Origin of the sequence: Herminiimonas glaciei (assembly GCF_042664955.1) — a bacterium.
GTDB classification, from domain to species: Bacteria; Pseudomonadota; Gammaproteobacteria; order Burkholderiales; family Burkholderiaceae_D; genus Oxalicibacterium; species Oxalicibacterium glaciei.
On record NZ_JBHTBU010000001.1, the window covers coordinates 426,315 to 541,657 of the forward strand.

Genomic DNA, 115,343 nt, shown 5'->3' on the forward strand with positions numbered 1-115,343 from the left:
TACCCACAAACATGCCCAGTGTCATTGCCGCCAAGGGCTTGCAAATGGCACCACTGGTTTTGCCTGCACCTCGTGCCAGTTCAGACACCACCTGCCATATACCCAGGCGTCGATTGAAAATGGATTTATAGCTGTGATTCATGACTGGCACTTCCCTCAACATCATCGTTTGATTTGAAATTACCTCCGACTATAGGGAACAGAATTCCATTTGTATCTACTGCAAATGCAGTAGACGACGTTACTTGGAATGACTTGGTTACGGGATTTGAAACAAAAAAGATATCCCCAGATTCTGTGGATAACTTTGCGGGAAATATGGCGATAGCGAGTATCCATGCGACTTGCATCGGCATTGTCATGATTTAGGCAGGACTATGCGCTGATAAGCGGCAGGCTTAAATTACAAAAATTATTTATAAGAAAAAATCTTAAATTATTTATGGCGTGATGCGATGGGATGTCTGTTTTTCTCTGATTTCCAGGTAAAGCAACACAAGGATGATGTGAATAGCAGGGATGTTGTGTTTGAAGACGAAGGGAAATTGAAGTGGTGCAGCAATAAAATTCCGGGGGATGTCAGCCCCCCCCGGGAATTCATGGCTTAGCTGTAAAACCACCTGCTTACTTTGCTGCGAGGTCAGGCGCGTAGAGCAGGAACTCCTTCTTGTCTGCAACGCCTATCCAGTCTTCCGCATCCGCCGGAACCGTTCCTTTCTGTGTAATGGCCGGCCAGCTTAGCGCAAGGCGCGCATTCAACTCCACGAATACGAGTTCCTTTTCCGTTGCATCACCCTTGGCCTTGATCGCCTGGGTGGGGCAAACCATTTCACATAGCCCGCAGTTCACACAGGTATCCGGATTGATCACGACGAAGTTTGCGCCGGCATGGAAGGCATAGGTCGGACAGACTTCTATGCAATCCATGAATTTGCAGCGGATGCAGGCTTCGGTAACGATATAGGCCATGTGCAGACTCTAGTGCAGCTCAGAATCCGGAATCAACATCAAAGAAGACGTTGGGTTTGCGGTAGACGGCGAGGATGATGCAGCCTTCATCCGAACGCGTTTCATGCAAGGAGCCAGGTTTGCGCCAGGTATATTCGCCGGCCCGGGCGATGCCGTCGTGGTCATAGAAAGAGCCTTCGACGACATAGGTCTGTTCTATTTCCGGGTGACGGTGGAAGGGCAGGATGGTGCCCGGTTCCCATTTCAACAGGCAGGTCAATTCACCTTTGGACGGGTCTTCGTACAAGACCTTGATCTGTATGCCTTTGTGTTTGGTCGGCTTCCATTCCAGTTCCGCCGGTTTGACATAGGTCGAACCATTGATGGTTGGTTCCAGTTTGCCCTTTAAACGGGTTTCTGTGACTGTGCTCATTTCCTTCTCCTTTAAAAAACGCGGGCATCCCGCAAAAAATTCTTACAACGATTCGTGACGTGTTTCGCGTGCTGCAATGGCGGCAACGAGGGTGACGGCGGCCAGCAGGATCAACATGATGGAGACCCCGGTCGTGCCACCGAAGTAAGCCATCAGGCCGGTGGCGATGATCGGTGAGAGGCCGCCGCCGACCGCCGCTGCCACCTGGAAGCCGAGGGTGGCACCGCTATAGCGCACGTTGGCACCGAACAGTTCCGGGAAGTAGGTGGCTTCCGGTGCAAACATGAAACCGTGGCCGAGGCTGAGCGCGACGATCATCACGCCGATAATGATGGCACTGTCCTTGGTCTCAAGCAGGGTGAAGAGCGGGAAGGCCAGTGCCACTGTGAAGAGTGCACCCCAGATATACATCGGTCGTCGCCCGACCTTGTCCGATAGCAGGCCAAACAATGGAATCGTGATCACTTCCACCAATGCCGCATAAAGGATGCCGTCGAGGATGAGCGACTTGGGTAATTGCAGATTGTTGGTCGCATGTACCACGATGAACACGGTCAGGATGTAGACCCAGGAAACCTCGGAGATCTTCAGGCCGATGGCGGTCAGGAAGGCGCGTGGGTTTTTGAGGATGGCGTCGAGTACCGGTTGTTTGGATAGCTCGTTCTTGGCCTTCATTTGCAAAAAGATCGGCGACTCTTCCACTTTGCTGCGTATCACATAGCCGACCACGACCAGCACGATGCTCAACAGGAAGGGGATGCGCCAGCCCCAGGACAGGAAGTCGGCTTCCGGCAGTTTCGATACGATGGCAAAGACGCCGGTGGCGAGCACCAGGCCCAATGGAAAACCAACCTGCACCAGGCTGCCATAGAAGCCGCGACGATGTTTCGGTGCGTGTTCCAGTACCATCAGCGCCGCGCCGCCCCATTCGCCGCCGAGTCCGACGCCCTGGATGAAGCGCAGGATGATCAGCAGGGCCGGGGCCCAGATACCGATGTGTTCATAGGTCGGCAGGCAACCGATGAGGACGGTGCCTATCCCCATGATGAACATGGTCAGCAATAACATCGACTTGCGCCCGACGCGATCACCGAAGTGACCGAAGATGGCGCCACCCAGTGGTCGCGCAAAGAAGCCCACTGCATACGTACCCAGGGCCGCCAGCGTACCGATGACCGGTGATACATTGGGGAAAAACAGTTTGTTGAATACCAGGGCCGCAGCCATACCGTAAATCAGGAAGTCATACCATTCGATGATGGTGCCGATGGAACTCGCTGCCGCAATCGTTCCGATTTTTGATTTCTTCACTCCTCTGCTGGCGACGCTGACGTCGCCGCTTGTCGATATTTCCATTCCTTGTCTCCTTCGTGTGTTTTTACGGAGTGGTTAGATATCGGACTTGGTTTCCCGGCGAAAGAAGAGAGGTTCTTAATATGAAACTATTTCTCTGCGCAATCTCTACTTGGGCAACAAATACGTATCAATATTCCACTTCTTTCGGCATCAACTTCTCAGTTGATGAAACAAAATATATGATAAGGTATACAAATAGTAAACTTAAACTTTAAAAGTTTCACAAAAAGGAGACGGAAATGAAATTCGGAATCTTTGTATATCCAGATGTAGAACCTGTTGATTTGGCAACTTTTGGTGTGCTGTCGATGGCACGTCGTGCCTACCCCGATATCCAGATTCATACGATTGCGCCGACCAGCGGCGAAGTGTTGCTGGCCAACGGTTTACGGGTGATAGCAGAGTACGGGGTTGACGATGCGCCGGCCTTCGATGTGATCGTGGTGACGGGTGGCGCAGGGTGGAAAGAGCAGGTGAAGAATCCGGCGACGCTGGCATTTTTGAAGGCGAGGTCGCGGGATACGGTAATGACCTCGGTTTGCACCGGTGGTATGATACTCGCAGCCGCAGGAGTTCTTAATGGGAAACAAGCGACAACAAAATGTGAAGTCATCCCACCGGAAATATCCCCGTTGTCCCTGATGAAGGAACAGTACAAGGATATTGCGACTGTCCATAGCAGCGTGGTGGATCAGCAGACGGTGGTGACCGGTGGTGGCGTGACACTATGCATAGACGTGATGTTGCACCTGTTGAAAACACGCATCAGTCCCGAGGTAGCAAACGAAACCGCACGCATCATTGAGTACAGTCGTGCGTGGCAGGCAAATAAAGCAGCATTACCCCCTATAGAATCGTAAATATGGCAGAAGCAATTACTACTGATTTACCTCCCGAACTGTCTGATATTGAACTTCGTCTTGGTCGCCGGGTTTCTGAATTACGTACTGCGCGCGGTTATACGCAGGACCGGCTGGCAAGCGAGACGGGGTTCACCAAAGGTTATCTTTCGAAGATAGAAAATTCGAAGATCATTCCGCCGATAGGTACGCTGATCAAGATCGCGCAAGCCTTGCACACTGATCTTGCCGAGCTGCTTGGAACGGAAACCGCCGAGCGCAGCGATGCCATTTGTATCGTGCGTTCATGGGAGCGTGAATCGGTAGTACATGGCGAAGAAGCCTTCGGCTATGACTATGTAGCGCTGGCGAACAAGCGCCGCCATAAGCGCATGGAACCCTTCATCATGGTGTTCCCGAATGAGATGGCGCATGAAATGCGCTTCGATCATGAAGGAGAGGAATTCCTCTTTGTGACCGATGGCAAAGTAGAGTTCAGTTTCATGATCGACGGCCGTGAGCAGCAGTGGATATTGTCGGCCGGCGACAGCCTGTATTTCGATTCCAACATCCCGCATCGCGGCCGCAGCATCAAGGGTGAATCCAAAGCCCTGGTCGTCATCTTCCGCCCACCGGATCAAGCGGATGACGCGCCGAAGCGGCCGCCACTTACCATCTTTGGCAGCTAAGGCTGCTTCAGCTTTTCCCCTAGTTGTAGATCCATGTTGGCAGGTGAGCGAAGGACTTCGCTTGCCTTGCCGGCTGCCTGACCGTCCGATGTAATTTCGCAACGCCTCCCCGCATTAAGCCTCGCCACTCACAAAAACCTCACAAGCCGCTCAGTATCCTTGCGCTCATTCCGAAATAAGAACGATTTTTATTTCGTTTCAGCCAGCCATCCGCCAGCCAGCCATCAAAATCAGTGAGGATTTGCATGTCACAAGTAAAAAAAGGCGGGCAGGCCAAGGGCTGCCTGATCATTAATGCAAGCATATGTAGTGCACTCGTAGGTATGGCCGTCAGCGCCATGTCGGGTGAAGTCCAGGCGCAAACACATTTGCCGGCAGTCGAAGTCAAGGCGGATGCCGAAGGCTATAAAGCGCGGGAAACCATCGCCGCTACCAAGACCGATACCGCATTGCGCGATATTCCACAGTCGATCAGCGTCGTCACCAAGAAACAGATCGAAGACCAGGCGGCACAAAGCCTGGCCGAAGCGCTGTTGTACGTTCCGGGCGTAGGCTTTGCGCAAGGCGAGGGTAACCGCGAAACACCGATTTTCCGTGGCGTGTCGACTACCGGCGACTTCTTCGTTGACGGCATCCGCGATGACGTGCAGTACTACCGCGACCTGTACAACATAGAACGCGTCGAAGTATTCAAAGGCCCGAATGCGATGATCTTCGGTCGCGGCGCGACCGGCGGCCTGATCAATCGTGTCACCAAGACACCTACGCAAACCGTGATCCGTGATGCATCGCTCACCCTGGGTTCGAACAGCAATCGCCGTGCGACGGTCGATATCAACCAGCCGATTTCGGAAAACCTGAGCTTCCGCCTGAATGGCATGTATGAAGATTCGGACAGCTATCGCGATGGCGTATCGATCAAGCGTAAAGGGATCAACCCGACGCTGTTGATGCGCATCGCACCGAAGACCAACGTCACGCTGGGCTATGAACACTTTGAAGATGACCGTATCGCTGATCGCGGTATTACGTCGTTCGGTGGCAGGCCGGTGAGCGTGGATCCGTCGACCTTCTTTGGCAATGCCGCAGGCAGCCCGACCTGGACCAAGCTGGATGCCTTCACCGCTTTGATCGAACATACTTTCGATAATGGCGTTGAACTGCGCAACCGTACGCGTTGGGCCGATCAGGACAAGTTTTACCAGAACGTGTTTGCTTCCGGGCCTGCAAGTGGTAACACAGCTGCATCTACATTCAGCGTCGGTGCATACAATAATATGACGACGCGTCGCAATTTCTTTAACCAGACTGACGCGATCTTTAAGTTCAATACTGGTGAAGTCAAGCACACATTCCTGGTAGGTACCGAGTTCGGTGAACAGGAAACCACCAATTTCCGTCAAACCGGTACGTTTGCCGGTTCGAGTACAGCGACATTGGGTAATCCGACGAATACCACGCCGGTTACTTATGCCCAGTCTGCGACAGATGCAAACAGCCGTACCAAGGCAAAAATTGCTGCTTTGTACATTCAGGACCAGATCGAACTGACCAAGCAATTGCAAATTATTGCTGGTTTGCGTTACGACAAATTCCAGGTCGACTTCCGTAATAATCGCAACGGTGCTACTACCCGTTCCGACGACGGCCTGGTATCACCACGCGTCGGCCTCGTCTTCAAACCGATCGCGCCATTATCGCTGTACGCTAACTACAGCATTGCTTACCAGCCACGCGCAGGTGAACAATTGGGTTCGCTCAGTGCCGCAGATGCAGATCTGAAGCCAGAGAAATTCAAGAACTATGAACTCGGCGCCAAATGGGATGTGACTGACAAGCTGGCGGCAACCGCTGCCCTGTATCGCCTGGAACGCAGCAATATGCGGGTACTGCTGGATCCAAACAATCCAAACTCGGCGGTTCTCACCGATGGTCAACGTACCGATGGCTTTGAATTGGGACTGACCGGTTATGTAACCAATAACTGGAGCGTGAGCGGTGGTTATGCATACACGGATGCGATCTTCACTAAAGCTATCAGTGCGACCGTACAGGCTGGTGCACGTGTGGCGATGGTGCCGAAGAACACCTTTTCGCTGTGGAATCGCTACGACTTCTCCGAGCGCGTGGGAGCTGGTTTAGGCGCGATCCATCGTACGAAGTCTTTCGCGGCGAATGAACAGACTCCAGCCGGTCCAAATGTAATCCTGCCGGCCTATACACGCTTCGACGCTGCGATGTTCGTCAAAATCGATAAAAACTGGCGTGCACAGTTGAACGTTGAAAACCTGTTCGATAAAGAATATTTCATCAACGCGCACAGCAATACCAACATTACCCCGGGCTCGCCACGTGCATTCCGCGTGACGCTGAACGCTTCCTTCTGATAGCAAGGAAATTGATAAACCTCCCATGCGGCACACGCATGGGAGGTTTTATTGCATTATTCGTCTTGATACTGTGCTTCACCCTAAGGAAGTCTTTTGCAAATCCTCATCATTGAAGATAACAAAGCCATCGCATCCAATCTCTGTGATTACCTGGAAGCGAGGACACATATCGTCGATATCGCCCATGATGGCTTGATGGGATGGCAATTAGCCAAGGCCAATCAATATGACGCCATCCTGCTCGACCTGGGCTTGCCAAAAATGGAAGGCATCAAGTTATGCAAGCGACTGCGGGAAGAGTTGTTGCTGGATACACCTATCCTGATCCTGACTGCACGCGATACCCTGGAAGACAAATTGCTGGGCTTCCAGACCGGCGCGGATGATTACCTGGTCAAGCCTTTTGCGCTGGAAGAAGTCGCCGCGCGCCTCGATGCGCTGCATAAACGCCATCACCGTAAAGTCGCGAGCAAACCATTGCAACTCGGCGAATTGCTGTATGAACCGCGCGCCAAGCGCCTGAGTTACCAGGGTACGGCGGTGGCCTTGCCACCCAAATGCCTGCAATTAATTGAACTGCTGTTGCATGACCCGCAGCGGGTTTACCTGAGGCGCGAAATCGAACGCGAGCTATGGGGCGAGGAGCAGGATTCCAGTGACCGCCTGCGTTATCACATCCGGCTCTTGCGCTCTGCACTGATAGCGGCAGGATTAAGTGACCCGATCCAGACCATCCACGGTGTCGGCTACAGCCTGTTGCATCGCCATGATTAAAACCGACCTCAGATTCAGGATCGCCGCCGCGATTACAGTGACTTGCATCTTGCTGGTCACGATTACCGGCGGGCTCTTATATGCCGCCTCGGAAAAACTGGAAGAGTCGCTGGTGCAGCAATTGGTCTCTGAAGAACTTAATTTCCTGATCCAGCACCATCAAAACCTGCCGTCGCATACGCGGGAAGTCAGCCCCAGCGTCACGCACTACATAGTGGGTAACGTGGCCGAAGAAGCTGCCTTGCCACCGTATGTACGCGGACTGGAGCCCGGCCTGTATGACATCGATATCGGTGAGGGCAGGGGCGAGCGCCATATTGCCTTGCGCGATGTAGGGAGTACACGCTACATCGTGGTGTATGACCTCGGACCGTATGAAGAACGCGAGGAAGAATTCAAATTGCTGGTAGCGGCCCTGCTGCTCCTGATCATAGTCATTACGCCGTTTATCGGCATCTTTCTCTCGAACTTCCTGGTACGCCAGTTGACGCAGCTGACACAAAAAGTGGCGGTATTGTCGCCGGGAGAAACGACTGCACCTTTATATCAGGAGGGCCTGGAACGGGAAGTCGGTATCCTGGCGGGAACGCTGGATGTCTATCAGCAAAGGATTAAAGAGATGCTGCGGCGTGAGCAAGAGTTCACGGCGAATGTGAGCCATGAGTTGCGTACGCCGCTCACCGAGATCCGCACTAGTTGTGAGTTGTTGACGCTTGATGCCGGCCTGTCCGAGAAATCCCGCGCGCGGGTGCTCTATATCGCGAAAGCCGAGCAGGATATGCGTGCACATATGGAAGCGCTGCTGTTCCTGGCGCGTGACCAGGCTGATGCCAGTAAAGAAACGGTGGCCTTGCGCGAGTGTGTGGAGGATATCGTTGCTCCGTTGCGGACGGAAATTGCCGCGAAAAAATTAACGCTGACGGTCGACATCGAGCCACACCTTAGCTTGCAACTAAACCGCAGGGCCTTGCACCTGGTGCTGCTTAATATCCTCAAAAACGCCGTCAACTTTACCGCGACAGGCGGCATACGCCTGAGCTTTGAACATGACAGCTTATTCATCGCAGATACCGGCGTAGGGATAGCGGCAGACGCTTTGCACAGGATATTCGACCGGCATTATCGCGGCAGCGATAGCAGTGACGGCTTCGGTATCGGCCTGGATATTGTCAAAAGAATTTGTGAACGCGAGCAATGGGACATACGCCTGGACAGCAGCCCGGATCATGGAACCACTGTCCGGATTGATTTTCAGCAAGCAAGCGTGGCTTAAGCCGGCACCCATAGCGATAGCTATTGCGGGTTTACTGCTACAGGATGCATAAGCTTATTGGAAAGACTTCGTTGTAAAGCGCTGTATGCACCTGTAATCTGGCGACATTGTTTAACGGGATTGCGTCAGTAATGTCGTGAACATGTGCATGACCATACCGGAGCCGGCGGTTCGAAAATATACCGGTACCAATTCCAGGAAGTGATTTCTCTGTCACTTCTTAAACTTGCAGATTCATATCAACTCACTCCGGCTTATGGTTTGGCCGGTGGCCGCTGCGGATACACCGAGGTACCAAAAGTATTGCCCATACGGTTACTGGTAGCGGCCCGGTTAAATAGACCCAATTGATTGGATGGACGCTGGACGATGGCTTCCGATCCCATTTGTGGCGGGATGGTGCTATTCGGTGTTGCCTTTGGCTGCAGTTTCTGGCTCAGGCAGTTATAGGATGGCGTGCGTACACCATCGACTTCCACTTCGACGCAAGCTGCAGTCCCCGTAGCGGCAGGCGCTGCCGGCTCGGAAGCATGGAGCAATCCTGCATACAGCAAGCCGATGGCTGCGATAGCTGGCAATGAACGTGTACGCATGGTCTTTCCTTTCTATCCTGCGGTGCATGAGGTGGGCCGTGTTTTGCGGATGCTAACAAATCTTTATGTCCTGTCGGTGACATCGTCATTCTTTCAATAGCAGAAAATCTTTTGTGCCGTGCTTGTCACGGCACAGTCATATTTTGACGCTATCGTCTCGACTGTAAATTTCGGCCCGCGCTGACCATGCGTGCGGCGATCGAAGCAGTCCTCCGCCGTTGATCCCCCAGTTAAATGATACGAACGACACGAATATCCGAATCGGGCAGCGACTTCGTACTCTCCATGTGTCTGATTGTGACGCTGATGGCGATGACGCATCAGGCTATTGCCCACGCACTTATACGTTTCGATTTGCCGGAGCAGCCATTGGAAACGGCGCTCGTGACGTTTGGCGGATTGACCGGGTACTCGGTGCTGGTGGCCAGCAACCTGGCTGCCGGACGCAAGGCGGCTGCGGTGGTCGGCGATTTCGAAGCGCGTGAAGCATTGCAGAAATTGCTGGTCAATACCGGCCTGGTGGCACGCTACTCCGGCAGCAATGCGTTTACGCTGGCACCGGACAATGAAGCCGTCACTGCGCCGCCAGGCATTTCCGATGAAAGCAAAAGCAATCGCGTGAGCCTGGGCAAGGGCGGCTATGCGATGGTTTTGCAATCGTCGATTACGCGCATCCTGTGCCGTGCACAGCCGGATGCATTTGGTCGTTACCGTGTCGCCTTCCAGATGTGGATCAATCGCGATGGCTCGGTGCAAGATATGCGCTTGCTGGAGTCGACCGGTTTGCAGGAGCGTGATGCCTTGTTGCAAAAGGCTTTGCGAAATAGTGCGATGGATGTCGCGCCCCCGGCCAGCCTGCCGCAACCCATCAGCATCCTGTTGACGCCACGTCCCGATCCGGCCGCGGATTGCCAGCCCTATATGAACAGGGTGGACTGAGCATGCCGGAAGCTCTTAAAGAATCGTTGCGAGCCTTGTTCCTCAGTCGTTACGCCCAGTTCCGGCGGCATTTGCATTTACGCCTCGGCTCGGAAGACCTGGCGAATGATGCCTTGCATGAAACCTATTTGAAGGTGGAGAGCATGAATGCGCCGAGCGCGATCAAGTATCCATCCGCCTATCTATATAGGATCGCCCTCAATATTGCCGAAGACCAGCGCAAGAGCAATGCGCGCATGCTCAGCGTGCCGGAGATCGAGGGTTTGTATGAACTGGCCGATGAACTGGCCGATCCGGGTCGTACGCTGGAAGCCAAAACCGAAATCGAAGCATTGGAACGCGCATTGGCGGAGCTGCCGAAACGGCGTCGCCTGATCGTGGTCGCGGCCCGCGTCGATGAAATGCCACACCGTGAGATTGCCGTGCGTTTCGGTATTTCAGTGCGGACGGTGGAGAAGGAATTGCGCGCCGGCCTGGAACATTGCTGCGAGCGCATGGGACGGGATTTCATACAGCGCTTCGGTCCCGGCGCCGGAAAACAGTCTAAGTAATATGAATAAGAAAACCATGACAGCAGACGACATGGCTATCCAGCGCGAAGCACAAGCCTGGGTGGTGCGGCTCGCCTCGCACGCGGTGACGGAAGACGACGCCCATGCCTTCCGGCAATGGTGTGCGCAGAACCGTGCGCATGCGACCGCCTTCAGCCAGGCACGCAGCGTATGGAGCGCGATGCGCCCGGCAGCGATGCAGCTCAAGCAACATGAAGCGATACGGCAGGATGCCGCAGCCGGTATGCGCAAGGGACGACGCGCCTTCCTCGGTGGTGCAGTGGCGGCATCGGTGGCGTATCTGGCATTCCGGCCACCTATGGAATTGTGGCCGTCGCTGGGTGAGGTGGCCGCCGGTTTCGCCGCTGATTACCAGACCGCGACCGGCGAGCAACGCAGCGTAGCGATGAGTGACGGTTTGCTGGTGCAAATGAATACGCAGACGCGCATCAATGTGCAGGCAAATGTAAATAATGAAACAGGCCTGGAACTCTTGTCCGGTGAAGCAGAGATACAAACTGATTTCCATAAGGAAAACCGCGTCACGGTAGTCGCAGGCGGCGGCGTCGTGTCGGCACTCCGCGCCAGGTTCAATATCCGTTACACCGGCAACAATGTTTGCGTGACCTGCGTACAGGGACGGGTGCAGGTCGGGCAGGCGATACACCGCGTGACGCTGGACGCGGGGCAGCAATTGAGCTACCGCGCAGATGACTTTGGTGTACCTCAGGCCGTCAATACCAGTAACGTCACCGCATGGCGCAAGCGCATGCTGGTCTTTAACCAGGTCGCCTTGTCGGAAGTGGTGGCTGAAGTGAATCGCTATCGTCCGGGAAAATTGATCTTGCGCAGTGAAGAGCTGGGGCGTAGCAAGGTACAAGCCAGTTTTTCCATTGACCGGCTGGATGATGTGATTGCGCTGATCCGTGATGCTTATGGCGCCGACGTCACGCAATTGCCGGGCGGGATTGTACTGCTGCGCAAGGCGACGGCTTGATATGTACGTGATGCACTGTAGTGGTGGAAGCAGAAAAAACCATTTGTGACATTTTGATGACTTGCTGCAGTCGTGTGCCTGCTTTGCGGTCATAGCCTCCGTAAGCCGCGAAATGTTCCCGGATAAGCGGGAATTGTTCGTGGCACCGGACAGGCAACGATACACAAAGGAATCCCTCCATGCAGCGCAATACGACGGCCACGCTCAACAAACAATCTTCCGTTCCTTCATCGTCATCAAGGGCGATTTCCGCGCAAGCGCGGCAGACACGCCTCAAGCCTTTGGCGCACGCCATCGCCCTGATGCTGGCGACCGGGAGCATGTGGGGAGATGCGCAAGCACAGCAAGCCTTCAGTGCTGCATGGTATGCCCAGAAAGGTGTAGTGCAAGCAGCCGCAGTCGCGACCGGTAAACTGCCGAACGGCATGCCTGCAATGCCGGCCAGTTCGCCGGGGCTACAGCAACAACAAGCCAATGCGCAGTTACAGCGCTCCCTCGCCAACCTGAATTCCGCCGCGCGTGCGATCGCACTGGCGCAGGCGCAACAAAGCGCAGCCCGACTGGCCGCCACCGCTAACGTACCGGAGGGCTTGGGTGTCGGTGGCCTCGATGCCGGCAGCCTGGTCAGCAGCTGGATCAATGCGAATGGCCCGACGCAAACGACGTCGAATGGCAAGACCATCGTCGACATCAAACAAACCGCCGACAAAGCGATCCTGAACTGGGAAACCTTCAACATCGGCAAAAACACCATTCTTAACTTCGACCAGCAAGCCGACTGGTCAGTGCTGAACCGTATCAACAATGCCACTGCACCAAGCGTGATCCAGGGCCAGATCAAGGCGCCGGGTACGGTCATGATCGTCAACGCCAACGGCATCATCTTCAGCGGCAGCAGCCAGGTCAACACACGTAACCTGGTTGCCGCCGCTGTCGGTATGAGCAACGATCAATTCAACAAAGGGATCTATAGCGAGAAGCTAGGCAACAACGACATCCCGACCTTCGGTAATGCAGTCAATGCTGCAACCGGTGTAGCCGGAGCCGCAAACGCCTTCGGTGTCATGGTCGAGCAGGGTGCATTAATTGAAACGCATCAAAGTACCAGTGCGACACAAGGCGGTGGTTATGTCTTGATGGTCGGTGGCCAGGTCAGCAATGCCGGTACCATCAATACGGCCAATGGACAAACTACGCTGGCAGCCGGTGACACTTTCGTCATTAAAAAAGGTGTGGGTACGGCAGGCAATCAGGCATCGACCACACGGGGCAATGAAGTCGTCGCAGGCCGTAATGTTGGCAGCACCAATGGCAGCGTCAGCAACACCGGCATCGTCACCGCATCGACCGGTGACATCACACTGAGCGGTCATCAAATCGATCAACGCGGCGTCCTCGTGAGTAGCACGTCGGTCGACACCCGCGGCACCATCCACCTGCAAGGCAATCCGACCGACACCACTGCCAGCATCACGCTTGGTAAAGACAGTGTCACTGCCATCGTGCTCGATGCCAGTGCCAAGACCGCACTCGATAGTCAAAAGGATGGCCTGACCGGACCGGTCACCGATATCAGCGGCAACATCGTCCCGGTCACAGACCGACGTGACCTGTCCCGTATCGACATCAGTGGCGGTACGGTCGACTTTGAAGGCGACTCCCTGACACTGGCCACCGGTGGCCAGGTCATGGTCAACGCAACGACCCGCGCCCTTATGCGTGATGGCGCACAAATCGATGTCTCCGGTGCAGTCGGTGTGCAGCTGGGCATGGATAGCAACAACCTCAAGATCAATGTACAGGGCAATGAGCAGCGCGATGCATCGGTTAACCGCGATGGTAAAGGCCTCAACAATAGTGATATCTGGGTCGACAAGCGTGACCTGATCCTGGTCAAGGCTGATTACGATGCAGTCAAGAACCCGAACGGTTATAAAACTGATCGCTGGTATACAGCAGGTGGCTTACTGGAAGTGGCCGGTTACCTTGCTACCAGTGGTCACAGCATCGGTGAATGGATGGCGCAGGGCGGTATCGTCAACTTCACCGGCAACAGTGTCGTCACGCAAGCCGGCTCCAACATCAACCTCTCAGGCGGTACGCTCGATGTGCAGACCGGCCTCATCAAGCAAACCTTCCTCAAGGGTGCCGACGGCAAGCTCTACAATGCGTCGACGGCACCGGGCGATTTACTGTATACCGGCATCTACAAAGGCTACGAGACAGATCCATCGCGTTGGGGTGATAAGGCTAAAAAGTATTACTACAACGCCCTGATCGCACCGCGTGAGCGCCTGGAAAATGGTTATACGGTCGGACGCGATGCCGGCACCCTCGTTATCGGCACTAGCAATGCGGTGCTGGAAGGAAAAATCAGCAGCGATGTGTACCAGGGACCACAACAGACCCGCGCACCGCAAGCCAACCTGGATGGTTACTATCAGTCACAAAACGCAGCAGCGCAGCATGCGCAACTCATCGTCGGTAATGTCAGCACCTTCTATGACAAAACCACCGGCATGCTGTCACGCCGTATCGATGCCGGCGGTATTAAGAATGTGGTCTTCAGCGATGCCTACGACCAGATAGCAGACGGCCTGGATCTGAACACCGCACTCCCGGCAGACCGCACGAACACGCTCATCTTCAATGCCGAGCAACTCAACGGCTTTGCGCTGGGCAGCATCAAGATTGCCGCCACCGACAAGATCGATGTCAACGCTGACTTGAAGGTCAATTCTGCCGGCAGCATTACGCTCTACAGCAACAACGTCAACGTCAATGCCAACCTGACCGCACACAGCGGCAGTATCCAGCTCGGGAATGTACTGGAGCAAATCACCACCAATGGCGTCGTTGGTGGCATCGTCAGTCCGGGTAATCCGAATGGCCAGGTCACCCTGGCACAAGGTGTCAAGGTGGATGCCAGTGGGATCTGGAACAACCTGCAACTGGATCCGAACAACACGGCGAACCTGCCCTATGTCAATGGCGGCTCGGTCAGCATCCGCAGCGGCCAGAATGCGACCCTCAACACGGGCAGCAGTATCGATGTCTCGTCGGGTGCGGCTTTACTCACCAAAGGTAAAACGCAAGACGGCAAGGGCGGCAACATCACCATCGAAGCCAATGCCTTCGGTGGCAGCAATGGTGTGCTCACCCTCAACGGTAGTCTCGAAGGCTATGGCGTAGCCGGTGGCGGCACACTGACCTTGCAAACCAATCAGATCCTGATCGGTGATGCAAGCGGTGCAGCACCCGACACGCTGGTGCTCGACGGTGGCTTCTTCAACAAGGGCTTCAGTAATTACAACCTGATTGGTAACAAGAGCCTGACAGTCGCCGACGGCACGCAGGTCGATGTGACGATGCCGGTCTATCGCTATGCGCAGAATGCAATTGGCAGTGTCACCGGCAGCAGCATCAAGAATGCGATGGAGCTGTGGACGCCACCGGTGTATCAGGAAGACATCGCCAAAGGCACATTGACCCAGCGCAAAGGGGCGAGCATCAAGCTGCAGGCGGGCTCGACCTTATCGAGCGCGGCCGATATGGCGATTGCGCAGGCGGTTATCGGCAAAGGCGCGGTGATCAATGTGGATCCGGGCCAGTCGATTACGGTGGCCAGCGTCGGGCAGTTGACGGTGGATGGTCGCCTCAATGCATGGGGCGGCAAGATTACGCTGGCGGGTATCAATCCTGGCCAGGTGGCAGAAGCCGTGGAAGCGGCGGGCCATACCCGTTCGATCTGGGTGGGTGAACAAGCGATACTGGATGTGGCGGCCCGTGCTGTCACAGGTGTGGATGCGCGTGGCAACCGTTATGGGCAGGTACGCAATGGTGGCAGCATCGTCATCGGGGGTGAAATCAATCACACGATCGGCAATGCGACTGCAGCGAATTTATTTGTCGTGGTGCGTGAAGGTGCATTACTCGATGCATCGGGTACACATGCAATGCTGGATATCGCAGGACAAGGCCAGATCAATGTCGCCAGCGGTGGCGGCAGCATTTCACTGAGCTCGAATCTGGGTTTGTACATCGACGGTACGCTCAAGGCGACGTCGGGTGGTGCAGGCGCGGCGGGTGGCAGTTTGTCGGTAGCACTGGAAGCACCGGTGTATCTGAAAACCGCAGCCTCCCATGTTTTGAATCCACGTGAGCTGGTGATTGAACAGCATAAGAGCACCAGTGCCTTGCTAGGTGTACAGGATGCGGCGCAGGCGGGCAGCATCCTGACCTACGGTCATGGTCGGCTGGCGGTGGACCAGGTGGACGCCGGTGGTTTCGATAATCTGTCAGTACTCGTTTCAGGTACGCTGACCTGGGCCGGTGACGTCACGCTGAAAACCAATCAAAGCCTGCGGATATATGGCAGTTATGCACTGGCTGAAGGCGCACCGACGACTTCCAAGGTCAGGCTTGAATCTTCGTATCTCCAGTTAGCCAGTAACAAAGCAGCCTTCCGTGACCAGTACTTAACGCCACGTGGTTCGGATGCCGGAGCGCGTGGGAACGGCGCCTTGTTCAGCGCCGAAGCTGACCTGATCGATATACGCGGTACCGTTCAACTGAATGCGGAGCGGGTCGAGTTGACCAGTCGTGGCGACTTACGCTTCCTGACCATCAGTGACGGTTGGGATGGCATTGTTCCGATGACCAATCTGAACAGTCCCGGCGACATCGTATTGAAAGCCGCGCAGCTCTATCCGGAAACTGGTGGTGGTGCAGCGGTGAAAGCCGGCTACAGGCCTATCGTCGGCAATGCCCTTGGCTATGATCCGAGGTATAGCCTGACCATAGGTCGTACGACGGATTACCTGCCGGCCATGCCGTACTCCGCGTTCGGTACGCTGCAGTTGCTGGCCGCACATGTGGAGCAGGGCGGTATCGTGCGGGTGCCGCTGGGTTATATCGCGCTTGGTGCAGCCGGCTACAACAATGACCAAACGCTGAATGTCAATTTACTGGCAGGCAGCCTGACCTCGGTCAGTGGTGCCGGCCTGGTCATGCCTTATGGCGGCACCATAGATGGCCAGAGCTGGAGCTACAACGGCAAGGAAGTGACGTTCACAGGTGTGGGCGGTGCCAATAGTCGCGGCACGCTGGTTACCGGTGTGAAACTGGCGGGTGTTGAAGTTGACGTCAAGCAGGGCGCGGTCCTTGATCTGTCCGGTGGCGGTGATTTGACTGGTGCGGCTTTCATCTCCGGCCGTGGTGGTTCTACCGACGCGCGCTATAACCCGCTGGTCCAGATCGGCGTCAACGGTGGTTTCAGCCTGCCGGGCATGGGCACGAATCCTATCTATGCAATCGTACCGGGCGTGCAAGGCTATGCTCCGGCGAATGCACAAGGCGCGGTTGATCCGGTAATGGGTCGCCAGGTCACTATCGGCCCCGGTGTACCGGGATTGCCGGCCGGTACCTATACCCTGATGCCATCTACTTACGCTTTGTTGCCGGGTGCTTTCCGCGTCGAGCTCAATGGTGCGGCAGGAACAGGCGGATTCAGTGCAACTCAGGCGATGCGCAACGGTTCATGGGCGGTGTCCGGCGCTTTATCAATAGCCGGTACCGATATACGCGATCAGCTGGCAAGCCGCTTGATTGTGACGCCGGCGAATGTCTTGCGCAGCTATTCGCAATACAACGAAACCGCTTATACCGCGTTTGCATTGGCCGATGCTGCGCGTCGTGGCATTCCACGTCCTATCATTCCACTTGATGCAAAGACCCTGCAACTCGATTTGTTGGCGGGTGCCGGTGCCGATGCTTTCCGCTTCGAAGGCGAAGGGCGTTTTAACGCAGCTCCGGGTGGTTATGGAGGTACGGTTTCCGTGGTGATGACTAACGGTTCGACCGATGTCAAGAATATAGAAATTGTTGCTGCCGGTGCGCGGGCCACGGCCGGATTCAATGGCATTACCCTGCATGACGATAGCCTCAACAACATAGGCGCAAGCCGGATGGTGATTGGTGGCATGACTTCGGTTTTGTACGGCCAAAGCGGCAACTACGTGGATTTTACAAATGCAGCACGGGAAGTCCACCTGCGCTCCGGTGCACATTTGTCAGCACCGGAAATTTTCCTGACTGCAGTTGATCCGGGTAATCCGGCGCTAGGCGATGGCCTCATCAATGTAGAGCAGGGTGCGAGCATCAGTACGCTGGGACGCGGCAAGGTGGCGTATGACTCGAATGACGGCTTCGTCTACAAGACGACCGGACATATGCTGGCGGCATCCAATGGCTTGCTGAACGTCACGCAAGGGGCGGGCGGCAGCAGTACACGTGGCGGTATCAAAATAGGCAGCTGCACCCTGGTGCCGTGTGCAGGCGCTACTACGCTGTACTCGGAAGGCACTGTGCTGGCATCGACGCAGGGCAGTTTTGAGCTGGATGATGCGGTTCGTTATGGCACGCGCAACCTGACGCTGGCAGTGGGCGCGATCAATATTGGTAGCGAACAGGCCCTGGCTGATGCACAAACCAACGGTATCCGTTCCTCCGGCCTGGCCTTGAACCAGGGCGTGCTGGATCGACTGTTGCGCGGCGATACCAGTACCGGCGCGCCGGCGCTGGAAACGCTGGTATTGAACGCTGCCAATAGCGTCAATTTCTATGGCGACGTCACGCTCGACACCTATGATGCGGTCACCGGTAAATCGACACTGGAGCAGTTTGTACTGACCACGCCTGCCATCTATGGTCATGGCGATGCGAGTACGGTAGCGACCATACGCACCGCCAACCTGATCTGGGGTGGTGCGGAAACTGCTGCAGGTAATGTGATTGCAAATGGTGCAGGTACCGGCAGCGGTACGCTGAACCTGATTACTGAACGTATGGAGTTCGGCTTCGCGCCTTTTACGCAACCGGGGACCATCAAATCCTATGATCGCCTCGCGCTGGGCTTTGGCAACGTCAACATCAATGCGAGCGAAAGAGTGACCGCCAACCATAAGGGCAGCCTGTCGGTGTACCAGGCACAAGGTGCTTATGAAAGCGGCAAGGGCTTCCAGTATAGCGGCGGCAACCTGAACATCACGACACCGCTGCTGACGGGCGCTGCGGGTTCGGTCAACAACATCACCGCTGGTGGCAACATCAATGTAACGGCACCCGCAACAGCGGTGGCTGTCGATACCAAGGTTGCCAACGATGCACTCGGTGCCGAGCTGAGCCTGCACGGCAATAATGTCAGTGTGGCGAGTAAAGTCGTACTGCCGAGCGGCAAGCTGAAACTGATTGCCGACGAAGACTTGATCCTGACCGATACGGCGCAAATCGACCTGGCCGGTCGCAAGATCAATTTCCTTGACCTCGATAAATATAGCTGGGGTGGCGACGTCATCCTGGAAAGCCGCAATGGCGATATCGTGCAGGCAGCCGGATCGACTATCGATTTGTCTGCAGTCAATAACAAGGCGGGCAGCCTGACGGCAGTGGCGCTGGCAGATGCGGCCGGCATGGTCAGCCTGCAAGGCCGCATCCTCGGTGGCAGCAGTGGCTATTACGACGCGGGCGGCACCATGGTGCCTTACCAGGCGGGCAGCATAGAAGTGCGCGCACAGACACTGGGTAATAGTGGCACGCTGGATAGCCAGTTTGCCGCACTCAATACGCGCCTGACAGAAGGCAGTGTATTCGGTGGTCGCAATTTCCAGTTGAAGCAGGGCGATCTCACCATCGGTAATGAATTGAAAGCGGGCGTCATCAACGTCTCGATCGACAATGGCAGCCTGACGGTAGTCGGCACGATTGATGCCAGCGGCGAGCGGGTCGGCAATATACGTTTGGCCGGCAAGAACGGTTTAATGGTAGGCAGCAATGCCGTACTCGATGCGCACGGTACGGTGCTGCGCGTGGATAGCTACGGCAAGATTATCGACAGCCCGAACCGCGCCAATGTGGAACTCAATTCCGGCAATGGCACGCTGACCCTTGCCAGCGGTGCGCAAATCGATTTGCGTCACGGCACGAATGCACCTGTCGGCAATGGCAAAGGTCAAAATGATGGCGTGACACGCGGTACCTTGACGCTGAATGCGCCACGCATAGGCAGCACTGGCGCATACGACGATGCGGATGCCGCGGTGCATGGCGACATCGCGATCAATGCCAGCGGCAGCCTGGCGATCCGTGGTGCCAAGTCGATAGCCGTCAACGGTATGCAGCGTTATGACAATGCGCAACTGGCGACAGTCAAGGATGCCGGCGGCAATGATGTATTGGATGCCAATGGCAAGCCGATACTGGATCTGGCAGCGAACGGTCGCCCGTATCAGGTCATCAACCAGGACTATCTGGACGCGTTGCATGATGATAGTACGAAGTTCATTGATAAGGCGGTACTCAATGGCAATCTGCTCAATAACAAACTGGCAGGCCTGAATAACGCGAGCTATGCGGATGCCTTGCACCTGCGGCCGGGTGTGGAGATCGTCAGCAATGCCGTCACCAATCCGGGTGGCGACATGATCGTGCAGGGCGATCTCGACTTGTCCAAATATCGTTACGACAGCCTGAACCATAAAGCGCAGGCCGGTGTGTATGGTTCCGGCGAAGTCGGCATGCTGACGATACGTGCAGCCGGCAACCTGGATATTTTCGGTAGCATCAATGACGGTTTTGCGCCGCCGCCGGAGACACAGGATGACAAGGGCTGGGTCTTGTTGCCGGGTCGTGATTTTACCGGCGGTGATCTGGTGGTGCCTGGTGTGGGTGTGACGCTGGCTGACGGTACGGCCTTCCCCGGCGGTACTACCCTCAACTACGATTTGCCGATCAAGGGATTCTCTATCACAGGCAGGTTGCCGGTAGCGGCGACCCTGAACCAGGACCTGACGCTGCCCGCCGGTACGGTTTTGGCCGCCGCGGTGCGCGATGCCGGCGGCAATATCCTGTTTGCAGCCGGTACCAAATTGAGCCAGAGCCTCACCTTGCATGCAGGCGACAAGATGGATGCCGGCAGTGTATTGACAGGCAATACCTCTTTTGGCGCAGTGATCTGGCCGAAGGGCCTGGCTTTGCCTGGTGTGCTGGGGGAACGATCCATCTTGCTATTGAACGGTAACAAGGCATTGGCGGTCGGCTCCCTGATTCCTTCCGGTACCGATGTGAAGTTGTTGGCAGGCGTTGACTCCATCCAGTTGCGTCCGGAAGTTGCAGGCAAATCGAACAAGCTGTGGGCGGTTGCGCAGATGCTGCCAGAGGGTTCGCAATCGTGGTCGCTGCGCCTGGTGGCCGGTGCGGATACGGAAGCGGCCGACAGCCGCGTTGTCAGCAGCCGTCCTGCCAACGGCGATTTGCGCCTGGCGGACAGTCACTACGGCATGTTTGGCAAGGCCTTGCCGTCCAAGGATGTCTTCCTCTGGACCCAGGCCGGAGCTGACTTGCTCGCGGAGCTTGGTTTGGGGCCGGTGATTGTCGGTGAACAACTGACGGATGAGAGTGTCGAGCTTGCAACGAATGGGGCCTATACGTCTTTCCTGCAACTGTGTGCGGAAAATCCGGATATGTGTCTGAAAAAAGAGTCATATAAATGGACACAGGAGGCCGCCGATGAGCTGGGTACTCCTGCGCTGGTGGGGCAACCGGTGGTATTTGAGTTTGTGCGAGATGAAGTAGGTTTCGGCTCAATAGGCGAGATGTGCGCAGCTCTTCCTTACTGGTGTGCTTCGACTTCCAAAACAGAATACGAAAACGTCGCTGGCAGTACACGTTTCAGCGTCATACGCACAGGTACCGGTGATCTGGAATTACTGAGCGCCGGCAATATACGCATGGACTCCCTGTTCGGGGTTTACACGGCAGGTACGTCATCGACGGCGACTTACGCCAACGATCCCTACAACCAGCCGCGTGGTCGCAATTCTACAGATACCGTCCTGGGTGATCCGGATGGTGCGCGCGAACACCTCGTCGATGGCGGGACTGGCAGTATTTACCGTGCATGGTATCCGGACCAGGGTGGCAATCTGTTCATCAAAGCGGGTGGCGATCTGACAGGTTCACAGTTGACCTTAGCCGCGGCGATACCTACGCGTCCGAATCCTAGGGATGGCGGCTATAACACCGCCGATACCGGTAACTGGCTGTGGCGTCAGGGTAGCGGCAATGTCGCGACCGGCACCCAGGCACAACCGACTGCTTGGTGGATTAACTTCGGTACTTATACCGGTACGGTCGGTATTGCCGACCAGATGGTGGGCTTTACCGGCTTCGGTACCCTTGGCGGCGGTAACGTCGATGTACAGGTGGCAGGCAATGCCGGTGCATTGGCAAAACTTGCAGGATCGGAGTTTGACCCGATCATCAATGTGCGGAGCCAGGGCCTGGTGCTGGCGGTAGGCAGCACGGGGCGGGTGGCGGCAGATGGCAGCATGCAATTGACCGGCGGTGGCGATTTGAATGTGAAGGTCGGCGGCCAGCTGAATCCTGCCAGCGAGTCCTTGAGCGGTACCTTGAATGGCGCACTGGTCAACTTGCGTGGACATGTTGAGCTGACGAGTGCACAAGTGGGTAGCCTGCGCCTTATCTATGGCGTTAACGCGACTGAGCATGTGCCGAAGGAAAGCCGGGCCTTTGACTCTTTCCATGCAACACGCGGGGAAGCGCTGGGCGGGCCGGCGCTGGTGCCGGGTGATGCAACCATCAGCATTAATACTTTGGGCGACCAGGTGGTACAGGAGGTGATCGATCCGGGTCGCATCACGATACGGAATTTTTCACCGTTCCTCAATAGCGCCGGGGTGAATGGACGTGGCGTGAGTTGGTTCACCTTGTGGACGGACCGGACTTCGCTGGATATGTTCTCTGCCGGTGGCAACCTGACGCCTTATACACAGGGCATGCCTAGCGGTGGCAGTATCAGTGATGATGCGATTATTTACCCGGCGATCACACGTGTGGTCGCGGCCAGTGGCAGCCTGTATTACGGCAAAGGATCGAAGACACGCTTCGCCGATTTGACTTTCTTTGATCCTATATTGCTGGCACCTTCCATCAATGGTCAGTTGCAATTCCTCGCAGCTGATTCCATCTATGCCGGTGGCTTTACGGTCAGTCAATCCGGTGCTGCAGCTTCGGCGCTGGCAACACCACAAAATCCGGCTTATGCAGGCTGGATTGCCGGTACCTGGCCTGATGCACCGGTGGCGACCAATACATCCGTGATGGCGAATCCTGTCACCGGTGGGTACTTGCCCCTGTTTGTGTTTGATGCCAATAGCGCTGCCACCCGGCTTGAAGGTAGCAGTGAACCGGCACGTTTCTATGCGATGAATGGAGATATGGTCGGCGTCAATAGTGGTCGCATGATGACCTTTAGCGATTTGAATGAGCGCTCATTACCGGCGCGACGCAATGGCCTGACCTGGTATGAAGGCGCACAACCGGTATGGATGATTGCGGGACGGGATATTGTCAACAGCGGCACCTCCCAGGCAGAGCCCGAAGCATCCGCATATGGACGCAATTACATCAGCAGCGGTAATTTGTTCGTGCATCACAATGCCAGCGACGTATCGGTGGTATCGGCTGGTCGCGACATCCTTTACAGTTCTTTCAATGTTGCCGGTCCCGGCACGCTGGAAATCACCGCCGGTCGCAACATCCTGATGGAGGACAGGGCGTCGGTCACCAGCATAGGCGCCATTGTTCCCGGCGATATCCGTGCCGGTGCCAATGTCGTGTTGCAGGCGGGTGTAGGCAAGGGCCTGGACTATCTCGGTTTCATCCAGCCTTATCTCGACGCAGCCAATCTGGCGCAAAGCGGTATCCCGCTGGCCGCCCAGGGCGGTAAGGTGGCCAAGGTATATGAAGCGGAATTGATCAAGTGGTTGTCTGATCTGTATGGCTTCACGGGCGATGCGGCGGCAGCGCGTGCCTACTACCTTGCTTTGCCGGAACCGCAGCAACGCGTGTTTGCACGCGATGTCTATTTTGCGGAATTGCGTGAAGGTGGTCGTGAATATAACGACGTGAACAGCTCGCGTTACGGTAGCTTCCTGCGCAGTCGCAATGCAATCGGTGCATTGATACCGACGCTGGATGCAGATGGCAAGGCGATCGTGTATGAGGGGGACATCATCATGTACCGTGGTGTGTATTCATACAGGGACCCGGGTAATAGTATTACCGTCAACACTCCACGCAGCGGCTTTGTGCACACCAACTTCGGCGGCAATATCCAGATGCTGACGCCGGGCGGACAGCAAGTGTTCGGTATCGAAGGCGAAGCACCGCCATCGACTTCCGGTGTCATCACGCAAGGCAGCGGCGATATCCAATTGTATGCACGGGATAGCATCCTGCTGGGGCAGAGCCGCATCATGACGACCTTTGGTGGCGATATCCTGGCCTGGTCGGATCGTGGAGACATCAATGCCGGTCGTGGTTCTAAGACGACATTGGTCTATACACCACCGAAGCGTGAATACGATCAGTGGGGCAACGTCAGGTTGTCGTCGAATGTACCGAGTACCGGTGCCGGTATCGCGACGCTGGCACCGATCGCGGAAGTCCCGGCCGGTGACATGGACTTGCTGGCACCTCTGGGTACCATCGATGCCGGTGAAGCCGGTATCCGGGTTTCGGGCAATGTGAATATCTTTGCGCTGCAAGTGGTGAATGCCGCCAACATCAAGGTGGCGGGTGAAGCCACCGGTATCCCGCTGATCGCAGCTGTCAACGTCGGTGCGCTGACCAATGCCAGCGCGGCGGCCAGTTCGGCGGCAGCCGCGGCACAGGATGTGATGGCACGTGAGCGCAATGACGCACGCAAAAACCTGCCATCCATCTTTACGGTACGGGTACTCGGCTTTGGTAATGAAGATGAGCCTAAGGATGAAGGCAAGGGCAAAGCACAAGGTGCAGGCTACAACCCGCAAGGGGTGGTGCAGGTACTTGGTGCTGGTGAGTTGAACGAAGTGGAAATGCAGGCCCTGACGCAGAACGAGCGTCGCAGCCTGAAAAAATAGACTTACGCATGTTGACAAAAGGGCTTCCGCAAGGAAGCCCTTTTTATTTGTGCTGCTTATATGACGTAACGATGACGCTGCGCCGGGGCGGATCCCCGGTCCGGCACTTTGTCATGAAAAAGAATTATGAACATTTGATGACAAACGACAGTTGTTGCAGATGCCAACCGTCTAGGCATCAGTACACAGACATGACGACCCTGCATTGCATGAATGAGCGGCGATACAGGGAAGCAAAGACAAGTTTGATTTTGAGGATTGAGTTCAACACATGTGTGACGTGAAGAAAAACCGGAATGAAAAGCCCATGCGCCTGAAGGCGCTTTGCCTGGCAATGCTGGCCCTGGGTTTGCACGGCGCAGCGTTTGCGCAGGCTGACAATGCAGCGGGAGCACAAGCAACTGAAGCTGCCGATAACGCACAAAAGGTCGATATCAATGAATACATCGTGCGCGGCAATAGCGTGCTGGATGCACGCACCATCGAATTGGCGGTGACGCCTTACCTTGGTCCGCAGCGCACGATGAAGGATGTCGAAAATGCACGTGATGCGTTGTTGTCGGCCTATAACGCACGTGGTTATCAATCGGTATATGTGGATTTGCCGGAACAGCAAGTGACCGGCGGCGTGGTCTACCTGCAAGTCAATGAAACCAAGGTCGGTCGGGTGCGGGTAGTCGGTGCGCAGTACAACTCGCCGCTGGAGGTGCGCGAGCAGGTACCGGCGCTGCAGGAAGGCAAAGTACCTGACTTCAACCTGGCACAGGCGCAGCTGACCACACTAAACCGCAGCTCCAAGCGCCAGGTAATGCCGCTGGTAAAGCAGGGCACCTTGCCGGGCACCATGGACGTCGACCTGAAAGTGGATGACAGCAGCCCATGGCGCGCCAGTGCCGGCCTCAACAACGATTACAGCGCCGATACCAAGGAATTGCGTGCCACCGCTTCGATCGGTCACGACAACCTGTGGCAACTCGGCCATAGCGCATCGCTGAGTTTATTCGGTACACCGGAAGATTTGAACCAGACCAAGGTCTGGTCGGGTTCCTATACCGCGCCGCTGCGCGATAGTAACTGGGCGCTGGATGCCTCCGGTTATAAATCCGACAGCACCGTTTCCACCGTAGGCGGTACCACTGTGCTCGGCAAAGGTTATGCGATCGGTTTCAAGGCAACCTACACCGTACCGAATACCGGCAACTGGTGGCACACCGTGAGCGTTGGCGTTGATTTCAAAAACAATGAAGAAGCACTACGGCTCGGCAGTACCGGCGACAAGGTACCGCTGAAATATGCACCGATCACGCTCGGCTATATGGGCTATGTGCAAAACGAACGCAGCCAGTACAGCATCGGCCTGACGATGGTTGCGGGCACCCGCAGCCTGTTCGGTTACGGCAGCGATGAAAAGGCCTTCGCTTACAAACGTGACGAAGCCAAGCCGAATTTCATGGTGCTCAAAGCCGATTTGAACGGTTCTTACAGCTTTGAGAATGAAGCGCAAATCGGCTTCCGCTTTGCAGGCCAGCTGACCGACTCGCCATTGGTATCGGGTGAACAGATCGCCGCCGGCGGTATGAATTCGGTACGTGGTTATCTGTCTGCAGAAACCACCGGCGATTACGGTGTGGTCGGCTCGCTTGAGCTGCGCAGCAAACCGTTGACTTACCTCAATCCTTGGGTCGAAAACTGGCGCGTGTATGCATTTGGTGATGCGTCCAGATTGAAGCTGCGCGATGCGCTGGTCGAGCAGCAAGACCTTTTTACGCTGGCATCGGTGGGTTTCGGTACCAGTTTCCGCCTCGGCGAACAAATCAGCGGACGAGTGGATGTCGGTTATCCGTTGAAAAACGGGCCGCGCACCGAGAAGCACGACACGCGCGTGAACTTTAGTGTCAATGCCAGTTATTGATCGAAATTTATTCATGGGCCTTGCTTGGATAAGCCCTTTGTTACACAGCCTTTATTAAAAAAGCAGCGCACATCCCTTTTATTTTTATACGAGTTTTCGGAGAACCACTGTTATGCGACGCATTCTTTTTCTTACGCTCACCTTGTTGAGCACGCTCTTGCCTAACCTGGCACACGCCTGGTGGCAACCTGACTGGGCTTATCGCAAGCCGATCACGATCGATGCCGGTCCGCAAGGTGGTGCGCTGGGCGGCGATGCCGGCCGTACGCCGGTGCTGGTGCGCCTGCATACCGGTAACTTCAGTTTTGAAGGTGTCAGCGATACCGGCGCCGACCTGCGTTTCGTGGCAGGCGACGACAAAACCGTGCTGAACCACCAGATCGAACAATTCGATCCTTTGCTCGGCATTGCGCTGATCTGGGTCGATATGCCGGCCTTGCCGGCAGGTGCGCCGCAACAGGTTTGGATGTATTACGGTAACGCGAAGGCACCGGCATCCGGTAACGGCCAACGTACTTTCGACCCTGATTACACACTGGTCTATCACTTTGCAGAAGCAGCGACACCGCCACGCGATACCACTGCATATGGCAACAATGCACAAACTGCAGTGGTCAGCATCGACGGCACTGTGATCGGCAAGGGCGCAAAACTGAACGGCACACCATTGATGCTGCCGGCAGCACCATCGCTGACACAAGAAGCAGGCGGTGCCTTTACCTTCTCGGTATGGCTGCGTCCGGAACAACTCGGTGCACAGCAACTGATTTACGCACGTCGTGATAGCGGCCGTGAATTCCTGGTCGGTATCGACCAGGGTGTGCCTTTTGTCCAGGTCAACGGCCAACGCAGCAAACCGGGCCAGCCTATCCAGGCCGGTCAGTGGTCGCACCTGGCAGTCACCGCAGATGGCAAGAATGTCACCCTGCACGTCGGTGGCCGCGCTACCGCTTCGCTCGAAGCCGCCATGCCGGCATTGAATACTGCAGCTGCTATCGGTGGCGACACCGCAGCGCAATCCGCAGCATACACACCATTCGTCGGCGCGATTGATGAAGTCCGCCTGTCCAAGGTGGCACGTTCCGATACCTTGTTGCTGGCTGATGCGGTATCGCAAGGTGCGGAATCGCGCCTCGCGGTATTCGGTACCGATGAGCAGCAGGCAGGCAAGAGCCACTTCGGCTTCATCCTGGCAGCGATGCCACTGGATGCATGGCTGGTGGTCATCCTGCTGGGCGTGATGATGGTCCTGTCGTGGGCAATCATGATCAGCAAGGGCCGCAACTACGGTGCGATCTCGCGTGCCAATGCGATCTTCATGGATCACTTCCGTGAAACCGCAGGTGCACCGCTGGACCAACTGGCTAACAGCAGCAAACTGCCGCAAGACGTGAAAGCCGATTCTTCGCTGTGGCGACTGTACAAGGTTGCAGTAGATGAAATGCGCCGTCGCCATGACCGTGGTTACGACCTCAGCGCCGTATCGAATGCCACCATCAGCGCGATCCGTGCCGCAATGGACGGCGTGATGGTGCGTGAAAACGAACGCATGTCGCATCGCATGAACTGGTTGTCGACGGCGATTGAAGGTGCACCTTACGTCGGCCTGTTCGGTACCGTTATCGGCATCATGCTGGTGTTCGTGGTGGCAGCGATGGCCGGCGCAGTGGACATCAACTCGGTGGCACCAGGTATGGCGGCCGCGCTGTTGTGTACCGCTGCCGGCCTGGGCGTCGCGATTCCGGCACTGTTCGGCTACAACTGGCTGGCTTCGCGTTCCGATGCGATCGGCGCCGACATGGCCGTATTCGTCGACGAATTTGCTACCCGCCTGGCTGAAGAGCAAGGCGAAGGCCGTCAAGCTCGCGCCAACCTGCGCCAGGCTTGAGGAGCAGATAACTATGGCAAACGCAGCCAAATTCGGCACAAAAAAACGTGCCGGCGGCATCAACATCACGCCTTTTGTTGACGTGCTGCTGGTGGTGTTGGTGATCTTTATCCTGACCAGCAATGCCAGCATTCCGGGCATCAAGGTCGATCTGCCGAAGGCCAGTTCTTCGGTCGCGCTGGAAAAGCCGAAGACCAAGGCCATCACCATCGATAACGCAGGCCAGGTCTTCCTTGATGCATTCCCGGTGACCTTGCCGGAACTGGAAGAACGCTTGCGTACCGAAAAAGCGCTGACCCCGGACTTCCCGGTGATCGTGCGCGGTGATGCCTCGGTGCAGTACGCAAAAGTGGTGGAAGTGCTGGACCTGCTACGACGCATCGAGCTTAACCAGATCGGCCTCGTGACCGGCAAAGCGGCATGAGGGGGGTAATGTGAATCGCCTTCATACAAGTTCTCATCCGACCTCGCAGACTGCCGATTTATGGCGGCGCTGGGGTGGTTACGCGATAGGCGGATTCATTCTGATCGTGCTGGTGGCGGTCGTCTGGTATCTGGTATCGGGTACCGCGAGTACCAAGCGCGAGGTGGCTGCCACCCCGATGCTGATGCTGCCGCCACCACCGCCACCGCCACCTGAGCCGGAGAAATTGCCGGAGCCGGAACCGGAAAAAGTACAGCCGGAAGCGCCGCCTGAACCGACTCCGAATCCGCAGGAGGCACCATCCGACTCGCCGACGCCAGCGCCGGATGCGGGTGATCCGGTCACGATGAATAGTGATGCGCAAGCCGGTAATGACAGTTTCGGTGTACGCGCCGGAAGTGGCGGCGGTTCGACTGGTGGCGGTGGCGGGATGGGTTCGTATTCCGCGTATATCGGGAATGCAGTGCAACAGGCATTCGCCCGTGACCCGCGTACCCGCACGCTGGCCTTCCAGGAAATTCGTATCAACCTGTGGCTGGATCCGGACGGTAAAGCGACACGCGCAGAACTGGTGCAAAGCACGGGTAATGCGCAAATTGACGAGGCGGTGCTGGCGATGGTGCGTGACTTCCGCAGTGATGTGCGACCACCTGCTTCGCAACGCTTCCCGGCGCGCATGACTATCAGGGGGCGCCGTCCATGACGAAGCCTGCAATCCCTTCCATTTCATTTCAATCAGTGAAAGAAAGTATGAATCATTTATCTTCCCAGCCGGGCCGTAGCAGCCGTGGCTCAGTACTACCGGTACGTAAATCCGTACAAAACCTGGCCATCGCTTCGGCGGTCGCCTTGTTGATGGCCAGCGGTGTGGCACAGGCACAAACCGCAGCACCGGCCGAAAGCGCCATGGTCAAGCTGATCCGTGGCCTGATCCAGAGCGGTACCCTGAATAAAGACGTCGGCGAAGCCTTGCTGGCACAGGCGCAAACCGAAGCGATGGCGGCCCAGCAGGCACAACGCCAGGTTGCGGCAGTTGCAGCAGCGGCACCGGTAGCAGGCACTGCCGCAATGCGTCCGGAAGCAGGCGATGTGCGTGTACCTTATATTTCGCAAACCGTGCGTGACCAGATCCGTGATGAAGTCAAAGGCCAGGTCATGGCACAAGCCCGCACCGAAGGTTGGGCGGCACCGAATGAAACCCCGGAATGGAGCAAACGCATCCGTATCGAAGGCGATATGCGCTTGCGTAATGAATCGCGCTATTACGGTCGCGCCAACGATAATATGAACATTATCGATTACGCGGCGATCAATGCCGGTAGCGGCTATGACGTAAACCCGAACACCGCTTCCGGTTTGCCGCCGACCTTGAATACGCGCCAGGATAGAAAAAACCTGTGGCGTGTACGGGCCCGTTTTGGCGTATTGGCTGATATCTCCGATACCACCACGGCAGGTGTACGCCTGGCGACCGGTAGTGATGACAATCCGGTTTCCACTACCCAGACGCTGGGCGGCGGCTTGAACAAGAAAAACATTTGGCTGGACCAGGCCTGGATTGCGAACCGTCCGACCGACTGGCTCAAGATCACCGGTGGTCGCTTTGCTAATCCATTCGTCTCGTCAGACATGCTGTTTTCGAATGACTTGAACTTCGACGGTGTGGCCGCACAATTCGACAAGAAGTTCAGCAATGACACCTTATCGATGTTCGGTACGCTGGGTATCATCCCGCTCGAATATTCGTCCGATAACTTCCCGAAAGACCAGGGCGACAAGATGCGCAGCGAAACCAAGTGGTTGCTGGGTGCGCAGGTTGGCGCCAACTGGAAACTGGATTCGACGAATCGTTTGCGCGGTGCAGTGGCTTACTACAGCTTCCAGAATATCAATGGCAAGCTGTCTGATCCTTGCCGCCTGTACTCTGGTGAAACCACCACATGTAGCACCGACTGGTCTCGTCCGGCCTACATGCAGAAGGGTAATACCATGATGCTGTTGCGCAATATCGCATTGAACCCGGCCAATCCGGCGAACACACCATTGCCGCAATACATGGGCCTGGCTTCGAAATTCCAGTTGCTGGATTTGAATGCACGCTGGGAAACCAAGGTATTGGGTGATTACGGCCTGCGTCTGGATGCGAACTACATCCGCAACCTTGCCTATGATGAAGATGAAATGTTCCGTCGCGCAAATGGCGGCATTCTCAATAACTACGACCGGACCGGTGTGAATGCACGCGCCAACTTCGAGAGTGGCGGTAACGCGTATATGGTCCAGGCGACCCTGGGTAACCCGAACCCTAGCCTGCGTGGTGAATGGAATGTATCGGCCGGCTATAAATACATTGAACCGGATGCGATGCCTGATGCTTACAACGATTCGTCCTTCCACCTCGGTGGTACCAATGCACGCGGCTACACCCTGGGCGGTACCTATGCCTTCGACAAGAACACATCTTTGACCGGTCGCTGGTTGTCGAGCAAAACCATTTACAGCTCCCCGCTGGCTATCGACGTGATGCAGCTTGAGCTGAATACACGCTTCTAAACGAGGATCCCATGTCATCCCATTTCCTCCCTCGCCGCGCCGTCCGTTTCGCCACTTTGCGTCCTTTGGCTGCGGCCGTGGTCGTGCTGCTGGCCAGCGGTACGGCACAGGCGCAAAACCAAAGCATGGAAGAGCGTTTGCGTGCGCAACTGCGGATTACCACCACGCAGTTGCAACAGGCACAGAACGAGCTGGCCGCATTCAAGGGCGGTGCCGGTCCGGCATCGACCCCGGCGGATATCGACAAGGTCAAGAAAGACCTCGCCAGCAGCCAGGCGGCTGAGCGCCAGGCACGTGAAAAACTCAGTGGCATGAAGCACCAAAACCAGGTCGAGCTGGATAAAGCGAATGCGCAGATTACCCAGTATCGGGGTGCATATGATGAGTTACTGAAGCTGGCACGTGCGACCGAAGCCGAGCGCCAGCGCCTGGCCGGCGAAAGCATGTCGCAAGCGCAGGCTGCCATGCAATGCAAGGCCAAGAACGTCCAGTTGTATGAAACCGGACAGGAAATCCTGCGTGCATATGAAACGCAGGATATGGGTACTTTGATGAGTGCGCGCCAGCCGTTCGCCGCGCAAAGCCGGGTCAAACTGGATGAAATTGCGCAGCAGTATGGCGATAAATTGTATGAAGGTCGTTTTGAAATAGGTGGCAGCAATACCCCGGCGGCAGAACAGCCACGCAGTCAGTAATCCCAGTGTCATTTCGCACAGGCACACTGTGCCTGGCGAAACCATAGTGAAGGAATGAAAAAATGAAATCGAATATCAATAAAGCATTACCCGGCGTACGTACCGCAATCGGCGTGTTGCTGGCTTCGGTCATGGGCATGTCTGCCGCGCAATCGGCAGCACCGGACAAAGTCGTTGCCAGCGCCGGCAGTGTGACCATAGGTCAAAACGAAATCACGCGCTTGTTGCAAGGCATGCCGGAAGCAGAACGTGCCGCCATCAAGAACAACCGCGCCGGTGTGGAAAACTGGTTGCGTCAACGCGTGACCAGCGAAGCCCTGTTGCGCGAAGCACAATCCAAAGGCTGGGCCGAGCGTCCGGAAGTCAAGTCCAAGGTGGATGCCGCAGTGCGTGAAGTCACAGCGCGTATCGTCAGCACCAGCTACCTGGAATCGGTCGCACAAGTACCGGCGGCTTATCCATCCGATGCCGAAGTAAAAGCAGCATATGAACAAGGCAAGGCCAACTTCAATTTGCCGGCAACCTATCGCGTGGCGCAAATCTACCTGGCGAGCACCGGCACGGATGCTGCTGCGACCACCAAATTGCGCGACGAAGCGAAGAAGCTGGCGACCCAGGCCCGTGGTGGTGATTTCGCAGCGCTGGCGCGTAGCCGTTCGCAAGATCCACGCAGCGCAGAGCGCGGTGGTGAAGTCGGCATGCTGCCACTGGAGCAGATGCTGCCTGAAGTACGTGATGCGGTTGCCAAGCTGAAGGTCGGCCAGGTGAGCGAACCGGTGCAGTCCCCATCCGGTTTCCATATCGTCAAACTGCTGGAAACCCAGCCGGCACGTACCGCGACCCTGGAAGAAATCAAGCCACGCCTGCAAACCGCTTTGCGCGACCAGCGTCAACAGCAGTTGATACAGGCCCATATGGCCGGACTGGTTCCTGCCGGCAGCCTGAAGATCGACAGCGCAGCACTCGACGCAGCCTTGCAAAAATAAATACGGACCGCGAGGGCTCGCATAACGCCGGCTCTCGCTCCCATACTTTCACTTTTAATGATCAGGATATGACATGAGCAAATCTTCCAATGCAGCAGCTGCAGCAGTAGCAGAAACCACACCGGCAATTGAACTGTTGAACACAGTCAACGCGGAGCAAGTATCGGATGCCATCAAGGCGGCCGGCTGTGCCGTGACCACCACCGAGCATGAAGGCACCACATGGTTGCATAGTGCCAGCCACGGTATCGGCTTCCAGGTCCTGTGGGGCAATGCAATCACACCGGGTCAGTACGCTGACCTGACACTGAGCTGCCCATTGCGCGTGCAGGGTGGTGTATTGCCGGAAGGCGTGCTGACCGAATGGCACCGTACCAAGCGTTTTGCACGCGTAGCCTTGCATGGCGATTTCGTTGTGCTGGAAATGGATGTCATGGTGGCAGGTGGTGTTACCCCGGCGCACCTGGCTATTTCCCTGCAATTGTGGACCCAGATGATGGGCCAGTTCTTCCTGCACCTGCGCAACTTCAAACCTGAATCCGTACCGGCTACGGATGCAGTCGCTGCAACAGCGGAAGAATCGGTAGCAGCCTGAACCAGGGCAGACCACCGGTCCCGCGTGCCGGGGCCGGTATTGAAAAGGAATCGCTATGCCGACACATGATGAGTCGCATGACGTCCACCTGCAGCAACTGACGGCCGCTGACCGTCAGGTCAGGCGGACACGCCGTGCTGAAGCAGTACGCCAGCGCCAGCGCGTGGCCTTATTGAATTTAATGGCAACGTCGATGGCGGAGTTTGGTATTTCACATGCCGAGTTGATCGCAGCCCGGCGTGCCATCGGTGAACGTGCCGGTAACAAGGCCCCGGAATCCGAGGTACATGATTTGCATGAGGATGAGCCTGACGACTGAAGCGGCCGGTCGTTGTTGTAGCACCTGTGCGTACATTGTTTTCTGTCACGGCAAGGTCATATTGCTTGGGTACGATGCGCAAGCTAGTCAAGCAGCCCTTCGGCTGGATTGCACATCTAACGCATGAAAATATTACTGACATCCCTATGGCAAGAAACGTCGTGTCCATCGCCATGTTCACCGTGGCGGTGGGCATGTCTTTGTTGATGCGCGAGCTGGCTGCGCAGCCGGATAGTCCTCGCCAGTCAGTCACTGCCATACGTGCGCCGCAAGCCGGCAGCATGCAATTCGATATCCCTTCATTACCACTGCAGGCAGCGCTTGATGCCTTCGGTGAAAAAACCGGTTTTGCCGGACTCTATAGTGCCGCTTCCATCCAGGGTTTGAATTCCACCGCAGTATCCGGTCGCTACACCGCATATGCCGCCTTGCGCCTGCTGCTGGAGGGAACCGGGCTGGAAGCGAATTTCACGGCACCGGATGCATTTGTGCTGGAACCTGTCACCCCGGCAGCTGTAAACATGCAACGCAATATTGCCTACGACGGCCTGTTGCAGTCCGGCGTACGTGCGGCATTTTGCCGTGATCCGCTGATCGCGACGCTGGATTACCGCATTGCATTGCGTTTCCATGTCGATGCGCAAGGACGCATCACGCAAGCCTTGTTGCTGGATTCGAGCGGAAGCAAGAGCCGCGATCGTGCCATCCTGCAAGCCTTGCAGAAAGTCGATCTCGGACGTGGCCCGGCTGATACCAGCCTGCCTTTCTTTATGTTGATCTTGCCGCAGCAACTGGCTGCAAGTGACTGCGCCGGAACGACGGGGCACTGATGAGTGATATCGGCATTTCCGGTTTGCGCGACTTCCTGGTGCGGCGCTATGACGACCTGAAGCGTCGCCTGACGGTGCATCTCGGTAGCGCCGACCTCGCCGGCGAAGCACTGCAGGAAACCTGGCTCCGGCTGGAGAGCAGCAAGGAAGGTGCGGAGCCGGTGCAATATCCGTTGAGTTACCTGATGCGGATGGCGACCAATGCGGCACTGGATCGCATGCGTGCGGAAAAGCGTTTCCTCAGCGGCGAAGAAGTAGAGCAGGTACTGGCTGACCTGTCCGACCCGGCGGCGGGTCCGGCGCGGACCTTCGCAGCCCGTTCCGAAGCGGAGCGCCTGGCTGCCGTCATCCAGCAAATGCCGTCGCGGCGGCGCAATATCCTGATCCTGATTCGTGTCGATGAAATGCCGCGGCAAGAAGTGGCGGACCGGCTGGGCGTATCGCTAAGCCTGGTCGACCGCGAACTCAAGCGCGCACACGAATATGTGGTCCAGCACATGAGCGAGCACACAAAATGAAAAACAAAGTGCAGTTTCAGCGTTTGAAAAACGTCTTGGGTATATATCCATTTTTTCGCGAAATAGCCATGTACCTGTCGCCCACGTCTGGAGCTCGCCATCATGCTTGAGCAGCCATCCCATCGCATCCCTGATGAGCTGGAACTGCAGGCGCATGCATGGTTGCGTCGCCTGAAGTCGGGTACTGCGCGCGCGGCAGATGCGCAGGCCTTGCGACGTTGGTGTGCGACCAGTGCCGCCCATGCACGGGCTTTCGAGCAAGCGCAGCGGATGTGGGATGAGTTGTTGCCGGCGGCAGTACTGGCTGGTGCCGGTGACCCTGAGCTGAGCGCCTTGCGCAACAAACAATCGCGCAAGCAAACGTCCGGCATGTCGCGCCGGGCTTTCATGGGTGGCGCATTGGCAACTTCGTGTGCGGCTATCGCAGGTGTCGCCCTGATACACCCACCGCTGGATTTGTGGCCGTCGGCAGCGGATGCGTGGCGCGCCGATTTCCGTACGGCTGCCGGTGAGCAGCGTGGAATCGAATTGGCGTCCGGTGTTTCCGTAGAGATGAATACCCGCAGTGCGATAGCCGTGCAAACCTTGCGTGGTGAAGCCGTCGGCATAGACTTGCTGGATGGTGAAGTGGCGGTCGATGCAACGAAGCGTAACCAGCCGTTCGTGGTGAGTGCCGCCGGGGGGCGTACCTCAGGCCTCGATGCCCGCTTTGAATTGCGGCATATGGGTAATGCAGTTTGCGTGACCTGTATTGAGGGCATGGTCAAAGTGGCATCGGGTGGCGATGAAGTGGTCTTGCGCGCAGCACAGCAAGTGACCTATGACAGCCAGGCGATACAGGCGATACGCAGCATCAATCCGATTGATGCTTCGGCCTGGCGCTCCGGCATCCTGAGCTTCCGCCAGACGGCATTGGCGCAGGTGGTGGCGGAAATCAATCGCTACCGTCCGGGTCGTGTGGTCCTGATGGCAAAAGGCATGGCCGACAAACCGGTCAGTGGCCGTTTTCATATCCGTGACCTGGATAAAGCGATTGCGCAAATCCAGCGTTTATTCAAGCTCGATGTGACTTCCTTGCCGGGCGGTCTGGTCTTGCTTAAATAGGGTAAACAGGCAGTCAGGTCATGTCATCTGATTGTCATAAAAAATATCTGTTTTTCAGCAAGCCATGCCAGTGCTATCGCTGCGCGTGGCGGCACATAATTTTCAGTAAATTTTTGTATAGCTTTTGGTGTTGGCTTTCGTCTAGGGAGGCAAAGGCGGTCAGGAAATTTTCCGCCGTATTTATTCCTTCCAATATGAATCACCACTGAAAGAGCCTGCCATGCCGTCCATCCGTCCTGCCAAGATGAACCCAGCATTTTTCACACGTACTCCGTCCGCAGATATCGGATCGCGTCGTATGAAACCCTTAGCCCATGCCATCGCCGTGATGTTGGCAACGGGCAGTATGTGGGGTGATGCGCATGCACAGCAAGCCTTCAGTGCTGCATGGTATGCCCAGAAGGGGGTAGTGCAAGCAGCTGCAGTCGCTACCGGCAAACTGCCGAACGGCATGCCGGCAATGCAGGCCAGTTCCCCGGCACTGCAACAGCAGCAAGCCAATACCCAATTACAACGTTCACTTGCCAACCTGAATTCCGCCGCTCGTGCAATCGCATTGGCGCAAGCGCAGCAAAGTGCAGCCAGACTGGCCGCCACGGGTAGCGTGCCGGATGGTCTCGGTGTCGGTGGCCTCGATGCTGGCAGCCTGGTCAGTAGCTGGATCAATGCAAATGGCCCGACGCAGTCGACGGCTAACGGTAAAACCATTGTCGACATCAAACAAACCGCCGACAAAGCGATCCTCAACTGGGAAACGTTTAACATCGGCAAGAACACGATTCTTAACTTCGACCAGCAAGCCGACTGGTCGGTACTGAACCGCATCAACAATGCCACTGCACCAAGCGTGATCCAGGGCCAGATCAAGGCGCCGGGCACGGTCATGATCGTCAACGCCAACGGCATCATCTTCAGCGGCAGCAGCCAGGTCAACACGCGTAACCTGGTGGTCGCCGCAGCGCACATCCTCGACTCGCAATTCAATACCGGTATCTATAGCCCGAACCTCAATACCGCCAGTTTCACCGGTGCCAATGGCAATGTACTGGTAGAAGCGGGTGCGCAAATTGCCACGCATGAGCCGTCCACAGTGACATCCGGTGGCGGCTATGTGCTGTTGCTGGGCAAGGAAGTCAATAACGCCGGTGAGATTGTCACCCGTAAAGGCCAGACTACGCTGGCAGCGGGCGACAGCTTCTTCATCCGCAAAGGTGTAGGCACGGAAGGGAATACTTTCAGCACTACACGCGGCAATGAAGTCGTCGGCAAGATCGATGTGGGCAGCGATGCCGGCAAGGTCACGAATACCGGCCTCATCATGGCGCGTGAAGGCGATATCACACTGACCGGGCGTGATGTACAGCAGAACGGTGTCGCCGTTGCGACCACCACCGTGAATACCCGTGGCACGATCCACTTGCTCAATTCGGCCAGCGATACACAAGGTAATGTCACATTAGGCCAGGGTAGCACCACCGCCATCCTGATCGAAGACGATGGCAAGACCACTGCACTGGATAGCCAGCGCGATGCGCTGATTAAGGAATCTGCCGCGCAGGATTTATTACGTGCCGCTACTGCTGCCGGTCCTTATGACAACTTGTCGACACTGTCGGATCGACGCGATCAGTCACGTATAGAAATCGTCTCTGGCGGAAATGTCACGTTTGCTGGTGATTCCATGACGCTGGCAACCGGCGGCCAGATTGCCGTCAGCACGAAAGGCAGGACCTTTGTTACCGATAAAGCCAATCTGGATGTTTCCGGTGCGGTTGGCGTCAATGTGGCGATGGAAAGTAATAACGTCAAAGTCAATATCCAGGGTAATGAGTTGCGTGATTCGCCGGATAACCGTGATAGCGGCAATTTATCCAATAACGATATCTGGCTCGACAGGCGCGACTTGATCCTGGTGCCGGCCGGTACCGGCGGTTACGCCAGTGATCGCTGGTATGCGGCAGGTGGCTTGCTCGAAGTCAGCGGTTACCTCAGCAACCAGGGGCACAGCATCGGTGAGTGGGCGGCGCAGGGCGGCACCGTTACATTGGGTGGTAGCGAAGTCATTACGCAACAAGGTTCGGCCATCAATCTCTCCGGTGGTAGCTTCAATGTGCAGACCGGCATGGTCAACCAGACCTGGCTCAAGGGCAGTGACGGCAAGCTCTATCGTATCGGTGAAGCACCGGCCGGTGTGACATATACCGGTGTTTATAAAGGCTACGAAACCAAGAGCGAGCGCTGGGGTGAGAAAGCCACCAGGTATTACTACAACCCGCTGATCGCAGCGCGCCAGCGCCTGGAGAATGGTTATACCGTTGGGCGTGATGCGGGTAATTTAATTATCAGTGCACCGACCGCGGTGCTGGAAGGCGAACTGGTCAGCAAGGTTTACCAGGGTGAGCAGCAGACGCGGGTACGCGATACGGTCAGCGATGGTTACAAGCAGGCACAGACTGCGGTTGCCAAAGGCGCGACGGTATTGCTGGGGCAATACACTGCACCGGGGCGCACCGGATTGTTCGATAGTGACATCAAGCTGGGCGATGTGGCGGAAGTCACGGAAGGCATGAACGCCAGCGATGTGCTGGACCCGACACGTGTCGGCACAGTGTGGCTGGACAGCCAGTACATCAATGAGCAGCACCTGGCCGGCCTGGACCTCGGTACCCGTGGCAACATCGTGATAGACAAAGCCATCACATTGAATGATGGCGGCACGCTGAACATGATCGCGGCGAATGTGGATATCGCAGCGCATGTGACGGTGCATGGTGGCAGTATCAATGCGACGAATATATTTACTTCACCGGTACCAGGTTCGCAATCCGGTGCACTGGCAAAGAACGGTAACTCGGCAATCACTTTACACAACGGTGCAACGCTGGATGTCAGCGGTCGCTGGGTGAATACACCGCTGGCGCCGACGGAGCGCAGTGGCCTGGCTTACCTGAATGGCGGCTCGGTCAAGCTGGAAAGTACACGTGACATCAATATCGAACAAGGCAGCCTGATTGATGCATCGTCCGGCGCCGCAATCCAGGAAAAGGGTAAGAAAACCGGTGGCAAGGGCGGCAATGTCAGCCTGCTGGCTGATGTTAGCGGTACGCAGAATAATGACAACGGCGTTTTGACGCTGGATGGTGAAGTACGCGGCTATGGTGTTGCAGGTGGCGGCACACTTAAACTGGAAACCGCTAATGCGGTCATCATCGGTGCTGCTACGCCGACTATCGGTGCAATGAACCTGGATAGCACACGTTTGCAGACAGGCTTTGCCAAATACGATATCAATGGTCACGCCGGTGTACAGGTGGCCGATGGTGCGAAGCTGGATGTGTTGATGCCACTGCTGCGTGTGAGCACGAATGGCGTGGGCAGTCTCGATGGTCGTGATGCCCTTGAGATCTGGACGCCGGAGCGGTATCAGGACGATCAGGCCAAGCACCAGATGATCCAGCGCAGTGGTGCAGACCTGGTCTTGCGTTCGCAACGACTGCTGCAGGATGGTGGCGACATCGTCATCGGTAAGGGCGCAGTGGTATCGGTAGATCCGGGCCGCTCCATCAGTTTGCAGGGCGGTGGCAAGAGCAGCATAGTCGTAGACGGCACGCTGAACGCATGGGGCGGCAATATTGCAATCGGCATCGATGCACCACTGACTTCGTCACCACAGAATACTTCGCAGCAAGCACACAATCGTTCGATCTGGATAGGTGAAACCGGTGTGCTCGACGTGGCGGCACGTGCAGCTACCAGTGTCGGCGTTGATGGCCGCCGCTATGGCACGGTCATGAATGGCGGCAGCATTACGTTGGGTGGCAGCATGGATTGGGAAAGCAAGGGCGTCACCACTGCACCGGATGTCGCCATCATTATTCGTCCGGGCGCCTTGCTCGATGCGTCCGGTAGCAGTGCCAAGCTCGATATTCCTGGCGCCAACGGCAAGGCAAGCGAAGTCAATGTCGCCAGCAACGGTGGCGACATCGTCCTCAAATCTGCGCACAGTATTTATATCGACGGCACTTTGCGTGCACATGCCGGTGCTGCAAATGCAGCTGGCGGCACGCTGGCGGTCGCGCTGGATGCGCCTGTCTTTGCCAACAACTATCAACCGGTAGATGCAGTGCGTGCGCAACGCGAACTGATCCTGTCGCAGCTGTATCAGGACAGTGGTTTGTCGGCTGGCTTGCAGGCGGGACAGGCTGATCCGGCACTGGGCTATGGCAAGGCACGCCTGAGTGTCGAGCAAGTGAACAATGGCGGCTTCGGTAATCTGTCGCTGTTCGTGGAAGGCTTGCTCAGCTTCGACGGTAGCGTAGACCTGAATATGGCGCAAAGCATGCGTCTGTACGCCGGTAGCTTTGGCCTGGCGACTACCGCCGCCAACGATGCCAGCATCAAACTGGCGTCAGCCTATGTACGACTGGCAGGGACCACTAAAACACCGGGCGATTTCAATGTCATCTACGGTGTGACGCGTCGTAACAGCGCTGGCACGACGTCCAGCGACGCCAGCTTTTCGGTAGAGGCGGATCTGGTAGAGATACGTGATCGTGTCGGTTTCGGCGCGCATGGCAACATCGCGCAACAGAACGGTATACAGATGACGGTAGATCGTCGTGCCTTCGATGAAGTCGACATCCTCAGCCGTGGTGACTTGCGATTGCTGGGTGGTACAGCAGCTCGCGGCTTGAATGGCGATACCACCACTGAACTGGCATCGATCGGAAATATCACCCTGACTGCCGCGCAGATTTATCCGGCGACAGGCGTCAACGCGCAAATCGTTGCCGGTTTCGATGACAGGCCGTGGCCGAACGGCAAGTACTACACAGGCAGCACACTGGAAATCAAACGCTATGGCGATGCACTGGCGGCAGCACCGCTGTCGGTGTTCGGTACGCTGGCACTGGGTGCCGACATCGTGCGCCAGGGGGGTATCGTACGTGCGCCTATGGGCAATCTGATCGTGGGGCAGGACGGCCGTGGTACCAATGTGGCGCATGCCAGTGTGGTTGAGTTGCTGGCGGGTAGCCTTACTTCGGTCAGCGGCGCTGGCGTCGTCATGCCTTATGGCGGCACCATAGATGGCATCGCGTATGACTACGCAGGCAAGCCGATCACACCACGCCCGCTGGGTAGCAGCGGTATCAAGCTGACCGGCGATAGCGTAATCGGGGAGAGTGGCAGTGTGCTGGATCTGTCGGGTGGCGGTGAATTGACCGGTGCCGGCTTCATTACCGGTCGCGGTGGTTCGGTCGACATCATACGCACGCCGCTGGTGAATGCGAATCCGACATTTGATTTCAGCAAGGCAGGCAATGGCGTGTACGCCATCGTGCCGAGCTACGCCGGTGCTTATGCACCAGTCGCACCAGACGCCGGATATGGCGATCCGATGGTGGGGCGTCAGGTCACGTTTGAACATGATATCGCGGGCCTGAAAGCAGGTACTTATACGCTGATGCCTTCTACCTATGCCTTGTTGCCGGGGGCGTTCCGTGTCGAGCTGGGTGCAGCATCGTTGCCGACCAGTGTGGCCGCAGCGGGTAATGGCTCCTATGTCAGCGCCGCTTATCTGGGCGTCGCGAATACGAACATCATGGCCAGCCTGCCGAACCAGGTCATCGTCACACCAGGCACAGCAGTACGCAGATATTCCGCTTTTAACGAAACCGGTTACGACGCGTTTGTCCTGGCTGATGCGGCCAAGCGCGGCAGCATGCGCGGCGCGATTGCTGCCGATGCAGGTAATCTGCTGCTGGATTATAAATATTCGACACCGAATGCCGGCATGCCGATGTTGCAGTTCGAAGGCAGCGCGCTCTTTAAACCGGCACCTGCATCGTATGGTTTTGGCGGCACGCTGACGGTCAACGCTTTTGGCATCGAAATTCTGGCTAATGGGAGCGGGCCTACCGCTGGCTTTGCAGGTGCTTCGTTGCTGGCCAGTGACCTCAATGCATTTGGTGCAGCGCGCATGATATTGGGCGGTACATTGGGCATGGGCTACGGCGACAATTTCGCCACCTTCAATGGTGAAGCTGTCGATATGATCGTACGCAGTGGTGCGCAACTGAGCGCTGCCGAAGTTTTTCTGTTGAACGGCGGTGTGCAGGGCGGCATCGTAGTGGAGCAGGGGGCATCGATTAATACGATAGGCCAGGGTAAAGCGGCGTATGACTCGTCTGACGGCGTCGTGTTTTCCACCAACGGCACTACCGTGCTGGGCGTTTCCAACGGCTGGATCAATCTGTTGTCTACCAAAGGTGGTGATATCAATGCCGGTACCATCAGCGTCGGCAAATGTAATGCGGGACCATGCAGCGGTGAAACGAGCTTGTATGGCGAAGGCACACTGGCGATCGCCACCGATAAATCGTTCACGCTGGAAGACAACACGCGTTATGGTGCGAAGAATCTCTTGCTCGCCCTGTCTGCATTGAACCTCGGTAGCGATGCAGCATTGGCGCAGGCCGCGCAGAATGGCACCTTGCCGGCTGGCCTGTCGATGAACCAGGGCGTGCTGGATCGCCTGCTGGCAGGGAATGCCGGTGTTGGTGTACCGGCAGTTGAATCGGTGATTTTCAACGCCCGTGAATCGATCAACATCTATGGCTCGGTTGCGCTCGATACTTTTAATCCGACTACCGGTAAATCCTCGATAGAACGACTGGTATTCGGTACGCCAGCTATCTATGGTTACGGCGCGGCCGGTGACAAGGCCAGCATTACGACCGGTGAATTCATCTGGACCGGTGCCGCGATCACCCCAACCAGGACTACCGGCGAGTACCTGCCGAATACACCGGGTGCCGCAATCGGCAACCTGCTGGGTGACAGCACGCTGGATATCAATGCGCAGCGCATACTGTTTGGCTATGGTCCGAATACGCAACCGGACGCTGGCTTGTCAGCCGACCGCCTGGCGCTCGGTTTCGGTGCCATCAATCTAAATGCCAGTGAGCGTGTGACCTCGAATGGCAAGGGCACGCTGAATGTCTATCATCGCCAGGGTGATTACATCGCAGGCCAGGGTTATCAATATACCGGCGGCGACCTGAACATCAACGCCCCGTTGCTGACTGGTGCAGCAGCGTCGGTGAATAGCATTACCGTCGGCGGCGCATTGAAGGTGCTGGCACCGAGCGGCAGTACGGCTGGTACCAGCGATGCTTTGGGCGCTGAATTGAAACTGTCCGGTAACACCGTGCATGTCGATACCGCAGTAGTCCTGCCTTCCGGCAAGCTAACCTTGTCGGCGACCGAAGACCTGACGCTGGGTGAGCACGCACAGATCGATCTCTCCGGTCGTGCAGTGAAATTCTTTGAACAGACGCGCTATAGCTGGGGCGGCGATTTGTCGCTGCTGAGCAGTGTCGGCGATATCACGCAGAGTGCCGGTTCGATTATCAATCTGTCCGCGCAGAACAATCGCGGCGGTACATTGAAAGCGGTCGCTCTCGGTGATAGCGCAGGTCATATCGACCTGGCCGGCACCATCCTTGGCGGCAGCAGTGGCTGGTATGACGCGGGCGGCACACTGGTGCCTTATGACGCAGCGGAGATCACCTTGCGTGCGCAAAGCCTGTCCGACTTCGCAGCATTGAATGCGCGCCTGAACGATGGCGGCGTATTCGGTGCACGTCGCTTCCAGATCAAGCAGGGTGACCTGACTATCAATGATGAAGTCAAGGCACGCAAAGTCGAAGTCGTGCTTGATGGCGGCAATTTGACGGTCGATGGCCGTATCGATGCCAGCGGCTTCCAGGTCGGCTCGATTTACCTGGCAGCGAAAGGTGACCTGACTATAAATGGCACACTGGATGCACACGGTACTGGCTTGCGCGTCGATAGCAAGGGCCAGATCATCGACAGTCCGAACCGTGCGACTGTGGACCTGACGACCAAAGAAGGCATGCTGACCCTGGGCAGCAATGCGCATATCGATTTGCGTGCCGGTACCAATGTGACACAAGGCAATGATGGTGTTGCACGCGGCACCTTCAACCTGAGCGCACCACGCCTGGGTGGTGTCGATGGCGCGGGTAATGGCGCGAATGACGTAGCTGTCACTGTCAACGGTACACCGGTGATCGCCGGTGCCAAAACGGTGGCCGTCTATGGTTTCCGTAGCTATGACGATGCGCCTGAGATCGCGGTGCCGGACGTGAACGGCAACAAGCCGCAAGAGATTACGCAGGAATATTTCGACGGTATCAAGGATGGCAATGGCGTCATCGTGCGTGGTGGTATCGATCCGCACAATACCGCTTTCATTGATGCGGCATTGGCCAATACCGCACTGGGCAATCGCCTGGCGGGCCTGGGCAACTATCACCTGCGTCCGGGTGTGGAAATCGTCGGCAAGGTCAGCACTGACAATCCGCATGGTGACGTGATTATCTCGCGTGACCTCGACCTGTCCGCTTATCGTTACGGTCCAAACTCGGACCGTGATAATCCTGCGCTGCGCGGTTTTGGTGAGCCCGGCATGCTGGTGATACGCGCTGCAGGCGATATCAATATTTACGGCAGCATCAACGATGGCTTTGCACCACCACCAACGACACCGGATGACAAGGGCTGGTACCTGACCGAAGCACGTTGGGACGGTCGGGGTATGACGCCATTCGGTAGTGACATCGTGATTCCGATTGATGGTGTGGTGCTGGAAGCGGGTACGCAATTCCCGCAAGGCTCGACCCTGAATTACGACTTGCATGCAGCTGGCCTGAACTTGCCTAGCGGTACTGTACTGCCGGTCGACGTGGAGCTGACTTCCAGCCACACGCTGCGCGCAGGAACCGTGCTGGCGGCGAATGTATATAACGCCAATGGCAGCATTGCGTGGACGGCTGGTACCGTGATGGCGAGTGACGTGACGCTGAGCAGTGGCATGAAGCTGGGTGCCGGTACCGCCTTGCGCAGCAGCGCAGACGTGGCTGCCTTGGTATGGCCGAAAGGCTACAAGCTGCCGGTCGCGATGTCGGCCAGCATTGCCATCACGCTGGCGCGTGGTGCGTTGATCCCGGCGATGACCAAGCTTGAACTGCTGGATGACAAACCGATTAACCTGCGTCCCGAAGTAAACGGCGTACAAGGCGCTAACTGGGCGCTGGCACCTATGCTGGGCAAAGGTGCCAGCAGCTGGAGTTTGCAACTGACGGCAGGCGCGGATATGGCTTCGGCTGACCGGCGTGCGGTCCATCCTGCATCCAAGGGTTCCATCATCCTCGCCGATACGCACGCAATGACGAGGGTTGAAACCAAAGTTGGCGGTACCGGCTTGGTCTGGGGCGCCGATGCTGAAATGTATGGCCTGGTTCCGGGAGAAGTCGTTGAGGAATGGGCAATCGAAGCCGGTTATTGCACATTTGTGACCTGCAATATTGATCCGATACGCATCACTTATACATGGGGACCTGAAGCTGTTCCGTCGGGCTTTGAAGAAGGCACGCCAGTAGATCCTATGTATGTCGAGCTGGGTATCTGTAATGAGCCGGGCATGTGCGTACAGACGATTAATCCGGTGCGAGATATCACGCTGCATACTTTGCTCTCACCTATGTTCAGCGTGCTGCGTACCGGTACCGGTGACATCGGCATGACGGCAGCGGGTGATTTCCGCATGCAGTCGGCGTATGGCGTGTACACCGCAGGTACGCCCTCCGCGTCCATACTCGACAGCAATGGTGTGGATATATTCAACCAGCCGCGTGGCCTGCATACCAACAATACCCTGCTGGGTGCGCAAAGCAATGATTACAACCCGGCACTGGCGGCTTACCAGGCGTGGTATCCGGAGCAGGGCGGTAACCTGAATATTTCCGTTGGCAGAAACATTACCGGCGATGTGTGGGGTACCTTCGCCTGGCCTGAACGGCCGAACATCCCGAGTGCCGGCGTCGGTAACTGGTTGTGGCGTCAGGGTACTGGCAGCACTTCTGCTGCAGTACCGACTGCATGGTGGATCAACTTTGGTGCTTATGCAGTGCCGATGGGGACAGTGTGGCAAAACGAATATCAGGAACCTTATCTGGTTGGCTTCACCGGACTGGGTACCCTGGGCGGCGGCAACCTGAATATTGAAGCGGGTGGGGATGCAGGTGTAACGGCGCGTCGCGGTACCGCTAACGCCATGCAGAATTACCCGCGCAGCCAGGCCCTGGTCGCGGCGGTAGGCAGCACCGGTCGCGTCGATGCGGACGGCAAGTTGGTCCTGACCGGTGGCGGCGACCTGAACATACGACTCGGTGGCGTACTCAATCCCGATTTTGACGCGACGCAATTTGGCAGCGGTGGTGCCAATACACAAAACCATGACCTCAACGGTGCGCTGATCAACTTGCGTGGTACGACTGCGGTAGCTGCGACTGCCATCGGCGACATCAAGCCGCGTTATCGTCAATTGCGGGGACAGTCACGTGGTTTCGATGGCGATGCAACTGATGTGCGTACCATAGATCCGTTCATGCCGACGATAGCCAGCAGCAGCGGTGGCATCACGCTAGTGCCAGGTGATACGGCGATTTATCTGGATACGCTGGGAGACCTGGTTCTGGCAACGGTCGCTGATCCGGGTCGTACATATACAGCGAATAGCTCAGCTTTTACCGCGAACGGTACGAACTACCTGGGCGGCGGTCAAAGCTGGTTCTCGCTGTGGGACAAGCATACGGCCATCAATCTGTTTGCTGCCGGTGGCAACCTGACGCCAGGTACCGACATTGCGAATCGCGGTTCCAGCATGGGTAATACCAGTATCGGCGATATCGTGATTACCTATCCGTCCATCCTGCGTGCGACCGCGGCCAGCGGCAACCTGTATTACGGGTTCTCTGCGGCACCAGGCTCTTCGGCTACCGACACTAATAAGTATCTGGTACTTGCACCTTCGGCCAACGGTGCGCTCGAATTCCTCGCCAGTAATTCCATCTATGGCGGTGGCTATCCGATCGCCATGTCGGGTTCCGATACACCTTTGCCGACCCCGTTCAATCCGGCATTTGTCGGCTTCAACGCACAGACACGCGTCGTAGTTTCCAATCTGAGTATGGATGGCGCGATGACCGGTAATGATCAGTTTACTGGCGCAGCTATTGATGGCAGGCAGCATTACTTCCCCTTGTTCGCTTTTGGTCCGGATACGCTGGGCGCGACCGCACTGCATGCCGGTGATACTTCTGCGGCATTGTTCTATGGTGTCAACGGTGACGTGATCGGCGTCAACAGTGGTGTGACGCAGCGCATGACCGGCCTGGGTCGTACCATCCCGACCTGGTATCGCGCCGCGACCGCGGCCCGCATCCAGGCCGGACGCGATGTGATCAATACCAATAGCTTGTTCGTGCATAACAACGACAACGATATTTCGTTGGTGCAGGCCGGGCGTGACATCCTGTACGCAAACGTCCAGGTAGCCGGTCCCGGTACGCTGGAAATCAGCGCCGGACGCAACTTGACGCAGGACGCCAAAGCCAGTGTCGTCAGCCTTGGTGGTTTGGTACAGGGTGACAACCGTCCGGGTGCCGATATTGCAATGATGGCCGGTGGCGGTATGAACGGGCCGGACTTCAGCGCGATCAGCAAGCTCTACCTTGATCCGGCCAACCAGGCCGATCCGGGTGCGTCGCTGGCCAGCCAGCCTGGCAAGGTAGTGAAGACTTACGAGGGCGAGCTGGCGACCTGGCTGCAAGAGCGCTTTGGCTTTAGCGGCACAGCGGCAGATGCGCTGACTTACTTCCATGCGTTGGCACCGGAACAGCAACGCATCTTCCTGCGTAATGTGTACTACGCAGAATTGCGTGAAGGTGGTCGCGAATACAATAATCCGGACAGCCGTCGCTACGGTTCCTTCCTGCGCAGCCGCGACATGATCGCTACGCTGTTCCCGGATCGCGATGCACATGGCGACACCATCGTACGCAGTGGCGACATCACCATGTTTGGCAATGCCGGTGTGCATACCAACTTCGGCGGCAATATCCAGATGATGGCACCGGGCGGCCAGATCGTGATCGGCGTGCAAGGTGAGGTTCCTGCCGCAACCGCAGGTGTGGTCACTCAAGGCCGGGGTGATATCCAGTTATTCAGCGAACGAAGCCTGTTGCTCGGTTTGTCGCGTGTGATGACGACCTTCGGTGGCGATATCTTTGCGTGGTCGGAACAAGGCGATATCAATGCCGGCCGCGGTTCCAAAACCACCATCCTCTACACACCGCCGAAACGCGTCTATGACCAGTGGGGCAATGTGACACTGTCACCGCAAGTGCCGAGTTCGGGTGCAGGTATCGCCACCCTGAGCCCGATACCGGAAGCAAGCGCCGGTAACGTTGACTTGATCGCACCGTTGGGCACCATCGATGCCGGTGAGGCGGGTATCCGTGTCTCGGGCAATGTGAATATCTTCGCGCTGCAAGTGGTGAATGCCGCCAACATCAAGGTGGCAGGCGAGGCCTCCGGTATCCCGATGATTGCATCCGTCAACGTTGGCGCCCTGACCAACGCCAGTGCGGCGGCCAGTTCGGCGGCGGCAGCGGCGCAGGATGTGATGCAGCGTGATCGCAACGAAGCGCGTAAAAACCTGCCATCGATCTTTACGGTGCGGGTACTGGGCTTTGGCAACGAAGGCGCGCCGGAAGATGACGGTGCAGGTCAGCGCGCACCAGCTTCGGGTGGGCAACGTGGTGCAGCTTATGACAAGGGCAGTGCTTTCCAGGTACTGGGGCAGGGCAATCTGGACCCGGCGCAAATGGCACGTTTGACGGAGGTGGAGCAGCGTCGTCTGAAAAAATAAGGCAACAGATTTATGACATTTTCGTGACAAACGTCACTTAAAGCGCGCGACTTCCGTCTTGCTTATGGTCAGCCCTGCCTTATGCGCAAGGGTGGGGATGATCAGGGAAGAAGGATATGAAGAAGTTAAGGCGAAAGATGGATACCAGCAGGAGCCGGGCGTGATGCGCCGGCTCTTTTTGGCGTTGGCATGCCTGCCGCTGGCGGTACAGGCGGCAGCGGAACCGCCGCCCCGGACTGGGCTGGACACCCATGCCAGTGGCGTATTCCTGAACCCAGCCGGCGATGTATTGACTGCGCATCACGCGGTCGGGAGCTGCGGCACGATTTACGTGGTCAAGGATGGGCGTGTGGTCGAAGCGAAGCTGGGCCTGGCGAGTCCGGAACTGGACCTGGCGGTTTTGCACACGACGCTTAAACCGTATCTGAGTGCCACGCTGGCGCAGACTGAGGCACGTAGTGGCAGCAGTATTGGTGTGTTTTCTGAAGCATATAGCGTGCTGCAGCGTTTGCCCGGACGCGCCACTTTGGTCAGCAATGCGATCACGGTGCCGGGTGAAGACGGCATGCAGCTGTTATCAGGTGTGAAGCCCGGTGCCAGCGGCAGTGCGGTGATCGGCGGTGCGGGTTTGGTGCTGGGCGTGGTGGTGGCACGGATGGCATCCGTTTCCTCATCCCATGGTGCGGTGTCTAGCACCATGTTGAGCCGGGCGGCGGCAGCGGGCGTGCCGACCGGTGCCAGCGTAGTGCGGGCAGTCGGCGTGACACAGGTCAAACAATTTTTGCGTGACGGCGGTATTCCCTTTACGGAAAGCGATGCCGCCCAACTGGGTGCTACACAATCACCGGCCGCACGAGCGGCAACGCTGTCGGTCGGGATTATCTGCGGTTAGCAATGACAGGTAAATACCGAACATAAATAAGCAGGACAGCCATGGAAACGGGAATTGATATGAATGAAAAGAATATGCAGGAACAGGCATCACAGGTCGTGGATGGCAAACAGGGTGTAGTGAAACGTGCTTTGCATCGCGTCCTGAAAATGATGGGGGTACTTGGCGTAGGGTTGACGGTGTCGTCGGCTCCGGTCATGGTGCAAACCGCGATGGCGCAGAGCGTGCCGCAACATTGGGTCAGCTATGCGCAAATGGCCGGTAATCAACTGGAAGCATGGCTCAGTGATCCGGCCAGTGATGCCGTGGTACGACTGCATGGCTGGATGCAGGAGCGCTTGCTGAAAGAAGGCCAGCCTTTGCCGCCACCGCTGGTGGTAAAAGTGTGGGTGGCACCGGACGGCAAGATTTCCCGTACCGAATTCGCTACACTGGGACAGGCGCAGGCAGATGCGGATTTGCGTTCCTTGATGATGACGCAATCCTTGTCCGAGCCGCCGCCGCGTGATATGCGCCAGCCTATGGTGTTGCAGCTGAGCCTGAGTTTCGCGGCCAAAACATGATGCTGGCCTGGTGATTGACCGATGACTATCCTGCGCCAGGCCGGCTTCGTACTTGCCTTGCTATCCGCCACTATGCTGAGTGCCTGTGGCGGCATGCAGAACGGTGCCTTGTGGAGTGCACCGGACTTCTCCACGCTGGCCCGGACTTATGGCCCGGCCGTGGTGAATATAGGTGTGGCCCGGGATCAGTCACAACGGCAGCGCACGCCACAAAATGCGAATGAAGAAGCGAGCCTGGGTTCGGGCTTCATCGTTAGTAGCGATGGCTACATCCTGACCAATGCCCATGTAGTGGCACGCGGTACCCAAATCAGCGTCAAGCTGCCGGATCGCAGGGAATTCAAGGCGCGGCTGATCGGCAGCGATGCGGTGGCTGACGTCGCTTTGCTGAAGATCGATGCGCAAGGCTTGCCGACGGTACGCATAGGCAACCCGGATAAGGCAGAGGTCGGTGACTGGGCACTGGCGATAGGTTCTCCTTTCGGCTTCAGCAACTCCGCCACTGCCGGCATCATCAGCGCTACACGTCGCATCCTGCCCGGTGCCGATTACATTCCCTTCCTGCAAACCGATGTCCCGGTCAATCCGGGCAACTCCGGCGGCCCGCTGTTCAATCAGTATGGCGAAGTCATCGGTATCAATTCACGCATTTATAGCAATAGCGGCGGCTACCAGGGTTTGTCCTTTGCGATACCGATCGATGCGGCGATGCGCATCAAGGAACAGTTGCAGGACAAGGGTGCGGTCACGCGTGGGCGCATAGGCGTCAGTGTGCAGGAAGTCAGCCAGGCGCTGGCGGAATCCTTTCATTTGCCGAGGCCTGCGGGCGCACTGGTGAGCTATGTCGAGCGGGGTGCGGCAGCGGATCGTGCCGGTGTGAAATCCGGCGATGTGATTTTGCAGGTCAAGGGCAGGGAAGTATTGCAGTCTGCCGACGCGTTGATTTTTATCGCTGACTCGGCACCGGGCGACGCAGCTGTTTTGAAAGTATGGCGCGAGAAAAAGGCCTTGTCGCTGACAGTGGTACCGGATCGCTTCGATGCACAGCCGGTACCGAAGATAGAGCCGGAACTGGCAACGCCACTGGGATTGCTGGTGCGTCCGCTGTTCCCGCAAGAACAATTGGTGTTGCGGATAGACGGCGGCTTGCTGGTGCAGCGTATCAATGCCGCAGCAGCACGGGCCGGGGTGAAGGTGGGCGATGTGATCATGGCAGTGAATGGTCGCACGGTGAGCACGATCCAGGGCCTGGCAGAAGAAGTCGGGATAGCGGATGGTGCGGCGGCGCTACTGATACAGCGTGGCAGCGCGCGCTTGTTTATCGCTATAGAAACGCAGAAGCAGGCGGCACGTGAAGCTGAATAAATGGCAACGATGAACGGTATAAATAGTGTGCGTATCTGATGTGTGTATTACCTCCGTGTTGCAAAAAAATCCGGTCATGGAGTGGTCATATTTTCTTCATAGAATGGCTGCCGTAAGCAAAGGCAGCCATGCGCATCAGCCTTACTGAACCCCTCCAACACCCTGCATGAACAGGCATCCAGTCTCATATGGCAAACATAGTCGCATATACCGGTGTGCGCCCATTGATGGGATGTATGGCTGCGCTGGCGCTGAGCCTGGTATGCCATCAGGTGCGGGCCAGTGCCGAGATACTGTTTGACATGCCGGCGCAATCGTTAAAGGTGGCACTGGAAAAATTTGATGCCAGCACCAACCTGTCCGTGTTTTTTTCTTCCGAGCTGGCGGCGGGCAAGATGTCGAGCGCAGTGCATGGTTTCTTCATGCCGCAACAGGCCTTGAAGATGCTGCTGGAAGGTACCGGGCTGACGATACAGTCGGTCGCCGATGATGCCTTTGTACTGATTCCTGTCGTGGGTAAAGCACAAGCTGCGCATCCGGTGGCCGCATCCGCATCACGTTATTTCGATGGCCTGGTACAAGAGGGCATACGCAAGGCATTGTGTGCGCGGGAAGACCTGGCGCTGGGTACTTATCGTCTCGCCATGCTGGTGAAGCTGGACCAGGGTGGCCAGGTCCAGGAAGCACGTTTGCTGGATACCACCGGTAATCGCCAGCGCGATGCTGCGATCGTCAGCGAAGTGCAAAAGCTCCAGGTCAGCCAGCCACCATTGGCGCCGGAAAAGCCGTTCGTGATCCTTATCAAGCCGCGTGCGAAGAAAGAAAAGCCTGTATGCACCCCCCTTCAATAGGACAGACCGTGCGCCTCCATCCCATCTATCTCTTGAGTGGCCATGAGTGATTCCAGCCTGTCGGCCCTGCGCGAGCTTTTGACGCAGCGCTATGATGAACTCAAGCGCCGCCTCGCCTGGCGCCTGGGTTCGGTCGAGGTCGCCAGTGATGCCTTGCATGACACGTGGCTGCACCTGGAAAACCGCAACGAAGACCACGGACCGGTCAAGAATCCGGCCGCCTACCTGATGCGCGTGGCGACCAATCTTGCGCTGGACCGCTTGCAACGCGATCGCCGCTATATGAATGCGGACGAACTGGAAGCATTGATGGTGGAAATCGCCGATCCGGCCCCGGGTCCGGTGCAAGTGGTCGCTGCCCGCGATGAAATTGAAATGCTGGCCAACATCATCGAAAGCATGCCGCGGCGTCGCCGCGCGATTTTCCTCGCGATCCGGGTGGATGGTTTATCGAACCAGGATGCCGCGCTGCGTTTCGGCGTTTCGCCACGGCTGGTCGGACTCGAATTGAAGCGTGCGCATGAATACTGCATGACGCATATGCCTAAGGATGAATAAAAATGTTGCCGATTTTGTGCCTGCCAACCGTCTTGTCTTCAAGGCTGCAAAGATCTTGTCTGTGACGCCATGACGAAAATGATGAATCATTCATACCATGATGAAAGAACGCCGGGCGCGCTGGAGCGGCAAGCCTATGCATGGGTGCGTCAGGTGGCAGCGGGCAAGATGACGCGTGCGGACGGCCTTGCACTCAAGCACTGGTGTACGGAAAACCCGGCGCATGCCGCGGCCTTCACCGAAGCACGTCGACGCTGGCAGCAATTGGGGCAGGCGAGTGAACTGGTGCTGGCACGTAACCCGGCTGCGATGCAGGCCGAAGCCGCGCCACGCTCCCGCGTCAGCAGTCCGGCACGTCGCGCTTTCCTCGGTGGTGCCGTGTGCGCGACAGCGGCTACTGCGGCAGTCGTGGTATTCCGTCCGCCGCTGAACCTGTGGCCGTCGTTTGCGGAATTGAATGCGGATTATCGCACCGCCATCGGTGAACAACGCACCCTGGCCCTGAGCGATAACGTCAATGTTGAACTCAATACCCGCACCAGCATCGCCGTAAAAAGCGGACGCGCAGGTGTGGCCGGCATTGACCTGATTGCCGGTGAAGCTGCGGTCGATATTGTCAATGCCAATGAAGTGTTTGTCGTTGCTGCCGGAGCAGGTCGCAGCGCGGCGCAAAATGCACGCTTTGAAGTCAGGGCCGGTGCGAATGGCGTCTGCGTGACGTGTTTGCAGGGGCGCGTACAAGTGTCGCACACCGCAGGCCGCGTGACCCTGGCGGCGCGCGAGCAATTGGTGTACGACGACAAGACCTTGGGCAATATCGCCAGCATAGATCCCGCTGCCGTATCCGCATGGCGCGAAGGTTCATTGCGCTTCAGTGAAACACCACTGGCTGAAGTGGTGGAAGAAATCAATCGCTATCGCCCGGGACGTGTCGTCTTGCTCGACAAGAAAATGGCGGCCAGGGCTGTTACCGGTCGTTTCCGTCTCGATGCACTGGATAAGGCGTTGGCACAAATCCAGCGTTCGCTCGGTTTGCAAATCAGTAATCTGCCTGGTGGCGTGGTCTTGCTGAGCTGAAGATCGGCTGCCGTAGCCCGGCTTTACTGATGTCATCAAAACGACATAAAAATATTTGCCGATTTAAGCGCGCTTAACTGTCTAGATCGCAGGAGTACCGATGATGAATGTCATCGGTGCATATGGTTACATGTCCGGCTTCCGTCACTGCGGGAACCGGCTGACTGAATCTGCTAGATGGGAGTTGGGGCGATATGAATACGCGGACGCATACTGAATCACCGGGCACTACCCTGCTGTTTAAACGTTCACCATTGGCGCATGCGATCGCCTTGATGCTGGCGACAGGGGGCATGCTCGGGACTGCCCACGCACAGCAAGCTTTCAGCGCCGCATGGTATGCGCAGAAGGGCGCCGTGCAAGCGGCCGCGGCTGTCACCGGCAAACTGCCGAACGGCATGCCGGCAATGCAGGCCGGTGCGCCTACTGCGCAGCAACAGCGCCTGACCGAGCAACAGCAACGCGCTTTCGCCAACCTCAATATGGCGGCACGCAATGTCGCTGCCCAGCAAGCGATGCAGGCCGCCGCGCGCCAGGCTGCATTGAATGGCAATTCAAGCATACCGGATGGCTTGGGCGAAGGCGGCCTGAAGGTCGATACCAATAGCCTCACCGCGGGCTGGATCAATGCGAACGGCCCGACGCAAAGCACGAGCGGCGGCAAGACCCTGGTCGATATCAAACAAACCGGCGAGAAGGCCATCCTGAACTGGGAAACCTTCAACGTCGGTAAAAACACGATAGTCAATTTCGATCAAAAGAGTGGTACCAAAGCCGATGGCAGCAATAGCTGGGTCGCACTCAACCGCATCAATGACCCGAATGGCCGGCCAAGTGAAATTGCCGGCCAGATCAAGGCCGATGGCGCGGTCTACATCATCAATCGCAATGGCATCATCTTCACCGGCAGCAGCCAGATCAATACCCGCACATTGGTGGCGTCCTCGCTGCGCCTGACGGATGAACAATTCAAGCTCGGCATCAACAATGCGCAAAAGGTATCGAACCAGGGTAATGATTTCCCGCTGCCACAATTCGGTGAGTACAGCCCGGAGAAGCCTTTTGTATACGGCACATCGGGTTATGTACCGGGTAACGGCACGGTACCCGATCAACTGGGCCTGGTGGATCGCTTCGAGCCAGGTGCGCCTCCGGGTGAAGTTCGGGTAGACGCCGGTGCCCGTATCGAAGTCGATAGCGGCGGCAAAGTCATGCTGTTTGCACCGAAGGTCAAGAATGCCGGTTACATCTCGGCACCGGATGGCCAGGTCATCCTGGCGGCGGGTGAGAATATCTATCTGAAGACACCGTCATCGACAGATCCGAATGCGGTGCGTGGCCTTGATGTCACGGCATCGGCGGCCTCCGGCTGGCTCTTTTCCGGTGGCCAGGTACAGAGTGCCCTCGGGCTCGCACCTGCGTATGCAGATGTCAACTACGTCAAGGGTTTGCACGATATCGTGTTGCCGGAAATGGCGGCGCGTGCAGCGGCAGTCGGCTATGAAGTCATCAATAGCGGTACGGTGCAAGCGGATCGCGGCAACATCACATTGCAGGCGCAGGACATACAACAGAACGGTGTCTTGATGGCGACTACCGCGCTGAACAATCGCAACGGTTCCATCCTCATGCGCGCATGGGGCCTGGGTACCCGTTTTTATGCCGATGGTTTTGACGACTTTATCAACTGGTCGGCCGGCACCCTGACGCTGGGTAGCAACAGCGTCACGCAGGTATTGCCGGATGCAGCGGACACCAGTGAGATCGAAGCATCGGCGCTGGCAACACGTTACCAGCCAGGTTGGGTTGGTATGTACGGCAAATTGATCGATATCAAATCGCAGGCGGGCGTGATCGTACCGGCCGGCAAGATCAATATGGAAACCGCAGTCAATCCGATCTTCACACAACAGCCATACCGCAAAGGCAGCATAGGTGACGCCAGCCGTATTTATCTTGATACGGATGCCTTCCTCAGCGTCGCCGGTTTGCAGGACATGCTGGTGGCGATGTCGCGCAACTTTATCGAAGTCGAATTGCGCATCAATGAATTGCGCGATTCACCGCTATTGCTGGACTCGTGGTTGCGCGGCAAGAAAGTCATCGTCGACCGCCGTGAAAACGGTGTATTTGAAGACGGTCCGATGGCCGGTGTGAAGTGGGTGCAAAAGAAAGATGCCAACGGCCAGATGGTATATATGCCGGGCGAATGGGTAGGTACGCCATTGGCTGACGTCGCCGGCTGGGTCGGGGTAGGCAAGACCGATTTGAAAGAACTGTCGGCTGATGCCGGCAGCATTACCCTGCGTGCCGGTGGCGCTGTCATTACCCGACCCGGTTCGATGATCGATATCTCCGGTGGCTCGATACGTTATACCGACGGCATGAATACCGCGACCAAACTCCGCGGTGCAGACGGTCGCACTTATACGATGGACCAGGCGATGCCGGACATGGAGTTTGTCGGCCTGGCTGGGCTGTACACGGTAAAAAATGCACGCTGGGGCACAGAAAAAAGTTGGCGTAATTCGCTAATCGGTGGCAATGCGATGGAAAACGGTTACGTCGAAGGACGCAAGGCCGGTTCATTGCAGGTGTTTGCCGGCGATGCAATGATACTTGAAGGCGGTTTGTGGGGTGGTGTGATCATCGGTGATCGCCAGCAACAAAAGCCGAATGCGAATATCGGCGGCAAAGTGGAACTGGGCGGCGGCACCGTTGAAGACCGTCCATGGTCGCCCGGCACGATTATCGTCAGCCATGATCCGAAGCGCCTGGACGATGCATTCAATTCTGCGACGGCATTGGGTGCGGACTTCTATGTGCCGAATGATCCGGCCAATCCGCAATCCAAGAAACTGACCTTCCTGTCAGATGACATGCTGAACAGTTCCGGCATGGGCAAGACCATCTTCAATACCATCCGTGGCGACTTTGAATTGTCGACAGGTGCCAATCTGGAACTCTCACCGGGTGCCTCGCTGAATGTATCGGGTGCCGAGGGCGCGACCGGTAGTATCCGCATCAATGGCATGATCCGCGCGGCAGGCGGCTCGATCGGGCTGGATTCGGCTAACGGTCAACTGACGATAGGTGAACACGGCGGCCTCGATGTCTCCGGCCAATGGATCAATGCCTGGCGTGATGGTGCACCGTCCGGTGCGTGGGCGATGGATGGCGGCGCAATCAGGCTGTATGTCGGCCAGATCATTGCCGATCCGAATGCGGTCATTGATGTCTCCGGTGGTGGTCGTGTTGATATCGGCAGCAAAGGCTTGCCGTCCTTGCGTGTCGGTAATGCCGGCTCCATCACGCTGTCCGGCATCTCGCCTGACCTTGACCTGGGCGCACTCAATCTGCGTGCCTATGCGGCCGGCTCTGCCGGCAGTCTGTTCCTCGACACCGACTCATCGGTGCAAATCGGTGGCGTCCGTAATGACCCGGCCGTCGTCTTGTTGCCGGCGACGATGTTTGGTGAGCGTGGCTTTGGTACGGTTGCGGTCAGTGTGCGTGGCAACAGCGGCATCGTGGTGGCGGATGGTGTGACGGTCAGGCAGGAAGCGGTTGGCCTGGATTTGAATTCCTTTGCCTATCGTGATGTGCATAGTGGTGAACGCCTGGCAGACCTGGCGCCGCATGCGGTATTGCGACCGGAGCAACGTCTCAAACAGCAAGCCGGTGGCATCAGCCTGGGTACGGCTGATGGTTCTATCCATGTGGGTAACGGTGCCAGCATCGTCACCGATACACGGGGGCAGATCCGGCTCGCTGCAGGTGGGGAAAATGGTGTATTGACGATGCTGGGTCGCCTCGAAGCACCGGCAGGTCGTATTGAATTGAGTGGCCGGGATATACAAATCGGCGCGGCTGCGCAATTGCTGGCGCGCGGCGTGCCTGCGATTTATCAGGATGCTACCGGTTTATGGCAGGGCGAAGTGCTGGCCGGTGGTACGGTGGATATTCTCGCTGCAAAAGTCACGCTGGAAGCAGGTTCCCTGATCGATGTATCTGGTGCGAATGGCGTGGTGGATGTGCGTGGTGCCGGCACCCAATCCGTGGCGAGTGACGGTGGCAGTATCACCATCCGTGGTGAAGGCTTGGTAGCAGGTGATTTGCTGGCAAACGCTGGTGGCGCAGGTGCGCAGGGTGGCAAGCTGTCATTGCAACATAAACCTGCAGGTGTCGGTGGCAACCTGGCAGACCAGGTTGTGCAGGTCCTATGCCAGACGGCGGGTTTCTGTACCCCGGCCAGCATCATCGGCGTGGACTTTGCGGCGGTGTTGGAACAGTACGGTTTCCCCGGCATGCCACCGATGGTGATCACGCAGCAGTTATTCGACCATCTCGCTTCGGCTTCCACCGTCGCCTTGACTGTTTCCGCGACTGCACCGGTCGGCGGTGGCCAGGGTGGCGGCGCAACCGACTATACGGCATTTGGTTTGAGCAACGATGCGCTGGATGCCTTCCGCGATCTCATCGGCGTCGATTTCCGCAACCTGACACCGGTGAATTCCGTGCTGACCGTGCGTCCGGCATCGTTTGCCAATGGCGGTTTCGCCAACCTGGAGCTGGCGTCGACCGGGGCGGTAGAGCTGGGCGATGTGCAATTGGCTGCGAGAAAAAGCATCACGATTGATGGCGCACTGCGCCATGCCGGCGGCGAAGCCGGACATGCCAGCCTGACCGCAGCCTATATCGGGCTCAAGCAAACCGGTTCGGCGAATGCGGCACCTATCGTCGCCAATCGCACCGGCAGCCTGAGCCTGAATGCGGATGTGATTGACGTAGTAGGTGGCGCCAGCGGTCCCGGCACTTTATCCGGACCGGTGAGCATCCGTAGTTTTGCAGAGACCGCATTGAATGCAGCGGAATTGCGTTTCAGCGTCGGTAATTATCCGATAGATACAACGACGAATCCTGCGGCGGCGAATAGCACGTTGGATGTGGATGGCAAACTGATCATCACAGTGGGTCAGGTTTATCCGTCTACAGCTGTCAATGCAAAAATTGTTTCTGCTGAATCGATCACGGTGGAACGTTCCGGCCATGAATCCTACGTGCCTTTGTCGGCAGGTGGCACCTTGCGCCTGGAAGCGCCGGTGATAGAACAGAATGGTGTGTTGCGCGCGCCGTTCGGACAAATCGAACTGGTTGCCGCCGATCGCCTGACCTTGGGTGCGGGCAGTATCACGTCCGTTTCCGGGGCCGGCCTGATCGTACCGTATGGCACGCTAGCAAATAATGAACACTGGAAAGATCCGACCAAAGCAAGCGATGGCGCGAATCCGGCCTCGGGTTCACTGACTTCCCCGCCGGAAAAACGCATCACAATGAAAGCGCCGACAGTAGACCTGGCACAAGGTGCGATCGTCGATATTCGTGGTGGTGGTGATTTATATGCATGGGAATTCGTGCCGGGACCGGGTGGTTCGCACGATGTGTTGAATCTGCCGGGCATGTATGCAGTGATGCCGGGACACCAGGCCACGGCTCCAATCAGCGGCGTGGAAGCAGGTAACCGTATCTGGCTGGCAGGTGGTGCCGGCCTGGCCGCCGGCTGGTACACCTTGCTGCCTGCACGTTATGCCTTGTTGCCGGGTGCCTTTGCGGTACAAGCTACGGGTACTGCCTGGGGCGGGCCGGTGAGCGCCGGCGTCGTCATGCGCGATGGCAGCATCATCATGCAAGGCAAGGCCGGTAGCGCGTATGGCAATACGGAAGATGCACAGGCGTCGGCCTGGCGGGTGATGTCGGGCTCGACGCTGCGCAAATATACCGAGTACAACGAAGCGTTCGCGAATAACTTCTTTGCGTCGGATGCCTTCAAGCTGACGCAGTATCGCCTCACCGGGCAGGACGTGGTGACGCCACGCCTGGCACGTGATGGTGGTGCCGTGGTATTCGATGCGACCACACACCTGACGCTGGACGGCACCTTGTTGTCGCAGGCGGATCAAGGTGGTCGTGGTGGTTTGGTGGATATCGCCGGCAAGAAAATCGCCATCGTCGGTGCCGGCCAGGATGCCGGTACATTGCAAGCGGATGGCTACCTGATTATTGATGCAGCGGGACTTGCTAACTTCGGTGCCGGCAGCTTGTTGATTGGTGGCACGCGTAAAGGCGATTTGCTCGGTACACAACTGAGTGTGACGGCGACCGATATCGTGGTACGGAATGGCGTCGGTTCGGAATTGTCCGGCCCGGAAATTATCCTCGCGGCCACCGAGCAAGTCGCGATTGATGCGGGTAGTGTCGTCAGTGCCAAAGGTACGGGTGCCAGCAGCACCGGCAACCTGATCGTGAAGGCGCAACAGGCGGCGGTATACACCGATCCGGATGGCAACCTGGATGATAACTTTGATGGTGTGATCGATGCCAAGGATGCGCGCGACGATGTATTGACTACACCCGCCAAGGATTGGGGGGCGTTGATACGTGTGGCCAATGGCGATGCAATCAAGGTGATACGGGAAGGTGTGGACACCAGTCGCGGTGGCCTGGTCACGGTCGGTGCCGGTGCCGTATTGAATGGCGGGGGGGCACTGTTGATCGATGCGACCCGCACCACAGAGTTGGCCGCTTCGGCGCAAGTGTCCGGCACCAACCTGTCAGTGGCTGCGGGACGTATCAGTTTCGGTGGCGGTAGCGGCCTGGTGCTGGATAATGCGGCGCTGGCACAGTTGGCGAACTCGAAAAACCTCACCTTGCGCAGCTATTCCAGTTTCGACTTTTATCAATCGGTCGACCTCGGCGCATCCTCTTTACGTTCGGTCAGCCTGGATGGCGCGGCCTTCGTCGGACATGCCGGTGATGTGGTGATCAAGGGCGACAGTATCACGCTGGAAAACAGCGGTGCCAACCTTGCTGCCAGCGGTTCGGGTACGGGTAATTTCACCATGGATGCGGGAACCCTGATCCTGGGCGCAGGGCAAAAGAATTTTGCCGGCTTCAATCACATTGCATTGCATGGCCGTGACCAAATCATCGGCTCTGGCAAAGGCGGTATCGATACCGGTGCGATAGACCTGAGCCTGAATACGCCATTGCTCACAGGTCGCGGCGGTGCAGTGCAAAACATCACGACTGCCGGTGCCTTGCAAATCCTGGCGACGGCCGGAGGTGATGCGAGCCAGCATAATTTGCAGGACAGCCTCGGTTCGCGCTTGAATTTTTCCGGTGCCAGCGTCTTGGTGGGTAGTCGTATCGTCGCCTATGGTGGCAGTGTCGACATGACGGCCACCGCCGGTAACCTGGTGTTGGTGGATGGTGCGCAGATCGACGTTAGCGGCTTTGGCAAACAATTCTTCGATGTCGCCGAATACGCTGATGCCGGCAATATCAAATTGTCCGCAGTTGGTGGCGATGTACGTCTGAATACCGGCAGCACGCTCAACCTTGCGGCCCACAAAGATGGCGGCAACGCCGGCAGTCTGTCGATTGCGGCAGCGAATGGCGGTACCGTCATCCTTGATGGCAGCATCAATGCACAAGCCGCAGCCAATGCGAAGGCCGGTTCCTTTTCGCTGGATATCGCCGAACTGAATGACTTCGCCGGTTTCAGCCAGTTGCTCAATAACGCAGGCTTCAATCGCTCGCGTCAGTTCCGCATACGCCAGGGTGATATCACGCTTGATGGCATCACCAAAGTGGAAGACTTTGGCCTTACTGCCGACCAGGGCACCATCACGATTACCGGTACGATCGATGCACGTGCCGCATACGGTGGTGCGATCCGCATTACCGGTGGCGATGGCGTGACCATGAACGCCGGAGCACAACTGCTGGCCGGCGCGACCGGCGAGCTGGGTAGCGGCCGCGTGACGCTGGAAGCAGCCGGCGGACAGCTGAACCTGCAAGGCGGCAGCATAGACGTGGCAGGCAATGAAGGCGGCAAGGTTCGGTTGCGGGCGCAACAAAATGCCGCACACAATGAAATCAATGTCACGGCGCTGAACGTCAATGTCATCGGTGCACGCTCGGCGGTACTGGAAGGCGTCGCCACATACAAGGTCGCCGACTTCGACGGTAGTACCGTTGATTCGGTCAAGGCCACCGCGATCGGTGACGCCAACCAGTTCAATGCAGCTTCTGGCGCAATTGCGAATCGCCTCGGCACCAGTCTTGCAGTCATGTCCGGCATTGCGATTGAAAGCGCCGGTGACCTGACGATGAATAGCGACTGGAATTTGCATAGCGATTTTGCCGGCGCGCGGGAAGGCTCGCTGACCCTGAGGGCCGGCGGCAACCTGATCATCAAAGGACATTTGAGCGATGGCTTTGACAATGCGGATCGCAGCGGCAGCCTGCAGGAAGGCGCGTCGTGGAACCTGCGCCTGGTGGCAGGTGCCGATCTTGGCTCGGCCAATACGCTGGCGCTCAAACCGCTGGCCGCGCAAGTGGCCGGCAGCGGCAATATCGTTATCGGTACGGCTGATACAGATCCGGACAAGAACGTAGATAACGGTGCCGGCAAGCTGGTGCGCACCGGCACCGGTGACCTGGAAGTGCGGGCAGGTCGTGACCTGACACTGGCGCACAAGGAGTCGGTGATCTATACCGCCGGTCGCAAGGATATGACGACCTGGAGCGATTTCACGACCGGGAATCCGAATGCGAGTTACGGCACCGAAGGCGGCAACCTGGATATCAGTGCGCAAGGAAGTATCGAGGCGCAACCGGCCGGCCAGCGTTTTGTTGAATGGTTGAATCGCCAGGGGGCAGTGAACGGGCAGCGTTACTTCGGTGAGTATGAAAGCAATGAGTACGGTATCCGGCCTGATGGCAGCTATGGCAAGTTGATATTGCCGCCTGAACAGTCAAGCTGGTGGATCAATTACGGCCAGTTCCAGCAGGGTGTAGGCGCACTTGGCGGCGGTAATGTCAGTGTCAGTGCCGGTGGTGACCTCGGTAACCTGGTCGTAGTTTTGCCGACCACTATGCGCATGCGTGGCGGTCGCTCGGCCAGCGAATCGATGCTGATGGAAATGCGCAACGGCGGCGCGATGACGGTGGAGGCCGGTGGCAGCATACGTGGCGGGCAGTATTACGTTGCACGCGGTAGCGGTGACATCAAGGCCGGTGATACAGCAATTGGCAATACCGTCACCGTGCAGTGGAATGAAGGTGATCTTGACAGCAATGTCGTTACCTTCTCGGTGGCACCGATACTGGCATTGGGGGACGCCACGCTAAGCTTGCGTACGGCCGGAGATTTGCGCTTGCAAACAGTGATAGATCCGCTGCTGATACGCAAGGGCAATGACGGTAAGGGTGTGGTGACCGGGCTGGATTATGGCGCTTATATGAGCGGCTATACCGACCGCACTGCCTTGAAGCTGGTATCTACCGGCGGCAATATCACTTTTGTGAACCAGGGTGACTTTATATTCCGTGATGTGTCACTGCGCATGAATTGGACCGCGCAGGACAATCTCGTCGGTCAGGCCCGCAACCGCTTCCCGGCCCAGCTGTCTGCGGTGGCGCTGAACGGCAGCCTGGAAATACAGGGACCGCTGCGTATCATGGCCGGCAATACCAATGATGTGCAATTGATAGCACAAGGCGACATCCGCTTTGCAACGCAAAACCGTGATGAACTGCGCAGCCTCAATTTTAATGGCGATAATGAAGCACAACTGGTGATGCCGTATGCCACACCCGGCATGATGCCTTCGCCATTCATGCCGGGCGGCCAGGGCCAGACCATTATGGAAGCGGTGTTGGCGAACGTGATCGCACCACTCGGTGCATCACATTTCGGTGATCCGTATATGCGTGCCTTGAGTAATCCGGATGTGCTGCCATTGGCCAGTGATTTCGAGCCGAGCCGCTTATACGCAGGGCGTGGTTCCATCATCGGACTCGATTTGACTGCCAACGAACAGACCTGGGTGCGCGCCGGTACCGATATTCGTGGCATGCGGGTTAATGCACGCAATGTGCGGGGCAGCGATGTGACCTTGCTGGAAGCGGGCAACGATATCCTGGCGATGGCGAACGTCCGTGCACTGGCGCCTTCGCGCACCCTGGACACCGGCAGTATTACTATCGAGGGGCCTGGCACCCTGGTGCTGTCCGCCGGACGTGATGTCTATGCCGATGACTTGAAGATACAGACCGTGGGCAACCAGCAGTACAACCCTGCCGATAACCGTCCTATGCCCGATACGCAGATCAAGGGTTTGCCGTCGCAGGGTGCTTCCGTCACCATCATGGGTGGCATGAATAGTGCAACAGGCTATGACGCATTTGCCGCTGCCTACCTTGATCCGTCGAGGGTCGCTGCGATGCCGGATTACCTGAAAGCGCAAGCCGCCGACGGTAGCGTATTGCCTATTTACCTGACCGACAAAGTCGAAACGCGCGCCGGTGGACAACAAAAGGTAACGCGTCGTGGCCTGGTCTCTTATATGAAGGACATGACCGGAGAAGACCTGACGCCATTGGCGGCATGGGCCCGCTTCCAGGCGTTGCCGCAATTCGCGCAACAGCAATTCCTGCGCCAGGTGTATATGCTGGAATTGCGCGAAGCAGGGCGCAATCAAAATGAACCGGGCGTCAATGACTTGCCGCTCAATGGTGGCTATAACCGTGGTTACGCCGCCATCGCCACGCTGTTCCCCGGCGATGCATGGAAGGGCAATGTCGCAGCCAATACTTTGATGGTACGCACCATGAGTGGTGGCGACATCAATGTGTTGACACCCGGTGGCGGATTGCAGGTGGCTGCTTTGGGTTCGACTATCCCGGCCGGTTATGGTTTGGTCACCCTGGGCTCCGGTCATATCAATGTCTTCGCAAAAGAAGATGTCGTAGTCAATCAGTCACGCATCCTTTCCTTTGTGCCGGAAGCCAGTTTGCGCGGCAGCGACCAGATTATCTGGTCCAGCCGTGGCGGCATCGATGCCGGTCGTGGTGCCAAAACGGTACGCGTTCCTACGGCACCGGAAGTCATCACTGACCTGGATGGCAACACGAGCATACGGGAGAAATCCGATATGAGCGGTAGCGGTATCGGTACTGTCGGTGATGGTGACGTCGACCTGGCGGCACCGGAAGGCGTCATCAATGCAGGCGATGCGGGCATCCGTGTGGCAGGCAATCTGAACATCATCGCTTTGCAAATCCTGAACGCCGATAACATCAAGGTCAAGGGTGAAGCGAAAGGCTTGCCGGTGATCGCTGCGACCAATATCGGTGCCTTGACGAATGCCAGCGCGGCAGCATCACAGGCAGCGATGGCGGCGCAGGATGTGGTGCAACGTGATCGCAATGAAGCGCGCAAAAACCTGCCATCGATCTTTACGGTACGGGTGCTGGGTTTCGGTAATGAAAACGAAGAAACACCACGCCGTAACGATGAAGGTAACAAGAAGCCGACTGCTTACGATCCTAACGGCGCAGTGGAAGTATTGGGCCAGATGGATTTGAGCGAGAAGCAATTGCGTCAACTCACGGAGACGGAGCGACGTAACCTGCGACGCTGATTGTTGCGTCGCCAGGTCCAGGGAAGTGCAGGGTTTCGAGCAGGAAATCCACGCATGCCCTGGGCCTGGATGCCGGTATTTATCTTCGCATATCAGCGCTGACACCCAAAAGGTCAGCGCGGTATTTACCCGGCGATACGCCGACAAAGCGTTTGAAGAAGCGGGACAGATGCGACTGGTCGGCATAGCCGCAGGCAAAGGCGACATCGACCAGCGATAATTTGCGGTCGCGCAGTAATTGCCTGGCGCGCTTAATCCTGAGTATTTGCAGATACTGGTTAGGCGTGTACTTCATCGTATGCACAAAGCGTTCAAAGAAAACAGTCCGGCTCAGCCCTATGCTGGCTGCCAGGTCGGCGATCTGGAAAGCGCCGTGCAGATTGGCTCGCAGATAGTCGTTGATCCGTTTCATTTGTCCCTGGGACAGCGGGATCTTGCTATCCATGACCCGTGGTACATCGCGTAGTTGCGTATGTTTCGAATAGAACTGGGCCACTATCGCCTGTGCGATATAGTCGCTGCGAAAACCGCTGTCATGTGGCTCACTGAGCATGTGCATGCAACTGTTGAGCAAGGATTGCAGGCTCTTATCCGTCTCTTGCAAGGGCGAATACATATCGACGTCATCCAGTCGTTTGCCGAAAAGCTCATCCGCCACATCGACCAATACTTCATTCCTGATAGACAGATAGAAGAAGTCGCCCGGCTTTTGTAATTCAACCGTGTAGCTGACACCGGGGGCGATGATGCCGTGGCTATGGGCCGGCATTTCAGCTTCGTGGATGCGGCCATCGGTCTGGATGGCAAGCGGCATGTCCTCCAGCGGAACGGCAAAGAACAGGTAAGAGTTGGCCGGGCTGTAATCTTCCAGCGGTTGGCTATGGGTAAGTGCTGCCACCATATTCGACCATCCCATGCCTGCACTGTCGCGGATCAGCGTCCGTTTTTCATCAATGATTAATGTTGTATCGCTGAGCAGGAATTCCGTACGCGAGGCAGGCAGGGGATGCGGGCGGCGAGCTGTTTCTTCCGCGCTAACGGAAGCGGGAAGGGGGAGTGGCGCAGTATTGCTTTCAGTTGAAAATACTTGTTTCATGTTGTGCCTCGACGATCAAGAAATACCCTTGCTGCTGACTTGTCGGCACATGGTCTTGCTGGATGACCTATACAATCCAAAAATTGTGATAGCCGGAGTTGTTGAAATTCACTTTGTCAGGGGTTTTTGCTTGTAAACACCATCTGGAATATGTGTCTGCCATTTCTGCATGCCTGATGACTAGAACAGGATCCGCAGTCCGACCGTCGCACCCAGTGAGTAGCTGTCGCCAAAATTATTCAGGCTGGTGTTGACGCTGCCCTGGCCGTAGATCATGTACTTGCCATTCGCCCAGCTATACGAAGCACCGAGACCCAGGCCACCCCACAAGCGCGTATTGCGATTGACGAAGTTGAGGTCGGATACATTGACCTGCGTGCCATCCTTGAATTCGTTATAGAGATTGGCGATAGCGTACGTATGTTGACGGTTCTGCTTGCCGCTGCCGTCGCGCCAAACTTTTTCATGATCCAGCGACAGGCCCAGGCGTGCGCGCAGGCTGCTGCCCTGGTCCAGCGACACGCGTGCACCGAAGCCATCGGTGAAGTCATCAAATCTCACGGTGCTATAACTGAGCTGCGCCTGCGGTGTCAGCGTCCAGCCCGGTGTCATTTGAATACGCTGGCCGGCTTCGATCGACGCCGTGTAGGCCCGGCCATCATTACCTTTGGCCAGGCTGATGCCTGCGGTCGGCGAGCTGAGGTCGCTATTGTAAAAATTGGCCTGCACTTGTCCGTCGGCATAGAAGCCATTCACGCCATACCAGGTCAGGCTGGCGCCGATACCGTAACCGGCGGTGTTGATGCGGCCATTGCCGGCCGGCGAAGATACTGCGCTACGACCGTTCGCATATTGCGCCGAGAGGCCGGCGATCAATTGGCCGCTGCCGGCATCTGCATAGAGCAAGCCGTCGATGCCACCCTGGATCCGGTAAATGTCCGTGTTATAGCTGGCTTCGGAGGTCGAACGCGCAGGATTGATGCGGTCGCGTCGACCTTCGATATGGGCCCACATCCCGGTGCCGGCCTGGTCGCTGCCATAGCGCGACGTCGTACCTGTCGCATCGGGTTCTGCCCACATGCGGTTGCCGACGCGCTGTTGCAAGCTGGGCAGGCTGCTCAGCGCGAGCAAGGTTTGCGGATAGCTTTCATACGTTGGTACACCGGCTTGATAGCGTGAGCGCAAATACCAGCCGCCATCGGCTGGTATGCCGATACCGTTTTGTTGCAGGGTATACGCATACGGACCGACGACCATTGCCGCCAGATCGTTAATGCGGTATTGCCCCTTGAGCTGGAATGTGCCGTTGGATGCACCGGCGACGTCGATGATCTTGATGCCGGTACCGGTAAGGGCACCGACCCCGCCGATATTATTGATGACGACTGCCGTCGTGCCGGCCGTATCGCCTTGTATCTTCAGCTTGTCGGTGGCGCTGTCGTCGCCACCCAGTACGGCGTTGAGTATGATTTTGCCGCCGTTCCCGCTGTAATTGCCGCTGACGGTTAACACATTGCTCACGCCGCTGCTGGCGATATTGACGGTGCCCCCGTTATCCAGGCTCAGCAGGGTTTGTTCGAAACCACGGGTGTCGAGGGTGCCACCGGCTGTTACCGTGTGATCCGAGTTGGCGCTGAAGCGGTTGGCTGCGCCGGCCGCCAGCGTACCGCCGGATATCGTGGTGTGACCAAAGTAGTCATTCGCAGCGCCCAGGATGGTCGTCCCGGCTAACTGATACACATCGCCGGTGCCAAAGACGTAGGGCGAGAAGATGTAATCATCATTGAGATGGTTAAAGACGATTTGTCCACCGTTCGGGCCCAGCCAGATCGTTGGCGCATCCAGTGTGCCGGCCGCTTCTGCAGCTGCGCCCGGCGCACCGCCGATTGCCAGCGTGCCTTTCCCATTGCGAAACTCTGAGATTGTCAAAAAAGGTGTGCTGACGACGCCGCCATTGGCAATGCGTAATAAGCCTTCTCCAGCGTAGCCGAGGGTTATTCCCGCGTCGTTCTCCCAGCGTGAACCTGCACCCGTGACGTGCACCCTGCCTGGCGCAGTAATGCCAAAACCTATGTAGCCTATGCTGTCGCGCAGGATGCCGCCGGCCGCTATGCGTAATTCACCTTCGCCGCTAAAGCCGACTACGGTCAGGTTGTTGTTATTGAATTGCCCGCCTGCTCCTATCGTTACTTTGCTAATGCTTGCCGGACCACCTATCTGGAGACCTCCTGCATTGACGATACCGCCCGCATTGACATTGAGTTCGCCGCTGCCGATGCTACCGACAACCAGGATATCTCCGACATTCCACGGTGATGCATGCGTGCCCGGCACGTTGACGACTTCGTCATTCTCTATGTAGACCTGGGCCATGGCTGGCGCAGCAACCAAAGACAGCAGCAAGGCGAGGGCGCTTTGGGCCGATAAGGCGTGGGAGTATCGACGCGAAGACCCAATTGAACGTTCATACAAATTTGGCGAAAAGGCTTTCATGGCTAATCCAGTTCCACAGTTTCTATCCGGCAGGGGTAAGCCGGCTTGCGAAGTGACGCAAAACTTTTTGAGAGTGCGTACCGCCAATAACATGTATTGCTGTAATGCAATAAGAATGTTCTGGTCTTGTATGGATTATCTGTAAATAGCTGTTTCCGATATTTAACTATCGTTCATATTTTGGATAATCGTACTTAAATTTTGTTTGCGAGAAAATGTGCAGAAATTGTCTGTGAGCCAGGAAGGTGGTTGCGGTGCAAAAGCGGGTGACGCGTATTGGCTTGCATTTTCATATGCAGTTTGTATGCCCGTGAACAGGTACGTTTGATTTTTGAATATCGTTCAAACCGGTTCTCTTTCGGATGCCATCCCTTGAGTTTGTGTGCTCCTGGGCGGATGGCTGATGCTCAAAGTAGTGCTTCAACCCTCGCGCCGGCGACGCTATCCGTCGTATTTCCTATTCGATCAGATTTCCGGACGATCATTCTTGATCTGGATGATCGTCAAATATTTCCTGAACGCCATCTTGGACAATGGTCCACGCTGACACTTAGGTCGAGGCATAGGGAGATGCAGAAAACACCAATATGAAACCATCCGCAGAGGTGGTCTTTATGGATTGGTGCGACGCATCAAATGGTATTTCTGCAATCAGGGATTCAGGAAGCACGCAATGAAATTCACCAGATCCGGTGTACGTCCATCTTCGATGGTGCGGCCTAGTCGTGGCCGTCGTTTTCTTCATTCACAACACATACCCATCAATTTGCGCAATTTGCCTGCCTGCCGGGGGTCGTCTTCTTGCAAATGTGGATTTGGCTTGTGTCATTGAATGTACTTTTTGTATTCCGGCAAAAACATGATGGATGAATCAGAAAACAGCAGTTTGAGCAGCGACTATATAGCCTGGATTATCGTGGCGAATGTCTTGGCGAAGCAGGTGAATATGGCCGTTCCCTCCACTGCGTATAACGGCCAGGCACCATTGTCAGAAGCGCAGATGAAGCGGGTGCATGATTATCTTTTTAATCGTCTGAGCGGCGGCTTCCAGATCGCTGAACTCGCCGCCACCCTGGGCATGAGCCGGACCAGTTTCTTCAAGCGCTTTGGACGAACGGCCAGGGTCACGCCGAATCAATACCTGCAGATATTGCGGGTGGAAAAAGCGAAAATGCTCTTGCGAAACGAGGATATCACCCTGATAGAAATAGCCTTTGCCTGTGGCTATGCCGACCAGTCGCACCTGGCGCGCTTCTTCAAACGCTATGTGCGGATGTCGCCGGGACGTTACCGGAGCAAGATGCGGGAAGACGATATCGCTTAACCGGTGAAATCTGTGTGTCCAACGCCGGATGCAGTATGCGTACGACGATGCTGTTGTACATCCCACATGCGTTTTACAAGATACCGGCGCTGCGGAATTTGGATAGAATAGGGGCTTCGTAGTGGTACTCATCCTGGTAAAGCAAAATCGTGGATATCCCCGTCAAGAAATACTTCGCCTTAGCCGTCCTGGTCATGTTTGCATTCGTGACTAACGTCGGCTTATGGAGCGATGATCATTTCAACTGGCTGACCCACGAACTCGAACACAGCGTCAATGTAGTGCCTGATACTGCCACTGCCGATTTTGTTTTGCTGCATCAGACCGAGTTGGCGGATGGTACTGAGGCAAGCAATTCCATCGCCGTCGAACACGAACTATTGCATGCTGCAAGCCACCTGCAGCTTTTCCTCGGCATCAATGCGCAATTCGCCTTCCTGCCTGCGGAGAAATCCGCCGGTTCCTGTTTTCATCTGGCCTTGTCTCCGTGCGCATCACCTGACGCACCTTTCCGTCCCCCGCGGTTTTCCCCTGTCCTGAGCTAGCAATCCGTCCGTCGTTCCGGGCGCGGATGGCTTAGCCTCATTCTCAAAAATTACAGCACATCCCGGCCGGGTTATATCCGGCCGTATCGGATGGCGCTGCGTGCGCAGCATTTGCAGCACGGCATACGTATAGCCGAAAAAATATAAAGAGATCCAGATGGAAAATTTGCATCCTATTCACAGGGTTGATGGGAGCAGTGCGTCATCGTACAAACTGACCGTAGTTGTGCCGCTTTTCAATGAAGAAAGCGTGTTGCCGCTATTCCATGCACGACTTGAAAGCGTGTTGGAACATATCCGGCATGACTGGGAAATCATCTATGTAGACGATGGCAGTACCGATCAGTCACCCATCATCCTGCAACAAATAAAGGCCACCAGTGCGCGCGTTGGCGTGGCCCGTTTTACGCGGAATTTCGGCAAGGAAGAAGCGATGAGTGCAGGCCTGAGCCTGGCAAGCGGCGATGCCGTCATCATCATAGACGCAGACTTGCAAGACCCGCCCGAGTTGATGCCGGCGATGCTGGATGCGTGGCTGGCCGGTGCCGATATCGTCAATATGCGCCGGCTGCAGCGCAGCGGTGAGTCGTGGTTCAAGAAGGTGACCGCACATGCTTTTTACCGCGTCATCAATCGTCTGAGTGAAGTGCCGGTGCCGGAAGATGTAGGTGATTTCCGTTTGCTCAGCCGGCGTGCAGTCGATGCGCTGAATTTGCTCGAAGAAAGAAACCGCTTCATGAAGGGTTTGTTCGCGTGGATAGGGTATCGCAATGTGACGCTCGACTATAACCGTGATGCGCGGGTGGCAGGCAAGAGTAAATGGCAGTATTGGCGACTCTGGAATTTTGCGCTGGAAGGTATTACCGGCTTTTCGGTTGCACCGCTGAAAATTGCAACTTACCTGGGCTCTGCCTGTGCCGGTATTACTTTTATTTACGCGGCTTACTTCTTCCTTAAAACCTTGCTGGTCGGAGAATCGGTAAAGGGTTTTCCTACCCTCATCGTGACCGTGATGATCCTTGGTGGCCTGCAGTTAATGGCGATAGGGATTATCGGTGAGTACCTGGGACGTCTGTTTGTTGAAAGCAAACGACGGCCACTTTACTTGCTGGAAGAGTTTGACGCACCGAGGGCATCGGAAGACCTGCATGCGTATCGTGAGCAGCGGAAGTGATGCGGGCTTGCGCAGGATGGTGCTGCGGGCGGAAAAACAAGAAGCGGGCAGATTCAATTCAGAATCTGCCCCGGCTACGCTATGTGCCGGTTGGTACCGGCTTAGCCGCTGTACAACTCTCTGTCGATACGCTTGCTTTCACCGTTACGTCTGCTTTGCTCCAGCTCCTGTTTGATTTGTTCGCGCGTCTTGGTGTTTTTTTCTTGCGGCAGGATCGGATAATCACTATCGCTAACTGACATCAATCCTTTTTCATAAGCTTCTTTCAGTTCGCGTTTTACTTCGGCACGTGTTTTAGCCGGTCCATAAGACTGGAGTACCGGATAGTTGGATTCCTCAGCCTGTGCGATTTGTACATTGCTCGCATTGTTTGCATAGGCGCCGGGAATTAAGGCGATACCGGCAACGATAGAGATTGCAGCGGCTGTGATGAATTTCGTGTTGAGCTGTTTCATTTTATTTCTCCAGATAAAAAGTTGTGGTCATCAATCTCTGCGCTACGTTGCTTGCAGTCCTTGCTGTTCAACGTATCGATGACTGGAGTGTAGTAAGGCAGTGCGCACACAGACATGACGACAGCATTACAAATTTGTAATCCATCCCCGGTTTGCTATCAGCGAGAATCCGGATTCAGTTAAAGCGGGAAGTGACGCATGAAAATTCTTTTGGTGGAAGATGAAATCAAGTCCGGCGAGTACCTGCGCAAGGGTTTGCGCGAAGCAGGTTTTGTCGTCGATTGGGCGCGGGATGGGGCAGATGGTTTGCATCTGGCGCTGCAGGACAGCTATGAGCTCATCATCCTCGATGTGATGCTGCCCTTACTCGATGGTTGGCAATTGCTGCGCGAATTACGCAAGGTGCGCGACACGCCGGTGCTATTCCTTACCGCACGCGATGAAGTGGAGGATAGGGTGAAAGGCCTGGAGCTGGGCGCGGATGACTATCTGGTCAAACCGTTTTCCTTCATGGAATTGATTGCCCGTGTACGGACCTTGCTCAGGCGCAGCCCGGTACGTGAATCCAGCCTGATCGAGATTGCAGATATGCAGATAGATGTGATGAAGCGCCGCGTGACACGCAATGGCGCACGGCTTGATTTGACTACCAAAGAATTTTCCTTGTTGTATTTGCTGGCGCAGCGTCGTGGCGAAGTATTGTCGCGTTCACTGATCGCATCGCAGGTGTGGGATATGAATTTTGACAGCGATACCAATGTAGTGGACGTTGCGATACGCCGCTTGCGCGCAAAACTGGATGATCCGCATGCACGCAAGTTGATACAGACGGTACGCGGTATCGGTTATGTGTTGGAGGAGGGTGAATGAAACTGATCCAGCGCATGTCCTTGACCAGCCGGATAGGCTTGCTGTTTTTCCTGGTTGCTGTCCTTATTTTTTCCGGCGTCGGCACTTATTTGTATCGCTCCCTCGCCGGCCAGCTGGAATATCGTGACGACCAGGAGTTGATAGGGAAGATCAGCCTGATGCGACACCTGGCTGAAGAATCGGACAGCATTGCAGCGATACGCAAAGACCCGCATTACTTCCTCGATGCCGCTGCCAGCCATGACAGGCTGATCATCATGTTGAAGGATATGAACGGCAATATTATTTTGCACACCAATTCCGACCAGGGCAGCTTGCCGGGCATATCGGTATTACCGCTGGAAATGCATCCGGTCCGGAGATCGATTACTTTGCTTTGGACGTCCAGCGGTTTGACCGCGCGTGCGATTGCGGCGCAGGGGAAAGTGCGCAGCGGTGAAAAGATCGTCATCGTGGTGGCCCGCACCGCATCAGATCGTATGGAACTATTGAAAGCGTACCGGGTTGAAATCGGCATGGCGGCATTGTGCGGTACCTTGCTGGCGGCGCTGCTGGGTTACCTCGTGGTACGACGCGGTTTGCGCCCGGTCAAATTGATAGCAGGGCAAGCCAGTTCCATTACTGCACATCGGCTCGATACGCGTCTTGACCTCAGTTCGGCGCCGCAGGAATTACATGAGTTGGTGCAAGCCTTCAATGCAATGCTGGACCGGCTGGATGGCAGCTTCCAGCGCTTGAGCCAGTTTTCCGCCGACCTGGCCCATGATTTGCGCACGCCGCTGAATAACCTGATGGTGCAGACCCAGGTCGCGCTGGTACAAGCCCGGAGCGTGGAAGATTATCAGGGCTTGTTGATTTCCAATGTTGAAGAATATGAGCGCCTGACGCGTATGGTGGAAAGCATGCTCTTCCTGGCGCGGGTCGAGCATACGCATGTGATGCTCAATAAGTCCGCGCTTTCCTTGCCGGAAGAATTGCAGCGGATTGCCGATTATTTTGAAGGGCTGGCTGACGAGGCCGGTGTCACGCTGAGCGTAGCAGCCGGCGGCAAGGTATATGCGGATGCCATCCTCTTGCGGCGCGCGCTAGGCAATCTGGTAGCGAATGCGATTCCTTACACGCCGCGGGGTGCGACCATAGTGCTGAAAGGTGCGAAGACAGCTGAGGGCGTAACCGTGTCTGTGATTAATCCGGGGCAGGGGATCGCGGCGGAACATATCCCGCATTTGTTCAATCGTTTTTATCGCGGCGATGCGGCGCGCTCCAATTCGGCCACTTCCACCGGCCTGGGTTTGGCGATCGTGCAATCGATCATGGCCCTACACGGTGGCAGGGCGACGGTGACCAGTGAAGAAAACGGTTTGACGGAGTTTGCGTTGATATTTCCTGCGCATTAAAAAAGGGCACCCGCGGGTGCCCCTGGTTTTGATGCCTGCCGCTTACACTGCAGCAGCGCTATGGATGGCCGCGATTTGCGTCGCGTTGTAACCCAGTTCCGCCAATACTTCATCGGTGTGTTCACCGAGCAAAGGTGATGGTGTGATTTCGACCGTGGCGCCGGACATTTTGATCGGGCTGCCGACCGTCAGGTATTTACCGCGTACCTTATGGTCGACTTCGACGATGCTCTTGCTACGACGCAGCGATTCGTCGTAGGCGATTTCTTTCATCGAGAGGACCGGGCCGCAAGGGATGTCGAATTTGCGCAGGATTTCAATTGCTTCGAACTTGTCTTTGTCGGCCAGCCAGGTTTCGATGTAGGCGAAGATATCGAAGATTTTGTCCTGGCGTGCTTTCGCAGTCGCATAGGCCGGATCGGTCACCCATTCAGGTTTGCCGATGGCGCGTGCAGTCGCTTCCCATGCGGTGCCCTGGATGGTGAAGTAGATATAAGCGTTGGGATCGTTTTCCCAGCCTTTGCATTTCAGGATCCAGCCCGGTTGGCCGCCACCGCCGGCATTGCCGCCGCGTGGTACGACATCGGTGAAGGTGCCGTGCGGGTACTGTGGATATTCTTCCAGTACGCCGGTGCGTTCCAGGCGTTGCTGGTCGCGCAGCTTGACGCGGCACAGGTTCAATACGGCGTCTTGCATCGACACCGCCACTTTTTGCCCGAGGCCGGTCAGGTGACGGTGCTGGAGTGCAGCGAGGATGCCGATAGCCAGGTGCATGCCGGTATTGCTGTCGCCGAGTGCCGCGCCGCTGATGGTAGGCGGGCCGTCCCAGAAGCCGGTGGTGGTCGCTGCGCCGCCTGCTGCCTGCGCCACATTGTCGTAGACCTTCAGGTCTTCATAGAAGTGACCGTCGCTGAAACCTTTGACCGAGGCCAGGATCAGGCGTGGGTTCAGGCTCTGGATGTATTCCCAGGTGAAGCCCATGCGATCCAGTGCGCCTGGTGCAAAGTTTTCGATCATGATGTCCGATTGACGGATCAGTTTTTCCAGGACTTCCTTGCCTTCTGCTTTTTTCGTATCGAGTGTCAACGAACGTTTATTGCTGTTCAACATGGTGAAGTACAGGGCGTCGGCATCTGGAATGTCGCGCAATGAAGTGCGCGTTGCATCGCCGGAACCCGGGCGTTCTACCTTGATGACGTCGGCACCGAACCACGCCAATTGCTGGGCACAGGAAGGACCGGCCTGGACGTGGGTAAAGTCGATAATCTTGATGCCGTCTAATGGCTTACTCATGATATGCATTCCTTTTAATCGTTTGCTTGGCTGGATTGGCACCTTCGGTAGCTAGGCCGGGAAGTGCGCATTCCAGATAAAGATCACCACCGTCCAAGGCCTGTGCGTTGCCGCTAAAAGCTGCTTGTTGAATGGTTCGAAAACGATTCTGCCGAGTATGAACAGGCATTGCCACGTCTATTTTCGGCTTGTCCGTAGTAGCGTGGAAGACGTCATCACATGATAGTGAATGTGGCTTGAAATGAATATTTGATGAAAAATAGCCATGCTTCATTATGGCTGAAAAGCGACGTTGAGCCGATTTTTGCCGCGCCTGTTTCGTAGCTATTCCGCAGCTATTCTTTACTGGCGAAGCGCCGCCGGTATTCGGCGGGTCCGATCGAAATCCGTCGCATAAAAGCTTTGCGCATCGCATCCAGGTTGCTGAAGCCGCACAGTTGCGCGATACGTTTGAGTGGCTGGCTTTGCTCTTCTATCAGGCGGCGTGCCTGGTCGAGGCGGGCGGCTTCGACGAAGGAGGCGGGCGTGCTGCCGCTTTCCGCTTTGAAGGTACGCGCGAAGCTGCGTTCACTCATACGTGCGCGTTCTGCCAGTTGCGGCACCGACAGGTCGGCGCGCAAATTGGCGAGTACGTAAGCCTGTATCTGGCCTATGGTGGAGCCTTCGGTATGCTGTGCCGCCAGGTGTGAACTGAATTGCGATTGGCCACCGGGTCGCTTGACGAACATCACCATTTCGCGCGCGACTTTCAGCGCAAGTTCACGCCCATGGTCTTCTTCCACCATCGCCAATGCCAGGTCCATGCCTGCAGTGACACCCGCCGACGTATATAGATTGCCGTCACGCAGGTAAATGCAATCCGGATCGACTTCGGTTTGCGGGAACATGGCGGCGAGTTTTTCCGCGCTGCTCCAGTGTGTGGTGATGCGCTTGCCTTCCAATAGTCCGGCCATGCCGAGTATCAGGGCACCGGTACATACCGAACCGATACGCCGCACTGACTTCGCACGTTTTTTCAGCCATGCATCGCGTGTACTGTTTTCGGTGATGACATCGGTGTCCGGGCTACCGGCAACCAGTAGCGTATCTATGCTGCCCCTGAAAGATTGCAGCGTCGCATCCGGTGTCACGTACAAGCCGGACGATGATTTGAAGGGGCCGCTTTCGGTCCCTATGATTTGCACCCGATAGGCACGCGCATCATTGAGCTGGCGCGCCGCTTCCATGAATACATCGGCGGGTCCGGCAATATCAAGTAATTGCACACCGGGAAAAGCTAATACTGCAACCTGGATCGTCATTGGCGCTGAAGTAAATCGATTTGGCTGAAATGGACGTAAATATACAGTTTCCGCCAAGTCTTTAACAGTTCAAAATGAATGGCATGCCGTAGCCCCGCTTTTGCATAGCCGGGGCAATAGCGGATTCCTATTGAATCTGGCAGGAAGATGCAGATACACAAAACTGCTGCCGACAGGCGCAGGCTATCTTGCATGGTGGTCCGGATGTATCCATTTGAATTGAACTAAAGGAAGCACAATGAGTAAAGCGCTTGCAGGTCTCCGCATTCTTGATATGACGCATGTACAAGCCGGTCCTTCGGCGTCGCAGCTACTGGCCTGGATGGGCGCGGATGTGATCAAACTGGAGCCGCCGCAGGGTGATATCACGCGCGGCCAGTTACGCGATATTCCGGGCGTCGACAGTCTTTACTTCGGTACGCTGAACTGCAATAAGCGTTCTATCACCGTCAATATGAAGACGGATGAAGGCAAGGCCATCTTTGCCGACTTGCTGACGAAGTGCGATGTGTTGATGGAAAACTTCGGCCCCGGCGTACTGGACCGTTTCGGTTTTACCTGGGAACGTGTGCACGCGATCAATCCGATGTTGATCATGGCGTCGATCAAGGGCTTTGGTTCCACCGGCCCGTATTCTGATTTCAAGGCATATGAAAACGTTGCGCAGGCGATGGGTGGTGCAATGGCGACTACCGGCTTCAGCGATGGCCCGCCTTGTGTGTCCGGCGCACAGGTAGGCGATTCGGGGACCGGCCTGCATTTTGTCATCGGCATCCTGGCCGCGCTGCATCATCGTGTGCAGTATGGCGAAGGACAGTATGTCGAAGTGGCGATGATGGATAGCGTACTCAACCTGATCCGCATGAAAATGCGTGATCACGAACGACTGCAAAAAGGCCCATTGCCCGAGTATTCGGTGCCGACCGAGGGATTGTTTTCGGTGCCGCGTGGCGGCAATGATTCCGGCGGCGGCCAGTTGGGCAATGTTTTGTGGTGCGCGCGCGGCGGCGCCGAAGAATACCTGTATGTCGTGGTGCAGGAAGCAGTGTGGCCGGCACTGGCCAAGCTGGTCGGTGGCCAGCATTTGCTGGAAGACCCGCGCTTTGCCAATATTGAGAGTCGTCGCGCCAACCAGCAGGCGATGTGGGCGATATTGAACGGCTTTGCCGCGCAGTACACGAAGAGTGAATTGATGGCGGTACTGAATGAAATCGATGTGCCTTGCGGACCGGTGCTGTCTACCGCCGAGCTGGCGGAGAATGAACATTTGCATGCGCGCGAAATGTATATCGAAGTTGATCATGCGCAGCGCGGCAAGTACTGGACGGTAGGCATGCCGATCAAGCTGTCGGCTTCTCCCGCGGTCGTTACGCCGGCACCATTGCTCGGTGAGCATACCGATGAAATCCTGCAGCAGGTACTGGGCTATGAGGAATCGCGTATTGCGCAACTGCGTAATGCCAAGGCGATTTAATCCGCGCCAGTACTTCTTGGGTAATAAGTAAGGACATAAAAGACCTCCGGTGCGGAGGTCTTTTGTCTGGCGCGCACAAGTAAGCGGGGTGTGATGCAGGCGCGCAACAGATGTGAACTTTGACGCACTTCATACCATATTGATGCCATATAATGAGAATCATTCTCATTGTAGGCAAGCAATCCTCACGGTAGCCAGCCCATTTTTCGAGCCAGTCGGCTCCACTGGATTGCTGTGAATTCTGTTACCCACCCCGATAAAAGCACGATGCCGATAGGCGAGCTCTACGCCCATCATCATGGCTGGCTGCAAGGCTGGTTAGGCCGAAAAATCGGCTGTAGCGATCATGCCGCCGACCTGACCCAGGATACCTTCGTACAATTGTTGAGCGGTTCACATCCGACCGAACTGGGTGAGCCGCGCGCGTATATCACTGTGATTGCGAAGCGCGTGCTGTTCAATTTCTGGCGTCGTCGTGATCTGGAAAACGCCTACCTCGAAGCACTCGCTGCGATGCCGGAACAAGTCGCACCTTCAATGGAAGATCGTGCGCTGGTACTGGAAGCGCTGGCGCAGATTGATCGCGCACTGGCCGCGATCCCGCTCAAGGCCAAGCAAGTCTTCTTGCTGAATCAATTACAGGAACTGACATACGCGGAAATTTCCACACAACTCAAGATGCCGGTCATTACCGTGCGTCGTTATATGAAGCTGGCCATCTGTGCCTGCTGCGAAGTGGCAGCCTGAACATGTCTGCTTTTAATTCCATCTCCGACACCGGCGCTATTTCGGGCACGATCTCGCAGGCGGCGATGGATGCCGCGATAGACTGGATGGTGTTGTTCCGTTCCGGCGAAGCGGGGGACGCTGAGCAACAGCGCTTTGTCGGCTGGCTGGCGGCGGACGGCCAGCATGCGAATGCGTGGCGCAAGGTGAGCGGTGCGCTGGATGCTTCCTTCTCTTCTATCCGTGCGGTTAACCAGCGTGTCCCCGGGCATGGTGAATTGGCGGGGCAGGCGATCCTGCAGGCCGGCGATCAACAGCATAAGGCGTCGCGCCGCAAATTATTGAGCGGCATCCTGGCTATCGGTGCGGTCGGCGCAGTGGCAACTTACACGGCGCGCAACGGGGCCATGCAGGCAATGGTGGCTGATCTCAGTACCGGGACCGGCGAGCGACGTAGCTTTGATTTGCCGGATGGCAGTACGGTGATGCTGAATGCCTGTTCTTCGGCAGATATCCATTTTGATGGCCGCCTGCGCATGATCCGTTTGCACCGGGGTGAACTCATAGCGAATGTCCAGGCCGACAGCCAACGCCCCTTCATTGTGCAGACCGATTGCGGTACGGTACGCGCCTTGGGCACACGCTTTTTGGTGCGACAGGAAGCTGGGCGCAGCTTCGCGATGGTGCTCGAACATACAGTGGAAGTGACGGCACGCAGTCGCCAGACCCGCGTCTTGCGCGAGGGCGAAGCGGCCTGGTTCGATAGCGAAACGGTCGAAGCACAGCAAACCGGTTTGACTGGCAAGGCGGCATGGATGGATGGCATGCTCTCGGTCAATGATGAGCCGCTGGGCGAGGTGATCGCTGCAATACGTCCTTATCGTGCCGGCTTTATCCGCATTTCCCCGGCGGCTGCCAAGCTGCGGGTACTCGGTGCTTTTCCATTGGATGACACTGACCAATTGCTGGAATCCCTGGCGCAAACCTTGCCGATCCGGGTCAGTCAATACAGCCGCTGGTTGGTCATGGTCGACACCGCATAACTATTTTTCACTTTCGATGATCACTTTTCCCGGTCTTGTTGCACATGTTCTTTGAAGACGCATGTTCAACGAACGTTAAGGAATTGATCCACCATGAATCATTTAGCAGCATTTCGTGCCGCGCCGTTGGCGCTGGCAATCAGCCTTGCTTTCCTGGCTGCTGGTGCGCATGCCCAGTCGACGGCACCTGCCGCACCTGCCAGCGCGGCAAATGCGCCGGTGCGTACTTACCATATCGCGGCTGGCAGCCTGAGCACGACCCTGATTGAAATCGCGCGTCAGGGCGGCGTTGCCATTTCGGTTAATCCTGATTTGGTCAAAGGCCTGGAGGCTCCTGCAATCAATGGTGAGATGCGGGTCGAACAAGCAGTGCAACGTGCGCTGGCGCAGCATCCGCTGGAGTTGCAGCGTACCTCGAATGGCACACTGACCGTGGCGCGCAAGGTATCCACGGATGCGCGTGAAAGCGGCAGTACGCTGCCGCTGGTCAATGTGGTGGCCGCAAGTGAGGAAGATGCACGCGGCAAGGTTGACGGCTATGTTGCGAGACGCAGTGCGACTGGAACCAAGACCGATACGCCGCTGATAGAGATACCGCAATCGATCTCGGTGATAGGGCGTACCGAAATGGAAGCGCGCGGTGCGCAAAACCTGATGGATATCATTGCTTATACACCGGGTATTTCGGTCAGCACCTACGGTCCGGATAATCGTGGCAGGGATGATTTTGCCTTGCGTGGCTTCGTTGATACCAACACCAGTAATTACCGTGACGGCTTGCCGCAAAGCGGCTTCGATTTGCTGTATAGCATCACCGAGCCTTATGGCCTGGAACGGGTGGATGTGATGCGCGGGCCGTCATCTGTTTTGTTTGGTCGCGGCGATGCCGGCGGTGTAATCAATCGGGTCAGTAAATTACCAACAGGCGTGCGGGCGCGTGAAATTGAAGTGCAATACGGCAGCTTTGACCGCAAGCAGATTGCCTTCGATATCGACGATAAATTCAGCGGCAACGAAGACCTGAGCTATCGCCTGGTCGGCCTTGTACTCGACAGCAATGACCAGGAAAAATACCCGGACGGCACTTTGCTCAATCGCTCGCGTTATTACCTGGCACCTTCGCTGCGCTGGAAACCGAATGCCGGTACCTCGCTGACCTTGACGTCCGAGTTCCTGCAACATAATTCGCCGGAAGATACCTACTATGCGTTGGCGGCTGACCAGAGCCTCACTGATCGCAAGATGGGTGATTACTCATTTAGCAAATTCAAACAAAAGCAGGGCACGGTCGGTTATCAATTCGAGCATGTGCTGAATGATGCGTGGACCTTCCGCCAAAACGCACGGTATAGCGAAACGACACATGAGCGTCGTGTGCTGTGGATAGATGAACTGCAGCCGGATGGCCATACTTATTCACGCTATACCAGGAGCTGGAACGATGAAGCCAGGCATGCTGTGATTGATACCAACCTGCAAGGTAAATTGCAGGCCGGTGCGACCGAACACACAGTATTGCTGGGTGTGGACTGGACCCGGCAGGAGGGCAAGGCGTTGCGCTTCAGGGGAAGCGGGCCGGATCTGGATTTGCTCAATCCGCAATATGGGCTGGCCATACCCGATCCCGCTGTGCCGAATGCGAATTACACGCAAACAATTACCCAGGTCGGTGTCTATGCGCAGGACCAGATTAAGTTTGGTGAGCATTGGGTTGCTACTGTCGGCGGTCGTCAGGACCATGTGAAAACAACGACGGATGACAGGCTGAACCTTAGCAATCGGTCGAATACCGATTCCGCTTTCAGCGGGCGTGCCGGTTTGACATACCTGATAGGAAATGGCTGGGCGCCGTATATCAGTTACGCAGAGTCCTTTCTTCCTGTGAGTGGTGTGGATAGCGACAACAATCCATTCAAGCCAAGCCGCGGTAAGCAGATCGAAGCCGGCATCAAGTTCCAGCCTGCCAATTCACGCAGCCTGTTCACAGCCGCTATTTTTGATTTGCGCAAGACCAATGTCGTGACTTACCAGAACGCCGCACCTTTCGAGGCGCGTCAAATTGGCAAGCAGCGCTCACGCGGGCTGGAACTGGAAGCCAAGACTGAATTGGCACGTGGCCTGAATGCGGTGGCTTCCTATACCCGGCTGGATATGAAAGTGCTGGAAAGCGCAGATAGCAGTGAAGTCGGCAAGGTTCCGGCAACCATACCGAAAGAGCTGGCGTCGCTATGGCTGGATTATGAGATGGGCGGTGGCTATGGCATCGGTGGCGGCGTGAATTATGTGGGCAGGCGGCAGAACGATGAAGCCAATACGTCGGAACAGCCAGGTTATGCGCTGGTGAATGCGATGTTCCGTTATGACCAGGGACAGTGGCGCCTGACCCTGAATGCCGGGAACCTGTTTAACCGTGACTACTACACGATTTGCTATCACGGTGAATGCTATCGCGGCACCGAACGTACTTTGACTGCTACCCTCAAATACAGATTCTAAGCAATTTGCACATCTGCCGGCGATTGCGGTCGCCGGCATAGTCTTTTCAGGCTACAGTGCATCGCCAGCCTGCATTTCCTGTTACCTTCGTACATCCGGCCATAAATAAAAAAGCCCGCTTCGGTGAGGAGGCAGGCTTGGGTTTGTTCACCCAAACCTATAGTGGAGTGTGGCAAACAAGGCGTACTGTAACGGGCGTAAATGACATGACGATGACATGCGTTTACCAAGCCAAATTATTTTTTATGCAAGGTGACCGCTGACGCGTCGACGCAAGTGTGGCGGGGAAGCTGCATCCGACCCAGCCGGCCCCGGAACTGCCGGCACTTGTCATTAAGTTGAAATGTTTGCTCACTAACATTAACCTATGGCAACTCTGCGCCCGCTGCGCTGTTCATTTAACTATCCGCCACCTTGCAATCCGTACTCCGCTCCCTGAAAAAGCACGGCAATAATCTGATCCTCGGTGAAAAAGGTTTGGTTCCCGTTACCTTTTTGCTGGCGTTCGCGATGCTGACTATTATCTGGTGGGGCACCCTGTCACGTATGGCGCACGAAAAGGAACTGGTGCTGGAAAGTTCGATTTCGGACGGCCAGAATATTGCCTCCATCGTTGCCACCAACCTCAATGAAGTGCTGGACCGTGCCAGTCATTACGCCAAGATCGGGCGTTCGATGATGGAAGAAGAGCGCTTCGCCGAGCTGCAACTCAAGCCTTTGCTCAGTGGCGACCCGGCTTATTTGCGCATCGCGATCTTTGACGGGCAGGCAAACCTGCTGCAGTCATCGGCCAACCGTCGCTCCGAACCCGAACTCATGCAATTGGTGCAAAAGGTAGGGCAAATGCCCACGACGAGCGGGGCGGATATCCAGTTGATCGCAGGGCGGCCATCTATTAGTGATAATTCTGCGTGGCGCGTACCGGTGGTGATCCCGTTTACGACCGCAGACCGGCAGCATGGATTTTTAGCGGCGGTGATCGACCTCGGTTATTTCCTGCGTTTGTATAAGGATATCCATCTCGGTGATGGCGGCCGTATCGAAATCCTGACACGCGATGCCTATCAACTGGCTGAATTGAATGGCGCGGGTCTTTCTGCCGGCGTCGATTATGCCGGCTCCGATTATGCAAAATTCCTCGGCGGCCAGGAGCAAGAGGGTGTCATCGAAGCTGCCCGGCCCGGCGCGGCGGAACAGGAAATTGCCGTGTTCCGCATGCTGGCGACTTATCCGTTTACGGTTGTCGTCACGCGTGACCAGAGTTATGTGATGGCGCGTTTGACGGCGCGCCATCGTGATTACCTGCAACGGGCGATCGTGGTGTCTGTCGCCGTCGTCTTGCTGATGTTTGGTTTGCTGGTGATCGCTTACCGGCAGCGTCGCCTGTATAACGTGCTGGCCGCCTCGGAGCAGGAGAAGCGCAGCCTGATCGGGCAACTGGAGCAGGAGAAGGGGCGTGCGCTGCTGCAGGCCTCGCACGATTACCTGACCGGGATCCCGAACCGCATGCTGTTTTACGAGCTGGCGGCGGCAGAGCTGGCACGCGCGCGGCGCAGTCGCAAGTTGTACGGGATGTTTTTCCTTGACCTCGACAAGTTCAAGCTGATCAACGATACGCTGGGCCATGCAGTCGGTGATCTCTTGCTGCAAGGTGTGGCGCGTCGCTTGCGGGAATCCCTGCGTGAATATGATTTGCTGGCGCGCCTCGGGGGCGACGAATTCGTCATGCTGATTTCGGAAATGACATCGGAAAGCGATATCGCCAAGGTTGCAGCCAAGCTGGTGGACGTGGTGCGCGAACCTTTCCCTGACCTCGATGGCCACGATATAGAAATCAGCCCGAGCATCGGTATTGCACTCTATCCGCGTGACGGACAAAACGTGGAGACCTTGCTGACCCATGCCGATGCGGCGATGTACCACGCGAAGGCGGCCGGTGCCGGCACCTATCGTTTCTTTGACAGCTCGCTGAATGCATCGTCGGCGCGCGATGTGGAATTGCTGACACGTTTCAAGCGGGCGATACGGGATGATGAATTTTGCCTGCACTACCAGCCGCGTGTTGAATTGCAGGAATTCGGCCTGGTCGGGCTGGAGGCGCTGGTGCGCTGGCAGCATCCGGAACATGGTTTGATTTTCCCGAATGATTTCATCACGCTGGCAGAAGAAAATGATTTGATCGTCCTGCTCGGACGCTGGGTCATAGCTGCCGCGTGCCGGCAGATTGCCGATTGGCGTGCCGCCGGCTTGCCGCTGGTACCGGTCGCGATCAATGTCTCGCCGAAACAATTGAAAGACAGTGCCTTGCTGGAAACCGTGATGGAGACGCTGGCGCGCTACCAGATAGAACCCGGCTTGCTGGAAATTGAAATCACCGAAGGTTGCTTCATCGAAGACTTCGATACTGCGAACCGGGTATTGGAACAATTGAGGGCGAATGGCTTGCGGATTGCACTGGATGATTACGGTACCGGTTTTTCCGGCTTGAAGAACCTGAAGAAGCTGCCTATCTATGCGATCAAGATAGATCGCTCTTTCGTGCGTGACATCCGTAATGACAATAGCGATGCGGTGATCGTTGCCTCCACTATTTCACTCGCACATAACCTCGGCTTGCAAGTCGTGGCCGAAGGCGTGGAAAGCAAGGAACAATTGGTGCACCTGAAGACCGCCGGTTGTGACCAGGTGCAGGGTTTTTATTTCAAACGGCCGGTGCCGGCAAGCGAGATAGTCGAGATCTTGCGTCGTGGCAGGTTCACGCCTTCATAGGGGAAATTCCATGCACACCATACGCCTTATTCTCTGCGTCCTGTCTTTGGCCGTGTTGACGACATCGGTGCAGGCCGCCGAATGCGAACGTCCGGCACGCCTGCATTTTTCGCTGGTGCCACAGAGTGATTTGCAAAAAGACGTGGCATCGCTGAAGCCCTTGTTTGCCGACTTGCAAACCGCGCTCGGCATACCGGTTGAAGTGGTGATGCCGACTTCCTATGGTGCGGTGATCGAAGACTTGTTGTCCGGCGCAGTCGACCTGGCGCGCCTGGGACCGGCCGCCTATGTATCGGCAAAGAAGCAGGATCCGGGCATTACCGCGTTTGCAACTGTTTCGCGCAAGAAGCCGGGACAAAGCGAAGAAGATACCTTTTACCACTCAGTCCTGATCGTGCGTAGCAATGGTCCCTACCAGACCATAGAGTCACTGCGCGGCAAGAGCCTGGCGTTGGTCGATCCGGATAGTACTTCGGGTGCGCTGATACCGCGTCATGTATTTCCACGCGTGATCCAGACCCCTTTGGAAAAGTATTTTGGTCAGCTGGTATATAGCGGCGCGCATGATCAATCGATGCAAAACCTGAAGAAAGGCAAGATTGATGCGGCCTTCATTTCCAGCGCCAGCCTGGCGGTACCGGTCGCAAACAGTGGCGTCAAAACGGAAGATTTCCGTGTGCTGTGGCGTTCGGCCGCCATCCCGCGTAATCCATTCGTCTTGCGCAGTCGCTTGTGCGCCGATATCAAGAAAAAAATCATAGGCGTCTTCCTTGATAGCGGCGGCAATGCCAATGAAAACCTGATGCGCCAGCTGAACGTCACACGCTTCGTTCCCGTCAGCGACAAGGATTATCAAATCGTGCGTGACTTGCCGTAATCAGGCTGCAGGCAACACCTTGCTCCATGGGTAACGTGCATCATGGCTTTGTTCGAAGCGTTCGATCTCGGGCAATAGCTGCATGGTCGCACCTATCATGTCGAGGCCTTCGACGATCATTTTGCGGTGACGTGCGGCCAGCGTAAACGGGAAACTGTGCGACGCACTGCTGACGGTCATCGCATTTAAATCTATCTGCAATTGCATGCCGCTGCTTTCCATATCGTCCAGCAGCACTGCTATTTTTTCCTGCTCCAGCATGATCAGCAACAGGCGATTATTCAGCGCATTGCCAAAGAAGATTTCCCCGAAGCTGGGCGCGATGATGGCTTCTATGCCGAGTTGCTGCAAGCCCCAGACTGCGTGTTCACGGCTGGAACCACAACCGAAGTTGGGACCACCGATGAGGAATTTGCTATGGCTGAACGCGGGCTGGTTCAGGATGAAATCCGGGCGCGGGCTGCCATCCGGATGAAAACGCAAATCGTATAAAACGCCTTGTGCCAAGCCTGCCTTATCGATGATGCGCAGGAATTGCTTGGGCATGATTTGGTCGGTGTCGAGATTGGCCAGCAAGAGTGGCGCCGCGACGCCTTGCAACAGGGTTTGGTCAGACATGGGCTTGCTCCTTCGCCAATTCACGTACATCCGAGATGCAACCACGAATTGCGGCTGCAGCTGCCATCGCCGGACTCATCAGGTGGGTGCGACCTTCGCGACCCTGGCGTCCTTCAAAATTGCGATTGGTGGTCGACGCGCAGCGTTCGCCAGGCGTCAACACATCATCATTCATCGCCAGGCACATCGAGCAACCAGGCTGGCGCCATTCGAAACCGGCGGCGATAAAGATATCGGCCAGGCCTTCCTGTTCCGCCTGGCGTCGCACTGCGCCTGAACCCGGCACCACCATCGCACGCACGCCATCGGCGACATGCTGGCCGGCGATGATGCCGGCGGCAATGCGTAAATCTTCGATGCGACCATTGGTACAGGAACCGATGAAGACGCGTTCTATCGGCAAGCCGAGCAGTGATGCACCGGCTGACAAGCCCATATAGTGAAGTGCCTTGTTATCGTTCTGTGCGGTGTCCGGAATGTGGCCGTTGACCGGGATCGCCTGGTCCGGGCTGGTGCCCCAGGTGACATACGGTGCGACTTCATGCGCATCGAATTGATGCTCAACTTCAAACGCGGCATCTTCATCCGAGTACAGCGTTTGCCAGTCTTGCTGTGCCTGTGCGTAAGCGACTTCATCCAGATCAGTTGCATGTGCCTTGATATAGGCGAAGCTAGTCGCATCCGGCCGGATCAGCGCCGCGCGCGCACCTGCTTCGACCGCCATATTGCATAAGGTCATGCGCGCTTCGGCGGACAGTGCCGCGATCGTGCTGCCGCAAAATTCGACGGCATAACCGCGCGCACCCTGTGCACCGATGCGGCTGATGATGAGTAAGACCAGGTCCTTGACCGAAGTGCCGACAGGCAGCTCGCCGTCGACCCGTATGCGCATATTGTCGGCGAGCCGGTACACCAGTGTTTGTGTCGCCAGTATGTGCTCGACTTCCGAGGTGCCGATGCCGAAACCGAGTGCACCCAGTGCGCCATAAGTGGTGGTATGGCTGTCGCCGCACAGTACCACCATGCCGGGACGCACCCAGCCGTGTTCCGGCGCGATGATGTGTTCTATCCCTTGTTCCGCATCATTGGTATCCAGCAGCTTGATGCCGTATTCGGTGCAATTCTTTTTCAGGTTGGTCGCCTGCAAGGCGGATGGCGGATCGAAGATCACGCGCTGTCCGACTTGCACCGGATGGGTCGGGATAATGTGTGACACCACTGCCAGTTGCTGGCGCGGGCGCAGTACCGTGCGACCCTGGGCGCGCAAACCGGCGAAGGCTTGCGGGCTGGTGTATTCATTCATGATGTGCAGGTCGACATACAGCAATACGTGCTGCTCGTCGAGGCGGCTCACGGTGTGCGAGTCCACCAGTTTTTGGTATAGCGTGCGGGTCGGCATGGCGTGTGTTCTCAATCAGCGAGGAAGGGCAGGACTTCATCCAGCAAGAGTTGCGGTTCGTCTTCCGGTATGTAATGGCCGCAATCGAGGGCGTGGCCGCGCACATTGGCAGCCAGGTGCTGCCATTCATCCAGCGGCTGGAAACATTGTTCGATCACGCCATGCTTGCCCCATAAAGCCAGCATCGGTGCCTGGATTTTGTTACCGGCGGCGAGGTCGGCCCGTTCATGCTCGAGGTCGATGCCGGCGCTGGCGCGGTAATCTTCACAGATGCCGTGGATGGTGGCCGGGTCGCGCAGGCAGCGCAGGTATTCGGCGTAGGCTTCCGGCGTGAATGGTTTCATGCCGGCGCTGCGACCGGCGATGGTGTGTTGCAGGTAGACGTCCGGATGCGAGTTGATCAGTGTTTCCGGAAACGGTGCCGGACGCGTCAGGAAGAACCAGTGGTAATAAGCGGTGGCGAAGGCGCGATTGGCTTTTTCATACATCGCCAGTGTCGGTGCGACGTCGAGTATTACCAGCTTGCGTATGACTTCCGGATGGTCGAGTGCCATGCGGTAAGCGACGCGACCGCCGCGATCATGTCCCATTAGCAGGAATTGATCGAAGCCGAGTTGTTGCATCAGCGCGATCTGGTCTTCACCCATCACGCGTTTCGAGTAATTACTGTGGTCCGGCAAGCCTTGCGGTTTGTCGCTGTCACCATAGCCGCGCAAGTCGCTGGCGATGACGGTGTAGTGTTGCGCCAGGGTATCCGCCACCTTGTGCCAGATCACATGGGTTTGCGGATGGCCGTGCAAGAGGAGCAGGGCCGGACCCTGGCCACCTTTGATATAGGCAATGTTGACGCCGTTCACTTTGGCGTTGTGTCGTTCAAATCCTGCAAACATGTCTGGCTCCCTGATGATGGTGGCTTATCCTGAGCTGAATTGTATAGCCGTTAAAGAAGCATATAATTCATCTTTATTCAGTCTATTCTTTCTTTTAATTTAATAATGAATGATCTCTCGGATTTGGCCTTTTTCTCCGTGCTGGTGAAGCAAGGCAGCCTGGCGGCCGTGGCGCGCGAGCTGGGCGTGACGCCGCCGGCCGTGACCAAGCGCCTGGCTAACCTGGAACAACGGCTCGGGGTGCGCCTGCTGAATCGCACCACGCGCACCATGAGCGTGACGCATGAAGGCGAGATTTACCTGGCCGAAGGTGCGCGCATCCTGACCGAGATCGAGGAACTGGAGCGTGCGGTCAGTCGCAGTCGCGCGGTGCCCAAGGGTTTGCTGCGCATCAATGCGACTTTTGGTTTCGGGCGTAAACATATTGCGCCGGCGGTGTCCGACTTCATCGAAAAGTATCCGGAAATCGAAGTGCAACTGCAGCTATCCGACCGGCCTGCCAACCTGATCGACCAGGCTTACGACATAGGCATACGAATAGGCGAGATGCCGGACGCCCGTATCATTGCGCGCAAGATCGCAGCCAACCGGCGTTTGCTGTGTGCGGCACCGGCATATATAAAGCGGCATGGCATGCCGTCGGTACCGCGTGATTTGCAAAAGCAGCAATGCATAGTGCTACGCGAGAACGATGCCGCCTATGGCAGCTGGCATTTGCATAAGGGCAAGCGGCAGGAAAGCATCAAGGTGCGGGGCGCGCTCAGCAGCAATGACGGTGAAACCACGCTGGCCTGGGCGCTGGCCGGACATGGCATATTGATGCGCTCGCAATGGGATGTGGCGGCTTACCTGCGCTCCGGCCGCCTGGTCGAAGTGCTGGCGGACTGGAGCCTGCCGCCGTCGGATATCTATGCGGTGTACCCGGAACGGCTGAACCTGTCGGCCAAGGTCACGGCTTTCGTGGACTTTGTCAGTGCGCGCTTCGCGTCGCGCCTGTCCGAGGCTGGTGATTCCTGGTAGCTTGTACTTCACGCAATATTTGCGCTAAAGCGCCAAATAAGCGGCCGACCAGGCCTGGCAAGCGGCTGATCCCCGCCTGATCCCTGAATAGATTCGTCATTTGCCGGTCTGGAAGGGCGCAAATCCTTTAAAATAGCGGCCTACTCCGAGATTATCTATGTCCATTTCAACTACCCAAGAAATCGTTGCAGAATTGCGTGCCGGTCGCATGGTGATTCTGGTCGATGAAGAAGACCGTGAAAACGAGGGCGACCTGGTCCTGGCCGCCGAGTTCGTGACGCCGGAAGCCATCAATTTCATGGCCAAGTTCGGCCGTGGTCTGGTGTGCCTGACGCTGACCGAAGAGCGTTGCGACCAGCTGGCGCTGACCATGATGACGACGCGCAACGGTACTTCCTACGGGACCAATTTCACTGTATCGATTGAAGCGGCGGAAGGCGTGACGACCGGTATATCGGCAGCGGATCGCGCCAAGACCATACAGGTGGCGGTGGCGAAGAATGCCAAACCGTCCGATATTGTGCAGCCCGGCCATATTTTCCCGCTGAAGGCGCAAAAGGGCGGCGTCCTGATGCGCGCCGGCCATACCGAAGCCGGTTGTGATTTTGCCGAGCTGGCGGGTTTGACCCCGGCCGCAGTGATTTGCGAAATCATGAAAGACGACGGCACCATGGCGCGCCTGCCGGATTTGATTGAATTTGCCCAAGAACATGGTTTGAAGATAGGCACGATTGCCGACCTGATCCATTACCGCAGCCAACATGAAACCATCGTCGACCGTGTCGGCGAGCGCGTGATGGAAACCGTGTACGGCAGCTTCAAGACGATCGTCTACCGTGACAAGCCTAGTGGCGGCGCGCACCTGGCGCTGGTGCATGGCGATATCTCGGCGGATAAGGAAACCCTGGTGCGTGTGCATCAGCCGGTGTCGGTACTGGATTGGCTGGAAACCAAGGCGACCACCCACTCGTGGAACCTGGCTTCGGCGATGGCGGCGATCAAGCAGTCGGAGCGCGGCGTGATGGTGTTGCTGAATTGCGAAGAATCGGCCGATGAATTTTTTGCTCAGTTTGAAGCCCTGAATAATCCGGAAAGCCGGCCGCAACAGCGTGCCGCACATATGGATTTGCGTACTTACGGTATCGGCGCACAAATCCTGAAAGACCTGTCGGTCGGCAAGATGAAGTTGCTGGCGAACCAGCGCAAGATGCCGTCGATGGCAGGTTTCGATCTGGAAGTAACCGGCTACCAGGCACGCACAGGTAATTGAACGTTCGTTCAGTTTTGTTTGAATTGATGCGTTGATTCAATCACTTAACTGCACTAAGGTTCAAACAATAGTTGAATTAAAAGCGAATTAAACGCGCTTCGCGCATGAAGGGGAACACCATGACAGTAGGCAGCTACGAAATGAATTTGGCAGGACAGGGTTTGCGCATCGGTATCGTGCAGGCACGTTTCAACCAGGATGTGTGCCACGGTTTGCTGGCATCTTGCCTGGCCGAGTTGAAACACCTGGGTGTCGAAGACGAAGATGTCTTGCATGTCACGGTACCCGGTGCGCTTGAAATTCCTTTGGCTTTGCGCAAGATGGCCGAAACCCTGCAATTCGATGCACTGATCGCCATCGGCGCGGTGATCCGTGGTGAGACTTATCACTTCGAGCTGGTGTCGAATGAATCCGGTGCCGGCATCACCCGCGTCGGCCTCGACTTTGGTTTGCCGATTGCGAATGCGGTATTGACCACCGATACCGATGAGCAGGCAGAAGCACGGATGGAAGAAAAAGGCGCTGATGCCGCCCGCGTTGCGGTGGAGATGGCGAACCTGACGATTGCGCTGGAAGACCTGGCCGACGCAGCCGACGACCAGGAATAAATCGTCCCTTCGAGTTTGCGCTGCACTGATTGCAGCGTATGTATTGTTAACCCTTTATGAGCGCCTTCTATATAGGAAGGCGCTGTGAGCCATGACCCAAAAAACCGACCACGCCAATCCGAGCAAAAACCGCACGCCGCGCCATCGCGCCCGTGAGTTTGCCTTGCAAGGCCTGTATCAATGGCTGCTGAATAATGAAGATGTACGCGTGATTGAAACGCATATCCGCCAGGCCCATGGTTTCGACAAAGCCGATGCCGAGCATTTCGATGCACTGCTGTACGGTACCGTCAAACAAGTCGGTGAGTTGCGCGCCGGCCTGGCACCGTTGATAGACCGTGAAATCTCGGCCTTGTCGCCGGTGGAACACGCGGCCTTGCTGATCGGTGCCTTCGAATTGAAAAACCATATCGAAATCCCGTACAAGGTAGTCATCAACGAAGCGGTCGAATTGACCAAATCGTTTGGCGGCATCGACGGTCACAAATACGTCAACGGCGTACTGGACAAGTTTGCCGTCAGCGCCCGCGAAGTGGAAATCAACGCCGGTCGCAAGGGCTGATCGCAGCATTCCGGTTACGCCATCTGTAAGACCTGTCGCCACCTGATTTCCATTTGCTTCCGGATGCAGGTGGCGCTTCTCATTGAGGAATCACTTTGTCTTCGCATCTCACACAACTCGCTTCGCGCCTGCAAAACATCGCGCCTTTCCATGTCATGGAATTGGCGAAGATGGCAGCCGAGCTGGAGCGGCAAGGGCGGCACATCATCCATATGGGGATAGGCGAGCCGGACTTTACGGCCGCGCAACCGGTCATAGACGCCGCGACGCGGGCGATGGCGGACGGCAAACTGCAGTACACCTCGGCCACCGGTTTGCCGGAATTGCGTGCGGCGATCGCCGCGCATTACCAGGCGGTGTACGGGATAGAAGTCGATCCTGCGCGCATTATCGTGACCGCGGGTGCATCGGCCGCCTTGTTGCTGGCCTGCGCTGCTTTGGTGGAAAAGGATGCGCAAGTGCTGATGTCGGATCCTTCCTATCCATGCAATCGCCATTTCGTCGCCGCCTTTGACGGCCAGGCCAAAATGATCGCCAGCGGTCCCGAGCATCGCTTCCAGTTGTCGGCTGAGATGGTTGAGCAAAACTGGTGTGGGCAGACGCGCGGCGTCTTGCTGGCGTCGCCATCGAATCCGACCGGGACCTCGATAGAAGCGGGCGAGTTGCGCAAGATAGTTGAAACGGTAAGGGCCAAGCAGGGCTTTACCATCGTCGATGAAATCTATAACGGCCTGCGCTACGACGCCGAACCGTTTTCCGCGTTGTCGCTGGGCGAGGATGTGATCGTCATCAATAGCTTTTCCAAGTACTTCAATATGACCGGCTGGCGTCTCGGCTGGCTGGTGGTGCCGCCGGAACTGGTGCAGCCGATTGAAAAGCTGGCGCAAAACCTCTTTATCTGCGCCTCCAGCCTGGCGCAGCATGCGGGACTGGCTTGCTTCGAGCCGGAAGCGCTGGCGATTTATGAAGCGCGCAAGGCGGAGTTCAAGCGCCGCCGCGACTATATCGTGCCGGCATTGCAGGATCTGGGCTTCAAGGTGCCGGTGATGCCGGACGGGGCCTTCTATGTATACGCCGATTGCAGCGCGTGGTCCGATGATGCGGATCAACTGACGGTGGATATCCTGAATGAAGCAGGTGTGGTGATCGTGCCGGGACTGGACTTCGGTCCGTCTACCGCGCATCAGTATGTGCGGGTGTCGTATGCGACTTCGATGGAAAACCTGCAGGAAGCGGTGGCGCGCTTGCGGGCTTTCCGTGATCGACGTATTAAATAAAGAAGTAAGCCGGGAATAAAAAAAGGAGCCATACGGCTCCTTTTTTGTAATGCTGCGTCACTTTTACAGTGATGTGAATTTGTCACCATCCAGCTTTTGTGCGTTCTTGTCTTCCAGTGCTGCGGATTTCTCCTGAATAACATTCGGTATCGGCTGCGCTTTCGGTGCGGCACGGCTTGCCATGGTGGCAAAGGCGGAAACGCGCTTACCGCTTGCTACCGCTTTCAGGCGGTCATACTCGCCCAGCACCTTGGCGCCGTAACCAGCGTCGCTATCCATGCCTGCAGCGCCTACATAGCGTTTCAGGCCGGCTTCTACCGAGCCGCCACGGGAGACGTACTCTTTCAGGATCAGCGAACCGACACGGATGTTGGCAACCGGATTCAGTGCGGCCTGGGTGCCGCCCATTTCAGCAAATTTGTCGTGATGCACTTTTGACATGACTTGCATCAGGCCTTGCGCGCCTACCGGGCTTTCGGCAAACGGGTTGAAGCGCGATTCAATTGCCATCACAGCCAGGATCAACAGTGGATCGAGGTTGATTTCCTTGGCGGTCAGGTATGCGGCCGAAACCAGCATATTGGTCGCATCATTCGCCACGCGGTAACGCTTGGAGATCCATTGCGTGACGCGTTGCTGCTGGACGTCGGTACCCAACATCGCAGGATTGGTGCTGACAACCGGCGCATCCTCAATCGCAGCTGAAGCCGGATCGTCCATCAGGTTAGCGATAGGCGACATGTCTTCATCCGAAGGCGTGGCCGCTACGGCGTCCGAGAACGGCGAAATGGCTTGGATTTTTTCCGCGACTTCCGGCTTGAAGAACATCAAGGCGAGGGTTGCGATTGCTGTCAGGCCCAGCGCCATCAAGGCGTGGCGTGCGGTTGCGACGACTTTGTTATTGGTGGTGCGCATCGTGGTCGAATGCGCAATCACCTGTCGTGCGGATTGCTTGGCGGCTTTACGCATCGCCATGGTAATTCGATTTAACATTAAAAACTCCAGGATTGACGCGGCAAGTAAAAGGCTCCACCACAAAACAAATAAATTATTTCGTAGAACCCTGCACATGCCGTGAATCAGAGAAATCGTTTGTAGCCGCTCGGCGTACTGCAAACGTCGGAGTTGATTACTTTTAGGGTCGCGCACATTGCAGCGGTGCCCTTGGCAAACAACTTGTTTCGGGGAGAAGGCAAAGCTGCCTTTTGAAAACACTCCTAAAATGTCATGTGGGACCCCGATCCCGTGAAATGAAGAGAGTTTCTTTTCTGCCCGGTTTGGTGTTCAAATACGGGGCCTGCTCTTCAAGTTGCGCGAATTGTAGGAGGCGGTTTATATCAAGTCAACACTATAAAATCAATATTCTATAACTTTTGAATCTAACGTTTTTAGCCTAGACCCGGTAAAAGCCAAAGGAATCAGGTACTTGGGCGTTTTAATTGAATAATCAAGTCCAAAGTACAAAACGGCGAAAAAAATATGAAATATTCTGATTTACGCGACTTCATTTCTCAGTTGCAACAAATGGGCGAACTTAAGCGCATAAACGTGCCGGTTTCGCCTTATTTAGAGATGACGGAGATTTGCGACCGCACTTTGCGGGCTGCAGGTCCGGCACTGCTGTTCGAGCAACCGACCGGTCAAAAGATTCCCGTGCTCGGTAATCTTTTCGGTACGCCGCATCGCGTCGCACTCGGTATGGGTGCCACGGATGTGAGTGAGTTGCGCAAGATCGGCCACGTACTGGCCATGCTGAAGGAGCCGGAACCACCGAAGGGTTTCAAGGACATCATGGGCCTCGGCTCATTGGTGAAATCGATCTGGGACATGGCGCCGAAAGAGCTGCGCGGCGCACCTTGCCACGACATCGTGTGGGAAGGCAATGATGTGGACCTCGCGCGCCTGCCGATCCAGCATTGCTGGCCGGGCGATATCGCACCCTTGATTACCTGGGGCCTGGTGATTACCAAAGGGCCGCACAAGAAACGGCAAAATCTCGGGATTTATCGCCAGCAGGTGATAGGTCGCAACAAGGTCATCATGCGCTGGCTGGCCCAACGCGGCGGCGCGCTCGACTTCCGCGAGCACAGTATAGTTAACCGCGGCCAGCCGTATCCGATCGCGGTCGCACTCGGGGCCGACCCCGCTACTATATTAGGTGCAGTGACGCCGGTACCGGACAGCCTGTCCGAATACCAGTTCGCCGGCCTCTTGCGCGGCAGCCGTACCGAGCTGGTCAAGGCGCTGGGCAGCGAATTGCGCGTGCCGGCTTCGGCCGAGATCGTACTGGAAGGGCATATCTACCCGGATGAATCGCATCCATCCGGTTACGAGCATGCGCTGGAAGGTCCTTATGGCGACCATACCGGTTACTACAATGAGCAGGATTCCTTCCCGGTCTTTACGATAGATCGCATCACGATGCGGCGCGATCCTATTTATCACTCGACCTATACCGGCAAACCACCGGATGAACCGGCGGTATTGGGCGTGGCGCTGAATGAAGTCTTCATTCCATTGCTGCAAAAGCAATTCTCTGAAATCCTCGACTTTTACCTGCCGCCGGAAGGTTGCAGCTACCGCATGGCGGTGGTGCAGATGAAGAAGGCTTATCCGGGCCACGCCAAGCGTGTGATGTTTGGTGTCTGGAGCTTCCTGCGCCAGTTTATGTATACCAAGTTCATTGTGGTGGTCGACGAAGACGTCAATATCCGCGACTGGAAGGAAGTGATCTGGGCGATTACCACCCGCGTCGATCCGAGCCGCGATACGACGCTGGTCGATAACACGCCTATCGATTACCTGGACTTTGCGTCACCGGTCAGCGGTCTCGGCAGCAAGATGGGGATAGATGCGACCAATAAGTGGCCGGGGGAAACCGACCGCGAATGGGGACGTACCATCACCATGACGGACGAGGTCAAAAAACGCGTCGACCAGATTTGGCAAGAGCTGGGTATTTAATTAATAAGGCGAGTAGCAAGCCGTTTGCAGCACGTGGAAAAATGCCTCTATATATAGAGGCATTTTTTTATCCGGCTTGGCGACGCTGATTTTGCCTTGAGTGCCGCAGGGAAAATTCATAAATCCATGCATACTCCGAGGACAGACTGCGCCTTTGCTGGTAAAATTCGTGTCGGCGGGCCCCTGCGCATTGTGGCATGGCCAACCTGGTCAGGTCGGGAACGAAGCAGCCACAGCCATTTCCTGCAAGTGCCGTAGACAAGGCTCGCCTCTTTATTTCTGTCTATATATAACAAGCGATAGCACGCTTCCTTGTTAAGTATTTCCCTCCCGGCACTGCTCTCCAATATCACTGCGATACTGCTGCTTCGCAGTACACGCGATAATTAATCCACAATTGTTCATTTGCCTTCGGCCGCAAGACGACGTATTTTTGTCGGTTTTCGCTATACCGGGCTGGCGCGCCAGTTCTGGCCGGATCCGGCCATCCGGACGTCTTTGTGGCGCTATTAACAGGTAGGGCTAACGAATTGACGGCTGGTAAGGTTAAACTTGCGCATGCAAATTTTGCGTACTACCCCATAACTAACTCTCTAACGCGCCGTAATGGCAGCTCAGGATAAGCAGTCTCTATGCAAGCAAGTAAACAATATCTTTGGATAGGCGGCGGTGTGGCAGTGCTGGCAGTGGCGGCCTATCTGGTATTCGGCGGCAAAGCGGAAAAGGGCAAGTCCGGCGATGGCACGCAATCGGTGAAAACCGTGATCGCCACGCAAAAGACCATCCCGATCACGGTAAGCGCGAATGGTTATGTGACCGCGGTCAGCACCGTCGATGTGCGTCCCAAGGTGCAAAACATCGTCCGCACCATCCATGTCAAGGAAGGCCAGTTCGTCAAAGCCGGCCAACTCTTGTTTACGCTGGATGAGCGCAGTGACCAGTCAAATGTGGCCAGGGCATCGGCGCAACTGGCGGCAGGGCAGGCAGATTTGGCTGACGCCGAGCAGGTGTTGAAGCGCAACCAGGATTTGCTGGCGAAGAATTTTGTGTCGCAGGCAGTGGTGGATACCGCACGCAACAAGGTCGAAGCGCTGCGCAATACGACGCGCGCGAACCAGGCCGCCATCCAGTCCAGTGCGGTAGCCTTGAGCGATAACCAGATCAAGGCCGGTATTTCCGGTCGTATCGGCGTCATCAATGTGCATCCGGGCAGCCTCGCGCAACCGACAGGTACCGTGATGGTCACCATAGTGCAGATCGATCCGATCATGATCAGCTTTACCCTGCCGGAACGCGAGTTGATGAATATCCGCGCTACTTATCCGCAAGGCAATGCACCGGTACATGCGAAATTGCCGGGACAGGAAGTCCTGACCGGCAAGCTGACCTTTATTGATAACCTGACCGATACCCAAAGCGGCACCATACGCATGAAGGCGCAGTTCGCGAATGCCGACCAGAAGTTGTGGCCGGGCGCGTATATCAATGTGAGCATGGTATCGCGCGAAGTGCCTGATGCGGTGCTGGTACCGGCGCAGGCGGTAGTGACCGGGCCGGTGGATAAACTGGTGTATGTGGTGCAGCCGGATGACACCGTGAAAGAACAAAAAATCACCGTGCTGGCAATCGAAGACGGCCAGGCGGCAGTCTCCGGCGTGACGGCCGGTAGCCGCGTGGTGGTGGAGGGGACCAAGAATTTGCGGCCGGGCACCAAGATCCGCGAAGTAAAGAAAGAAGTAGCGCCGACGCCGGCGGCACCGACCTGATACCGAATCTGAATCGAGGCCTGATCATGCATCGTGCATCAGGCATTTTTTAAGCACATGACGCATCCCTCATCCCCATGACTTTGCCTGGGCAAAATACATAGTGAATATTTCCGAACTTTGCATACGCCGGCCAGTCATGACTGTGTTGCTCTCGATCGCAGTGGTCGTGCTCGGCGCTTTCTGTTATTTCAAATTGCCGATCGCGGCGCTGCCGAGCTACGACACACCGGTTATTAATGTCACCGGTTCCTTGCCCGGGGCCAGTCCCGAAGTGATGGCGGCTTCGGTCGCCACCACGCTGGAAAAACAATTCTCGACCATCGCCGGTCTCTCGACCATCAGTTCCAGCAGCACGCTGGGCAATACTTCAATCACGCTGGAGTTTGACCAGAACCGCGATATCGATGCCGCAGCGGTAGACGTACAGGCAGCACTCTTGCGCGCGCAACGCAGCCTGCCAATAGAAATGACGGCCTTGCCGGCCTACCGCAAGGTCAATCCGGCTGATGCCGCTATCCTCTTGCTGGCGCTGACTTCACCTTCGTTGTCCCTGTCCGAGTTGAACGACTATGCGGAAAACCTGATCTCGCCTTCGCTGTCGACCATCAATGGCGTGGCGCAAGTGCAGGTCTATGGACAGCGTCGCTTTGCGGTGCGCGTGAAGGTCAAGCCGGATGAATTGGCGGCGCGCAATATGACACTGGATGAAGTCGCCCTGGCACTGCGTGCCGCAAATGCGAACTCGCCGGTCGGGGTACTGGACGGTACGCGCCAGACCCTGACCCTGCAAGCCAACAAGCAATTGCGCAATGCAGAAGCCTTCAGCAATCTGGTCATCAGCAGCCGTAACGGCCAGACCACGCGCCTCAATGATGTGGCGGTGGTCGAAGACAGTGTCGAGTCGACCAAAAGCGGCAGCTGGGTAAATGGCGAACCGTCCATCGTGCTGGCAGTGCAGCGCCAGCCGAATGCAAATACGGTGGCGGTGGTGGATGCGGTGAAGCAGACCCTGCCGCAATTCAAGGACCAGATGCCGGCTTCGATCAATGTGCAGGTTTTGAATGATCGCTCGGTTTCGATTCGCGAAGCGATCCATGATGTGAAGCTGACTTTGTTGCTGACCATCGCGCTGGTGGTGCTGGTGATCTTCCTCTTTCTCAAGCGTTTGTCGGCGACGCTGATTCCGGTGCTGTCGCTGCCGATCTCATTGATAGGCTGTTTCGCCTTGATGTATTGGCTCGGCTATAGCCTCGATAATATTTCGCTGCTCGGCATCACGATTGCAGTGGGCCTGGTGGTCGATGATGCGATCGTCATGCTGGAAAATATCGTCCGTCATATCGAAGACGGCATGGAACCATTGGCGGCCGCACTCAAGGGTTCGCGCGAAGTCAGCTTTACGATTATTTCGATTTCGATTTCACTGGTCGCGGTATTCATTCCTATTTTCTTCATGCCGGGCGTGATCGGTTTGCTGTTCTATGAATTCGCCGCTGTCGTCTCACTGGCGGTGATGGTGTCGGCAGTGATGTCGCTGACGCTGGTGCCGATGTTGTGCAGCCGCTTCCTCAAGCATGAGTCGCCGGCTGAACATGCAAAGGAAAACTGGCTGAGCCGTTCATTTGAAAAGCTCTTCAATCGTGTGCTGGACGGTTATACGCGCGGCCTCGACTGGTCACTCAGCCATCGTAAAAGCATACTCTTGCTGGCGGTCGGCACCTTCCTGCTGACGGCGATATTGTTCATCACGATACCGAAAGGTTTCTTCCCGACCGAAGATATCGGCCAGATCAGTGTGACGATAGAAGGGCCGGAAGACGCGTCTTATCCGACCATGGTGAAACTGGTATCAGCGGCGGCCGAGATCGTGCAAAACGATCCGAATGTGGCGACCACCACTTCACGCACACGCGACAGCAATGTCGGCAATATGTTTATCGGCCTCAAGCCGCGCAGCGAGCGCGAAGCTATGGATAAGGTCTTGCGCGATTTGCGCCGCAAGGTGAGCGGCATCCCGGGCTTGTCGGTGTATATGACGCCGGTGCAAAACTTGCGCCTCGGCGGCCGCAGCAGCAAGAGCCAGTATCAATATGTATTGCAGAGTGTGCGGCCGGATGAGTTGAATGACTGGGCGGAAAAAATGCAGGCACGCATGCGCGCCGATCGTGCTTTCATCGACGTTACCAGCGATTCCCAGCTCAAGGGTTTGCAAGCGGTTGTAAACATCAACCGGGATCGCGCGAATGAAGCCGGCGTCACCATCCAGGATATCCGTACCGCCTTATACAGCGCCTACGGTGATCGCCAGATTTCGACGATTTATACCAGTAACAATAGTTACTTCGTCATCATGCAAGACATGAATGTCGGGCAACAGGATGAAGCCGACCTGAATAAAATTTACCTGCGCAGCAAGACCGGTGTGCTGGTGCCTTTGCTGAGCCTGGCAACAGTCGAACGTACGGCCGGCCCGATCTCGGTCAACCACCAGGGGCAATTGCAGGCGGTGACGATTTCCTTCAACCTCGCGCCGGGTGTGCCGCTCGGTGAAGCGACCGGCAAGATCGACCAGATCCGGAGCCAGATTGAATTGCCGTCCAGCGTTATCACTTCATATGCCGGTGATGCCGCGGTGTTCCAGTCTTCGCAGGGTAGCCAGGTGGCCTTGCTCTTGCTGGCGATTGTCGTGATTTATATCCTGCTCGGTGTGCTGTATGAAAGCTATATCCACCCGATCACGATTCTGGCCGGTTTGCCATCGGCGGCAGTCGGCGCTTTGCTGACGCTGCGTATCTTCGGCTTTGAACTGACGATGATCGCGACCATCGGTATCCTGCTGCTGGTCGGCCTGGTCAAGAAGAATGCGATCATGATGATCGACTTCGCACTGGAGGCGCAACGCAATCAGGGCATGACACCGGCGGAGGCGATACGCTCCGCCTGTATTCTGCGCTTCCGACCAATCATGATGACGACGATGGCGGCGGCAGTCGGTGCCTTGCCGATCGCGCTGGGGCTGGGTGCTGGTGCCGAATTGCGCCAGCCGCTGGGCCTGGCCGTGGTCGGCGGCCTGATGGTGTCGCAAGTGATCACCTTATTCATTACACCGGTGATCTATCTCTTCTTTGACCGCTTCAGCGGCGACGGTCCTTTGCAGATTACGCCGGAGCAGGAGCTGGCCGCACGCTGATTCCTATAGCGGGCATGCGCGTTCAAGTATTTCCTTCGCCGCGAGTGGTGCGGCCAGCGTGCCATACACGCGGCCGCTTTCTGCATCCAGGCGGCTGCTGATAAATGCATCGGCGATATTCGCCGGAGCTGCCTGCAACATCAGGCAGCTTTGCGCGACCAGTACCAGGCGCTGCGTAAAGCGTCGTGCCTGCATCTCTCGCTGAGCCGCCGGCAGCGCGAGGTCGGTGCGTAATTCCGCGATCAGTTCGCGCAAGCCCTTGTCTTCCTTGGCGATATCCAGCAACGAGTCCAGCAGCAGTTTGAAGGCATCCGCTTCTTTGGCAATCGCGCGCAAGACATCCAGACACATCACATTGCCCGAACCTTCCCAGATCGAATTGACTGGCGCTTCACGATACATGCGCGCCATCGGCGCATTTTCCACGTAACCGTTGCCGCCCCAGACTTCCATGCATTCACCTGTAAACTCCAGTGCGCGTTTGCAAATCCAGAATTTGGCGGCGGGTGTCACCACACGTCGCCATGCACGTTCGACCGGATCGTCAATCGCTTCGGCTGCTTGCGCCAGGCGTAGCATCAGGCGCGTCGCGGCTTCGCTTTCCAGCGCAAGGTCGGCCAGCACGTTTTGCATCAAGGGCTGTTCTGCCAATGGCAAGCCGAATGCATGGCGATGTCGCGCATGGTGGATCGCCTGCACCAATGCATTGCGCATCAGGCCGGTGCTGCCTATCACGCAATCGAGCCGGGTATGGTTGGCCATTTCGATGATGGTGGGGATGCCGCGCCCGTCTTCGCCGACCATCACACCATATGCATCCTGGAATTCGACTTCGCTGCTGGCATTGGAGCGATTGCCCAATTTATCTTTCAGGCGCTGGATCAGGATCGCATTCTTGCTGCCATCCGGACGCCAGCGCGGCACGAAGAAACAGGACAATCCGGCTTCGGTACGCGCCAGTACCAGATGCGCATCGCACATCGGTGCGGAAAAAAACCATTTGTGCCCGGTCAGTGCGTAAGGCTGGCCGCGGCCTGCGCTTTCCAGCGGACGCGCGACGGTGGTATTGCTGCGTACATCGGAACCACCCTGTTTCTCTGTCATGCCCATGCCGACCAGCATCGAAGTCTTGTCAGGCAAGGGCAGGTCGCGCTCGTCATGCCCGGTTGAAAACAGTTGCTCTTTCAGCGTGGCAAACAGTGCCGGCTCCTGTTGCAGCAAGGGAATGGAGGCGAAGGTCATGGTAATCGGGCACAGTGATCCTGATTCGACCTGTGACTGCAGATAGTAGGCCGTGGTGCGCGCGATATGTGCGCCGGCGCGGGGTTGCGACCACGGCAGCGCATGCAGGCCGGCGCGTCTTTGCATGGTCAGCAGTTGGTGCCAGCTCGGATGGAAGTCGACGCGGTCTATGCGATTGCCAAAACGATCATGGGTTTGCAATTCCGGCAGATGCTGGTTGGCAAGTTGGCCCAGTTGCAATGTTTCCCGGGTGCCGAGTTCTGCCCCCAAAGCTGCCAGCTCCGGCGCATACCAGCTGGCTGCGCTGTTTTTTACCGCAGTGACCAGCGCGCTATCGCAGTTGAACAGATTGTAGTCATGCAGCTCCGGCACCTGGTTGCTGACTTCATGGGTAGTCCATTGCATGATGCGCTCCTTGATACTAAGTATTGCTGAAGTGCGGATGGAGGCTTCAGTCTATAGCCAGACGGCCTCCTCTGCCAATTTTCGCTTTCCACCGCCAAAACCGTCTTTATTTACATGATAAAAAGCGTGATTTTTCAATGGGATAGCGCACCCGGCGACGAGAAAACAGGAACACTGTAAATCCGACGCCGGTGTCAGGTAAAATGCGGTTTGCCCTTATTCACGAACGGCCCTATGTCTTATCAAGTTCTCGCCCGTAAATATCGTCCGAAAAGCTTCGACACCCTGGTCGGGCAAGAGCACGTCGTGCGGGCCTTGACGCATGCACTGGATAACCAACGCCTGCACCATGCGTATTTGTTCACCGGTACCCGCGGCGTCGGCAAGACCACGCTCTCGCGTATCCTGGCCAAATCCTTCAATTGCATCGGTCCGGATGGCAATGGTGGCATCACCTCGACGCCTTGCGGTGTCTGCGAAGCCTGCGTGGCGATCGATGCCGGCCGTTTCGTTGACTATATAGAGATGGATGCCGCTTCCAATCGCGGCGTCGATGAAATGGCGCAGTTGCTGGAGCAGGCGGTATACGCACCGTCGAATGCGCGCTTCAAGGTCTATATGATCGATGAGGTACACATGCTCACCAACCACGCCTTCAACTCGATGCTGAAGACGCTGGAAGAACCGCCGGAACACGTTAAATTCATCCTCGCGACCACCGACCCGCAAAAAATCCCGGTCACCGTATTGTCGCGCTGCCTGCAATTCAACCTGAAACAAATGCCGCCCGGCCATATCGTCTCGCACCTGGACAATATCCTCGGGCAGGAAAATATCGAATTCGAAACACCGGCCCTGCGCCTGCTGGCACAAGGTGCGCACGGTTCGATGCGCGACGCTTTGTCGCTGACCGACCAGGCGATTGCCTATGCGGCCGGCAAGGTCACGCTGGATGCCGTGCAGGGCATGCTGGGTGCGCTTGATCAAAGCTTCCTCATTCGCTTGCTGGACGCGCTGGCGCAAAAAGATGGCGCCGGTTTGCTGGCAGTGGCCGATGAAATGGCGACGCGCAGCCTGTCGTATAACGCCGCGCTGCAAGACCTCGGCACCTTATTGCATCGCGTGGCATTGGCGCAGACCGTGCCGGCCGCAGTACCGGAAGATTTGCCGGAATACGCCGATGTGATGCGCCTGGCCGGCTTGTTCGATGCGGAAGAGATACAGTTGTTTTACCAAATCGCCGTGCATGGCCGCAATGAACTGGGACTGGCGCCGGATGAATACGCCGGTTTCTCGATGACCCTGTTGCGCATGCTGGCCTTCCGTCCCGGCTTCGGCCCGGCGGAAGCGAAGCCTGTTGCCGCTGCTGCACCTGTCGCACGTCCGGCTGCTGCGGCACCAGCCGCTGCACCCGCTGCCAGCGCACCGGCGGCACGCCTGAGCGCTGCGCCGCAAGCCGCCAGCACCAGTGCGCCAGTCGCACGTCCAACCGGTGCGATGAGCCCGGCACGGGCGGCACTGGAAGCAGCGCGTGCCGGAGTCAAAGGTGCACCAGCACCGGCAGCACGACCAGTTGCACCTGCTGCCTCGGTAGCAACTCCGGCGCCTGCTGTAGTTGCGGCACCAAGTCCGGCGATGGCAGTTGCCGACCGCTCCCCCGCGATCGATATGGCACCGGCTCCGCCGTGGGATGATGAGCCGCCGTTTGCCGGCAGCAATGGTGTCGAAGAATTTTCCAGCTCTGTGGCTCAAAAAAAAACTGAACCGGAACCTGCTGCAGTAGCAGAAGCTGCACCGGCACCTGCAGCAGTACCTGCAGCACCGCGTGTTGCACGTCCTTTCCAGTTGCATCCGGTAGCAAGCCTGAACTGGGATGGCAACTGGCCGGCACTGGCCGCCATCCTGCCGGTACGTGGCGTGGCACAGCAACTGGCCCTGCAGAGCGAATTGCTCAAATGCGGGCCAACGCCGGAAAGCGCGCAGATTACCTTCGACTTGCTGGTCGCAGTAGACGTTTTGCTGGCGAATGGCAGTGCGGAAAAGTTAACAGCTGTCCTGTGTGAACATTTCGGCCAGACAGTGCGTTTGCAAACCACCATAGGTGCGGTCGAACATACCGCCAGCGCGGCTGCAATCGCTGATCGTGCCGAGCGCCAGCGTGAGGCAGAGCAATCGATGCAGGAAGACCCATTTGTACAAAAACTGATGCGTGAATTCGGTGCCACCATCGTGCCGGGATCGGTCAAACCGGTTTAAACGCAGACGTAAATCCCATACATCAATCCGAATTATTTAAAGGAGCAAGATCATGATGAAAAACCAATTGGCTGGTCTGATGAAGCAGGCGCAAGCAATGCAGGACAATATGAAAAAGATGCAGGACCAATTGGCTTCGATAGAAGTTGAAGGCCAGTCCGGTGCCGGCCTGGTCAAGGTCGTGATGTCGTGCAAGAACGATGTGAAACGCGTTTCCATCGATCCATCGCTGCTGGCCGACGACAAGGACATGCTGGAAGACTTGGTTGCTGCCGCATTCAACGATGCAGTGCGCAAGGCTGAAGCAACTTCGCAGGAAAAGATGTCGGGTGTGACGGCAGGTATGCCTTTGCCACCCGGCTTCAAAATGCCGTTCTAATCAAGTATTGAAGCATAGCCATTGAAAACACCGTCCAGCCTAGATTTCCTGACTGAAGCCCTGCGTCGCCTGCCGGGCGTCGGCCCGAAATCGGCGCAACGCATGGCTTACCACCTGATGCAGCACGACCGCGATGGTGCCGCCATGCTGGGACGTGCCTTGTCGCAGGCGGTGGAAAAGGTGCAGCACTGTGCGATGTGCAATACCTTCACCGAGCATGAGGTATGCGAAACCTGCCTCGATGCCGAGCGTAATCCGGCCTTGCTGTGTGTGGTCGAAACGCCGGGTGATCAGTTGATGATAGAGCAGACGCTGACTTTCAAGGGTTTGTACTTTGTGTTGATGGGACGCCTGTCGCCGCTGGATGGCATAGGCCCCAAGGATATCCATCTCGAAAAATTGATCAGCCGCGCTACCGACGGCATCGTGCAGGAAGTAGTGCTGGCGACCAATTTTACGAATGAAGGCGAAGCGACTGCGCACTACATCAGCGAAACGCTGAAAGCGCGCGGCCTCAAAGTCAGTCGGCTGGCACGTGGTGTGCCGGTCGGTGGCGAACTGGAATATGTAGACGCTGGTACGATTGCGCGTGCGATGCTGGATAGACGCACGACGTAAAGAACCATGCTCCCGCGGCTTGATGCTCCATCTTTCATGAAAGTGATCAGCGATGTTGACAGCTTCCACGGAAAATCAGGAATGGTTGCAGCAGAAATGGCAGGCTTTGACAGCTGCTGTCTTCGCTGAACCTGCAGCAGCGGATGCGGTGTGGAAAGAACTGCTCAGGCATTATTCAGAACCGCAGCGCAGCTATCACAATCTCTCGCATGTGGCCGCCTTGCTGCGCCGTGCCGAGCAGCAGCGTGAACATATACGTTCGATGGAAACAGTCGAGTTCGCGATCTGGTTCCATGACGTCATCTACGATACACACCTGAAAGACAATGAGCAGCGCAGTGCAGAATGGGCGCGCTGTGCCATGATCGCGATGAACATCGATGAGTATCACATCCCGCCGGTCTGGGAATGCATCGTCGCGACGGCGACACATACGGTGACTGCGCCGGAGATTATCGATTTGCCCTTATTCCTCGATATGGACCTGGCGATACTGGGTGCCGAAGAAAAGGTTTACCAGGCCTATAGCAAGGCCATACAGTCCGAATATGCGTGGGTCGCCGTCGATGATTACCGGCAAGGGCGCGGCTGGGTGATAGAAGATTTCCTGCAGCGTCCGACCTTATACTTTACCCCCAGGCTGACGGCCGAGCTTGAAGCCCAGGCGCGTCACAACCTCGGCGCCGAATTGCGCGCCCTGAAACAAACTTAAAAAAATATGGAAAAAAAAGCTGCATCCGGTCCATTGGCCGGTATCAAAGTCCTCGAACTCGGCACCCTGATCGCCGGGCCTTTTTGTTCACGCATGTTGGCGGAATTCGGGGCTGAAGTCATCAAGATCGAATCACCGGATGGCGGCGACCCGATACGCCAATGGCGGGTGCTGAAGGATGGCACCTCGCTGTGGTGGTCGGTGCAGGCGCGCAACAAAAAAAGCCTGACGCTGAACCTGAAGGATGCACGCGGGCAAAAGATTGCGCGGCAGCTGGCGCTGGAAGCGGACATCATCATCGAGAACTACCGTCCCGGTGTGCTGGAAAAATGGTCGCTTGGCTACGAACAGTTGAAAGCGGAAAATCCGGCCACCATCATGGTGCGCCTGTCCGGTTTCGGCCAGACCGGGCCCCTGAAGGATCAACCGGGCTTTGGTGCAATCGGTGAATCGATGGGCGGCCTGCGATATGTGTCTGGCTTCCCGGATCGGCCACCATTGCGTGTCGGTATCTCTATCGGCGATTCGGTGGCGGCCCTGCATGGCGTGATAGGTGCAATGATGGCGCTGCGGCACCGCGATGCCACCGGTGGCCGCTGGAACGGCAAGTCGGGCGATGCCTCGCAGGCAGGGCAGGGCCAGATGATAGATGTGGCGCTATACGAAGCCGTATTCAATATGATGGAATCACTGGTGCCGGAATACGACTATGCCGGTGTCGTACGCGAACGTACCGGCGGCGCCTTGCCAGGCATCGTGCCGTCGAATACCTATACCACCGGCGATGGCGAAAATATCGTGATCGCCGGCAATGGCGATGCCATCTTCAAACGCCTGATGCTGGCGATGGGACGGGATGACCTGGCCGACGATGCACAGCTCGCACGCAACGATGGTCGCGTGCCGCGCACGGCAGAAATTGATACTGCAATCCAGCAATGGTGCAGTACGCAGACCATAGCAAGCGCACTTGAGATATTGCAAAAGGCCGATGTGCCGGTCGGCAAAATTTATTCGATACGCGACATGATGAGCGATCCGCAATTCCTCGCGCGCAAGATGTTCGAACAGCATACTTTTGCCGATGGCACGCCGATCAAGTTGCCGGCCATCACACCGAAGTTATCGGAAACGCCGGGTGAAACTAAATGGCTGGGACCCACCCTGGGTGAGCATACAGATGATGTATTGCAAACACTGGGTTATGATGAGGCGGGTATTGCCGAATTGAGACGCGACGGCGTAGTCTAAAAACGCCGCGAACAGAGGACGACATGAATAAACAATTCCTGAAACAGTTTGCCATTGCACTGGCGCTTTTCCTGCTGGGCTACTGGACTTTCAACGGTTTGATCTTTAACTGAATTGCCGTGCACGGCAGGGATGCATAACCCTGCCTGTGCGGAATTTTTGATGTTTTATGTAGGTGAGTGTAGGTACGAAGCAAGCAGGCCAGACAGTATAGATTCCATCGATTTTCCGATTCTTTAAAAGGAGCTACATCATGGGTATTCTCAGTACTATTTTCAGCAAGATCTTTCCATCCTCGCACGCCGCCCCGGCTCCAGCCGCCCCTGCGGCTTCCGGTGCAGCACCAGCCGCCGCTCCTGCGGCCCCGGTCCAGCAAGTGGACGTGGAAGCCATCCTGAATGGCCTCGCACAAAAGAATGCACAAAAACTCAATTGGAGTACATCCATCGTCGACCTGATGAAATTGCTCGACCTGGACAGCAGCCTGACCGCACGCAAAACGTTGGCGCAGGAATTGAAATACAGCGGTGATACCAATGATTCAGCCACGATGAATATCTGGCTGCACAAGCAAGTCATGATCAAGCTCGCCGAAAACGGCGGCAAGGTACCGGATGCATTGAAGCACTGATGTAGTTCGGATACAGAAAATGCGGCTGGTGTTTCACTCTCGCAGTGACACCAGCCGCATTTTTATGCGCCATTCATACTGTGCTGGTCGCAGTTGGCAGCCTGGTTTAGCTTAAGAAAAACGCTCAATCAATTGCAGCATGGCTTTGCCCAGTTCATTTTCTGCATCACCCAGGCGATCGACGGCATCGAAGTGATGTCCATCGGCCTGCCGGACTATCTGAATCTCCATGCCCTTCGCGCCAAGCAGTTCCGCATACTCTGCTTGAAGCCTATGGTATTCATCCGATTCATTTCCGCCTACGGTCAGGATAAGGGGTGTGTTAACGGCTGGTAATTTCTTGGTCGGACTGAATTGTTCCACTTGTGCCGGGGTAAGGCCAACGGCTTTGTTCAGATAGCAAAGGCGAATTGGTTCCAGGTCGTACAGGCCACTGATGGCGCATGCACCTTTCAATACATTGGCAGGCAGGCCGTGCGTTGTCCAGTCTATGCTTACCATGGTGGCAGTGAGATGCCCGCCGGCCGAATGACCTGAAAGGAATATTTTGTCCCTATCAAAAGCAAGTGTTTCTGCATTGCGATATAACCAGATCAATGCATCACGATTGTCGGCGACGATTTCATCCATGCCTACCGTCGGCGCGAGCCGGTAGTTCACGACGGCCACGTTGATATCTCGTTTTATATATGGCGCAGCAAGGTAACTGAAGTCTGATTTATCCAGTGATTGCCAGTAGCCGCCGTGGATGAAAACAAGGAGTGGACGTCCGGCTGTCGCGGCCGGAAAGAAGTCCAGATTCTGCGTTTCATTGATGCCGTAAGGAATATTTTCCAGCACACGATTGGCGCTGCGGAAGGCCGCGCTGCTGTGCGACCAGCGGGAAAATATATCGAGGAAATCGGGAATCCCGCCTCGCACATTGTATTGTTTATCCAGTTCGACTTGATTGAAATTGCGGTAGACTGACATTGGTTTCTTCTCCGTTAGTTGGAAAAGAAACTGTAAAGATATGAGGTGGGCGTCGCCCGCTTCTACACGCCACTAACTGTCGTCGAAATGCCATGTTTGGTAAAAGCGAAAATAGGGAAGACTACCAACACATCGAGCGACCCGCGGGCGGGATGGCTCGGGATTTGGCTAATCATCATTTGATCGACTACCATCAGCATCCGCGCGGCCAGTTGATTTACGCTTATTCAGGTGCCATTCTGGTCATGACGGAATTGGGCTCCTGGGTTGTTCCACCGCAGCGTGCAGTCTGGGTTCCGCCCGGGATGATGCACAGCATGCAGGCCTGCGGCAATGTCGAAATGCGCACTGTCTACGTCAGGCCGGACCATATCCCGCCTGAATTAGCCGACTGTTGCGTGGTATCTGTACCGCCGCTGTTGCGGGAACTCATTGCAGCGATGGTGCATATCCCGCTGCACTATGACGAGGCCGGCAGGGATGGCTTGCTGGTGCAGCTCCTGCTGCATGAAATCAAGCCCTTGAAGGTGGTCCGGCTGCATTTGCCGATGCCGAGTGATCCGCGCCTGGCCAAGATCTGCCAGCGCATACTCAATGAACCGTCCGATGAAACGACGGTGGATGAATGGAGTAAATTCATAGGTGCCAGTGCACGAACCATCGTCCGTTTGTTCCCGGAGCAAACCGGGCTGACTTTCAGCCAGTGGAAGCAACAGGCAAGGCTGCTGGCTGCGATCCAGATGCTGGCCACCAATAAGAATGTGACCGATATCGCATTGCAGCTTGGCTATGAAAGTCCCAGTGCGTTTAGCGCCATGTTCAAGCGTGCCATCGGCTTGACGCCCACCGAGTATTTCCGCGAGTTGTTCCCCGCTTCAGAGTAAGACTGCAAGCTGCCGATATTGTTGGCGTATGCGCGATATCCATTGGCATCACGCAGGCAGACCTTGCGATCCGCAATTGGCATAGTAGTGCCGAAGTCACTTGTGGTCTTCCGTGCGTTTGAAATCTTGTGCAAACGCGCGTTCTCTTTCTTTACTTAGGATAATAAATGTCAGCTTCCGATCGCATTCGAGAAGCGGGTCTCGTGCTTCCCGCGTTTACTCTGCCGTCCGCTCCTTTCCTGCCGTACACCCTCCATCAGGGATTGTTGACTGTCTCCGGCCAGCTCCCGGTACGCGATGGCAAACCACTGTTCGTGGGGAAAGTCCCGACCGTGATATCGGCGGAGCAGGCGCAGGAAGCGGCACGGATTTGTGTACTGAATATTCTTGGTTGGGTATCCCATGCGAGCAATGGCGATCTGGACCGGGTAGAGCGTGTACTGCGCCTGGGCGGCTTCGTCGCTACGGCGGAAGGCTATATTGAGGCACCGCAAATTATCAATGCCGCCTCCACACTGATCACCGATATCTTTGGTGATAAAGGCAGCCATGCCAGGATCGCGATTGGCGTCGCCAGCCTGCCGTTCGGTGTACCGGTAGAAGTGGAAGCGACTTTTATCCTGAAGGCAGGCAACTGATGATGAAGGCTGCTGGCTATGCAGATGTCCTGGTCGGTCTCCAGTATGGCGATGAAGGAAAGGCGAAAATAGTCGACCTGCTGGCAAAGGAATATGACATCGTGGCGCGCTTTAACGGAGGTGCAAACGCCGGGCATACGGTGGTAACGAGGCAGTGCACAGTCAAACTCAGGCAAATCCCGTCCGCCGTCTTTTATCCGGACAAGCTTCTATATATCGGGTCTGGCTGTGCAGTAGGTGTCGTTCAGTTGGCCGAGGAAATCCGCTCGCTGGAGGAACTTGGAATTTCCCTGCGGGGGCGCTTGTATGTGAGCAGCCGTTGTGTGCTGGTACAGCCTTCGCATATACATTTTGATCAAATACACGGCAAGGAAATTGGTACCACCGGCAACGGGATCGGCCCATGTTATGCCGATCGTGCACTGCGTATGTCTGATGGCAGGCGCATCTCGTTGCAAATCCGGGATCTCCTGCGCGACAGTGCGGCCGCTTTTGAAATGATGTATGAACGCTACGCTGCGCAATTGGGCTTGCACGCGCTGCACGCAGAAGAGTCACATGCAGATACCTCGATGCTGGCACTGCAGGAGGCCTGGGACGTGGTAAAAGCGTACGTCACGGATGACCCACTATTCCTGGTAAAACGGGTCGATGCCGGTGCCCATGTCTTGTTTGAGGGGGCGCAATCCGTGCTGCTTGATGTGATGTACGGCGACCAGCCCTATGTAACGTCCAGCCATACTGCGCCATCGTATGCATATGTCGGCGGGGATTTGCCGTGCCGCTACCATCGCAAGTCTATAGGTGTGGCAAAGGCGCTCATGTCACGGGTCGGTTCCGGTGCTTTTCCTTCTGAGCTGGGCGCTACGCGTTCGGAACAGTATTGCCAACATGCGGCCCTGAATGGAATCGGTGCGGCGTCTGAACAGGCCGGCTTTGATGCATTGGAATTACTGCGCTCGGAGGACGCCTTCAAGCAAGGTATCGCCTTACGCATGCTGACCGGGGAATATGGCACGGGAAGCGGCCGACCGCGGCGTGTGGGATTACTGGATGTCGGGCAACTGGCGGATGTCGTCGCGTTGCATGGTGTAGATGAAATTTTCCTGAATAAATGCGATTGTCTGGCTTATTTCTCCCGCACTCCACAGGGATGCGTCCCGGTATATGCGGGGAAGGGACGCGATAGATCAATTGTGAATTTTCCGGCCTTTACCCTCGAAGGTGAAGAGATTCCATTTGAATTGCTACAGATTCTCCAATTTATAGAAGAGCAAACGGCTTGCAGGATCCGTTGCGTTGGCATAGGCCCGGGACGTGATCAATCTGTTTTTTTCAATGAAACTGCCTTGATAGGTGCGCAATGACAGCCCCAGATTATTTTAAAACCGAGATGCGTCGTACTGACCTGGCATGGAACGATTGGCCGGCAATCCATGCCTTCCTGAAAGATCAATTGATTTGCCGGGTTGGTGTACAAGACGATCCATTCCCATATGTGGTGCCGCAAAGTTTTACCTTCGTGAATAATACCTTCCTCATTCATTGTTCGCGCTTCGGCAAGATGGCGAATCTGATCAAGGCGAACCAGCACATTACGATAGAGGTGGACCAGCCGGTTGCCTTGTTGAAGGCGCCGAAAGGGCAAAACACCAGCCTCGAGTACTACAGCGTTATCGCGCGTTGTATTGCCGAGATACGGGAAGGAACCGAGGAAGTCCGTGCGCACCAGAATCAGGCTTTGGATAAATTCCGGCCGGAAAAAGGATACAAGCCGATAGAAGATGGTGCAGCGAACCAGATCGTGGCGTTCAATTGCAAAATCATTGAAATGACAGCCAAGAAACGCATACTTGCAGATGGCCAATATTCGCCGCCGGGACAGCCGCAAGCACCATATGTACGCTTTCCTTTTCCTGCGGGGGCGGCGCTATCGTCACTGGGTGCTGATGCTTTCGACCCTGATCGTTTCAAGTAACAGTCGTTTTCACCAAGCACTAAGGTAGCCATGTCGAAAGATATGGCTACCTTTTTTTTATGCCTGGGTAATTGGATATTGCATGGTCAAAAAATATGCATGACTGCAACGCAGCCTGTCCAATTTTTTCTCATTCCCGTAAGCATTTTTTGACACACAAAAATGGCGTGCAGGCGATAGAGGATGGCCGCTCCTAAAGCGCCATCAGCGCGGTCTCGGAACACAGTACGAGGTCAGCGAAATATATCGCTACAACGACGTTTCAAAAAAAATATACATAGAGGATTCCATGAGAAA

At 56.4% G+C, this 115,343-nt stretch carries 77 protein-coding genes and 1 other RNA gene (2 of these 78 cut by a window edge); 60 read left to right on the plus strand and 18 right to left on the minus strand.

All coding sequences use genetic code 11. From position 1 onward, the window contains the following. From ACFQPC_RS01950 to ACFQPC_RS01965, 4 genes are all read right to left on the minus strand, one after another. Positions 1-142 carry the start of an autotransporter domain-containing protein gene (locus ACFQPC_RS01950; protein WP_382269965.1) on the minus strand. It extends 3,221 nt beyond the left edge of the window, so only the first 142 of its 3,363 coding nucleotides appear in the window; the start codon lies at positions 140-142; its stop codon lies off the left edge, out of view. Positions 143-624: 482 nt separating this feature from the next. Then, positions 625-969, minus strand: a complete 345-nt coding sequence (locus tag ACFQPC_RS01955; RefSeq protein WP_382269966.1) for a ferredoxin family protein — start codon at positions 967-969, stop codon at positions 625-627. Between the two features lie 19 nt (positions 970-988). Further along, complete coding sequence (locus tag ACFQPC_RS01960) at positions 989-1,381, minus strand: cupin domain-containing protein (RefSeq protein WP_382269967.1); 393 nt, start codon at positions 1,379-1,381, stop codon at positions 989-991. A gap of 42 nt (positions 1,382-1,423) precedes the next feature. Then, positions 1,424-2,737 carry an MFS transporter gene (locus ACFQPC_RS01965; RefSeq protein ID WP_382269968.1) on the minus strand — a complete coding sequence of 438 codons (1,314 nt, stop codon included), beginning with the start codon at positions 2,735-2,737 and terminating at the stop codon, positions 1,424-1,426. A gap of 239 nt (positions 2,738-2,976) precedes the next feature. Here ACFQPC_RS01965 and ACFQPC_RS01970 point away from each other — a divergent pair, with 239 nt between their 5' ends. The 5 genes from ACFQPC_RS01970 to ACFQPC_RS01990 all read left to right on the plus strand — a co-directional run bounded on the left by ACFQPC_RS01970 (position 2,977) and on the right by ACFQPC_RS01990 (position 8,702). Beyond that, a complete protein-coding gene (locus tag ACFQPC_RS01970; protein WP_382269969.1) occupies positions 2,977-3,597 on the plus strand; it encodes a DJ-1/PfpI family protein in 621 nt (206 codons plus the stop codon). A gap of 2 nt (positions 3,598-3,599) precedes the next feature. Further along, entirely contained in the window at positions 3,600-4,265 is a 666-nt protein-coding gene (locus tag ACFQPC_RS01975) for a helix-turn-helix domain-containing protein (protein ID WP_382269970.1), read from the plus strand. A gap of 245 nt (positions 4,266-4,510) precedes the next feature. After that, the gene (locus ACFQPC_RS01980) at positions 4,511-6,652 is read left to right on the plus strand and encodes a TonB-dependent receptor (RefSeq protein WP_382269971.1); all 2,142 of its coding nucleotides are present in this window, start codon (positions 4,511-4,513) and stop codon (positions 6,650-6,652) included. A gap of 96 nt (positions 6,653-6,748) precedes the next feature. Further along, positions 6,749-7,429: a response regulator transcription factor gene (locus ACFQPC_RS01985; protein ID WP_382269972.1), complete on the plus strand. Its 681-nt coding sequence runs from the start codon at positions 6,749-6,751 to the stop codon at positions 7,427-7,429. Next, the gene (locus ACFQPC_RS01990; protein WP_382269973.1) at positions 7,422-8,702 is read left to right on the plus strand and encodes a sensor histidine kinase; all 1,281 of its coding nucleotides are present in this window, start codon (positions 7,422-7,424) and stop codon (positions 8,700-8,702) included. The genes ACFQPC_RS01985 and ACFQPC_RS01990 overlap by 8 nt, the downstream gene beginning before the upstream one ends. A 254-nt stretch (positions 8,703-8,956) precedes the next feature. On the opposite strand, the gene ACFQPC_RS01995 is transcribed toward ACFQPC_RS01990, so the two are convergent. Beyond that, positions 8,957-9,295, minus strand: coding sequence for a hypothetical protein (locus tag ACFQPC_RS01995; RefSeq protein WP_382269974.1), 339 nt, complete (start codon positions 9,293-9,295; stop codon positions 8,957-8,959). A 285-nt stretch (positions 9,296-9,580) separates the two neighbouring features. On the opposite strand from ACFQPC_RS01995, the gene ACFQPC_RS02000 reads away from it, so the two are divergent. From ACFQPC_RS02000 to ACFQPC_RS02075, 16 genes are all read left to right on the plus strand, one after another. Beyond that, entirely contained in the window at positions 9,581-10,234 is a 654-nt protein-coding gene (locus ACFQPC_RS02000) for a secretin and TonB N-terminal domain-containing protein (RefSeq protein WP_382269975.1), read from the plus strand. Between the two features lie 2 nt (positions 10,235-10,236). Further along, positions 10,237-10,785 carry an RNA polymerase sigma factor gene (locus ACFQPC_RS02005; protein WP_382269976.1) on the plus strand — a complete coding sequence of 183 codons (549 nt, stop codon included), beginning with the start codon at positions 10,237-10,239 and terminating at the stop codon, positions 10,783-10,785. 1 nt (position 10,786) lies between these two features. Continuing rightward, on the plus strand, positions 10,787-11,782 hold the full coding sequence (locus ACFQPC_RS02010) for a FecR family protein (RefSeq protein WP_382269977.1): 996 nt from the start codon (positions 10,787-10,789) through the stop codon (positions 11,780-11,782). Between the two features lie 179 nt (positions 11,783-11,961). Next, positions 11,962-24,765: a filamentous haemagglutinin family protein gene (locus ACFQPC_RS02015; RefSeq protein WP_382269978.1), complete on the plus strand. Its 12,804-nt coding sequence runs from the start codon at positions 11,962-11,964 to the stop codon at positions 24,763-24,765. Between the two features lie 307 nt (positions 24,766-25,072). Further along, the gene (locus ACFQPC_RS02020; RefSeq protein WP_382269979.1) at positions 25,073-26,677 is read left to right on the plus strand and encodes a ShlB/FhaC/HecB family hemolysin secretion/activation protein; all 1,605 of its coding nucleotides are present in this window, start codon (positions 25,073-25,075) and stop codon (positions 26,675-26,677) included. 112 nt (positions 26,678-26,789) lie between these two features. Beyond that, entirely contained in the window at positions 26,790-28,565 is a 1,776-nt protein-coding gene (locus ACFQPC_RS02025) for a DUF2341 domain-containing protein (protein ID WP_382269980.1), read from the plus strand. Positions 28,566-28,578: 13 nt separating this feature from the next. Further along, positions 28,579-28,989 carry an ExbD/TolR family protein gene (locus ACFQPC_RS02030; RefSeq protein WP_012080231.1) on the plus strand — a complete coding sequence of 137 codons (411 nt, stop codon included), beginning with the start codon at positions 28,579-28,581 and terminating at the stop codon, positions 28,987-28,989. Between the two features lie 10 nt (positions 28,990-28,999). After that, on the plus strand, positions 29,000-29,692 hold the full coding sequence (locus tag ACFQPC_RS02035) for an energy transducer TonB family protein (protein ID WP_382269981.1): 693 nt from the start codon (positions 29,000-29,002) through the stop codon (positions 29,690-29,692). A 47-nt stretch (positions 29,693-29,739) separates the two neighbouring features. Continuing rightward, positions 29,740-31,542 (plus strand): putative porin, encoded by a 1,803-nt coding sequence (locus ACFQPC_RS02040; protein ID WP_382269982.1) that lies wholly within the window; start codon positions 29,740-29,742, stop codon positions 31,540-31,542. A gap of 11 nt (positions 31,543-31,553) precedes the next feature. Further along, complete coding sequence (locus ACFQPC_RS02045; protein WP_382269983.1) at positions 31,554-32,237, plus strand: HlyD family secretion protein; 684 nt, start codon at positions 31,554-31,556, stop codon at positions 32,235-32,237. Positions 32,238-32,299: 62 nt separating this feature from the next. Continuing rightward, the gene (locus ACFQPC_RS02050) at positions 32,300-33,223 is read left to right on the plus strand and encodes a foldase protein PrsA (protein WP_382269984.1); all 924 of its coding nucleotides are present in this window, start codon (positions 32,300-32,302) and stop codon (positions 33,221-33,223) included. Between the two features lie 73 nt (positions 33,224-33,296). After that, positions 33,297-33,818: a YbjN domain-containing protein gene (locus tag ACFQPC_RS02055; RefSeq protein ID WP_382269985.1), complete on the plus strand. Its 522-nt coding sequence runs from the start codon at positions 33,297-33,299 to the stop codon at positions 33,816-33,818. 55 nt (positions 33,819-33,873) lie between these two features. Next, complete coding sequence (locus ACFQPC_RS02060) at positions 33,874-34,137, plus strand: hypothetical protein (protein ID WP_382269986.1); 264 nt, start codon at positions 33,874-33,876, stop codon at positions 34,135-34,137. Positions 34,138-34,283: 146 nt separating this feature from the next. Next, positions 34,284-34,967 carry a TonB family protein gene (locus tag ACFQPC_RS02065; RefSeq protein WP_382269987.1) on the plus strand — a complete coding sequence of 228 codons (684 nt, stop codon included), beginning with the start codon at positions 34,284-34,286 and terminating at the stop codon, positions 34,965-34,967. Further along, entirely contained in the window at positions 34,967-35,485 is a 519-nt protein-coding gene (locus ACFQPC_RS02070) for an RNA polymerase sigma factor (protein WP_382269988.1), read from the plus strand. The genes ACFQPC_RS02065 and ACFQPC_RS02070 overlap by 1 nt, the downstream gene beginning before the upstream one ends. A gap of 102 nt (positions 35,486-35,587) precedes the next feature. After that, on the plus strand, positions 35,588-36,589 hold the full coding sequence (locus ACFQPC_RS02075; protein WP_382269989.1) for a FecR family protein: 1,002 nt from the start codon (positions 35,588-35,590) through the stop codon (positions 36,587-36,589). Between the two features lie 23 nt (positions 36,590-36,612). Here ACFQPC_RS02075 and ACFQPC_RS02080 read toward each other — a convergent pair whose 3' ends face one another. Then, a complete protein-coding gene (locus ACFQPC_RS02080; RefSeq protein WP_382269990.1) occupies positions 36,613-36,846 on the minus strand; it encodes a hypothetical protein in 234 nt (77 codons plus the stop codon). 41 nt (positions 36,847-36,887) lie between these two features. On the opposite strand from ACFQPC_RS02080, the gene ACFQPC_RS02085 reads away from it, so the two are divergent. The 8 genes from ACFQPC_RS02085 (at position 36,888) to ACFQPC_RS02120 (ending at position 66,180) form a co-directional block, all read left to right on the plus strand. Next, complete coding sequence (locus tag ACFQPC_RS02085; RefSeq protein WP_382269991.1) at positions 36,888-49,388, plus strand: filamentous haemagglutinin family protein; 12,501 nt, start codon at positions 36,888-36,890, stop codon at positions 49,386-49,388. A gap of 97 nt (positions 49,389-49,485) precedes the next feature. Continuing rightward, positions 49,486-50,280: a S1 family peptidase gene (locus tag ACFQPC_RS02090; protein ID WP_382269992.1), complete on the plus strand. Its 795-nt coding sequence runs from the start codon at positions 49,486-49,488 to the stop codon at positions 50,278-50,280. Positions 50,281-50,321: 41 nt separating this feature from the next. Beyond that, complete coding sequence (locus tag ACFQPC_RS02095; protein WP_382269993.1) at positions 50,322-50,843, plus strand: hypothetical protein; 522 nt, start codon at positions 50,322-50,324, stop codon at positions 50,841-50,843. A gap of 21 nt (positions 50,844-50,864) precedes the next feature. Then, positions 50,865-52,208, plus strand: a complete 1,344-nt coding sequence (locus ACFQPC_RS02100) for a trypsin-like peptidase domain-containing protein (protein ID WP_382269994.1) — start codon at positions 50,865-50,867, stop codon at positions 52,206-52,208. Between the two features lie 188 nt (positions 52,209-52,396). Beyond that, positions 52,397-53,059 carry an STN domain-containing protein gene (locus ACFQPC_RS02105; RefSeq protein WP_382269995.1) on the plus strand — a complete coding sequence of 221 codons (663 nt, stop codon included), beginning with the start codon at positions 52,397-52,399 and terminating at the stop codon, positions 53,057-53,059. Between the two features lie 42 nt (positions 53,060-53,101). Continuing rightward, positions 53,102-53,617 (plus strand): RNA polymerase sigma factor, encoded by a 516-nt coding sequence (locus ACFQPC_RS02110; RefSeq protein WP_382269996.1) that lies wholly within the window; start codon positions 53,102-53,104, stop codon positions 53,615-53,617. Positions 53,618-53,695: 78 nt separating this feature from the next. Continuing rightward, positions 53,696-54,694 (plus strand): FecR family protein, encoded by a 999-nt coding sequence (locus ACFQPC_RS02115; protein WP_382269997.1) that lies wholly within the window; start codon positions 53,696-53,698, stop codon positions 54,692-54,694. A 194-nt stretch (positions 54,695-54,888) separates the two neighbouring features. Then, positions 54,889-66,180, plus strand: coding sequence for a filamentous haemagglutinin family protein (locus ACFQPC_RS02120; protein WP_382269998.1), 11,292 nt, complete (start codon positions 54,889-54,891; stop codon positions 66,178-66,180). Between the two features lie 79 nt (positions 66,181-66,259). Here the strand turns inward: ACFQPC_RS02120 and ACFQPC_RS02125 are convergent, their stop codons facing one another. Both ACFQPC_RS02125 and ACFQPC_RS02130 read right to left on the minus strand, forming a co-directional pair. Then, on the minus strand, positions 66,260-67,276 hold the full coding sequence (locus tag ACFQPC_RS02125; RefSeq protein WP_382269999.1) for a helix-turn-helix domain-containing protein: 1,017 nt from the start codon (positions 67,274-67,276) through the stop codon (positions 66,260-66,262). A 180-nt stretch (positions 67,277-67,456) separates the two neighbouring features. Continuing rightward, a complete protein-coding gene (locus ACFQPC_RS02130) occupies positions 67,457-69,769 on the minus strand; it encodes an autotransporter family protein (RefSeq protein WP_382270000.1) in 2,313 nt (770 codons plus the stop codon). 862 nt (positions 69,770-70,631) lie between these two features. Between ACFQPC_RS02130 and ACFQPC_RS02135 the strand changes: the two genes are divergently transcribed. The 3 genes from ACFQPC_RS02135 to ACFQPC_RS02145 all read left to right on the plus strand — a co-directional run bounded on the left by ACFQPC_RS02135 (position 70,632) and on the right by ACFQPC_RS02145 (position 72,812). Beyond that, positions 70,632-71,093 (plus strand): helix-turn-helix domain-containing protein, encoded by a 462-nt coding sequence (locus ACFQPC_RS02135; protein ID WP_382270001.1) that lies wholly within the window; start codon positions 70,632-70,634, stop codon positions 71,091-71,093. A gap of 149 nt (positions 71,094-71,242) precedes the next feature. Further along, positions 71,243-71,638 (plus strand): hypothetical protein, encoded by a 396-nt coding sequence (locus tag ACFQPC_RS02140; RefSeq protein ID WP_382270002.1) that lies wholly within the window; start codon positions 71,243-71,245, stop codon positions 71,636-71,638. A gap of 157 nt (positions 71,639-71,795) precedes the next feature. Next, positions 71,796-72,812 (plus strand): glycosyltransferase family 2 protein, encoded by a 1,017-nt coding sequence (locus tag ACFQPC_RS02145; protein ID WP_382270003.1) that lies wholly within the window; start codon positions 71,796-71,798, stop codon positions 72,810-72,812. 101 nt (positions 72,813-72,913) lie between these two features. Here the strand turns inward: ACFQPC_RS02145 and ACFQPC_RS02150 are convergent, their stop codons facing one another. Further along, on the minus strand, positions 72,914-73,267 hold the full coding sequence (locus ACFQPC_RS02150) for a DUF4148 domain-containing protein (protein WP_382270004.1): 354 nt from the start codon (positions 73,265-73,267) through the stop codon (positions 72,914-72,916). Positions 73,268-73,465: 198 nt separating this feature from the next. Here ACFQPC_RS02150 and ACFQPC_RS02155 point away from each other — a divergent pair, with 198 nt between their 5' ends. Both ACFQPC_RS02155 and ACFQPC_RS02160 read left to right on the plus strand, forming a co-directional pair. Continuing rightward, a complete protein-coding gene (locus ACFQPC_RS02155; RefSeq protein ID WP_382270005.1) occupies positions 73,466-74,137 on the plus strand; it encodes a heavy metal response regulator transcription factor in 672 nt (223 codons plus the stop codon). After that, on the plus strand, positions 74,134-75,534 hold the full coding sequence (locus ACFQPC_RS02160) for a heavy metal sensor histidine kinase (protein WP_382270006.1): 1,401 nt from the start codon (positions 74,134-74,136) through the stop codon (positions 75,532-75,534). The genes ACFQPC_RS02155 and ACFQPC_RS02160 overlap by 4 nt, the downstream gene beginning before the upstream one ends. 42 nt (positions 75,535-75,576) lie before the next feature. Here ACFQPC_RS02160 and frc (ACFQPC_RS02165) read toward each other — a convergent pair whose 3' ends face one another. From frc (ACFQPC_RS02165) to ACFQPC_RS02175, 3 genes are all read right to left on the minus strand, one after another. After that, entirely contained in the window at positions 75,577-76,827 is a 1,251-nt protein-coding gene (gene frc, locus ACFQPC_RS02165; RefSeq protein WP_012080202.1) for a formyl-CoA transferase, read from the minus strand. Then, positions 76,820-77,101: a hypothetical protein gene (locus ACFQPC_RS02170; protein ID WP_382270007.1), complete on the minus strand. Its 282-nt coding sequence runs from the start codon at positions 77,099-77,101 to the stop codon at positions 76,820-76,822. Before ACFQPC_RS02170 ends, frc (ACFQPC_RS02165) begins: the two co-directional genes overlap by 8 nt. A 61-nt stretch (positions 77,102-77,162) precedes the next feature. Continuing rightward, on the minus strand, positions 77,163-78,122 hold the full coding sequence (locus ACFQPC_RS02175) for a GlxA family transcriptional regulator (RefSeq protein WP_417451960.1): 960 nt from the start codon (positions 78,120-78,122) through the stop codon (positions 77,163-77,165). Between the two features lie 244 nt (positions 78,123-78,366). Here ACFQPC_RS02175 and frc (ACFQPC_RS02180) point away from each other — a divergent pair, with 244 nt between their 5' ends. From frc (ACFQPC_RS02180) to ACFQPC_RS02205, 6 genes are all read left to right on the plus strand, one after another. Continuing rightward, entirely contained in the window at positions 78,367-79,602 is a 1,236-nt protein-coding gene (gene frc, locus ACFQPC_RS02180; RefSeq protein ID WP_382270009.1) for a formyl-CoA transferase, read from the plus strand. Between the two features lie 234 nt (positions 79,603-79,836). Further along, positions 79,837-80,349, plus strand: coding sequence for a sigma-70 family RNA polymerase sigma factor (locus ACFQPC_RS02185; protein WP_382270010.1), 513 nt, complete (start codon positions 79,837-79,839; stop codon positions 80,347-80,349). Between the two features lie 2 nt (positions 80,350-80,351). Next, entirely contained in the window at positions 80,352-81,371 is a 1,020-nt protein-coding gene (locus ACFQPC_RS02190; RefSeq protein WP_382270011.1) for a FecR domain-containing protein, read from the plus strand. Between the two features lie 93 nt (positions 81,372-81,464). Next, complete coding sequence (locus ACFQPC_RS02195; protein ID WP_382270012.1) at positions 81,465-83,867, plus strand: TonB-dependent siderophore receptor; 2,403 nt, start codon at positions 81,465-81,467, stop codon at positions 83,865-83,867. Between the two features lie 414 nt (positions 83,868-84,281). Beyond that, positions 84,282-86,636, plus strand: coding sequence for a putative bifunctional diguanylate cyclase/phosphodiesterase (locus tag ACFQPC_RS02200; protein WP_382270013.1), 2,355 nt, complete (start codon positions 84,282-84,284; stop codon positions 86,634-86,636). 10 nt (positions 86,637-86,646) lie between these two features. Then, positions 86,647-87,513, plus strand: coding sequence for a phosphate/phosphite/phosphonate ABC transporter substrate-binding protein (locus tag ACFQPC_RS02205; protein ID WP_382270014.1), 867 nt, complete (start codon positions 86,647-86,649; stop codon positions 87,511-87,513). Here the strand turns inward: ACFQPC_RS02205 and leuD are convergent, their stop codons facing one another. From leuD to ACFQPC_RS02220, 3 genes are read right to left on the minus strand one after another with little or no spacing between them, the layout of a single operon-like run. Continuing rightward, positions 87,514-88,131, minus strand: a complete 618-nt coding sequence (gene leuD, locus ACFQPC_RS02210) for a 3-isopropylmalate dehydratase small subunit (protein ID WP_382270015.1) — start codon at positions 88,129-88,131, stop codon at positions 87,514-87,516. It lies immediately after the preceding gene. Beyond that, complete coding sequence (gene leuC, locus ACFQPC_RS02215; RefSeq protein ID WP_382270016.1) at positions 88,124-89,530, minus strand: 3-isopropylmalate dehydratase large subunit; 1,407 nt, start codon at positions 89,528-89,530, stop codon at positions 88,124-88,126. Before leuC ends, leuD begins: the two co-directional genes overlap by 8 nt. A gap of 11 nt (positions 89,531-89,541) precedes the next feature. Further along, entirely contained in the window at positions 89,542-90,420 is an 879-nt protein-coding gene (locus tag ACFQPC_RS02220) for an alpha/beta fold hydrolase (RefSeq protein WP_382270017.1), read from the minus strand. A gap of 105 nt (positions 90,421-90,525) precedes the next feature. Here ACFQPC_RS02220 and ACFQPC_RS02225 point away from each other — a divergent pair, with 105 nt between their 5' ends. The 5 genes from ACFQPC_RS02225 (at position 90,526) to ACFQPC_RS02245 (ending at position 95,157) form a co-directional block, all read left to right on the plus strand. Continuing rightward, complete coding sequence (locus ACFQPC_RS02225; protein ID WP_382270018.1) at positions 90,526-91,440, plus strand: LysR substrate-binding domain-containing protein; 915 nt, start codon at positions 90,526-90,528, stop codon at positions 91,438-91,440. A 157-nt stretch (positions 91,441-91,597) separates the two neighbouring features. Further along, a complete protein-coding gene (gene ribBA, locus ACFQPC_RS02230; RefSeq protein ID WP_382270019.1) occupies positions 91,598-92,710 on the plus strand; it encodes a bifunctional 3,4-dihydroxy-2-butanone-4-phosphate synthase/GTP cyclohydrolase II in 1,113 nt (370 codons plus the stop codon). 119 nt (positions 92,711-92,829) lie between these two features. Continuing rightward, positions 92,830-93,318, plus strand: a complete 489-nt coding sequence (ribH, locus tag ACFQPC_RS02235; protein WP_012080192.1) for a 6,7-dimethyl-8-ribityllumazine synthase — start codon at positions 92,830-92,832, stop codon at positions 93,316-93,318. 91 nt (positions 93,319-93,409) lie between these two features. Then, on the plus strand, positions 93,410-93,880 hold the full coding sequence (gene nusB / locus ACFQPC_RS02240; RefSeq protein ID WP_012080191.1) for a transcription antitermination factor NusB: 471 nt from the start codon (positions 93,410-93,412) through the stop codon (positions 93,878-93,880). Positions 93,881-93,975: 95 nt separating this feature from the next. Then, positions 93,976-95,157, plus strand: coding sequence for a pyridoxal phosphate-dependent aminotransferase (locus tag ACFQPC_RS02245; protein WP_382270020.1), 1,182 nt, complete (start codon positions 93,976-93,978; stop codon positions 95,155-95,157). Positions 95,158-95,220: 63 nt separating this feature from the next. On the opposite strand, the gene ACFQPC_RS02250 is transcribed toward ACFQPC_RS02245, so the two are convergent. After that, positions 95,221-96,150, minus strand: a complete 930-nt coding sequence (locus ACFQPC_RS02250) for a transglycosylase SLT domain-containing protein (protein ID WP_382270021.1) — start codon at positions 96,148-96,150, stop codon at positions 95,221-95,223. Between the two features lie 486 nt (positions 96,151-96,636). On the opposite strand from ACFQPC_RS02250, the gene ubiD reads away from it, so the two are divergent. The 4 genes from ubiD (at position 96,637) to ACFQPC_RS02270 (ending at position 103,080) form a co-directional block, all read left to right on the plus strand. Continuing rightward, a complete protein-coding gene (ubiD, locus tag ACFQPC_RS02255; protein WP_382270022.1) occupies positions 96,637-98,121 on the plus strand; it encodes a 4-hydroxy-3-polyprenylbenzoate decarboxylase in 1,485 nt (494 codons plus the stop codon). 174 nt (positions 98,122-98,295) lie between these two features. Next, positions 98,296-98,394: signal recognition particle sRNA small type (ffs, locus tag ACFQPC_RS02260), an RNA gene on the plus strand. 359 nt (positions 98,395-98,753) lie between these two features. Further along, a complete protein-coding gene (locus tag ACFQPC_RS02265) occupies positions 98,754-99,887 on the plus strand; it encodes an efflux RND transporter periplasmic adaptor subunit (RefSeq protein WP_382270023.1) in 1,134 nt (377 codons plus the stop codon). A 103-nt stretch (positions 99,888-99,990) separates the two neighbouring features. Next, the gene (locus ACFQPC_RS02270; protein ID WP_382270024.1) at positions 99,991-103,080 is read left to right on the plus strand and encodes an efflux RND transporter permease subunit; all 3,090 of its coding nucleotides are present in this window, start codon (positions 99,991-99,993) and stop codon (positions 103,078-103,080) included. Positions 103,081-103,083: 3 nt separating this feature from the next. Here the strand turns inward: ACFQPC_RS02270 and ACFQPC_RS02275 are convergent, their stop codons facing one another. Next, positions 103,084-104,727, minus strand: a complete 1,644-nt coding sequence (locus ACFQPC_RS02275; RefSeq protein ID WP_382270025.1) for an isovaleryl-CoA dehydrogenase — start codon at positions 104,725-104,727, stop codon at positions 103,084-103,086. Positions 104,728-104,961: 234 nt separating this feature from the next. Between ACFQPC_RS02275 and ACFQPC_RS02280 the strand changes: the two genes are divergently transcribed. The 6 genes from ACFQPC_RS02280 (at position 104,962) to ACFQPC_RS02305 (ending at position 110,574) form a co-directional block, all read left to right on the plus strand. After that, positions 104,962-106,983 (plus strand): DNA polymerase III subunit gamma/tau, encoded by a 2,022-nt coding sequence (locus ACFQPC_RS02280; RefSeq protein ID WP_382270026.1) that lies wholly within the window; start codon positions 104,962-104,964, stop codon positions 106,981-106,983. 52 nt (positions 106,984-107,035) lie between these two features. Then, on the plus strand, positions 107,036-107,362 hold the full coding sequence (locus tag ACFQPC_RS02285; RefSeq protein WP_012080182.1) for a YbaB/EbfC family nucleoid-associated protein: 327 nt from the start codon (positions 107,036-107,038) through the stop codon (positions 107,360-107,362). 21 nt (positions 107,363-107,383) lie between these two features. After that, complete coding sequence (gene recR / locus ACFQPC_RS02290) at positions 107,384-107,980, plus strand: recombination mediator RecR (RefSeq protein WP_012080181.1); 597 nt, start codon at positions 107,384-107,386, stop codon at positions 107,978-107,980. A 52-nt stretch (positions 107,981-108,032) separates the two neighbouring features. Beyond that, the gene (locus ACFQPC_RS02295; protein WP_382270027.1) at positions 108,033-108,692 is read left to right on the plus strand and encodes an HD domain-containing protein; all 660 of its coding nucleotides are present in this window, start codon (positions 108,033-108,035) and stop codon (positions 108,690-108,692) included. A gap of 6 nt (positions 108,693-108,698) precedes the next feature. Beyond that, positions 108,699-109,943: a CaiB/BaiF CoA transferase family protein gene (locus ACFQPC_RS02300; RefSeq protein ID WP_382270028.1), complete on the plus strand. Its 1,245-nt coding sequence runs from the start codon at positions 108,699-108,701 to the stop codon at positions 109,941-109,943. Between the two features lie 253 nt (positions 109,944-110,196). Then, complete coding sequence (locus ACFQPC_RS02305; RefSeq protein ID WP_382270029.1) at positions 110,197-110,574, plus strand: DUF3597 domain-containing protein; 378 nt, start codon at positions 110,197-110,199, stop codon at positions 110,572-110,574. Positions 110,575-110,685: 111 nt separating this feature from the next. Here ACFQPC_RS02305 and ACFQPC_RS02310 read toward each other — a convergent pair whose 3' ends face one another. Further along, a complete protein-coding gene (locus ACFQPC_RS02310; protein ID WP_382270030.1) occupies positions 110,686-111,546 on the minus strand; it encodes an alpha/beta hydrolase in 861 nt (286 codons plus the stop codon). 164 nt (positions 111,547-111,710) lie between these two features. Here ACFQPC_RS02310 and ACFQPC_RS02315 point away from each other — a divergent pair, with 164 nt between their 5' ends. From ACFQPC_RS02315 to ACFQPC_RS02335, 5 genes are all read left to right on the plus strand, one after another. Next, the gene (locus ACFQPC_RS02315; protein WP_382270031.1) at positions 111,711-112,430 is read left to right on the plus strand and encodes an AraC family transcriptional regulator; all 720 of its coding nucleotides are present in this window, start codon (positions 111,711-111,713) and stop codon (positions 112,428-112,430) included. A gap of 167 nt (positions 112,431-112,597) precedes the next feature. Beyond that, positions 112,598-113,068, plus strand: a complete 471-nt coding sequence (locus ACFQPC_RS02320) for a RidA family protein (protein ID WP_382270032.1) — start codon at positions 112,598-112,600, stop codon at positions 113,066-113,068. After that, on the plus strand, positions 113,068-114,435 hold the full coding sequence (locus ACFQPC_RS02325; protein WP_382270033.1) for an adenylosuccinate synthetase: 1,368 nt from the start codon (positions 113,068-113,070) through the stop codon (positions 114,433-114,435). The genes ACFQPC_RS02320 and ACFQPC_RS02325 overlap by 1 nt, the downstream gene beginning before the upstream one ends. Then, entirely contained in the window at positions 114,432-115,046 is a 615-nt protein-coding gene (locus ACFQPC_RS02330; protein ID WP_382270034.1) for a pyridoxamine 5'-phosphate oxidase family protein, read from the plus strand. The genes ACFQPC_RS02325 and ACFQPC_RS02330 overlap by 4 nt, the downstream gene beginning before the upstream one ends. A gap of 289 nt (positions 115,047-115,335) precedes the next feature. Next, positions 115,336-115,343 carry the beginning of an MFS transporter gene (locus tag ACFQPC_RS02335; protein ID WP_382270035.1) on the plus strand. Its footprint extends 1,381 nt past the window's final position, so the window shows 8 of its 1,389 coding nt (coding positions 1-8); the start codon lies at positions 115,336-115,338; the stop codon falls past the right edge of the window.

What these genes read in the sequence shown, in the direction of transcription:
- ACFQPC_RS02110 (WP_382269996.1), top strand. Translation starts at nt 53,102, where the DNA reads ATGAGTGATTCCAGCCTGTCGGCCCTGCGCGAGCTTTTGACGCAGCGC.
- ubiD (WP_382270022.1), top strand. Translation starts at nt 96,637, where the DNA reads ATGAAATATTCTGATTTACGCGACTTCATTTCTCAGTTGCAACAAATG.
- ACFQPC_RS02070 (WP_382269988.1), top strand. Translation starts at nt 34,967, where the DNA reads ATGAGTGATATCGGCATTTCCGGTTTGCGCGACTTCCTGGTGCGGCGC.
- ribBA (WP_382270019.1), top strand. Translation starts at nt 91,598, where the DNA reads ATGTCCATTTCAACTACCCAAGAAATCGTTGCAGAATTGCGTGCCGGT.
- ACFQPC_RS02310 (WP_382270030.1), bottom strand. Translation starts at nt 111,546, where the DNA reads ATGTCAGTCTACCGCAATTTCAATCAAGTCGAACTGGATAAACAATAC.
- ACFQPC_RS02000 (WP_382269975.1), top strand. Translation starts at nt 9,581, where the DNA reads ATGTGTCTGATTGTGACGCTGATGGCGATGACGCATCAGGCTATTGCC.
- ACFQPC_RS02150 (WP_382270004.1), bottom strand. Translation starts at nt 73,267, where the DNA reads ATGAAACAGCTCAACACGAAATTCATCACAGCCGCTGCAATCTCTATC.
- ACFQPC_RS02075 (WP_382269989.1), top strand. Translation starts at nt 35,588, where the DNA reads ATGCTTGAGCAGCCATCCCATCGCATCCCTGATGAGCTGGAACTGCAG.
- ACFQPC_RS02320 (WP_382270032.1), top strand. Translation starts at nt 112,598, where the DNA reads ATGTCAGCTTCCGATCGCATTCGAGAAGCGGGTCTCGTGCTTCCCGCG.
- ACFQPC_RS02265 (WP_382270023.1), top strand. Translation starts at nt 98,754, where the DNA reads ATGCAAGCAAGTAAACAATATCTTTGGATAGGCGGCGGTGTGGCAGTG.
- ACFQPC_RS02125 (WP_382269999.1), bottom strand. Translation starts at nt 67,276, where the DNA reads ATGAAACAAGTATTTTCAACTGAAAGCAATACTGCGCCACTCCCCCTT.
- leuC (WP_382270016.1), bottom strand. Translation starts at nt 89,530, where the DNA reads ATGCCGACCCGCACGCTATACCAAAAACTGGTGGACTCGCACACCGTG.
- ACFQPC_RS02105 (WP_382269995.1), top strand. Translation starts at nt 52,397, where the DNA reads ATGGCAAACATAGTCGCATATACCGGTGTGCGCCCATTGATGGGATGT.
- ACFQPC_RS02085 (WP_382269991.1), top strand. Translation starts at nt 36,888, where the DNA reads ATGAAACCCTTAGCCCATGCCATCGCCGTGATGTTGGCAACGGGCAGT.
- ACFQPC_RS02155 (WP_382270005.1), top strand. Translation starts at nt 73,466, where the DNA reads ATGAAAATTCTTTTGGTGGAAGATGAAATCAAGTCCGGCGAGTACCTG.
- ACFQPC_RS02130 (WP_382270000.1), bottom strand. Translation starts at nt 69,769, where the DNA reads ATGAAAGCCTTTTCGCCAAATTTGTATGAACGTTCAATTGGGTCTTCG.
- ACFQPC_RS02275 (WP_382270025.1), bottom strand. Translation starts at nt 104,727, where the DNA reads ATGCAATGGACTACCCATGAAGTCAGCAACCAGGTGCCGGAGCTGCAT.
- ACFQPC_RS02065 (WP_382269987.1), top strand. Translation starts at nt 34,284, where the DNA reads ATGGCAAGAAACGTCGTGTCCATCGCCATGTTCACCGTGGCGGTGGGC.
- ACFQPC_RS02220 (WP_382270017.1), bottom strand. Translation starts at nt 90,420, where the DNA reads ATGTTTGCAGGATTTGAACGACACAACGCCAAAGTGAACGGCGTCAAC.
- ACFQPC_RS02195 (WP_382270012.1), top strand. Translation starts at nt 81,465, where the DNA reads ATGAATCATTTAGCAGCATTTCGTGCCGCGCCGTTGGCGCTGGCAATC.
- ACFQPC_RS02045 (WP_382269983.1), top strand. Translation starts at nt 31,554, where the DNA reads ATGTCATCCCATTTCCTCCCTCGCCGCGCCGTCCGTTTCGCCACTTTG.
- ACFQPC_RS02190 (WP_382270011.1), top strand. Translation starts at nt 80,352, where the DNA reads ATGTCTGCTTTTAATTCCATCTCCGACACCGGCGCTATTTCGGGCACG.
- ACFQPC_RS02095 (WP_382269993.1), top strand. Translation starts at nt 50,322, where the DNA reads ATGGAAACGGGAATTGATATGAATGAAAAGAATATGCAGGAACAGGCA.
- ACFQPC_RS02330 (WP_382270034.1), top strand. Translation starts at nt 114,432, where the DNA reads ATGACAGCCCCAGATTATTTTAAAACCGAGATGCGTCGTACTGACCTG.
- ACFQPC_RS01995 (WP_382269974.1), bottom strand. Translation starts at nt 9,295, where the DNA reads ATGCGTACACGTTCATTGCCAGCTATCGCAGCCATCGGCTTGCTGTAT.
- ACFQPC_RS02100 (WP_382269994.1), top strand. Translation starts at nt 50,865, where the DNA reads ATGACTATCCTGCGCCAGGCCGGCTTCGTACTTGCCTTGCTATCCGCC.
- ACFQPC_RS02115 (WP_382269997.1), top strand. Translation starts at nt 53,696, where the DNA reads ATGATGAATCATTCATACCATGATGAAAGAACGCCGGGCGCGCTGGAG.
- ACFQPC_RS01965 (WP_382269968.1), bottom strand. Translation starts at nt 2,737, where the DNA reads ATGGAAATATCGACAAGCGGCGACGTCAGCGTCGCCAGCAGAGGAGTG.
- ACFQPC_RS02305 (WP_382270029.1), top strand. Translation starts at nt 110,197, where the DNA reads ATGGGTATTCTCAGTACTATTTTCAGCAAGATCTTTCCATCCTCGCAC.
- ACFQPC_RS02010 (WP_382269977.1), top strand. Translation starts at nt 10,787, where the DNA reads ATGAATAAGAAAACCATGACAGCAGACGACATGGCTATCCAGCGCGAA.
- ACFQPC_RS02050 (WP_382269984.1), top strand. Translation starts at nt 32,300, where the DNA reads ATGAAATCGAATATCAATAAAGCATTACCCGGCGTACGTACCGCAATC.
- ACFQPC_RS02060 (WP_382269986.1), top strand. Translation starts at nt 33,874, where the DNA reads ATGCCGACACATGATGAGTCGCATGACGTCCACCTGCAGCAACTGACG.
- frc (WP_382270009.1), top strand. Translation starts at nt 78,367, where the DNA reads ATGAGTAAAGCGCTTGCAGGTCTCCGCATTCTTGATATGACGCATGTA.
- ACFQPC_RS02285 (WP_012080182.1), top strand. Translation starts at nt 107,036, where the DNA reads ATGATGAAAAACCAATTGGCTGGTCTGATGAAGCAGGCGCAAGCAATG.
- ACFQPC_RS01970 (WP_382269969.1), top strand. Translation starts at nt 2,977, where the DNA reads ATGAAATTCGGAATCTTTGTATATCCAGATGTAGAACCTGTTGATTTG.
- ACFQPC_RS01990 (WP_382269973.1), top strand. Translation starts at nt 7,422, where the DNA reads ATGATTAAAACCGACCTCAGATTCAGGATCGCCGCCGCGATTACAGTG.
- ACFQPC_RS02250 (WP_382270021.1), bottom strand. Translation starts at nt 96,150, where the DNA reads ATGTTAAATCGAATTACCATGGCGATGCGTAAAGCCGCCAAGCAATCC.
- nusB (WP_012080191.1), top strand. Translation starts at nt 93,410, where the DNA reads ATGACCCAAAAAACCGACCACGCCAATCCGAGCAAAAACCGCACGCCG.
- ACFQPC_RS02280 (WP_382270026.1), top strand. Translation starts at nt 104,962, where the DNA reads ATGTCTTATCAAGTTCTCGCCCGTAAATATCGTCCGAAAAGCTTCGAC.
- ACFQPC_RS02160 (WP_382270006.1), top strand. Translation starts at nt 74,134, where the DNA reads ATGAAACTGATCCAGCGCATGTCCTTGACCAGCCGGATAGGCTTGCTG.
- ACFQPC_RS02080 (WP_382269990.1), bottom strand. Translation starts at nt 36,846, where the DNA reads ATGCTGGGTTCATCTTGGCAGGACGGATGGACGGCATGGCAGGCTCTT.
- leuD (WP_382270015.1), bottom strand. Translation starts at nt 88,131, where the DNA reads ATGTCTGACCAAACCCTGTTGCAAGGCGTCGCGGCGCCACTCTTGCTG.
- ACFQPC_RS02145 (WP_382270003.1), top strand. Translation starts at nt 71,796, where the DNA reads ATGGAAAATTTGCATCCTATTCACAGGGTTGATGGGAGCAGTGCGTCA.
- ACFQPC_RS02295 (WP_382270027.1), top strand. Translation starts at nt 108,033, where the DNA reads ATGTTGACAGCTTCCACGGAAAATCAGGAATGGTTGCAGCAGAAATGG.
- ACFQPC_RS02225 (WP_382270018.1), top strand. Translation starts at nt 90,526, where the DNA reads ATGAATGATCTCTCGGATTTGGCCTTTTTCTCCGTGCTGGTGAAGCAA.
- ACFQPC_RS01955 (WP_382269966.1), bottom strand. Translation starts at nt 969, where the DNA reads ATGGCCTATATCGTTACCGAAGCCTGCATCCGCTGCAAATTCATGGAT.
- ACFQPC_RS02325 (WP_382270033.1), top strand. Translation starts at nt 113,068, where the DNA reads ATGATGAAGGCTGCTGGCTATGCAGATGTCCTGGTCGGTCTCCAGTAT.
- ACFQPC_RS01960 (WP_382269967.1), bottom strand. Translation starts at nt 1,381, where the DNA reads ATGAGCACAGTCACAGAAACCCGTTTAAAGGGCAAACTGGAACCAACC.
- ACFQPC_RS02205 (WP_382270014.1), top strand. Translation starts at nt 86,647, where the DNA reads ATGCACACCATACGCCTTATTCTCTGCGTCCTGTCTTTGGCCGTGTTG.
- ACFQPC_RS02030 (WP_012080231.1), top strand. Translation starts at nt 28,579, where the DNA reads ATGGCAAACGCAGCCAAATTCGGCACAAAAAAACGTGCCGGCGGCATC.
- frc (WP_012080202.1), bottom strand. Translation starts at nt 76,827, where the DNA reads ATGAGTAAGCCATTAGACGGCATCAAGATTATCGACTTTACCCACGTC.
- ACFQPC_RS01980 (WP_382269971.1), top strand. Translation starts at nt 4,511, where the DNA reads ATGTCACAAGTAAAAAAAGGCGGGCAGGCCAAGGGCTGCCTGATCATT.
- ACFQPC_RS02135 (WP_382270001.1), top strand. Translation starts at nt 70,632, where the DNA reads ATGGATGAATCAGAAAACAGCAGTTTGAGCAGCGACTATATAGCCTGG.
- ACFQPC_RS02120 (WP_382269998.1), top strand. Translation starts at nt 54,889, where the DNA reads ATGAATACGCGGACGCATACTGAATCACCGGGCACTACCCTGCTGTTT.
- ACFQPC_RS02170 (WP_382270007.1), bottom strand. Translation starts at nt 77,101, where the DNA reads ATGAAGCATGGCTATTTTTCATCAAATATTCATTTCAAGCCACATTCA.
- ACFQPC_RS02040 (WP_382269982.1), top strand. Translation starts at nt 29,740, where the DNA reads ATGAATCATTTATCTTCCCAGCCGGGCCGTAGCAGCCGTGGCTCAGTA.
- ACFQPC_RS02090 (WP_382269992.1), top strand. Translation starts at nt 49,486, where the DNA reads ATGATCAGGGAAGAAGGATATGAAGAAGTTAAGGCGAAAGATGGATAC.
- ACFQPC_RS01975 (WP_382269970.1), top strand. Translation starts at nt 3,600, where the DNA reads ATGGCAGAAGCAATTACTACTGATTTACCTCCCGAACTGTCTGATATT.
- ACFQPC_RS02055 (WP_382269985.1), top strand. Translation starts at nt 33,297, where the DNA reads ATGAGCAAATCTTCCAATGCAGCAGCTGCAGCAGTAGCAGAAACCACA.
- ACFQPC_RS02020 (WP_382269979.1), top strand. Translation starts at nt 25,073, where the DNA reads ATGCGCCTGAAGGCGCTTTGCCTGGCAATGCTGGCCCTGGGTTTGCAC.
- ACFQPC_RS02005 (WP_382269976.1), top strand. Translation starts at nt 10,237, where the DNA reads ATGCCGGAAGCTCTTAAAGAATCGTTGCGAGCCTTGTTCCTCAGTCGT.
- ribH (WP_012080192.1), top strand. Translation starts at nt 92,830, where the DNA reads ATGACAGTAGGCAGCTACGAAATGAATTTGGCAGGACAGGGTTTGCGC.
- ACFQPC_RS02015 (WP_382269978.1), top strand. Translation starts at nt 11,962, where the DNA reads ATGCAGCGCAATACGACGGCCACGCTCAACAAACAATCTTCCGTTCCT.
- ACFQPC_RS02300 (WP_382270028.1), top strand. Translation starts at nt 108,699, where the DNA reads ATGGAAAAAAAAGCTGCATCCGGTCCATTGGCCGGTATCAAAGTCCTC.
- ACFQPC_RS02025 (WP_382269980.1), top strand. Translation starts at nt 26,790, where the DNA reads ATGCGACGCATTCTTTTTCTTACGCTCACCTTGTTGAGCACGCTCTTG.